At 71.6% G+C, this 115,343-nt stretch carries 81 protein-coding genes, 1 tRNA gene and 1 pseudogene (2 of these 83 running past the window's edge); 34 read left to right on the top strand and 49 right to left on the bottom strand.

Annotation, left to right across the window (positions count from 1 at the left end; all coding sequences use genetic code 11):
* Together E0L36_RS11085 and dapE are read right to left on the bottom strand one after the other, a co-directional pair.
* A protein-coding gene (locus E0L36_RS11085; protein ID WP_180928860.1) for a TIGR00730 family Rossman fold protein crosses the window boundary here: on the bottom strand, positions 1–674 show its 5' portion. 94 nt of this gene lie to the left of the window's left edge; the window shows 674 of its 768 coding nt (coding positions 1–674); the start codon lies at positions 672–674; the stop codon falls past the left edge of the window.
* 135 nt (positions 675–809) lie between these two features.
* The gene (gene dapE / locus E0L36_RS11080; protein ID WP_180928859.1) at positions 810–1,889 is read right to left on the bottom strand and encodes a succinyl-diaminopimelate desuccinylase; all 1,080 of its coding nucleotides are present in this window, start codon (positions 1,887–1,889) and stop codon (positions 810–812) included.
* Positions 1,890–2,046: 157 nt separating this feature from the next.
* Here dapE and E0L36_RS11075 point away from each other — a divergent pair, with 157 nt between their 5' ends.
* Complete coding sequence (locus E0L36_RS11075) at positions 2,047–2,925, top strand: hypothetical protein (RefSeq protein WP_308416724.1); 879 nt, start codon at positions 2,047–2,049, stop codon at positions 2,923–2,925.
* Between the two features lie 456 nt (positions 2,926–3,381).
* Positions 3,382–3,603 carry a hypothetical protein gene (locus E0L36_RS11070; protein ID WP_180928857.1) on the top strand — a complete coding sequence of 74 codons (222 nt, stop codon included), beginning with the start codon at positions 3,382–3,384 and terminating at the stop codon, positions 3,601–3,603.
* A gap of 214 nt (positions 3,604–3,817) precedes the next feature.
* Here E0L36_RS11070 and dapC read toward each other — a convergent pair whose 3' ends face one another.
* Positions 3,818–4,924, bottom strand: coding sequence for a succinyldiaminopimelate transaminase (gene dapC / locus E0L36_RS11065; protein ID WP_180928856.1), 1,107 nt, complete (start codon positions 4,922–4,924; stop codon positions 3,818–3,820).
* A 58-nt stretch (positions 4,925–4,982) separates the two neighbouring features.
* Positions 4,983–5,309: a ferredoxin gene (fdxA, locus tag E0L36_RS11060; protein WP_180928855.1), complete on the bottom strand. Its 327-nt coding sequence runs from the start codon at positions 5,307–5,309 to the stop codon at positions 4,983–4,985.
* Between the two features lie 288 nt (positions 5,310–5,597).
* Between fdxA and E0L36_RS11055 the strand changes: the two genes are divergently transcribed.
* Complete coding sequence (locus E0L36_RS11055) at positions 5,598–6,644, top strand: GNAT family N-acetyltransferase (protein ID WP_374705520.1); 1,047 nt, start codon at positions 5,598–5,600, stop codon at positions 6,642–6,644.
* Between the two features lie 2 nt (positions 6,645–6,646).
* Positions 6,647–7,537, top strand: coding sequence for a transglutaminase-like domain-containing protein (locus E0L36_RS11050; RefSeq protein WP_258016202.1), 891 nt, complete (start codon positions 6,647–6,649; stop codon positions 7,535–7,537).
* A 110-nt stretch (positions 7,538–7,647) separates the two neighbouring features.
* Here the strand turns inward: E0L36_RS11050 and E0L36_RS11045 are convergent, their stop codons facing one another.
* The 4 genes from E0L36_RS11045 to E0L36_RS11030 all read right to left on the bottom strand — a co-directional run bounded on the left by E0L36_RS11045 (position 7,648) and on the right by E0L36_RS11030 (position 11,669).
* Positions 7,648–9,915 carry a hypothetical protein gene (locus E0L36_RS11045; RefSeq protein WP_180928852.1) on the bottom strand — a complete coding sequence of 756 codons (2,268 nt, stop codon included), beginning with the start codon at positions 9,913–9,915 and terminating at the stop codon, positions 7,648–7,650.
* A 129-nt stretch (positions 9,916–10,044) separates the two neighbouring features.
* Entirely contained in the window at positions 10,045–10,482 is a 438-nt protein-coding gene (locus E0L36_RS11040) for a DUF6113 family protein (RefSeq protein ID WP_219636530.1), read from the bottom strand.
* A complete protein-coding gene (gene mshB / locus E0L36_RS11035; protein ID WP_180928851.1) occupies positions 10,479–11,408 on the bottom strand; it encodes an N-acetyl-1-D-myo-inositol-2-amino-2-deoxy-alpha-D-glucopyranoside deacetylase in 930 nt (309 codons plus the stop codon). Before mshB ends, E0L36_RS11040 begins: the two co-directional genes overlap by 4 nt.
* A gap of 66 nt (positions 11,409–11,474) precedes the next feature.
* Complete coding sequence (locus tag E0L36_RS11030; RefSeq protein ID WP_180928850.1) at positions 11,475–11,669, bottom strand: hypothetical protein; 195 nt, start codon at positions 11,667–11,669, stop codon at positions 11,475–11,477.
* Positions 11,670–11,910: 241 nt separating this feature from the next.
* On the opposite strand from E0L36_RS11030, the gene E0L36_RS11025 reads away from it, so the two are divergent.
* Positions 11,911–14,211 (top strand): S9 family peptidase, encoded by a 2,301-nt coding sequence (locus tag E0L36_RS11025; RefSeq protein ID WP_180928849.1) that lies wholly within the window; start codon positions 11,911–11,913, stop codon positions 14,209–14,211.
* A 204-nt stretch (positions 14,212–14,415) separates the two neighbouring features.
* Here E0L36_RS11025 and E0L36_RS11020 read toward each other — a convergent pair whose 3' ends face one another.
* The 5 genes from E0L36_RS11020 to E0L36_RS11000 form a co-directional block, all read right to left on the bottom strand.
* On the bottom strand, positions 14,416–15,633 hold the full coding sequence (locus E0L36_RS11020; protein WP_180928848.1) for an ABC transporter ATP-binding protein: 1,218 nt from the start codon (positions 15,631–15,633) through the stop codon (positions 14,416–14,418).
* 88 nt (positions 15,634–15,721) lie between these two features.
* Positions 15,722–16,813, bottom strand: coding sequence for an ABC transporter ATP-binding protein (locus tag E0L36_RS11015; RefSeq protein WP_180928847.1), 1,092 nt, complete (start codon positions 16,811–16,813; stop codon positions 15,722–15,724).
* Between the two features lie 11 nt (positions 16,814–16,824).
* Positions 16,825–17,802 (bottom strand): ABC transporter permease, encoded by a 978-nt coding sequence (locus E0L36_RS11010; RefSeq protein ID WP_180928846.1) that lies wholly within the window; start codon positions 17,800–17,802, stop codon positions 16,825–16,827.
* 141 nt (positions 17,803–17,943) lie between these two features.
* Entirely contained in the window at positions 17,944–19,731 is a 1,788-nt protein-coding gene (locus tag E0L36_RS11005; protein ID WP_180928845.1) for an ABC transporter substrate-binding protein, read from the bottom strand.
* A 154-nt stretch (positions 19,732–19,885) separates the two neighbouring features.
* Positions 19,886–20,905, bottom strand: coding sequence for an ABC transporter permease (locus E0L36_RS11000; RefSeq protein ID WP_180928844.1), 1,020 nt, complete (start codon positions 20,903–20,905; stop codon positions 19,886–19,888).
* Between the two features lie 564 nt (positions 20,906–21,469).
* Here E0L36_RS11000 and E0L36_RS10995 point away from each other — a divergent pair.
* A complete protein-coding gene (locus tag E0L36_RS10995; protein WP_180928843.1) occupies positions 21,470–22,567 on the top strand; it encodes a hypothetical protein in 1,098 nt (365 codons plus the stop codon).
* A gap of 35 nt (positions 22,568–22,602) precedes the next feature.
* Here the strand turns inward: E0L36_RS10995 and E0L36_RS10990 are convergent, their stop codons facing one another.
* From E0L36_RS10990 to E0L36_RS10935, 12 genes are all read right to left on the bottom strand, one after another.
* The gene (locus E0L36_RS10990) at positions 22,603–23,652 is read right to left on the bottom strand and encodes an ABC transporter ATP-binding protein (RefSeq protein ID WP_180929927.1); all 1,050 of its coding nucleotides are present in this window, start codon (positions 23,650–23,652) and stop codon (positions 22,603–22,605) included.
* A gap of 52 nt (positions 23,653–23,704) precedes the next feature.
* Positions 23,705–24,685 carry an ABC transporter ATP-binding protein gene (locus E0L36_RS10985; RefSeq protein WP_180928842.1) on the bottom strand — a complete coding sequence of 327 codons (981 nt, stop codon included), beginning with the start codon at positions 24,683–24,685 and terminating at the stop codon, positions 23,705–23,707.
* 4 nt (positions 24,686–24,689) lie between these two features.
* Positions 24,690–25,661, bottom strand: coding sequence for an ABC transporter permease (locus tag E0L36_RS10980; protein ID WP_180928841.1), 972 nt, complete (start codon positions 25,659–25,661; stop codon positions 24,690–24,692).
* A complete protein-coding gene (locus E0L36_RS10975) occupies positions 25,654–26,577 on the bottom strand; it encodes an ABC transporter permease (RefSeq protein WP_180928840.1) in 924 nt (307 codons plus the stop codon). The genes E0L36_RS10980 and E0L36_RS10975 overlap by 8 nt, the downstream gene beginning before the upstream one ends.
* A gap of 53 nt (positions 26,578–26,630) precedes the next feature.
* On the bottom strand, positions 26,631–28,319 hold the full coding sequence (locus tag E0L36_RS10970; RefSeq protein ID WP_180928839.1) for an ABC transporter substrate-binding protein: 1,689 nt from the start codon (positions 28,317–28,319) through the stop codon (positions 26,631–26,633).
* Positions 28,320–28,539: 220 nt separating this feature from the next.
* On the bottom strand, positions 28,540–29,664 hold the full coding sequence (locus E0L36_RS10965; RefSeq protein WP_180928838.1) for an ABC transporter ATP-binding protein: 1,125 nt from the start codon (positions 29,662–29,664) through the stop codon (positions 28,540–28,542).
* Positions 29,657–30,715 (bottom strand): ABC transporter ATP-binding protein, encoded by a 1,059-nt coding sequence (locus tag E0L36_RS10960; RefSeq protein ID WP_180928837.1) that lies wholly within the window; start codon positions 30,713–30,715, stop codon positions 29,657–29,659. The genes E0L36_RS10965 and E0L36_RS10960 overlap by 8 nt, the downstream gene beginning before the upstream one ends.
* 11 nt (positions 30,716–30,726) lie before the next feature.
* Positions 30,727–31,761 carry an ABC transporter permease gene (locus E0L36_RS10955; RefSeq protein WP_180928836.1) on the bottom strand — a complete coding sequence of 345 codons (1,035 nt, stop codon included), beginning with the start codon at positions 31,759–31,761 and terminating at the stop codon, positions 30,727–30,729.
* Complete coding sequence (locus E0L36_RS10950; protein ID WP_180928835.1) at positions 31,754–32,683, bottom strand: ABC transporter permease; 930 nt, start codon at positions 32,681–32,683, stop codon at positions 31,754–31,756. The genes E0L36_RS10955 and E0L36_RS10950 overlap by 8 nt, the downstream gene beginning before the upstream one ends.
* A gap of 128 nt (positions 32,684–32,811) precedes the next feature.
* Positions 32,812–34,434, bottom strand: coding sequence for an ABC transporter substrate-binding protein (locus tag E0L36_RS10945; protein ID WP_180928834.1), 1,623 nt, complete (start codon positions 34,432–34,434; stop codon positions 32,812–32,814).
* 518 nt (positions 34,435–34,952) lie between these two features.
* Positions 34,953–36,824, bottom strand: coding sequence for a translational GTPase TypA (typA, locus tag E0L36_RS10940; RefSeq protein WP_180928833.1), 1,872 nt, complete (start codon positions 36,822–36,824; stop codon positions 34,953–34,955).
* 255 nt (positions 36,825–37,079) lie between these two features.
* Positions 37,080–39,512, bottom strand: coding sequence for an ABC transporter substrate-binding protein (locus E0L36_RS10935; RefSeq protein ID WP_180928832.1), 2,433 nt, complete (start codon positions 39,510–39,512; stop codon positions 37,080–37,082).
* An 814-nt stretch (positions 39,513–40,326) separates the two neighbouring features.
* Between E0L36_RS10935 and E0L36_RS10930 the strand changes: the two genes are divergently transcribed.
* Genes E0L36_RS10930 through E0L36_RS10915 form a run of 4 tightly spaced genes read left to right on the top strand, consistent with a single transcriptional unit; the run spans position 40,327 to position 44,387 of the window.
* Positions 40,327–40,608, top strand: coding sequence for a hypothetical protein (locus tag E0L36_RS10930; RefSeq protein ID WP_180928831.1), 282 nt, complete (start codon positions 40,327–40,329; stop codon positions 40,606–40,608).
* A gap of 51 nt (positions 40,609–40,659) precedes the next feature.
* Positions 40,660–41,493: a hypothetical protein gene (locus E0L36_RS10925; protein WP_180928830.1), complete on the top strand. Its 834-nt coding sequence runs from the start codon at positions 40,660–40,662 to the stop codon at positions 41,491–41,493.
* A gap of 24 nt (positions 41,494–41,517) precedes the next feature.
* On the top strand, positions 41,518–43,542 hold the full coding sequence (locus tag E0L36_RS10920) for a fumarate reductase/succinate dehydrogenase flavoprotein subunit (protein ID WP_180928829.1): 2,025 nt from the start codon (positions 41,518–41,520) through the stop codon (positions 43,540–43,542).
* Positions 43,539–44,387 carry a succinate dehydrogenase/fumarate reductase iron-sulfur subunit gene (locus tag E0L36_RS10915; protein WP_180928828.1) on the top strand — a complete coding sequence of 283 codons (849 nt, stop codon included), beginning with the start codon at positions 43,539–43,541 and terminating at the stop codon, positions 44,385–44,387. The genes E0L36_RS10920 and E0L36_RS10915 overlap by 4 nt, the downstream gene beginning before the upstream one ends.
* A gap of 83 nt (positions 44,388–44,470) precedes the next feature.
* Here the strand turns inward: E0L36_RS10915 and E0L36_RS10910 are convergent, their stop codons facing one another.
* The 6 genes from E0L36_RS10910 to E0L36_RS10885 all read right to left on the bottom strand — a co-directional run bounded on the left by E0L36_RS10910 (position 44,471) and on the right by E0L36_RS10885 (position 53,590).
* Positions 44,471–46,348, bottom strand: coding sequence for a SpoIIE family protein phosphatase (locus tag E0L36_RS10910; protein WP_180928827.1), 1,878 nt, complete (start codon positions 46,346–46,348; stop codon positions 44,471–44,473).
* 247 nt (positions 46,349–46,595) lie between these two features.
* Positions 46,596–49,355, bottom strand: a complete 2,760-nt coding sequence (locus E0L36_RS10905) for a SpoIIE family protein phosphatase (protein ID WP_308416723.1) — start codon at positions 49,353–49,355, stop codon at positions 46,596–46,598.
* Between the two features lie 367 nt (positions 49,356–49,722).
* Entirely contained in the window at positions 49,723–49,938 is a 216-nt protein-coding gene (locus E0L36_RS10900; RefSeq protein WP_374705519.1) for an SPOR domain-containing protein, read from the bottom strand.
* 530 nt (positions 49,939–50,468) lie between these two features.
* A complete protein-coding gene (locus tag E0L36_RS10895; RefSeq protein ID WP_180928825.1) occupies positions 50,469–51,221 on the bottom strand; it encodes a GntR family transcriptional regulator in 753 nt (250 codons plus the stop codon).
* A gap of 215 nt (positions 51,222–51,436) precedes the next feature.
* Complete coding sequence (locus tag E0L36_RS10890; protein WP_180928824.1) at positions 51,437–52,807, bottom strand: ABC transporter permease; 1,371 nt, start codon at positions 52,805–52,807, stop codon at positions 51,437–51,439.
* Positions 52,808–52,810: 3 nt separating this feature from the next.
* Positions 52,811–53,590 carry an ABC transporter ATP-binding protein gene (locus tag E0L36_RS10885; protein ID WP_180929926.1) on the bottom strand — a complete coding sequence of 260 codons (780 nt, stop codon included), beginning with the start codon at positions 53,588–53,590 and terminating at the stop codon, positions 52,811–52,813.
* Positions 53,591–54,328: 738 nt separating this feature from the next.
* On the opposite strand from E0L36_RS10885, the gene E0L36_RS10880 reads away from it, so the two are divergent.
* The 6 genes from E0L36_RS10880 (at position 54,329) to E0L36_RS10855 (ending at position 61,244) form a co-directional block, all read left to right on the top strand.
* Positions 54,329–55,363 (top strand): hypothetical protein, encoded by a 1,035-nt coding sequence (locus E0L36_RS10880; protein ID WP_258016139.1) that lies wholly within the window; start codon positions 54,329–54,331, stop codon positions 55,361–55,363.
* Between the two features lie 320 nt (positions 55,364–55,683).
* Positions 55,684–57,996 (top strand): molybdopterin cofactor-binding domain-containing protein, encoded by a 2,313-nt coding sequence (locus tag E0L36_RS10875; protein WP_180928822.1) that lies wholly within the window; start codon positions 55,684–55,686, stop codon positions 57,994–57,996.
* 29 nt (positions 57,997–58,025) lie between these two features.
* Entirely contained in the window at positions 58,026–58,502 is a 477-nt protein-coding gene (locus tag E0L36_RS10870; RefSeq protein WP_180928821.1) for a (2Fe-2S)-binding protein, read from the top strand.
* A 279-nt stretch (positions 58,503–58,781) separates the two neighbouring features.
* Positions 58,782–59,882 (top strand): hypothetical protein, encoded by a 1,101-nt coding sequence (locus E0L36_RS10865; protein ID WP_180928820.1) that lies wholly within the window; start codon positions 58,782–58,784, stop codon positions 59,880–59,882.
* Positions 59,879–60,358 (top strand): hypothetical protein, encoded by a 480-nt coding sequence (locus tag E0L36_RS10860; protein WP_180928819.1) that lies wholly within the window; start codon positions 59,879–59,881, stop codon positions 60,356–60,358. Before E0L36_RS10865 ends, E0L36_RS10860 begins: the two co-directional genes overlap by 4 nt.
* The gene (locus E0L36_RS10855) at positions 60,348–61,244 is read left to right on the top strand and encodes a hypothetical protein (protein ID WP_180928818.1); all 897 of its coding nucleotides are present in this window, start codon (positions 60,348–60,350) and stop codon (positions 61,242–61,244) included. The genes E0L36_RS10860 and E0L36_RS10855 overlap by 11 nt, the downstream gene beginning before the upstream one ends.
* A 166-nt stretch (positions 61,245–61,410) precedes the next feature.
* On the opposite strand, the gene E0L36_RS10850 is transcribed toward E0L36_RS10855, so the two are convergent.
* Positions 61,411–61,677 carry a hypothetical protein gene (locus tag E0L36_RS10850; RefSeq protein WP_180928817.1) on the bottom strand — a complete coding sequence of 89 codons (267 nt, stop codon included), beginning with the start codon at positions 61,675–61,677 and terminating at the stop codon, positions 61,411–61,413.
* A gap of 93 nt (positions 61,678–61,770) precedes the next feature.
* Here E0L36_RS10850 and E0L36_RS10845 point away from each other — a divergent pair, with 93 nt between their 5' ends.
* Positions 61,771–62,373, top strand: coding sequence for a TetR/AcrR family transcriptional regulator (locus tag E0L36_RS10845; RefSeq protein ID WP_180928816.1), 603 nt, complete (start codon positions 61,771–61,773; stop codon positions 62,371–62,373).
* A gap of 61 nt (positions 62,374–62,434) precedes the next feature.
* A complete protein-coding gene (locus tag E0L36_RS10840) occupies positions 62,435–63,676 on the top strand; it encodes an MFS transporter (RefSeq protein ID WP_258016138.1) in 1,242 nt (413 codons plus the stop codon).
* A 106-nt stretch (positions 63,677–63,782) separates the two neighbouring features.
* Here the strand turns inward: E0L36_RS10840 and E0L36_RS10835 are convergent, their stop codons facing one another.
* Positions 63,783–64,193: a hypothetical protein gene (locus tag E0L36_RS10835; protein WP_180928815.1), complete on the bottom strand. Its 411-nt coding sequence runs from the start codon at positions 64,191–64,193 to the stop codon at positions 63,783–63,785.
* A 231-nt stretch (positions 64,194–64,424) separates the two neighbouring features.
* Positions 64,425–64,706 (bottom strand): helix-turn-helix domain-containing protein, encoded by a 282-nt coding sequence (locus tag E0L36_RS10830; RefSeq protein WP_308416722.1) that lies wholly within the window; start codon positions 64,704–64,706, stop codon positions 64,425–64,427.
* Positions 64,707–64,809: 103 nt separating this feature from the next.
* Between E0L36_RS10830 and E0L36_RS10825 the strand changes: the two genes are divergently transcribed.
* On the top strand, positions 64,810–65,352 hold the full coding sequence (locus E0L36_RS10825; protein WP_180928814.1) for a dihydrofolate reductase family protein: 543 nt from the start codon (positions 64,810–64,812) through the stop codon (positions 65,350–65,352).
* Positions 65,353–65,822: 470 nt separating this feature from the next.
* Positions 65,823–65,895, top strand: a tRNA-Arg gene (locus E0L36_RS10820).
* Between the two features lie 425 nt (positions 65,896–66,320).
* Here E0L36_RS10820 and E0L36_RS10815 read toward each other — a convergent pair.
* The 4 genes from E0L36_RS10815 to E0L36_RS10800 all read right to left on the bottom strand — a co-directional run bounded on the left by E0L36_RS10815 (position 66,321) and on the right by E0L36_RS10800 (position 76,279).
* Positions 66,321–69,389, bottom strand: a complete 3,069-nt coding sequence (locus E0L36_RS10815; RefSeq protein ID WP_180928813.1) for a pPIWI_RE module domain-containing protein — start codon at positions 69,387–69,389, stop codon at positions 66,321–66,323.
* A gap of 81 nt (positions 69,390–69,470) precedes the next feature.
* The gene (locus tag E0L36_RS10810; RefSeq protein ID WP_180928812.1) at positions 69,471–73,226 is read right to left on the bottom strand and encodes a hypothetical protein; all 3,756 of its coding nucleotides are present in this window, start codon (positions 73,224–73,226) and stop codon (positions 69,471–69,473) included.
* The gene (locus tag E0L36_RS10805) at positions 73,219–74,490 is read right to left on the bottom strand and encodes a hypothetical protein (RefSeq protein WP_180928811.1); all 1,272 of its coding nucleotides are present in this window, start codon (positions 74,488–74,490) and stop codon (positions 73,219–73,221) included. The genes E0L36_RS10810 and E0L36_RS10805 overlap by 8 nt, the downstream gene beginning before the upstream one ends.
* Entirely contained in the window at positions 74,483–76,279 is a 1,797-nt protein-coding gene (locus tag E0L36_RS10800) for a PD-(D/E)XK nuclease family protein (protein ID WP_258016137.1), read from the bottom strand. The genes E0L36_RS10805 and E0L36_RS10800 overlap by 8 nt, the downstream gene beginning before the upstream one ends.
* A gap of 116 nt (positions 76,280–76,395) precedes the next feature.
* Here E0L36_RS10800 and E0L36_RS10795 point away from each other — a divergent pair, with 116 nt between their 5' ends.
* Positions 76,396–78,039, top strand: a complete 1,644-nt coding sequence (locus E0L36_RS10795) for a serine/threonine-protein kinase (protein WP_219636528.1) — start codon at positions 76,396–76,398, stop codon at positions 78,037–78,039.
* 31 nt (positions 78,040–78,070) lie between these two features.
* Here the strand turns inward: E0L36_RS10795 and E0L36_RS10790 are convergent, their stop codons facing one another.
* The gene (locus E0L36_RS10790; RefSeq protein WP_180928810.1) at positions 78,071–80,089 is read right to left on the bottom strand and encodes an N-6 DNA methylase; all 2,019 of its coding nucleotides are present in this window, start codon (positions 80,087–80,089) and stop codon (positions 78,071–78,073) included.
* A gap of 140 nt (positions 80,090–80,229) precedes the next feature.
* Positions 80,230–82,393, bottom strand: a pseudogene (locus tag E0L36_RS10785) (UvrD-helicase domain-containing protein).
* Positions 82,394–82,567: 174 nt separating this feature from the next.
* Here E0L36_RS10785 and E0L36_RS10780 point away from each other — a divergent pair.
* Both E0L36_RS10780 and E0L36_RS10775 read left to right on the top strand, forming a co-directional pair.
* On the top strand, positions 82,568–84,625 hold the full coding sequence (locus E0L36_RS10780) for a GNAT family N-acetyltransferase (RefSeq protein WP_180928809.1): 2,058 nt from the start codon (positions 82,568–82,570) through the stop codon (positions 84,623–84,625).
* On the top strand, positions 84,622–85,101 hold the full coding sequence (locus E0L36_RS10775) for an ASCH domain-containing protein (RefSeq protein WP_308416721.1): 480 nt from the start codon (positions 84,622–84,624) through the stop codon (positions 85,099–85,101). The genes E0L36_RS10780 and E0L36_RS10775 overlap by 4 nt, the downstream gene beginning before the upstream one ends.
* An 89-nt stretch (positions 85,102–85,190) precedes the next feature.
* Here E0L36_RS10775 and E0L36_RS10770 read toward each other — a convergent pair whose 3' ends face one another.
* Positions 85,191–85,448, bottom strand: coding sequence for an ATP-binding protein (locus E0L36_RS10770; RefSeq protein ID WP_219636602.1), 258 nt, complete (start codon positions 85,446–85,448; stop codon positions 85,191–85,193).
* Between the two features lie 340 nt (positions 85,449–85,788).
* On the opposite strand from E0L36_RS10770, the gene E0L36_RS10765 reads away from it, so the two are divergent.
* Both E0L36_RS10765 and E0L36_RS10760 read left to right on the top strand, forming a co-directional pair.
* A complete protein-coding gene (locus E0L36_RS10765; protein ID WP_180928808.1) occupies positions 85,789–86,658 on the top strand; it encodes a helix-turn-helix transcriptional regulator in 870 nt (289 codons plus the stop codon).
* On the top strand, positions 86,655–86,849 hold the full coding sequence (locus E0L36_RS10760; protein ID WP_180928807.1) for a DUF397 domain-containing protein: 195 nt from the start codon (positions 86,655–86,657) through the stop codon (positions 86,847–86,849). Before E0L36_RS10765 ends, E0L36_RS10760 begins: the two co-directional genes overlap by 4 nt.
* A 25-nt stretch (positions 86,850–86,874) precedes the next feature.
* Here E0L36_RS10760 and E0L36_RS10755 read toward each other — a convergent pair whose 3' ends face one another.
* The 3 genes from E0L36_RS10755 to E0L36_RS10745 all read right to left on the bottom strand — a co-directional run bounded on the left by E0L36_RS10755 (position 86,875) and on the right by E0L36_RS10745 (position 99,374).
* Positions 86,875–91,035 carry an Eco57I restriction-modification methylase domain-containing protein gene (locus E0L36_RS10755; protein ID WP_180928806.1) on the bottom strand — a complete coding sequence of 1,387 codons (4,161 nt, stop codon included), beginning with the start codon at positions 91,033–91,035 and terminating at the stop codon, positions 86,875–86,877.
* Complete coding sequence (locus E0L36_RS10750) at positions 91,032–94,004, bottom strand: helicase-related protein (RefSeq protein WP_180928805.1); 2,973 nt, start codon at positions 94,002–94,004, stop codon at positions 91,032–91,034. The genes E0L36_RS10755 and E0L36_RS10750 overlap by 4 nt, the downstream gene beginning before the upstream one ends.
* A 96-nt stretch (positions 94,005–94,100) precedes the next feature.
* Positions 94,101–99,374, bottom strand: coding sequence for a DEAD/DEAH box helicase (locus E0L36_RS10745; protein ID WP_180928804.1), 5,274 nt, complete (start codon positions 99,372–99,374; stop codon positions 94,101–94,103).
* A 245-nt stretch (positions 99,375–99,619) separates the two neighbouring features.
* On the opposite strand from E0L36_RS10745, the gene E0L36_RS10740 reads away from it, so the two are divergent.
* Together E0L36_RS10740 and E0L36_RS10735 are read left to right on the top strand one after the other, a co-directional pair.
* Positions 99,620–100,591, top strand: a complete 972-nt coding sequence (locus E0L36_RS10740) for a serine/threonine-protein kinase (RefSeq protein ID WP_180928803.1) — start codon at positions 99,620–99,622, stop codon at positions 100,589–100,591.
* Between the two features lie 148 nt (positions 100,592–100,739).
* The gene (locus E0L36_RS10735) at positions 100,740–101,882 is read left to right on the top strand and encodes a Fic family protein (protein ID WP_258016135.1); all 1,143 of its coding nucleotides are present in this window, start codon (positions 100,740–100,742) and stop codon (positions 101,880–101,882) included.
* A 235-nt stretch (positions 101,883–102,117) separates the two neighbouring features.
* Here the strand turns inward: E0L36_RS10735 and ychF are convergent, their stop codons facing one another.
* A complete protein-coding gene (gene ychF, locus E0L36_RS10730) occupies positions 102,118–103,206 on the bottom strand; it encodes a redox-regulated ATPase YchF (RefSeq protein ID WP_180928802.1) in 1,089 nt (362 codons plus the stop codon).
* A 215-nt stretch (positions 103,207–103,421) separates the two neighbouring features.
* Between ychF and E0L36_RS10725 the strand changes: the two genes are divergently transcribed.
* Complete coding sequence (locus E0L36_RS10725) at positions 103,422–104,153, top strand: DUF6542 domain-containing protein (RefSeq protein WP_180928801.1); 732 nt, start codon at positions 103,422–103,424, stop codon at positions 104,151–104,153.
* Positions 104,154–104,457: 304 nt separating this feature from the next.
* Here E0L36_RS10725 and E0L36_RS10720 read toward each other — a convergent pair whose 3' ends face one another.
* On the bottom strand, positions 104,458–105,546 hold the full coding sequence (locus tag E0L36_RS10720; protein WP_258016134.1) for a 4-hydroxy-3-methylbut-2-enyl diphosphate reductase: 1,089 nt from the start codon (positions 105,544–105,546) through the stop codon (positions 104,458–104,460).
* A 65-nt stretch (positions 105,547–105,611) separates the two neighbouring features.
* On the opposite strand from E0L36_RS10720, the gene E0L36_RS10715 reads away from it, so the two are divergent.
* From E0L36_RS10715 to E0L36_RS10700, 4 genes are all read left to right on the top strand, one after another.
* A complete protein-coding gene (locus E0L36_RS10715) occupies positions 105,612–107,081 on the top strand; it encodes an APC family permease (protein WP_180928800.1) in 1,470 nt (489 codons plus the stop codon).
* 159 nt (positions 107,082–107,240) lie between these two features.
* On the top strand, positions 107,241–108,452 hold the full coding sequence (xseA, locus tag E0L36_RS10710; RefSeq protein ID WP_180928799.1) for an exodeoxyribonuclease VII large subunit: 1,212 nt from the start codon (positions 107,241–107,243) through the stop codon (positions 108,450–108,452).
* 207 nt (positions 108,453–108,659) lie between these two features.
* On the top strand, positions 108,660–109,019 hold the full coding sequence (locus tag E0L36_RS10705) for an exodeoxyribonuclease VII small subunit (RefSeq protein WP_180928798.1): 360 nt from the start codon (positions 108,660–108,662) through the stop codon (positions 109,017–109,019).
* A 406-nt stretch (positions 109,020–109,425) separates the two neighbouring features.
* Positions 109,426–110,019 carry a malonic semialdehyde reductase gene (locus tag E0L36_RS10700; RefSeq protein WP_180929918.1) on the top strand — a complete coding sequence of 198 codons (594 nt, stop codon included), beginning with the start codon at positions 109,426–109,428 and terminating at the stop codon, positions 110,017–110,019.
* A gap of 124 nt (positions 110,020–110,143) precedes the next feature.
* Here the strand turns inward: E0L36_RS10700 and E0L36_RS10695 are convergent, their stop codons facing one another.
* Positions 110,144–110,794, bottom strand: coding sequence for a DUF4245 domain-containing protein (locus E0L36_RS10695; RefSeq protein WP_308416720.1), 651 nt, complete (start codon positions 110,792–110,794; stop codon positions 110,144–110,146).
* Positions 110,795–110,999: 205 nt separating this feature from the next.
* Between E0L36_RS10695 and glpX the strand changes: the two genes are divergently transcribed.
* Positions 111,000–112,037 carry a class II fructose-bisphosphatase gene (glpX, locus tag E0L36_RS10690; RefSeq protein WP_180928796.1) on the top strand — a complete coding sequence of 346 codons (1,038 nt, stop codon included), beginning with the start codon at positions 111,000–111,002 and terminating at the stop codon, positions 112,035–112,037.
* Between the two features lie 251 nt (positions 112,038–112,288).
* Here the strand turns inward: glpX and E0L36_RS10685 are convergent, their stop codons facing one another.
* Together E0L36_RS10685 and E0L36_RS10680 are read right to left on the bottom strand one after the other, a co-directional pair.
* Positions 112,289–112,672 carry a WhiB family transcriptional regulator gene (locus E0L36_RS10685; protein WP_180928795.1) on the bottom strand — a complete coding sequence of 128 codons (384 nt, stop codon included), beginning with the start codon at positions 112,670–112,672 and terminating at the stop codon, positions 112,289–112,291.
* Between the two features lie 331 nt (positions 112,673–113,003).
* On the bottom strand, positions 113,004–113,738 hold the full coding sequence (locus E0L36_RS10680; RefSeq protein ID WP_374705518.1) for a DUF1707 domain-containing protein: 735 nt from the start codon (positions 113,736–113,738) through the stop codon (positions 113,004–113,006).
* 173 nt (positions 113,739–113,911) lie between these two features.
* Between E0L36_RS10680 and E0L36_RS10675 the strand changes: the two genes are divergently transcribed.
* Positions 113,912–115,343: the 5' portion of a fumarate hydratase gene (locus E0L36_RS10675; protein ID WP_180928794.1), read on the top strand. Its footprint extends 269 nt past the window's final position; 1,432 of the gene's 1,701 nt are visible here — the first part of the coding sequence; it begins with the start codon at positions 113,912–113,914; the stop codon falls past the right edge of the window.

Below are 115,343 nucleotides of genomic sequence, written 5' to 3'. Positions count from 1 at the left end.
TCGGCGACCACCGCGTCCCGCACCCAGTCGACCAGTCCCCCCCAGTAGCGGCTGCCGAACAGCACGATCGGGAAGCGGGTCACCTTCCGCGTCTGCACCAGGGTGAGCGCCTCGAACAGCTCGTCCAGGGTGCCGAACCCACCGGGAAGGACGACGAACCCCCGCGCGTACTTGACGAACATCGTCTTGCGCACGAAGAAGTAGCGGAAGTTGACGCCGATGTCGACGTACTCGTTCAGCCCCTGCTCGAAGGGGAGCTCGATCCCGAGTCCGACGGAGGTGCCCCCGGCGTCCAGCGCGCCCTTGTTCGCGGCCTCCATGCCGCCGGGACCACCGCCGGTGATCACCGCGAACCCGGCCTCGACCAGGGCCCGCCCGATCCGCACACCCGCGTCGTACTCGGGTGAGTCCACCGGGGTGCGGGCCGAGCCGAAGACGCTCACGGCGGGGCCGAGTTCCGCGAGGGCGCCGAAGCCCTCGACGAACTCCGCCTGGATCCGCATCACCCGCCAGGGGTCCTTGTGGATGAAGTCCGAGGGACCGGGCTGGTCCAGCAGCCGCTGGTCGGTGGTGCCCTCCTGGATCTGCCCGCGGCGCCGCAGCACGGGCCCCTGGTACTGCTCACGCGGCGCTCGTTCGCGCTCCTTGCCTCCGGGCCCCTGGGGGCTGGCCATATCGTGCTCCCTCCGACTGCGATCTTTCCCGGCCCAGCGTACGCACGCGCCGGTGGCCCCCGGAGAACTTCCGGTGGGCCGACGGTCGTACCGGCGGCCGCCAGCGGGTGTCCCGGAGGTGTCCGGGAGGGGGACTCAGCTGGTCAGCCAGGTGCGCAGGCGTTCCTCACAGTGCCGGATCCGCTCGGTGTCCACCCGCTCGTCCCGCTTGTGGGCGAGGTTCGGATCGCCCGGTCCGTAGTTGACCGCCGGAACGCCGAGGGCGCTGAAGCGGGAGACGTCCGTCCAGCCGTACTTCGGCCGGGGCTCCCCGCCGACCGCCGCGACGAACTCCTGGGCGGCCGGGTGGGAGAGCCCGGGCAGCGCCCCGGGCGAGCTGTCGTCGACGGTGATCTCCGCCACCCCGCAGTCCGCGAACACCTCGCGGACGTGGGCCAGGGCCCGGTCCTCGTCGAGGTCCGGCGCGTACCGGTAGTTGACGGTCACCACACAGGCGTCCGGGATGACGTTCCCCGCGACCCCGCCCTCGATCCGTACCGCGTTCAGCCCCTCCCGGTACTCCAGGCCGTCGATGACGGGGCGGCGCGCGCGGTAGGCGTCCAGCCGCGCGAGGATCGGGCCCGCGGCGTGGATCGCGTTGGTGCCGAGCCAGCCGCGCGCCGAGTGCGCCCGCTGCCCGGCGGTGCGCAGCCGGACCCGCAGGGTGCCCTGGCAGCCGCCCTCCACCTGGCCGTCGGACGGTTCGAGGAGCACCGCGAAGTCGCCCGCGAGCCACCCGGGGTGCTCCCGCGCGAGGTGGCCCAGGCCGTTGTGCTCGGCGGCCACCTCCTCGTTGTCGTAGAAGACGAGGGTGAGGTCGCGGTTGGGCTCCGGGACGGTGGCGGCGATCCGCAGCTGCACGGCGACGCCCGCCTTCATGTCGCTGGTGCCGCAGCCCCACAGCACCCCGTCGGCGTCCAGCCGGGAGGGCAGGTTGTCCGCCACCGGCACCGTGTCGATGTGCCCGGCGAGGATGACGCGTTCGCGCCGCCCCAGCTCGGTGCGGGCGACGACGTTGTTGCCGTGCCGGTCCACGTGGAACCAGGGCAGCTCGCGCAGGGCGGCCTCCACGGCGTCGGCGAGGGGGCCCTCGCCTCCGCTCACGGAGGGGTGGTCGACGAGCTGCGCGGTGAGCCGCGCCACGTCCTGGCGCGGGTCGAGTCCAAGGTGCGACATGGCGCCACCCTACGGCCCTGGTCCACGGGGCCGGGGAGCGCCGGGACGGCGTTCCGGAACAGCGGCTACCTTGGTGCGCGTGCCCCGCCCCGCTTCCTCTTCATCCTCTTCTCCCCGACGCAGAGGCCGAGTTCTCCGGATCCTCGCGGCCTGCGCCGTGCTGCTCGCGGTCGCCGGATACGTGGTGGCCCAGATGCTCGCCACCGGCACCACCGGCCCCGCCCGCTGCACGGTCCGCGCCGCCGCCGAGGGGGACGGCGAGGCGCCGAGCTACGAACTCCAGCCCGTGCAGGCGTCGAACGCCGCCACCATCGCGGCCGTCGGCGCGAGCCGCGGACTCCGCGACCGGGCCGTGACGATAGCCCTGGCCACCGCGATGCAGGAGTCCTCGCTGCGGAACATCTCGTACGGCGACCGGGACTCCATCGGCCTGTTCCAGCAGCGGCCCTCCCAGGGCTGGGGCACCAAGAAGCAGATCATGGACCCGATCTACTCGACGGGGAAGTTCTACGAGCACCTGGTGGAGGTGCCCGGCTACTCACGGCTGCCGCTGACGGTGGCGGCGCAGCGGGTCCAGCGCAGCGGCTTCCCGCAGGCGTACGCCAAGCACGAGCGGAACGCCGCGCTGCTCACCGCGGCGCTCACCGGCCGCAACGCGGCCTCGCTGCACTGCACGACCGGACCGGGCGGGGGCGACGGGAAGGCGGGCCGCGCGGACCGCGTCCAGGCCCAGCTGGTCCGGGAGTTCGGCGAGAAGTCCGCGCCCTCGAACACGGCCGGGCCTGGGCGGAAGGGCGGTTCGGCGGGCGGGGCACGGGTGTCGGAGTCCGCGCTTACCCTGCCCGCCACCTCGGTCCGCCGCGGCTGGGAGCTGGCGCACTGGGCGATGTCGCACTCCGCGCGGCTGCGGGTGTCCGAGATCGTCTACCGGGGGCACGTCTGGAGCGCGGACCGCTCCGAGGACGGCTGGCGGAAGGACGACGGGGAGAAGCGCGGCAGCCGGTCGGTGCTGCTGCGGCTCGCCACGGCCGACTGACCCCGCCGGTTCCCGCGCTTCCCCACTGGTTCCTCACCGTCGCGCGCTGGATGGGCGGCGGCGCACGGGCTGCGCCGTCGGGGGTACGGGGCCCCTCCCCGGTCCGGGGGGCGGCCCGGTCCGGGAGTTGACGGCGCCGGGCTGCCGTCCGGGGCCCCACGGCCACCCGGTGACCGGGCGGCGCGGACCGCGACGGGTTCCGAAGTCGTCGCGTCACAGCGGGAGTTGGGGAGGGCGACGAGTCGCGGGGCGGCGCCTGACCGGCCGCTTCACCCGACGCCCGATGATCAGACCCATTGCGAACTCTTTACATCACGGAACCGCAACTTCCGGCGCCTTCGGGGCGATAGGCACGGCGTCCGCCGGGCGCGCCCGGCCGGAGGCCGTCCCACCCGCCGCCCAGGCGCGGCGGACGGCACATCGCAAGGTTCCGCAGTCTCGCGTCAAAGGAGCACCATGTCCTTTCCCCGGATCGCCACGTCCGCGCTGCTGACGGCGTTCGGCGCCGCCGCCCTCCTGGGCGGCGCGGCCGGAGCCGCCTCCGCCACGGAGCCCGCCCCGGCGCCCGACAAGGGCGGCCAGAACAGCCCGGAGGAGACCGGCAAGGGTCTGGGCGGCGCGCTGGGCAAGGTCACCAAGAAGCTGCCCGGCGACATCCAGGTGCCCATCTCGGGCTGACGCCTGGACGGGGCGGGACGCGGCACGGCCAGCTCCCGCCCCCACGCCGACCGGGGCGGCACCGTCGCCCCGCCACCACCGGGCTCACCGGAACCGGTCGCCTCCCCCGTCGGCCGACGGCCCGCCACCGCCAACACCCCGCCGGACAGGCGGCGTTCCGGGCGAAGGGCCCCACTCGGGGCGCCGATCGCCTCGACGGCCCGCGCCGCCGCGCTCAGCCCTCCAGTCGGTGGACGGCCTGCTCGACGCGCTCGTCGGGCGCTGTCAGCGCCACCCGGACGAAGCGCTCACCGGCGGGACCGTAGAAGTCCCCGGGCGCCACCAGCACGCCCCGCCCGGCCAGCGCGGCCACCGTCTCCCAGCAGGGTTCGTCCCGCGTGGCCCAGAGGTACAGCGACGCCTCGCTGTGCTCGACGCGGAAGCCCGCGCCCTCCAGCGCGGCGCGCAGGGCGGTCCGGCGGCGGGCGTACCGCTCGCGCTGCCGGGCCACGTGCGCGTCGTCTCCCAGCGCGGCCACCGTGGCGGCCTGCACCGGGGCGGGCACCATCATCCCGCCGTGTTTGCGCACCCGCAGCAGCTCGGCCAGGACCGCGGCGTCGCCCAGGACGAACGCGGCCCGGTAGCCCGCGAGGTTCGAGCGCTTGGACAGCGAGTGGACCGCGAGCAGTCCCTCCGAGGAGCCTCCGCTGACCTCGGGGTGGAGCACGGAGACGGGCTCCGCCTCCCAGCCCAGCTCCAGGTAGCACTCGTCGCTGACGACCAGCACGCCGTGCCGCCGGGCCCACTCGACCGCGGCCCGCAGCCGCTCGGCGCCGAGCACCTGGCCCGTGGGGTTGGAGGGGGAGTTGAGCCAGAGCAGCCGCAGGTGTGTGGGGTCCAGCTCGGTCGGGTCGTCGTAGACGACGGGTTCGGCGCCCGCCAGCCGGGCGCCGACCTCGTAGGTCGGGTAGGCGAGCCGGGGGTGGGCCACACGGTCGCCGGGGCCCAGCCCGAGCTGGGTCGGCAGCCACGCCACGAACTCCTTGGAGCCGACCAGGGGCAGCACCCTGGCGTGGTCGAGGTCCGGTGCGCCGAGACGGCGGGTGCCCCAGTCGACGAGGGCGTCACGCAGTCGTGGGGTGCCCCACACCGTGGGGTAGCCGGGGGTGTCACTCGACTCCGCGAGCGCCCGCTGGATCACCTCAGGGACGGGGTCGACCGGGGTGCCGACGGAGAGGTCCACGATGCCGCCCGGGTGGGCGGTCGCGGTGGCCTTGTGCGGTTCGAGCCGGTCCCAGGGGAAGACGGGGAGCCGGGCCGAGACGGCGGTGACGGGGGCCATGGGGCGCGCTCGCTTTCAGGACGCCGGGCGGAGGCCAACGCCCCCGCCCGGCAGGGACTCACTCGTCGTGCTGCTGCGGGGGAAGCGCGGCGATCAGCGGGTGGTCCCGCTCGATCAGGCCGAGCTTGCTCGCGCCGCCCGGCGAGCCCAGCTCGTCGAAGAACTCGACGTTCGCCTTGTAGTAGTCCTTCCACTCCTCGGGAGTGTCATCCTCGTAGAAGATGGCCTCGACCGGGCAGACCGGCTCGCAGGCTCCGCAGTCGACGCATTCGTCCGGGTGGATGTACAAGGACCGCTGGCCCTCGTAGATGCAGTCGACGGGGCACTCCTCGATGCAAGCCTTGTCCTTCAGGTCGACACAAGGCTCCGCGATGACGTAAGTCACGCTGTCGTTCCTCCTCAGTAGGGCGGCGGGCCGGTGTCCGGCTCCGCCGCGGGGCGCGCGGGAGCGCGGCGTCGTCGATGCCCGCCCCTAGTATCTCCGTTCCCGGGCACAACACGAACAGGAGGGGCGGGAAGAGCTGTGGAGTTCACCACGGGCGGACGCCTTGAGGTGCGTATCACCCCGTCTGACGTGGGTAAGCGTGTTTCCGTCAGATCGCGGACCGGCGAGCTGCGCCCGCGTCCGGTGTTCACCGACACCGTAGGCGTTCTCACATCGTGGAAGAGCGGTGTGTTGAAGATCACTCGCCGGGACGGCGGCGTGGCCGAGTTGCGCGAGGAGGCGCTCGTCGCCGGGAAGGTGGTGCCGGGCCCACCGCCCGTCCGGCGATCCGCCGCTCGCGCCCGGGGTACGACGGCCCCCGGGGCGCGCGCCACCCCGCCCCGTCCGTCCAGCGGCCGCGCGCTGGTGGAGATCGCCGCGCGCGGGTGGCCCGGAACGGAGACCGAACGGCTCGCGGGCTGGACGCTCCGCGCCGCCGGCGGCTTCACCGCGCGCGCCAACTCCGCCCTGCCGCCCGCCAGTTGGTCAGACCCCGACGATGTTGCCGAGGAGGCCGCCGCCTCGGGGGCCGGGGGGACCAGCGCCGTCCCCCGCTCCCCGGGGGTGGACGGGACGCTGGACGGCACGCTCGGCCGGATCCGCCACTGGTACGCGGAGCGCGGGCTGCCCGCCCGGATCCAGCTGACGACCGAGGGTCCGGGAGCCGACCCCGCGCTGGACGCGGCGCTGGCTCAACGGGGCTGGACGCCCGAGCGCCCGGCCCTGGTACTCGTCGGCGAACTCACGTCACTGACCGGGGGCGCGCCGGACCACCGGGTGACGCTGCGCCGCGAGCCGGACGCGGACTGGCTGGCGCGCTACGACCGCGCCGAGGGCCTGAGCGGTCCCGCGCGGGAGGTGCTGACCGGCGGCCCCTCAGTCTGGTTCGCCACCCTCCGGGATCGGGACGCGAGCGAACTCACCCCGGATGACGGGGAGTTCGATGAGGGGACGAGCCCGCCACCGGCGATCGGCCGCTGCGTGGTGGACGACGCCGACCCCGGCGACGCTCCGCGCTGGGCCGGGTTCGCCGCGCTCGCCGTCGACCCGGACCACCGCCGCCGGGGACTGGCCAGCGCGGTACTCGCCGAACTCGCCCGGCGGGCACGGGCGGAGGGAGCCTCCGCCGCGTATCTCCAGGTGACGCCGGACAGTTCGGCGGCGCTCAACCTCTACCGGGGGCTGGGCTTCACCACGTACCAGCGCTACCACTACCGCACGGCTCCGAGGGGATGAGCATGGAACCGGTGGCGAACAGGCGCCACTTCGCCGAGGCGACCCGCGAGGAGCGACCTGACCTCGCCCTGCTCTGCCTGCTGATCGGCGTGGAGGCGGAGCGCCACTCCGCTCCCCGCGGCAGCACGCCCGACGACGACGGGGGGACGGCAACGGAGAGCCCGGAGCACCCCCTCGTCGTCGCCGCGCAGGTGGAACTCGACCGGCTCGCGGGCCAGTTGCCGTACGCGGCGTCCCGGCCCCCGGAGGCGTGGGCGCGGGTACTGCGCGAACTGCTGGGCGAGCGGCTCGGGTTCCGGGGCACCCCGGCCGACTACCGCAGGCTGGACTCCTCGTTGCTGCACGCGGTACTCGACCGGCGGCGCGGGCTGCCGATCACCCTGTCGGTGGCGTGGATCGAGGTGGCCCGGCGCGCCGGGGCGCCGGTGTACGGGGTGGCGCTGCCCGGGCACTTCATGGTCGGCTTCGGTGACCCCTCGGGGGACCACGTGCTGGCCGACCCGTTCGACGGCGGCCGCCCGCTCACCGACGACGAGGCCGAACTCCTGGTCTCCCGGGCGACCGGCCAGCGCGCCCGGCTGGCACCGGCGCTGTTCCAGCCCGCCGACCCGCTGGAGATCGTCCTGCGGGTGCTGAACAACATCCGCGCCTGGGCGGCGGGGCGGCCGGAGCAGTCGGCGGTGCAGCTCTGGGCCCTGGACCTGGCGCTGCTCCTCCCCCACCACCCGGCGAAGCTGCGCCGGGACCGCGCCCAACTCCTGGTGGAACGCGGTGATTTCCTGAAGGGCGCGGCCGAACTGGACGAGTACGCGGCCGCGATCGGCACGATGGAGCCCAACGCCGCCGAGCACGCCCGCAGATCGGCGCGGGCCGCCCGCTCGCGGCTCAACTGAGGGCGCTTCCCCGGGAGTCCGCGTGCTGCGCGCGGCTGGACACCGAACCGCCCGTCCGTGTACGGGAGTTCCGTACACGGACGGGCGGGGTGTCCGGGTGAGTGGGTGGTTCAGCCGCCGCTGGCGCCCTGCACGACGGCGACCCGCTTGTTCGGCTCGGCGGGCGCCTGCTTCCGCAGCGCCTCGATCATCACGGCCGCGGCGTGCTTCGGCGTCATCTTGACCGTGCCGGTACCGGCCTTGACCACCACGTTGTCGAAGGCGTTGCCGTAGGTGCGCTGGAGCGCCGCGGGGTCGATGACCGGCTGGAGGCTGTCGCCGCCCGGCCGCATGGTCAGGAACTCGCCCAGCGTCTCCTGGCTGAACGGGACCTCCACGTCACCCGCCTTGAGCCACAGCCAGCCGGACATGGCCGTCTTCCCGAACCCGTTGACGGCGCGCTGGAGTTCACGGTCGTCGATCTTCGGCTGCTGCCGGGAGACGGGCAGCGAGACGGTGTTGTTCGCACCGCCCCCGGCCCGCTCCCGGTACGCCTCCTCCAGCGTCTCGGCCGCCTTGGTGGTGTCGATGCCCTGGTAGGGCTTCCCCTTCACGGCCACCGCCCTGCCGTTGACGAAGCGGACCATGCCGTCCTGGGGCGTGCCGCCGCCGCCCGAGGAGACCCGGGACAGCGCCGACTCCATCTTCTCGGCGTCGACCGTGATGGCGGGTTCGGCGGAGCGGGTCCCGCCGAAGAGCGAGCCGATCACCGAGACGGGGTTGTAGTCGCGCCCGGCCGCCGCGCGCACCGTCGCCTCGTTGTCCAGCGTCAACCCCGCGACGCTGGGCTTGAGTTTGGTCACCCGGTCCCCCACCTTGAGGGTGAGGGGCGCCGTGGCGCGCTTGCCGAGCGCCTTGTCGAGGGTGTTGACGGCCTCGTGCTTGCTCTTGCCGCCGATGTCGACGCCGAGCACCGTGGTGCCGTTCGGCACGTCGGCGTGGTCGAGGAGCAGTCCCGCGCCGTAGGCGACGCCGAGGAGGGCCACCACTCCGGCACCGGCCAGCACCAGCTTGGAGCGGCCCTTGCGCCCTCCGCCAGCGCTCGCCGGGGGGCTCGCGGCCGGAGCTGCCGCCGCGCTCTCCGCCTCCGGCTCGGCGGCCGGGAAGGTGGGCGGCGGCACCGGGGGGCCCTGTGGCGCGGCGGCGTCCTCGTCCGCGGGCGGGACCGGGGCCATGCCGCCGACCAGGGTGTCGCTGATGTCCGGTCCGCCGGGGGCGGCGAGCGGCGGCTCCCCCACGGGCCCGGGCCGCGGACCCGCGCCAGGCGCGGCCGCCCCCGGTCCGCCGTCCGGTCCGGGCGGTTGGTCGGTGCCCGTCGGCCGCCCCGTGTCCGGCGTACGGCCCATGCCCGCGGGCTGGCCCAGGCCCGTCGACGGGCCTGGACCGAACGGGCTGGCGCCGCCGTCGAAGGCGCCCGGCGGCTGGTTGCCGACGCCGGTGGGCGGGCCGCTGGGCAGCCCGGTCGGCGGGGGCGGCTGCATCCCGCCGGGAGCCGGGCCGCTCGTGGGGCCGGAGGGCGGGAAGGGCGGGGGGCCCGCCGGGTCGGAGGGGACCACGGGCACGCCGTCGGGCGGCGTCGCGGTACGCGCGTCATCCCCGGGGTGCGGGCCGCCGGGGAAGGCCGGGGGCGCGCCCTCGGCCGGGCGGGGATCGGTGACGTACGGCAGGTCGCCCCGGCCGTCGCTCCCCGTGGGCCCGGGGCCCGGCGGAGGCGTAGTCGGCGTCCCGGCGGAGGGGCCGGGGGCGGGCGCGCCGCCCGTCGTACCGGCGGCGCCCGTCCCGCTCGCGGCGGCGCGCGGCTGCTTGCGTGGCGCGAACCAGTCGCTGGTCGGGGTGGTGAACTCGCCCTCGGAGCCGGGCTCCTGGGCCTGCTCACCGGACGCGGCGGTCCGGGCGCCGCTCCCCGTCGGGTCCGGCGCGTCGGACGCGCGGGTCTCCGGGGAGGCGCCGCCACCGGCGGGGCCGGAGGCCGGGGTGACGGGCGTGGCCGAGGGGGTCACCCTCCGGGCCGAGGGGGTTGTTCCCCCGGCTCCGCGAGCGGGGTCCTCGCCCGCTCCGCTCCTGCCCCCGTTCTCGGGGGCGGCGCCCTCCTCACCGACGGGGGTGCGCATCACCACGGGCGGAATGGGCCGCGATCCGGGGATGTTGATCCGGACGCGCGTGGTGATCGTCGTCTCGGTCCTCGGCTCGTCGGTGTCCGCTTCGGAACCGGAGCCGGGCTCGGCGGCCTCTCCGGCCCCCCTCCCGGCAGCGCCATAGGGCTCGGTTCCGGGCGGGTACGCCGAACCGCCGCGCCCTCGCTCGGGCCCGGAGGACGGACTGTCAGTTTCACGGCTCACAGCAGGTACTCCCGGTTGGATTCACCGCCCTCACGAGGGTCCGAGGGGCGGCTCGCCGGCGCGCACCACCTTATAGGGGCGGCCGGTGGGGCTCGCAGGGCGAGGGACTCGCTCGCCGGGCGGGACCCGTCAGCGGTGCCGTTCCGCGGGCACCAGCGGCGCGGGCAGCGCGATCGTGGCACACATCACCGCGGCGAGCATCCCGCCCAGAAGGTACAGGTACGAGCTCGCCCCGGCGGCGAAGAGGAAGTCGCCCTCGGCTCGTGAGGTGGTCAGCCCCAGCACCACCACCGCCCAGCCCGCCCCGGGCGCGACCGCCCCGATCTTGGTGCGGCAGAACGTGGCGCCGCCCCAGAACAGCCCGACGGAACCGGCGAGGGCCAGCACCAACCCGCCCGGGAACCAGGCCCCCTGGACGAGCGCCCCGGCGGTCCCGGTGAACGCGCCGAGCACGGCGAGCAGCAGGTAGACGCCCACCCGGGCGCCCTTGCGCGCGGGCACCGGCCGGGGGATCGGGCCGGGGCCGGGGGCCGGGGTGGCCGGACGGGCCGCCGCCTTGCCGCTCATACGTTCACTCCCGCGAAAAGGTCGTCCGCTTCGCCTCGCGGGGCACCGGAGTGCGGCTCCGCGAGCTGATAGCCCTCCACCGCGACCAGGGGCTGCCACCGGCCGTTGGAGAGCGCGAACCAGGGTGCGTCCACCACGATCTGGGTGGCGTGCGCGGCCATCGCCCGGGCCTTCGCGTCCGCGTAGTCGGAGGCGTCGACGAGGACGTCGACCGTCGCGTCGTCCACCACCCCGGGCAGATCGGAGAGTTCCGCCACGCCCGCGAAGGACATCTCGGTGGGGCCCTCGGCCCGCACGGTGGGCCACCGGCCCGCCGCGGCGTCCTCTCGCAGCCGCGCCAGTTCCGCCGCGACCCCGGTTCGCCGCAGGCAGTTCCAGTAGATCCGGCGCACGGTGTGCGGGACGCCCGCCTCCGGCTCGTGGCCGGAGTCGGCCGCCAGCCGGGCCGCGCGCATGGCGATCTGGTGGGCCCGGATGTGGTCGGGGTGGCCGTATCCGCCGTCCGGGCCGTAGGTGACCAGCACCTGCGGACGCAGCTCGCGGACGGTGCGCGCGAGTTGCCCCGCGGCGTCCTCCAGGTCGGCCTGCCAGAGGCATTCGGGGTGGTCGTTCTGCGGGGCGCCCATCATGCCGGAGTCGCGGTAGCGCCCCGGGCCACCGAGGTAGCGGTGGTCGGTGACGCCGAGTTCGCGCAGTGCCGCCGCGAGTTCACCCGTGCGGTACGGGCCGAGGGTGTCGTCCCGGCCCGGCGCCAGGTGGGCGAGCCGGGAGGGGATCACCTCGCCCTCCTCGCCCCGGGTGCAGGTCACCAGCGCGACACGGACGCCCTCGGCCGCGTACTTGGCCATGGTGGCGCCGTTGTTGATCGACTCGTCGTCGGGATGAGCGTGCACGAACAACAGGCACCGCTCGGGGGCATCGGTCATGCCCCTGAGCGTATGCCGTACCGGACCGTCCGCGCCGGGGAGGGCGGTCCCCGGCGGCGGGTCACCTCAGAACTTGATGCCCTCGATCATGCCGGCGACGTTCGTGGTGACTTCGTTGATGGTGGGGGCGATGGACGAGCTGGCCAAATAGAAGCCCAACAGCACGCAGACCACCGCGTGTCCAGCCTTCAGTCCGGCTTTCTTGACCAGCAGGAAGACGATGATCGCCAGCAGCACAACCGCCGAAATCGACAGTGCCACGGCGGCTCACCTCCAAGTACGCGGTCGGCAGGGATCGGTACGGACACGGATAGCCCACGGCCGCATGGCGGCGAGCCACCGGCTACATACCCAGCACCCACCATGCGCAACGGATCATAACTATCGGTGAGTCGACATGGCTCGGTGCACGGGTGCAGACGAGGGGCGCATATTCACTTCCAGCCACCGACGGGTACCGAACCTCCCCGGTGGGGCCGGGCGGCTCAGTACCCTCGGCCGCATGGCTACGACCTTCCCCCGCCAGCACGCCCGTACGCACCGATTCTCGCTCGGAGCGCCACGTGCTCTCACCGCCGCCCCGGACGGCTCCCGCGTCGTCTTCCTGCGCTCGCGTAACGGGACCGACCAGGCACAACTCCTCTGGGTACGCCAGGTGTCCGGGGAGCGCCCCCCGAAGGCCGGGCCCGGCGGCGCCGCGCGCGACCCGGAGACGGCGGAACCGTCCACGACGCCGCAGGTCAGGGAGGTCGGCGGGGCACAGGGGGCCGGGGAGGACCGGGAGTACGTGGCGGCCGACCCGGCGGCGCTGCTGACCGGCTCGGCGGAGGAACTCTCCGCCGAGGAGCGGGCGCGGCGGGAGCGCAGCCGGGAGACCGGTGCCGGAATTGTGGGATACGCCACGGACGCGGCGGTGGAGCTGGCGGCGTTCAGCCTTTCCGGACGGCTCTTCACGGCCGAGCTGCGGGCCGGGACGGCCCGCGAACTGCCTGCCACCGGGCCCGTCATCGACCCCCGCCCGGCGCCGGACGGGCGGAGCGTCGCCTACGTCTCACGGGGGACGCTCCGCGTCGTCGGGGCGGACGGCACCGGGGGGCGAGATGTGGCCACGCCGGAATCCGCGTCGGTCTCCTACGGATTGGCTGAATTCATCGCTGCCGAGGAGATGTCGCGAACCCGTGGATTCTGGTGGTCTCCGGACAGTTCCCACCTGCTGGTGGCCCGGGTGGACGACGCGCCCGTGTCCCGCTGGTGGATCTCCGATCCCGCCCACCCGGCCAACGAGCCCACGCCGCTGGTCTATCCGGCGGCCGGGACCGCCAACGCCGAGGTGACGCTGCGTCTGGTGGACGTGGAGAGCGGGGCGCACACCCCCGTCGAGTGGGACCGCGAGGGGTACCCGTACCTGGCCCGGGCGCACTGGTCGGACGCCGGTCCTCCGCTGCTCCTCGTCCAGTCCCGGGATCAGCGCCGCCAGCGCTGCCTCAGCGTGGATCCCGCCACCGGAGCCACCGCGACGCTCGCCGAGGAGGAGGACCCGGACTGGCTGGAGCTGTTCGCCGGAGTCCCGGCCTGGACGCCGGACGGCGGGCTGCTGCGCGTTCAGGACCTCGACGGGGCCCGGCGGCTCACCGTGGACGGCGAGCCCGTCAGCCCGGCCGCGCTGCACGTGCGGGCGGTGCTCGACGTCGGCGAGCGGGACGTGCTCGTCTCCGCCTCCGCCGCGGGGGACGAAGAGCGCGTGGCGCCGGGCGAGTTCGGCGTCCACCGGGTGCCGCTGCCCGGGTCCGTGGGCGCCGCCTCCGGCTGCGCCCCGGTGCTCCCGCCGGCGGACGCGGACGAGCCGACCGGACCGGCGATCCGCGGCGCGGTGCGCGGCGGCGACCTGCTGGTGCTCTCCACCGCCGCGCTGGAGTTCCCGGGCTCCCGGGTCACCGTGCTGCGGCAGCGGCCGGACGCCTCGGTGGAGCGGCTGGCCGCCATCGCCTCGTACGCCGAGACCCCGGTGCTGCGCGCCGCGCCGACGCTGCTGCACACCGGAGAGCGGGGGATCCCGGCCGCGGTGACGCTGCCCACCGGGTACCGGGAGGAGGACGGCCCACTGCCGGTGCTGATGGACCCGTACGGCGGTCCCCACGCCCAGCACGTGGTCGCGGCGCACAACGCGCACCTGACCGCGCGCTGGTTCGCGGACCAGGGCTTCGCGGTGGTCGCCGCCGACGGGCGCGGCACCCCCGGCTACTCCCCCGGCTGGGAGAAGGCGATCAGCCGGGACCTCGCCCGGGTGGTCCTCGACGACCAGGTGGAGGCGCTGAGTTCACTCGCCGGGCGGTTCCCGCTGGATCTGGACCGGGTGGCGATCCGAGGCTGGTCGTTCGGCGGCTATCTGGCGGCGCTCGCGGTGCTGCGCCGCCCGGACGTGTTCCACGCCGCCGTCGCGGGCGCGCCCTGCGTCGACTGGCGGCTGTACGACACGCACTACACCGAGCGGTACTGCGGCACCCCGCGGGACGACCCCGATACGTACGCGAGCGCCTCCCTGGTGACCGACGAGGGCCTCTCGGGGGCCGCGCCGGGCCCGCACCGTCCGCTGATGCTCATTCAGGGGCTCGCGGACGACAACGTGGTGGCCGCGCACGCCCTGCGGCTCTCCTCGGCGCTGCTCGCCGCCGGGCGTCCACACGAGGTGCTGCCGCTGTCCGGGGTGACCCACATGCCCTCGCGGGAGGACGTGGCGGAGAACCTGCTGCTGTTCCAGGTGGACTTCCTCAAGCGGTCGCTGGGCCTGCCCCGGGGCGCCTGAACCATCCGTGACCGGCCGGTGAGCCGCCGCCCGGCGGGCGGCGGGGCCGGGGCGGGGGCCGGTGGCGTGCCGGACGGAACCGGTGCGGTGCTCCCCCGGCGAGGTGACCCGGGCACGCCGCACCATCGAGACCGGTGAACCGGCCGGGGTCCACGCGGAGTTGGCCCGGGGTCGCCCGGGGCGGCGGGCCCCCGCCGGACCGGTTCAGGGCGTGGAGCTTCCCTCCAGCGCCTGGAGGGCGGTGTCGAGCACCACGTCGGCGCCGCGCGCGGCGGTGGTGCCCTCCTCGGGGAAGTGGCAGGCGGTGAGGTGCCCTTCGGCGTTCCCGGGGATCCGGGTCAGCGGGGGCTCCTCGGTGGCGCAGCGCTCCCGCGCCTTCCAGCAGCGGGTGCGGAAGCGGCAGCCGGAGGGCGGGTCGACCGGTGAGGGCACGTCGCCCGCGAGGCGGATGCGCTGCCGCGCCCCGTGCGGGCCGCCCGACTCCCCGTCCGCTGCCGGGTGTTCGGCGCCGGGCTCACTGGAGTCGCCGGGGTCATCGTCCCGCAGGACCGCCTCGGGCACGGCGGAGAGCAGGGCGTGGGTGTAGGGGTGGCGGGGGCGGACGTAGATGGACTCCCGGTCCCCCAGTTCGACGATCTTGCCCAGGTACATCACCGCGACCCGCTGGGAGAAGTGCCGTACCACCGCGAGGTCGTGGGCGATGAAGACGAAGGCGATGCCGAGTTCCCGCTGCACCTTCCGGAGCAGGTTGACGACCTGGGCCTGGATGGAGACGTCCAGCGCGGAGACCGGTTCGTCGGCGATGATGAGCCGGGGTTCCAGCGCCAACGCCCGGGCGACACCGATGCGTTGACGCTGCCCACCGCTGAACTCGTGCGGGAAGCGGTTGTAGTGCTCGGGGTTGAGCCCGACCGTCTCCAGCAGTTCGCGCACCCGCCGCTCCCGGCCGCCGGGCGGATCGATGCCGTTGATCTCCATCGGGCCGCGGATGATGGAGCCCACGGTCTGCCGGGGGTTGAGGGAGGAGTACGGGTCCTGGAAGATCATCTGGATCTCGGAGCGCACCGGGGCCAGCTGCCGTCGGCTGGCGTGGGTGATGTCCCGGCCGCGGTAGGTGAGCGTGCCCGCGCTGGGCTCCAGCAGCCGGGTCAGCAGCCGTCCGGTGGTGGACTTCCCGCAGCCGGACTCCCCGACGAGGCCGAAGCTCTCCCCCTCGTGGACCGTCAGGTCGATCCCGGAGACCGCCTTGACCTCGCCCACCGTGCGCCGGATGGGGAAGCCGCCGGTGACCGGGAAGTGCTTGGTCAGGCCCTCGGCCCGGAGCAACGGCTCGGTGTCCGGCGGCCGGTTCCCCCCGGGCTCCGGGGCCGCCTCGGCGTCCGGGCCGGGCGCGGAGGCGGCCCGCGTGCGGTCTTCGCTCATGGTGGTCCTTCTCTCTCGGGCCTGTCGGGGGGTTCGGATGGAGCGGCGCGGTCCGGTGGGTGCGGAGGCGCGGAGCGGGCGACAGGCCCTATCCCAGTCGGGGTTTGATCCGCTCGGTGAAGAGGGTGTGGCGCTGTTCGGCGGTCAGGTGGCAGGCGGCGCCGCGTCCCGCCGGCAGGTCGGGCCGGTCGGTGGAGCAGCGGGGGCCGGTGTGCTCAGTTCCGGGGGTGGTGCCGACCTCCCCGCTGACCTCGCAGCGCGGGTGGAAGGCGCAGCCGGGCGGGGGGTCCAGCAAGCTGGGCGGCGCGCCGTGGATCGGGGTGAGGTCCTCCTCCACGTCGCTGCTGAGCCGGGGCATGGAGCCCAGCAGGCCCCAGGTGTAGGGGTGTTGGGGCGCCCGCAGGACCTCGTGGCAGCCGCCGCGCTCCACCGCGCGTCCGCCGTACATCACCAGGATGTCGTCGGCCACCTGGGAGATGACCCCGAGGTCGTGGGTGATGAAGATGATCGCGGAGCCGAACTCCTGCTGGAGGTCCTTGAGGAGGTCGAGGATCTGGGCCTGCACGGTCACGTCGAGCGCGGTGGTGGGCTCGTCCGCGATGAGCAGGTCGGGGTCGCAGACCAGCGCCATGGCGATCATCGCGCGCTGCCGCATGCCGCCGCTGAACTGGTGCGGGTAGTCCCCGGCGCGCAGGCGGGCGTTGGGGATGCCGACCTTCTCCAGCATCTGCACGGCCCGCTCGTGCGCCTCGCGTTTGGAGACGCCGAGGTGCTTGCGGTACGGCTCGGCGATCTGCCGTCCGACGGTGTAGTAGGGGGAGAGCGCGGTCAGCGGATCCTGGAAGATCATCGCCATCGTGTTGCCGCGCAGGGTCTCCAGCTGGCGCTCGCGCATGCCGGTCAGCTCCTCGCCGTCCAGCAGGATCTCCCCGGAGATCTCGGTGGTGCGCGGGTTGTGCAGGCCGAGTACCGAGAGGCTGGTCACCGACTTGCCGGAGCCGGACTCCCCGACGATGCCGAGCGTGCTGCCGCGCTCCAGGCCGAAGGAGAGGCCGTCGACGGCCTTCACGATGCCGTCCTCGGTGCTGAAGCGGACCCGCAGGTCGCGTACGGAGAGGAACGGGTCGGCACCCGCTCCGCGCGGCGCGGGCACCTCCGCTTCCTGGGACAGGGTGGTCATGACACGTTCTCCTAGGCGAGGCGCACGCGGGGGTCGATGAACGCGTAGACGGCGTCCACGACGATGTTGAAGAGGACGATGAACGTCGCGGCGAAGAGCATGACGCCCATGACCATCGGAAGGTCCTTCTCCTGCACGGAGTTGACCGCGAGTTTGCCGAGCCCCTGGATGGCGAAGGTCTGTTCGGTGACCATCGCGCCGCCGAAGAGCGATCCCATGTCGACGCCGAAGATGGTCACGATGGGGATCAGCGAACCGCGCCAGGCGTACCGGAAGAAGACGGTGCGGCTGGACATGCCCTTGGCTCGGGCGGTGCGCACGTGGTCCTCCTGCAACTGCTCGATCAGTGAGGAGCGGGCCAGCCTGGTGTAGTTGGCGGTGAAGACGATCTGGATGACGCACCAGGGGATCAGCAGCCCCATGAACCATCCGCTCGGATCCTCGGTCAGCGGGACGTACTTGGGCTGGCCGAGCCATTCCAGGTTGTAGACGACGAGGGCGAGTACCAGGGGGCCGACGAAGTAGATCTGGAGCGAGCTGAGCACCAGGGAGACGGAGCTGAAGGTCTTGTCGACCAGGGTGCCCTTCTTCCAGGCGGCGACCATCCCGGCACCGAGCCCGACGATGAGGAAGACGACGGCTCCGCCCAGCGCGAGGGAGACGGTGGCCGGGAAGCGGTCGACGATGGTGTCCCAGACCGGCACCCCGTCGGCGAAGGAGTATCCGAAGCACGGGGCGGGACAGGGCCCTTCGGCGAAGTCCCGGCCCGCCACGATGCCGGACATGAACTCCCAGTACTGCACGAGCAGCGGTTTGTCGATGCCCATGTTCTTCCGGATGATCTCCAGCTCCGCCGGAGTGCAGTTCTTGCCACAGGCCAGCGTCGCCGGGTCGCGGGGCACGGCGTAGAAGAGGAAGAAGGTGACGGCGCTGATGACCAGCAGGATCACCAGGGCACCTGCGGTGCGGCGAAGCAGGAATCGAAGCATGGCGGGTGACGGCTCTCATGCGGCGGATGGGAACGGGAGGTGCGCGGCGAAGCGGAGGAGTGGCGAGCGGCACCCGCCCGGTGGCGGGTGCCGCTGCGGTGCGGAACGGTCACGCGGGGGCGGTCAACCCGCCCGCCGCGCTCACTTCTTCACGTACAGCGCGGTGGGCTGCATCCCGTGCAGCACCCCGTCGTAGTAGGCGCCACCGATCTTCGAGCCGTACAGCTGGACGGACTTGTAGTACATCAGTGGTACCTGCGGGAGGTCCCGCTTGAGGATGTCGTCCGAGAGCTTCATCCACTCGCCCGCGGCCTTCTTCGGGTCCTGGACGGTCTTGACCCGGTCGATCTCCTTGTTGGTCCGCTCGCTGTCGTAGTGCGAGTAGTTGGCCGAACCGTCCTGGATCTGGCGGCCGTCGAAGAGGTTGGGGACCACGGTGAGGCCGCTGGCCCAGTCGGCGCCCCAGTTGCTGTGGTACATGTCGTAGTCGTTGTCGACCTTGCCGATCTGGTCCAGGTAGGTGTCGGTGACCAGTTCCTTACGCTGGATGTCGAACCCGATCTTCTCCAGGTTCTCCTTCAGCGCGGTCGAGTACTGCTGCCACTCCGGGGAGTTCTGATAGGCGAAGGTCAGCTTCAGCTCCTTCTTGGGCACGCCCTTGAGGAACGCCTTCGCCTTCTTCAGGTCGCCCTGCGGCTTCTTCTTCTTGCCCAGCGGGTCGGTGGGCTTGAACCCGGCCAGCGTCGGGCTGATGTAGTTGCCCGCCGCCTCACCGGCGTTGGCCCCGCCGAAGGCGGCGATCAGCGGCTGGGTGGGCGCGGCGTGCGCGACGGCCTGCCGGACCTTCTTGTTCTTCATCCGGTCCAGGTTGAAGTTGATCCAGGTGACGAAGGACTGGTGACCGGCTATGGAGCGCTTCTTGACGGCCGGGTCGGTCTGCACGGTCTGCATGCTGGAGGCGTCGACCTCGTTGGTGAAGCTGACCGTGGTCTTGTTCTCGCCCGAGTCGGAGATCAGCCGCTTCGTGGAGTCCTCGTAGGACACGTCGAACTGGAAGGTGAACGCCTTCGGGTACTGGTGCCGGGTGGCGTCGGTCTTCGGGTCCCACTCGGTGTTCCGGACCAGCTTCATGTTCTTGCCCGGGTTGAACGACTTCAGCTTGTACGGGCCCGAACTGACCGGCGCCTTGTCGTACTTCTTCTTGGTGTCGCCCTTCTCCGGTACCAGGCCGTAGCCCGGCATGGCGAGCGCGTAGGGCAGGTCGGCCACCGGCTTGTCGAAGTGGAAGACGATGGTGCGGTCGTCGGGCGTGTCCAGCACGTCCTTGGGCAGGTGGTCACCCTTGTACGGTCCGTCCGGCAGCTTCTTGCGGAAGTCGGCGCCGCTGGTGCCGGTCAGCCACTCCTGGATGAAGGTGGGGCCCTCCGCGAGGAAGGAGGCGAAGCGGCGCTCGATGGTGTGCCGGACGTCCTTGCTGGTGATCGGGTCGCCGTTCTCCCACTTCACCCCCTTCTTGAGGGTGTAGGTCCAGGTCTTGCCGCCGTTGGAGCGCTTGCCGCTGTCGGTGGCGAGGTCGCCGACGACCGCGTAGTTGCCGTCCTTGTCCCGCTTGTAGTCGGTGAGTTTGCGGTGCAGCAGGGTCGAGACCGAGCCCTCGTCCGCCACGTAGATCTGGTTGGGGTCCAGGTGCGCGAAGCTGTCGCGCTGGAGCACCTGGATGGTGCCGCCGGACCGGGCTCCCTTGACCGCTGGCGCGGGCCCCTGGGACTCCTTGGCGTCACCGAAGTTGTAGTCGACCTGCCGCTGTTCGGCCTTGTCCTGGGATCCACCCTCGCCGCCGCCACCGCTGCTGCACCCGGTGAGGACGAGGGCCCCGGCGGCAAGCGCCGCGAGAGAGGCGCGCGCCGTGCGCATGCTGACTCCGCTCATGTGGTCTTCTGCACCTGCCTGTCACGTGTCCGTGGTGTTCGCCGACGGCCGCCGGATCGGCGGCCACCGCCCGTGGCCCGGGTGGCCACCGCCCGACGCTCTCTACCCGCGTCACACGCGGTGCGCGGGGCGTCCCGCACCGGCGGGCCGGTGCTCACCGGCCCGCCTTCGGGTCGAAGGCGTCCCGCACCGAGTCGCCGAAGAGGTTGAAGGCGACGACGAAGATCACCATCGCGCCTCCCGGGAAGAACATGTAGGTGATGTCGCTCTGGTACACCTGGGCACCGGTGGCGAACATCCGGCCCCAGTCCGGGGTGGGGTCGACGAGCCCGACCCCGAGGAAGGAGAGCGCCGCGATGGAGGTCACGAAGTTCGGCAGCATGTACGTCGCCTGTACGAGCGTCGGCGTCACCAGGTTCGGCAGCAGCTCCCTGCGCACCACCCGCCAGGGCGAGGCGCCCGCCACCTTCGCCGCCTCCACGAACTCCCGTTCCCGCAGGGCGAGTACCTGTCCACGGAGCAGCCGGGCCAGGGTCATCCAGCCCAGGATCCACATCACGTAGACCAGTACCGCCGCCCGCAGCCAGGTCGGCATCTCGTCCCGCTCGCCGACCACCAGGGCCGCGATCACGGGCGTGAAGGCCACGAAGAACAGCTGGTTCGGGAAGGACATCATCAGGTCGGTGAAGCGGCCCAGGAAGTAGTCCGTGCGCCCACCCACGTAGCCGCCCACCACGCCGATCAGGATGGCGGTCACCACCGACAACACCGTGATCACGACGGCCAGCGAGAGCGAGGTGCGCATCCCGTAGATCAGGCTGGTGAACACGTCCCGGCCGGTGCCCGGTTCGAGGCCGAACCAGAACTCGCCGTCGATGCCGCCGTTCGGCTTCACCGGGTAGAAGTTCTCGTTCAGCAGGCCCGGGCGCTCCTGCCCGTACCGGGTGTAGGGGTTCTTGCCGTACAGCCAGGAGATGACCGGCGCCAGGGCGGCGACGAGGAAGAAGGCCAGCACCACGCAGCCCGCGATGACGCCCGTGCGGTCGCGCTTGAACCGCGTCCACATCAGCCGCCCCGGAGAGCGCGCCACCTCCGCGCTCGACCGCTTCCCGACCGATGGGTCCAGCTCGGCGGGTGGGTCGCCGGCTGGGGCGACCTGGGATGGACTCGTCATCGCGTTGTGCTCCCGCGTTCAACTGGCGCTGGAATTCCGGCTGTTAGGCATCCCGTGCGTGCCGAATGGGTTGAGCGACTTTGGCAAGTGAATTACCGCTCAGTCAAGGGGTGTTGAGAACGATCCGCGCTGCGCAGCCCATCGTGAACGAAGGTTGGGCAGATCGACGTGCGCACGTGCTTGACGCCGGGTTCCTGACCGCGCAACCGCCCCCGGATCCGACGGCCGGTCGCGGGCCGCCGGCGGGGCGGACCCGGCCCGCCACGTCGGGCGGCGTCCCGTCCCGTCACCCCCGCCCCGCCCGCGTCCCGCACGCCAGGCGTGCCGACCGGTCGCCCGGCGGGGCCCACCACCCGGGCCCCGCGCCCACGACGGTCCGCGCACGCCCCCGGCGGCTTCCGCCGGCCAGAACGGGGCCTACGCCGGTTTTTCCGGGAAAGGCCCCCGCACCAGGCCAGAACTCGGTCCCATGTTCGTAACTCCGGCTGGGAATAGCTTGTTGCGCAACGGCGCGAAGGGTAGATCTGGGGGACAGCATCACCACTTTCACGGGGGGCCGGAAGCATGGGCCACGAAAGAACTCTCGCGCGGGGGGCGCGCGTCTTCGGGGCCTTGGTCCTCGCCGTCCTCGCGCTGTTCAACCTGGTGTGGATCATCCGGGACTTCACCAAGGCCAACGAGGTCCTGGACGTCTGGTGGATGTGGTGCGGGCAGGCCACCCGTGCCTCGGACGGCGTCTGGGTGACCTCCTTCGCCGATCCCACCCTGCTCGTCCTGTACGTGATCGCGGCCGTCACCGCGCTGCGCTCCTCGACCGCCGCCAGCCTGCTCGTCTCCACCGGCACGCTCACCGTGCTGCTGCGGCTTCCGGGGCTCTGGAACCTGAACTCGGACCGGATGCGGGTCATCGAGAGCGACCTGAAGAACCAGGTGCTCTACAGCACCGTCCTGATGGTCGTGCTCGGCGCCGCGCTGGTCGTCGCCGCCGCCGCGGGGCGCCGCCCGGACGGCGGCCTGAGCCCCTACGCCCCCACCGGCCCCGGGTACGCCCGCCCCGTGCCGCACTCCCGGGACGAGCCCCCGGCGCGGCCCACCCCGGGCGGCGCGGTGCTGGGCTTCCTGCTGCTGGGCGCGGTGGTGCTCACGCTCGTCGCCTGGGAGATCTACTTCTGGCAGGAGATGGGCTGGTCGCGGTACTCCAGCGCGCTCACCGGGGAGCACACCATCCGCCTGCTGGAGGTGCCCTACTCCTGGTTCACGTGGACGGTGGTCCTCCTCTCGCTGATCGCCGCCGGGGTCGCCCTCACCCGCGCGCCCTGCGCCCGCTCGCTCGGGATGACGCTCAGCTCCGCGGTCCTGGGGCTGGGCGTCACGACCACCGCCGCGAGCCTGAAACTGGAGTACTTCGAGCACTTCGGCGAGCTGGAGACACTCGATCAACTACACGTCCTGACCAACGTGTTCGCGGTGCTCGCCGGAGTCGGCGTCCTCGCCGCCCTGGCCCCCCGCGAGGAGTCCGGGCCCGCCCCGCTCCCCTTCCCGCCCGGGGGCCCCTCCGGCTACGCCGCGCCCCTCCCCTCGGGCTCCCCGGGCTCCCCGGAACCGGCCCCCCGCGGCGGGGCGTACGGCGCGCGGCAGCCCGGTCCGCCGCCGGGCTGGTAGACCCCGCCGGGTCCGCGCCCCCGGGTGGCGGGCGGTCAGCGCTCGGCGGCGAAGTGGCAGGCCGAGGGGTGCCGTCCGGGATGGCCCACCGGCGCGTCGGCGAACGCCTCCGGCACCGCGAGCAGCGGCTCCTCGGTGACGCACCGCTCGCGCGCCTTCCAGCAGCGGGTGCGGAAGCGGCAGCCGGACGGCGGGTTGGCCGGCGAGGGCACCTCGCCCGACAGCACGATGCGTTCGCGGCGCGCCTCCACCTCCGGGTCGGGCACCGGCACGGCGGAGAGCAGCGCCTGGGTGTACGGGTGGGTGGCGTGCTCGTAGATCTCGTCGTCGGTGCCGAGTTCCACGATCCGGCCGAGGTACATCACCCCGACCCGGTCGGAGATGTGCCGGACGATGGACAGGTCGTGCGCGATGAAGACGTAGGACAGCTCGAACTCGTCCTGGAGCCGCTCCATCAGGTTGATGACCTGCGCCTGTACGGAGACGTCCAGCGCGGAGACCGGCTCGTCCGCGACGATCACCTCGGGGCGCAGCGCGAGGCCGCGGGCGATGCCGATGCGCTGCCGCTGGCCACCGCTGAACTGGTGCGGATAGCGGTTGACGTACTCGGGGTTGAGCCCGACCACGTCCAGCAGCTCCCGCACTCTGCGGCGCCGGTCGCCCTTCGGCGCGACCTCCGGATGGATCTCGAACGGCTCGCCCACGATGTCGCCCACCGTCATCCGGGGGTTCAGCGAGGTGTACGGGTCCTGGAAGACCATCTGGATGTTCCGGCGGACCGCCTTCAGCGCCCGGCCGGACAGCTTGGTCACGTCCTCGCCCTTGTAGTGGATGGTGCCGGAGGTGGGCCGCTCCAGGTGGGTGAGGAGCTTCGCGACGGTGGACTTGCCGCAGCCGGACTCACCGACCAGGCCGAGCGTCTCGCCCGGCCGCAGGTCGAAGGAGACCCCGTCCACCGCGCGCACCGCGCCGATCTGACGGCGCAGCAGCACGCCCCGGGTGAGCGGGAAGTGCTTGACGAGCCCGCGGACCTGGAGGAGCGCGCCGTCGGCGGCCGCGTCGGACTCCCGGCGGGCGAACTCCATCAGCCGCCGCGACACCTTCTTGCCGTGCGGCGGGCGGGCGTCGCCCGGGCTGCTACGGGGCATCCGGCATCTCCTTCCAGAAGTGGCAGGCGCTGCCGCGCTCCTCGTCGACCTCGTAGAGCGGCGGGTCGTCGGTGCGGCAGACCGCGCGGGCCATCGGGCAGCGCGGGTGGAAGGCGCATCCCGGGGGGATGTGGTGCGGGCTGGGCGGGAGGCCCTTGATCGCGTACAGCTCCTGGCCCTTCTGGTCCAGGCGCGGGATCGAGTCCAGCAGACCCCGGGTGTACGGGTGGAGGGGCCGTTTGTACAGCTCGTGCACCGGGGCGGTCTCCACGATCCGTCCCGCGTACATCACCGCGATCTTGTCGGCCACGTCCGCGACCACCCCCAGGTCGTGGGTGATCAGAATCAGGCCCATCTGGTACTCGCGCTGCAACTCCGCGAGCAACTCCATCACCTGGGCCTGCACCGTCACGTCCAGCGCGGTCGTCGGCTCGTCCGCGATGATCAGGTCCGGCTCCAGCGCCAACGCCATCGCGATCATGATCCGCTGACGCATACCGCCGGAGAACTGGTGCGGGAAGTCCCCCACCCGGGACTTGGCCGCGGGAATGTTCACCCGCTCCATCAGCTCGATCGCCCTCGCCCGCGCCTCCTTACGCGAGAGGCCCTGGTGGACCCGGAACATCTCCCCCAGCTGGAACCCCACACTCAGCACCGGGTTCAGCGCCGACAGCGCGTCCTGGAAGATCATCGACAGCTGGCGTCCCCTGATCCGCCGCCGCTCCTCCTCCGGCATGCGCAGCATGTCCCGGCCCTGGAAGAGGATCTGGCCGCGGGTGATCCGTCCCGGTGGCGTGTCCAGGATGCCCATCACCGCCTGCGCGGTGACCGACTTGCCCGAGCCGGACTCGCCCAGCACGGCCAGCGTCTCCCCGGAGTCGACGGCGTAGTCCACCCCGCGCACCGCCTCGGCCACGCCGTCCCGGGTGCGGAACTCCACGTGCAGGTCGCGGACTTCGAGCAGCGGCACGGCGTCACCTCAGCTTGGGGTCGAGGGCGTCGCGCACCGCGTCACCCAGCATGATGAAGGCCAGCACGGTGAGGCTCAGCGCGGCGGCCGGGTAGATCAGGATGTGCGGCGCGTTCCGGAACTGCATGCCGTCCGAGGCCGCCGAGATGTCCGCGCCCCAGGAGACGGTGGGCGGCTGGAGGCCCACGCCGAGGAAGCTGAGGGTGGCTTCCAGGGCGATGTAGGTGCCGAGCGCGATGGTCGCCACGACGATCACCGGGGCGACCGCGTTCGGCAGGATGTGCCGCAGCAGCATCCGGGTGTTGCCCGCGCCCAGGGCCCGCGCGGCGAGCACGTAGTCGTGCTGCTTCGCGGTGAGTACCGCGCCCCGGGCGATGCGGGCGATCTGCGGCCAGCCGAGCAGCACGATGAAGGTGACCACCGTCCAGACGGAGCGGCTGCCGGTCATGGAGAGGAAGACCAGCCCGCCGAGGACGATGGGGATGCCGAAGAAGATGTCGGTGACGCGCGAGAGCACCGCGTCCCACCAGCCGCCGAAGAACCCGGCGAGCCCGCCGAGCACGCTGCCGAGCAGCGCGACCCCGGCCGTGGCGCAGACCCCGACCGTCACCGAGGCGCGGGCGCCGTACACCGTGCGGGTGTAGACGTCGCAGCCCTGGGTGTCCCAGCCGAACCAGTGCCCGGGGGCGGCCTCGTCGAGTGACTTCTCCAGCTGGCAGGAGAGCGGGTCGCGGCTGGCGATCAGACCGGGCCAGATCGAGATGAGGACGAGGAAGGCGATCAGCAGCGCGGAGACCAGGAAGATCGGGTTGCGGCGCAGGTCGTGCCAGGCGTCCGACCAGAGGCTGCGCGCCCGTTCGCCGGTGACGCCTCCCTCCAGCGTTCCGGCCTCCTGGCCGGCGAGGTCCAGTGCCCCGCCGGCCCCGCCGATGGCCGGGGGGCCGCCGGGGGGTGGGGGCTCGCGTCCGTCAGGCATAGCGGATCCTCGGGTCGAGCACGGCGTACAGGAGGTCGACGAGCAGGTTGGCCAGCAGGAAGACGATGACGAGGATGGTCACGAAGCCCACCACGGTCGGTGAGTTCTGGAGGACGATGCCCTGGAAGAGCTGGTAGCCGACGCCCTTGATGTTGAAGATCCGTTCCGTCACCAGCGCCCCGGCCATCAGGTTGCCCACGTCCGTGCCGAGGAAGGTGACGACCGGGATGAGCGAGGTGCGCAGCAGGTGGCGGAGGGTGACCCGGCGCCGTGGCAACCCCTTCGCCCTCGCCGTCCGGATGTAGTCGGCGCGCGCGTTCTCCGCGATGGAGGTCCGGGTCAGCCGGGTGACGTAGGCGAGCGAGACCAGCGCCAGCACCAGCCCGGGCACGAGGAGTTCACGGAAGGGCGCCTCCGGCGAGACGGCCGGGACCGTCCACTGGAGCCGCACGCCCAGGAAGTACTGGAGCAGCGTGCCGGAGACGAACGTCGGTACGGAGATGACGAACAGCGTGAGCAGCAGCACCGTCGTGTCGATGGTTCGGCCCCTGCGCAGTCCGGAGATGACGCCGAGCACAATGCCCACCACCATCTCGATCACCAGAGCGACGATCATCAGCCGGGCGGTGATGGGGAAGGCGTCGGCCATCAGCTCGACGACCGGGCGGCCGTTGAAGGCGTTCCCGAAGTCACCGGTGAAGATCTTGGACAGGTAGAGCAGGTACTGCTGCCAGACCGGTTTGTCGAGGTTGAACTCCCGGCGCAGCTCGGCGGCGGTGGCGGGGTCGGGCGCCCGGTCGCCGAACATCGCGTTGACCGGGTCCCCCACCGCGTACACCATCACGAAGATCAGAAAGGTGGTGCCGATGAACACCGGGATCATCTGCAACAGCCGACGGATGACGTAACGCCCCACCGGACCTCCTCAGATCGCCTGGCCCGCCGGGTGCGACGGGCCGTGCCACCACGTCAGTGGACTTCGATCTGGGTGAAGTCCGGTACGGAGAAGGGGTCCAGCCGGACGCCGCTGACCCGCTCGGAGAATCCGGCGGTGCCGTTCTGGTACCAGAGCGGGATGGCGGGCAGCTGCTTGAGGATCTGCCGCTGGGCGTCCTGGAAGGTCGAGATCGCCTTCTTCCCGGACTCCGCGTTGGCCTTGTCCATCAGCCCGTCGGCCCGCTTGTCGCTGAAGCCGGTGTCGTTCGAGGAGGCGTCGCTGTAGTAGATGGGCTGGAGGAAGTTCTGGATCAGCGGGTAGTCCATCTGCCAACCGCTGCGGAACGGGCCCTTCATCTTCTTGCCGAAGACGTCCTTGCGGAACTCCCCGAAGGTGGAGATCGGGTTCACGGCGCAGGCGTTGTTCTTGCCCAGCACGTCGTTGATGCTGTTGCAGACGGCGTCCATCCACTGCCGGTGCGAGCCGGTGTCGACGTTCGAGGTGAGCGTGACCTTGCCGCCGGGCAGTCCCCCCGCGTCCTCGATCAGCCGCTTGGCCTTCCCGGGCTGGTAGGTGCAGGTCTCTCCGCACATCTCCTTGTCGAAGCCGCCGCGTTCGCCCAGCACCGGCGAGGTGTAGTCGCCCGCCGGGACGCGGGTGCCGTGGTAGATCTTCTTGGTGATCTCCTCGCGGTTGATCGCCATGGAGAGCCCACGGCGCAGGTCGACCCCCTTCTGCCCGCTCCACCCCTCGTCGTAGAGCGGGAAGCCGATGGTCTGGATGATCCCGGCGGGCTGGTTGACGTACCGGTCGCCCAGGTCCTTCTTGGCGTTCTTGAGCTGTGAGGCGGGGACGTCGTCCACCACGTCGACGTTGGAGGCCTGGAGGTCGGTGTAGGCGGTGTTGTTGTCGGTGTAGACCTTCAGCTCGACGCCGCCGTTCTTGGGCTTCTCGTCGCCCCGGTACTCCTTGTTCCGGACGAGCTTCATCGACTGGCCCTTGGTGTAGCGGTCGACCCGGTAGGGCCCGTTGCCGACCGGCTTGTCGAGCCAGCCGTCGTGGTCGGTGAAGAAGGCCCTGGGCAGTGGCGCGAAGGCCCGGTAGCCGAGGGTCTCGGGCCACTGGGAGAACTTCTGGGTGAGCCGGACGGTGAAGGTGTGGTCGTCCTTCACCCTGAGCCCGGACATCGTCCTCGCGCTGGGCTTGCCGCCCTCGTCGGAGGGGTGCACGTCCTCGTACCCCTCGATGTACTGGAAGAAGTACGCGTTGACCTGCTTGTTGGAAACCAGCGCCGCGTAGTTCCAGGCGTCCACGAAGGACTTCGCGGTGACCTTCGTACCGTCCGAGAAGGTGCGGCCCTTCTTCAGCTTGACGGTGAAGTTCCGCTGGTCGTCGGTGTCGATGGACTCGGCGACGGCCTCCTTGGCCTCGCCCGTCTCGGCGTCGTACTCCATCAGGCCCTCGAAGATCATGTCCATGACCTTCCCGCCCTGCACCTCGTTGGTGTTCCCCGGCTCCAGCGGGTTCTGCGGATCCGTCCAGGAGGCCCGCACCACGTCACCGGCCCCACCGCCGCCGTCCCCCGAACCGTAGTTGCCACCGCCGCCACCCCCTCCGCACCCGGCGGCGAGCGCGACGACCACCCCCACGACAGCGAGCCGTCGCGGATACCGAGCCCCCGGGCGACCGGTGCGGATGACGGCTGGAGCGGGTCCGCGCATGGGGTGCCTCCTTAGGGCCCGATGTCCTGACTACGACCCAATTAACACCCAGAACGTCCATACTCAGAACGCAAACGGCGCCCGCCGGGCAGGTACCGCCCGGATGCCGCACAGTGACCCGGCCGCCCGCCCCGCCGGGGCGGGCGGAAACGCCCGCACCCCGTGGCCCGCCGGTGGGCGGATCACGGGGTGCGGGGCGGAGCGCTCCGGTCGGCTCGGGTCAGGCGTGCACCACGTCCCGCTCCTCCGCGAAGTGGCAGGCTGAGGCGTGCGCCACGCCACCGGAGCTGTTCGCGAACCGCTCCGGAACCGCCAGCAGCGGCGTCTCCTGGGCGCACCGGTCCTCCGCCTTCCAGCAGCGGGTGCGGAAGCGGCAGCCGGACGGCGGGTTGGCCGGCGAGGGCACGTCCCCGGTGAGGATGATCCGCTCCCGTCCCTCCCGCATCTCCGGGTCGGGCACCGGCACGGCGGAGAGCAGTGCCTGGGTGTACGGGTGGGTGGGGTGCTCGTAGATCTCGTCCTCACTGCCGATCTCGGCCATCTTCCCGAGGTACATCACCCCGACCCGGTCGGAGATGTGCCGGACGATGGACAGGTCGTGCGCGATGAAGACGTAGGACAGGTCGAACTCGTTCTGGAGCCGTTCCATCAGGTTGATGACCTGCGCCTGGATCGACACGTCCAGCGCCGAGACCGGCTCGTCGCAGATGATGATCCGCGGGTTCAGCGCGAGGCCGCGGGCGATACCGATGCGCTGCCGCTGACCGCCACTGAACTGGTGCGGATAGCGGTTGATGTACTCGGGGTTGAGCCCGACCACGTCCAGCAGCTCCTGCACCTTGCGGCGCCGGTCGCCCTTGGGGGCCACCTCCGGGTGGATCTGGAACGGCTCCCCGATGATGTCGCCCACCGTCATCCGGGGGTTCAGCGAGGTGTACGGGTCCTGGAAGACCATCTGGATGTTCCGGCGGACCGCCTTCAGCGCCCGGCCGGACAGCTTGGTCACGTCCTCGCCCATGAAGAAGACCTCGCCGGAGGTCGCGGTCTCCAGGGTCATCAGCAGCTTGGCCACCGTCGACTTGCCGCAGCCGGACTCGCCCACGATGCCGAGCGTCTCGCCCCGGTAGAGGTCGAAGGAGACGCCGTCGACGGCCTTGACCGCGCCGACCTGCCGCTTGAAGAGGATGCCCTGGGTCAGCGGGAAGTGCTTGACCAGGTTCCGGACCCGGAGGATCGGCTCCTCGGAGGGGTCGCGCCCGGGCGTGCCCGCGGCGCTCTGGGGCGTGGAGACGGCCTCGGCCCGCTCGGGCTCGCCGCTGGCGGCGGGCTTGGTCTCGTCAGCCATGGATCGTCTCCTTCCAGTGGTGGCAGGCGCTGCCGCGTCCCGGGAGACCGCCGCCGTCCTGCTCGGTCACCGGGGTCAGCACGGGCGTCTCGGTACGGCAGACGTCCGTGGCCCTCGGGCAGCGCGGGTGGAAGGCGCAACCGGAGGGGATGCGCTGGAGGTTGGGCGGGAGGCCCTTGATCGCGTACAGCTCCTGGCCCTTCTGGTCCAGGCGCGGGATCGAGTCCAGCAGACCCCGGGTGTACGGGTGCGCGGGCCGCTTGTACAGCTCGTGCACCGGAGCGGTCTCCACGATCCGTCCCGCGTACATCACCGCGATCTTGTCGGCCACGTCCGCGACCACCCCCAGGTCGTGGGTGATCAGAATCAGGCCCATCTGGTACTCGCGCTGCAACTCCGCGAGCAGCTCCATCACCTGGGCCTGCACCGTCACGTCCAGCGCGGTCGTCGGCTCGTCCGCGATGATCAGGTCCGGCTCCAGCGCCAACGCCATCGCGATCATGATCCGCTGACGCATACCGCCGGAGAACTGGTGCGGGAAGTCCCCCACCCGGGACTTGGCCGCGGGAATGTTCACCCGCTCCATCAGCTCGATCGCCCTCGCCCGCGCCTCCTTACGCGAGAGGCCCTGGTGGACCCGGAACATCTCCCCCAGCTGGAACCCCACACTCAGCACCGGGTTCAGCGCCGACAGCGCGTCCTGGAAGATCATGGCGATCTTCTGGCCACGGATCCTGCGGTGTTCCTCGGCGGACATGCGCAGCATGTCCCGGCCCCGGAAGAGGATCTCGCCGCGCGGGATCCGTCCGGGCGGCATGTCCAGGATGCCCATCACCGCCTGCGCGGTGACCGACTTACCCGAGCCGGACTCGCCCAGCACGGCCAGCGTCTCCCCCGCGCTGACGTTGTAGTTGACGCCGTTCACGGCCTGGACGACGCCGTCCTTGGTGCGGAACTCGACGTGCAGGTCACGGACGTCGAGCAGTGGGCCGTCCGACCCGTCGGCCGCTGGGGCGCTGCCCGCGCCCTCGGTCTTCTCGATGCTGGTCACGTACGCCTCCCTCAGCGCAGCTTGGGGTCGAGGGCGTCGCGGACCGCGTCGCCGAGCATGATGAACGCGAAGATCGTGACGCTGAGCATCGCGCCGGGCCAGAGCAGCACGTGCTTCGCGGTGCGCAGCTGGTCCTTGGCGGCGGAGATGTCGATACCCCACGAGATCGTCGGGTCGGCGAGGCCGAGACCCAGGTACGAGAGCGTGGCCTCCAGGGAGATGTACGTCCCGAGCGCGATGGTGGCGACGACGATCAGCGGCGCGATCGCGTTCGGCAGGATGTGCCGGAACAGGATCCGCTGGGTGCTCGCGCCGAGCGCCCTGGCCGCGGTGACGTAGTCCGCCTCCTTGACGGTCAGCACCGAACTGCGCATCACCCGCGCCATCTGCGTCCAGCCCAGGAAGGCCATCGCGAGGATGACCACGGGGACCGACCGCTCGGTGAAGGCGTTCATCACGACCATCGCGCCGAGCAGGAAGGGGATACCGAAGAAGATGTCGGTGATCCGGGAGAGCACGGCGTCGATCCAGCCGCCGAAGTATCCGGCCAGCATCCCGATCAGCCCGCCGAGGACCGCCACGATCACCGTCACGGAGACGCCGACCAGGATGGAGGCGCGGGTTCCGTAGATGATCCGCGCGTAGACACTGCGGCCCTGGGCGTCGTAGCCCAGCCACTCCGCTGAGAAGAAGCTGCCCAGCTCCGGCTGGGTCAGGAAGTGGGTCTTCAGGTCGGCCTCGCGGGGGCCGACGCTGACGAACATCCCGGGGAAGGCGGCGATCACCAGCAGCAGCAGGATCAGCCCGGCGGAGACCATGAACAGCGGGTTGCCCCGCAGGTCGCGCCAGGCGTCCGACCAGAGGCTGCGCGCCTTGCCCGCACCCTCCAGTGCCTTCACCGCGGCGTCGGCCGACGGTGCGTCACCGGACTTCGTCACCGTGACTGTCCCCGAGGCGCTCGCCCCGGCGGTTGCGGTCTCCGCGCTCCCGGTGCGGGAGGCGTCCGCCCCCTCGCGGGGGCGCTCGCGGTTCTCGGGCTCATGCATAGCGAATCCTCGGGTCCAGCACCGCGTAGAGCAGGTCGACGATCAGGTTGGCGAGGAGGTAGATCAGCACCATCACGGTCACCAGGCCGACGATCGTGGTGCCCTCACGGCGGAGGATCGCCTCGTAGATCGCGCCGCCCACGCCCTTCACGTTGAAGATGCCCTCGGTCACGATCGCCCCGGCCATCAGGCTGCCGAGGTCGTAGCCGAGGAAGGTCACCACCGGGATCAGCGAGTTACGCAGCAGGTGGCGGCCCACCACCCGGCGGCGGGGCAGCCCCTTCGCCACGGCGGTGCGCACGTAGTCGGCGCGCCGGTTCTCCGCGATGGAGGTCCGGGTGAGCCGGGTGACGTAGGCCAGGGAGAGCGCGCCGAGCACGATGCCGGGCAGCATCAGCTGGTCGAAGGCGAGCGAGTCCTGGACGGTGGGCTCGATCCATCCCAGCTCGAAGCCGAGGAACGCCTGGGCCAGGAAGCCCATGACGAAGACGGGGACGGAGATGAGCAGCAGGGTCAGGATGAGGATGACGTTGTCGGTGATCTTGCCGAGACGCATGCCGGCCAGCACACCGAGCGGGATGCCGATCACGATGGTGAGCGTGAACGCGATCAGCGTCAGTCGGATGGTGACGGGGAAGGCATCCGTGAGGATGTCCGCCACCGGGCGGCCGCTGGCTATCTGCGTGCCGAAGTCCCCCTGGAACAGCCCGATCAGGTAGTCCCAGTACTGCTTCAGGATGGGCTGGTCCAGGCCCAGGTCATGCCGGATCTTCTCGATCTGCGAGGGATCCGGCGGCTTGTCTCCCCAGAGCGCGCGCACGGGGTCACCGGGCAGCGCGTACATCACAAGAAAGATGAGCAGAGTCGTCCCGATGAACACCGGGATCATCTGGAGCAGTCGCCTCGCGACATAGCGCCCCATCGTGGTGCCTCCACAGGTCGGGTCCGCGGCGAACCGTCGGCAGCCCTCCCGGTCGGAGAAGGCGCTGCCGGCGGGGCCGACACAGGGGTGCCGCGCGCGACGCGACACCCCTGTACGCGGTCAAGCGGCTACTTCGTCACCGTGATTCCGGTGTAGATGGGGTTGCCCTCATCATCGATCTTGACGTTGTCGACCTTCTCGGAGTGACCCGTGTTGGCCTTGTAGTCCCAGAGCGGAATGCCGGGCATGTCCTCGACGAGGACCTTCTCGGCCTTCTGGTAGGCCTTCACGACCTCGTCGACGGTGTCGGCGCTGTCGGCTTCCTTGGTGAGGGCGTCGAACTTCTTGTTCGAGTAGTCACCGGTGTTGCCGGCCACGCCGGTGCGGTACAGGTCGGTCATGAAGTTCATGTTGAGCGGGTAGTCCTGCACCCAGCCGCCCCGGAACATCGACTTGACCTGCTTGGCGTCCCGCGCCTTGGTGTCGGCCTGGAAGTCCGGCTTGGAGTCGGTCAGGCACTCGATCTTGGTGGCCTTGCGGATCGAGTTGCAGACCGCCTCGACCCACTCCTTGTGGCCCTGGTCGGCGTTGTACTGGATGTAGATCTTCTTGCCAGGAACGCCGCCACCCTCCTTGATGAGCTTGTTGGCTTCCTTGGCGTTGTACTTGCAGTACTTGCCGCAGGCGTCCTTCTGGTAGCCCCGCACACCCGCCGGCACGAAGCCGGTCGAGGGCTCACGGCTGCCCTGGAGCACGGTCTTGGTGATCGTCTCGCGGTCGATCGCCATCGACAGACCCTGCTTGACCTTGGGGTCGATGTCCTTCCACTGGTCGGTGTAGAAGGCGAAGTTGATGATCTGCGTCGCGTTGTACGGCTTGTCGATCGCCCGGTCACCGAGGTCCGAGTGGTACTTCGGCAGGTCCTTGGGGCTGATCTGGCGCACGATGTCCAGGTTGCCCGAGCGCAGGTCCGCGTAGGCGGTCTCCAGGCTCGTGTAGTTCTTGAACTCGATGCCGCCGTTCTTCGGCTTGTCCGAGCCCTTGTACTTGTCGTAGCGGGAGACCTTGATGAACTTCTTGTTCTCCCACTTGTCAAGCTTGTACGGACCGTTGCCGATCGGCTTCTTACCGGCGGCCTTCGGGTCCTTGTAGAACACGGAGGGCAGCGGCGACCACACGTCGTAACCGAGCTTGTACGAGAAGGTCGGGTTGGACGAGTTCAGTTCGACGGTGAAGGTGTTGTCGTCCACGACCTTCAGGCCGGACATCTTCTTGCTCTTCGGGTCACCCTTCTCCGGGTGCACGTCCTCGAAGCCCTTGATGTCCGCGAACCAGGAGCTGTTCGTCTGGTTGTTGTCGATGTTGGCGCCCCAGTTCCAGGCGTCCACGTACGACTTGGCGGTGACCTTCTCGCCGTTGTGGAAGGTCCAGCCCGGCTTGAGCTTGATCGTCCAGGTCTTGTTGTCCTTGGACTCGACCGACTCCGCGTTCTCCATCTGGAGCTTGCCGGTGCCGTTCTCGTACTTGACGAGCTGGCTGAAGACGGCCTTGATGATCTGGCTGCCGTACTGCTCCTTGACGTTGGCGGGCTGCAGAGGGTTCTGCGGCTCGCCGTTCTCAACGGACAGCACGCCGTCGGGATCGGCCTCCCCCGACGAGCTACCGCCATCACCACTGCCACCACACGCCGTCGCGGCCATCACCACGACTATCGCGCTGGCGGCAAACTTCGCGCTCCTGGCACCGCGCATGCGTTTACCTCCTCAGGGTTTCACTGTCGCTTGGGGGACCGGGCACGCTGACGCCTCCGGCAGACACGAAGGTGGGACTCCGAGCCTGCTCACAGGCGGATGTCCCCCTCAGCGCGTGACCCATGAACCGAAAATCAGTGGCACCACTATTGAGGACGTCCGGCTCGTTAACCACACCTAAAGGGTCTCGCTTTGGTCACATCAACAGATCGGCGGTTCCCAGAATCCGGACAAACAGATCGGTGACAGACACTCCCGAATCGGACGGAAACCGCGCTATCCGGAGACCGGGCTCCGCTTTCCGTACACCCTCGGAGCGAAAATCGCTTGCGCCCGGACCGTCTCGCGGAGGATTACCGGCCACGGGTGACGAACGGTCGGCCGACGGTGACACCACGTGCCATTCTCGCGTCAACTACCCCGCGACCGCACACAGTTGAGGGACCACCCGATTCCGGGCGGTCCCTCACGAAGATCCCGTTCTCCCGCGGGCTCCGCGCCCGCTCACTCCCCCACGGTCAGCGCTTGGCCCGCGCCGCCGCCCGGGCCCGCTCCTTGTGATCCAGGTTGACTTTGCGGATGCGCACGGTCTCGGGGGTCACCTCGATGCACTCGTCCTCGCGGCAGAACTCCAGGGACTGCTCCAGCGAGAGCTTCCGCGGCGGCACCAGGTTCTCCGTGGTGTCAGCCGAGGCCGCCCGCATGTTGGTGAGCTTCTTCTCCTTGGTGATGTTCACGTCCATGTCGTCGGCACGGGAGTTCTCCCCGACGAGCATGCCCTCGTAGACCTCGGTACCCGGGTCGATGAAGATCGTGCCGCGCTCCTGGAGGTTCATCATCGCGAACGGCGTGGCGCTGCCCGCCCTGTCGGCCACCAGCGAGCCGCTGCGCCGGGTGCGCAGCTCCCCGAACCAGGGCTCGTGCCGCTCGAAGATGGAGTGCGCGATACCGGTGCCGCGGGTCTCGGTCAGGAACTCGGTGCGGAAGCCGATCAGCCCCCGGGACGGAACGAGCCACTCCATCCGGATCCAGCCCGAGCCGTGGTTGGTCATGGTCTCCATGCGGCCCTTGCGCTGCGCCATCAGCTGCGTGATCGCGCCGAGGTGCTCCTCCGGGGCGTCGATGGTCATCCGCTCGACCGGCTCGTGTGTCTTGCCGTCGATCTCCTTGGTGACGACCTCCGGCTTGCCGACCGTCAGCTCGAAGCCCTCCCGGCGCATGGTCTCCACCAGGATAGCCAGCGCCAACTCGCCCCGGCCCTGCACCTCCCAGGCGTCCGGTCGCTCCGTCGGCAGCACCCGGAGCGAGACGTTACCGACCAGCTCCCGGTCCAGCCGGTCCTTGACCAGCCGCGCGGTGACCTTGTGGCCCTTGCCGCCCTTGCCCACCAGCGGCGAGGTGTTAGTGCCGATCGTCATCGAGATCGCCGGCTCGTCCACCGTGATCAGCGGTAGCGCCACGGGGTGCTCGGGGTCGGCGAGCGTCTCGCCGATCATGATGTCGGAGATCCCGGCCACCGCGCAGATGTCGCCGGGCCCGGCCTCCTCCGCGGGCTTGCGGGTCAGCGCGTCCGTCATCAGCAGCTCGGAGATCCGGACGTTCTGGACCGTGCCGTCCCGCTTCATCCAGGCCACCGACTGGCCCTTGCGCAGCACGCCCGCCTTGACCCGCAGCAGCGCGATCCGGCCGAGGAAGTTGTCCGCGTCCAGGTTGGTGACGTGCGCCTGGAGCGGCGCCTCCTCCTCGAAGACCGGAGCGGGCACGGTCTCCAGCAGGGTGTTGAAGAACGGCTCGACGCTGTCGCTGTCCGCGGGGACGGCGCCGTCCTCCGGCTTGGTGAGGGAGGCGACGCCGTCCCGCGCGCAGGCGTAGACGATGGGGAACTCGATCTGCTCCTCGTCCGCGTCCAGGTCCAGGAACAGCTCGTAGGTCTCGTTGACGACCTCGTCGATCCGGGCGTCCGGACGGTCCGTCTTGTTGATGCAGAGGATCACCGGGAGCCGCGCGTCCAGCGCCTTGCGGAGCACGAACCGGGTCTGCGGCAACGGACCCTCGGAGGAGTCCACGAGCAGCACGACACCGTCCACCATGGACAGCCCGCGCTCGACCTCACCACCGAAGTCGGCGTGGCCCGGGGTGTCGATGATGTTGATGGTGATGGGGTCGCCGCCGCCCTTGGGGTGGTACTTGACCGCCGTGTTCTTCGCGAGAATGGTGATGCCCTTCTCGCGTTCCAGGTCGTTCGAGTCCATCATCCGTTCGTCCACCGACTCCAGCTGGTGGGCGGCGAAGGCGCCCGCCTGCTTGAGCATGGCGTCGACCAGGGTCGTCTTCCCGTGATCGACGTGGGCGACGATGGCGACGTTACGGATGTCGTTGCGCGTGGGCATGCTGCGGCGCTACTCCCGGGTTGAATGGGTGGGGCGCGTTGCGCTGCGCCCTGCCGGGCTGATCTCGCCACGGCCTCAGCTCCATGGTACGGGCCGCCACCCCGTCCCTCGCGTTGGGCCTCTGACCAGGGATTTTCGTATCCTCCACCCTCGGGGACCGGTTCCGGCGCGTCCCACGGACGAGGGCGGCCCGGCGGCGGCCCCACCGGGGGACGCCACCGGGCCGCGGCCGGAACCGCCCACCGGGAGCGGCGCTCAGCTCTTCCGGAAGCCGATGTCCTGGTAGCGCGGGGTCTGGAAGCCGAAGGCGCCCGCGTTCACCAGCTTCTCGGACGCCGCGACCAGCTGGGGCCGCTGGAAGAGCGGCACGGACCCCGCCACCGCCCAGATCCGCGCGTCGGCCCGCCGCATCGCGGCCCGCCGCGCCCCCTCGTCCAGCTCCCCGGTGGCCTCCTCGAAGAGCCGGTCGATCTGGTCTGTGCCGACCCGGGTGTAGTTCTGCTCCACCAGCAGCGAACCGTCGGCGGCCGCCTCCGGCTTGGCGAAGATCGGACGGGCGTCGGTGGCCGGATAGGCGCTGCCCGGCCAGGAGTAGAGCGCCAGGTCGTACTCGCCCGCGGCCACGTGGTCCTTGAAGAAGCTGTCGTCGGCCACCTGCTTGATCCTGGTCCGCACCCCGACCCCGTCCAGCATCCGCGCGATGCGCTCACCGGTCGCCCGGATGTGCTCGGAGCCCGGCCCGGCGGGCAGGACGAAGTCCAGGACCAGCGGCTGACCGTTCTTGGTCCGCACGGCTGTCGCCGCACCCGTCATGAGCCCCAGCTCCTCGGCGGAGGCCCGCTCGTCCCGCGCCTCCGCCCGGTACGCGGTGGCCTCCGACCGCAGCCGCTCGGCGTCCCCGGCCGGGGCGGCCGATGTTCCGCCCTCCTGCGCTTCGGCCGCGCCGAGCTGCGCCCGCGCCGCCTGCTCCAGCAGCGCGGCCCGCTGGCCCACGACCGACGGCGCCGGGCTGAGCGGCCCCCGCGACCCGGCCAGCAGCGCCCGCGCCCCCGCGCCGCCCACGGCCCGGTCCTCCGTGGTCCCGCCCCCCGGCGAGCCGCCGCCGTCCCGCTCCCCGGCCGACCCGCCCGGCTTCTCGTCCTGGCCGTCCCGCTTTCCGTCCTGGCCGTCCCCGGGGTCCTGCTTCCCGTCCACCTCGGCCTCCTGCCCGGCCGGGGGGATACCGCCCGGCGAGGCGGGCGTGCGCGGCCCGTCCTTCGGGGCGTCGCCGCTGTTCCAGCCCGCGTCGGACAGGAGCGAGCGCGCCGAGTCGATGCTCCGGCCGCCGACCGCGCCGCTGTTGTCCGCGTAGCCGCGCTGGTCACGCATCCGCAGATGGCTGCCGAGCGGCTTGGTGGGCAGTCCGGCCGGGCCGAGCACCGCCTTGGCCAGTTCGCCCCGGTCGATGGCCCGGACGATGGCCTGCCGGACCCGCTCGTCCGCGAGGGGGGTGCTGGCCCCGTTCAGCGCGAGCTGGGTGTAGCCGGGGTCGAGCGCCTTCCGCACCCGCAGCCCCTTCAGCTTGGCCTGCGCTGCCCGCGCCCTGAGCTGCCGCGCCCGCGCGCCCTCCGCGTTCTTCCCGTCTCCGGAGCCTTCCGCCTTTTTGGTGTCTCCGGCCTTCCCGGACGGCCGGGACTCCGCCGAGTTCCCGGCATCCCCGGCGTCGTCCCCCGCGTCCTGGCCGTCCTGGCCACCCCTGTCGTCCCGGCTGTCGCGGTCGGTGTCGTCGCCCCCCTTGCCGTTCTGTAGCTCGGCGGGAAGCGAGTCCGCGTCCTGGACGCGCCGCGCGGTGCCCGTGCCGACCTCCGCGTAGTGCAGCGCCCCGGAGGCCAGCGCCGCCTCGCGCTCGCCGCGCGGCACCGCCTTCAGCTCGATCGCGGAGAGCTTGGCGCGCTCCCCCCACCAGGCTCCGTTCCGCTCCAGCCGCGTGGAGCCGGACTTCGGGTCCAGCGCGCCGGGACGGAAGGGGCCCGCCACGGCGGGCAGGGCCTGGCGCGAACCGTTGTTGAACGCCTTGGGGTCGCCCATCACCGACCGGGGGTACAGCGGGGTGAACAGCGACCTCCAGTCGCCGTAGGGCTTGGCGAAGACCACCTTCACCTCGTGCTCGCCCTCCCCCTGGGAGATCGACGCGATCCGGTCGTAGCCCGCGTTGCGCGCCGCCCAGTACGCCTTGTTCTTACCGTTCAGCGCCTTCCACTGGGCGGTGAAGTCGGCCGCCCCGACGGGCTTCCCGTCGCTCCACCGGGCCTCGGGGTTCAGCTTGTAGACCACCGTCTGCTTCGGTTCCCGTTCGGTGACCTCGGCGGACTCCAGGTAGTCCGGGTTGGCGCGCGGCTCGGCGCGGTCGTCCAGCGTGAACAGGGCGGGCAGCGCGGCCTCGGCCACCCGGTCGGTGGCCGGTCCGGCGTCCGGCTGGAAGACGTTGTACGTGGTGGGCAGCGCGTCCACGGCCCAGCGCAGGGTCCCGCCCTCGGCCACCCGGGACCGGTCGGCGGTGGGTACGTCACTCGCGGCGCCGCTGGAGCCGCCCTCCTCACGACCCCCGCCCGAGCTGCACCCGGCGAGCAGTGGGGAGAGGAGCGCTCCGGCGGCGAGGAGCGCCGCCCAGCGCCGAGCGGCGGTGTCGGGGAGGGGGACAGCGGGCATGGCGGACACCTCCGAAGCTGGCCGCAGCCCCGTTTTCCCCACATCCGGTGCCTTTTGCGGCTCATCACATATTTGGTCCCCACTCAAAGCGAGCCGCTCCGGAGGACGCCGGAGGCACGGCGACCCACGGGCACACGCCACCCTGGCGGGCTAGGCTCCGCCGCCCGACCGGCCAGCCGCCCCCGGCCCGAGCGCCCCGCCTCCCGCCCCGCCAGCACCAGCACCAGCACCCCGCGACCGGGCGGACCGGAACGTCCCACCGAACCGAACCGGGAGTCGGAGCCCGCTCCGCCCCGGCCACCTGGACCGCCCGGACCGCCTGGGCCACCCGTCGGCCCCGGCCCCGGCCCCGACCCAGTTCCGGCCCGGCCGGTGCGCGCCCTCGTGCCCCGGGATCCGCGCCCGCACTCGCCCTGCCACACCGCCGCCCATCGCCCGCCGCCCGTCCTCCGTCGCCCGTTCCCGGCTCGGCCGCTCGCTCCCCTCCGTCCGTCCGGCGGGGGTGTGCCGTGCCCCACGGCCGGGAACCGGGGCCGGGGTACGAGGCCCGGGGCCGGGGACCGGGGGCACGCGACGATCACACTGTCCGACGTCTGCGGCGCGCCGCAGATATGCCCAACTGACCGCTATCACCGAAGAGTTGACGGACGATCATGCGGTCCGCACTCCGTACGGCGGAATCCGGTTCCGCACCCTTCACAAGCGGGACTGTGACGCGCAACACTCGCCAGGCGCGTGAACCGCGCCGTATGCCAGCCGCCACCACTCAGCGGAGGTGGGCACGTCCTTGTCCTCACAGTCATCCCACACGTCCGTGCCCGACGCGCTCGCCACCGCCCAGCGCTGCCTCACCGAACTGGTGCGCACCATCGACCGGTTGGAGCAGCAGGTCGGCGGAGGTCTGGAGATGCGCCGTGTGCGCAGTGACACGGAGCATCTGCGGGAGTCGCTCTCGCTGCTCAAGGAGGCGGCGCCGCGTGCCCGTCAGGTCCCCCGTTCGGAGATGGTGCCGGTGCCGGACCAGCCCTACGACAGACAGCTCTGGGCCGACGCCGACGACGAGGGCCTGGGCGCGAGGGACCGGCATGCGCCGTAACGACGCGGCACCCCTTGGCCGCGTCGAAGTCGCCTGACCCGGAGAATCCTGTTGGCCACTGGCACCGAACCCCCACCCACGACGGACAGTCAGCGCGGCGGTGTGTGGCACCGCTCGCGCGCCGCCATCGCCCAGCCGCACCTGCGCACCGACCGCTGGTGGCTCGCCCCGGCCGCCACCGCGCTCGGCCTCCTGGCGTTCGTCGTCTACTCGTCCTGGCGCGCGTTCAGCAACGCGGACTACTACGCGGCGCCGTACGTCTCCCCGTTCTACTCGCCCTGTCTCGCGGAGAGTTGCGAGCCGATGAAGGGCGGTCCCAACTGGGCGCTCTTCGGGGAATGGTGGGTGCTCTCACCCGCCGTGATCATCCTGATCTTCCCGCTGGGCTTCCGGATGACCTGCTACTACTACCGCAAGGCGTACTACCGCGGGTTCTGGGCGTCGCCCCCGGCCTGCGCGGTCGCCGAACCGCACCGCGGGTACACCGGCGAGACGCGCTTCCCGCTGATCCTCCAGAACATCCACCGCTACTTCTTCTACCCGGCGCTGGGCATCGCCGTGATCCTCACCTGGGACACCGTCCTCGGCTTCCGCGACGAGCACTACGAGTGGGGGCACATGGGGCTGGGGACCCTGGTGTTCCTGGCGAACGTCGTCCTGATCTGGCTCTACACCCTCTCCTGCCACAGCTGCCGGCACATCATCGGCGGGCGGCTGCGGCACTTCTCCAAGCACCCCGTCCGCTACCGCCTCTGGGGCATGGTCGGCAGGCTCAACGAGCGGCACATGATGCTCGCCTGGGCCTCGCTGATCAGCGTGGCCGTCGCCGACCTGTACGTCTACCTGCTGGCGACCGGCGTCTTCACGGACCCCCGGTTCTTCTGAGTCATCGAGAGGGATGCACGAGTCATGTCGCAAGTCGAACGCCAGCAGTGGGACGTCATCATCGTCGGCGCGGGCGGCGCGGGGCTGCGCGCCGCCGTCGAGGCCCGGCGCCAGGGGCTGCGCACCGCCGTCATCTGCAAGTCCCTGTTCGGCAAGGCCCATACGGTGATGGCGGAGGGCGGCATCGCCGCCAGCATGGGCAACGTCAACGAGGGCGACAACTGGGAGGTCCACTTCCGGGACACCCTGCGGGGTGGCAAGTTCCTCAACCAGTGGCGGATGGCGGAGCTGCACGCCCGGGAGGCGCCCGAGCGCGTCTGGGAACTGGAGACCTGGGGCGCGCTGTTCGACCGCACCGCGGACGGCCGGATCTCGCAGCGCAACTTCGGCGGCCACGAGTACCCGCGCCTCGCGCACGTCGGCGACCGGACCGGGCTGGAGCTGATCCGCACGCTCCAGCAACAGACGGTCGCCCTCCAGCAGGAGGACTTCGCGGAGCACGGCGACCACGAGGCCCGGCTCAAGGTCTTCCAGGAGTGCACCGTCACCCGGATCCTGAAGGACGACTCCGGCCGGGTGGCCGGGGTCTTCTGCTACGAGCGCGAGTCGGGCCGCTTCTTCGTCCTGGAGGGTCCGGCGGTGGTCCTGGCCACCGGTGGCATCGGCAAGTCCTTCAAGGTGACCTCCAACTCCTGGGAGTACACCGGGGACGGGCACGCGCTGGCGCTGCTCGCGGGGGCGTCCCTGATCAACATGGAGTTCGTGCAGTTCCACCCGACGGGCATGGTCTGGCCGCCGTCCGTGAAGGGCATCCTGGTCACCGAGTCGGTGCGGGGCGACGGCGGGGTGCTGCGCAACTCCGAGGGCCGGCGGTTTATGTTCGACTACGTCCCGGACGTCTTCAAGGAGAAGTACGCCGAGTCGGAGGAGGAGGCCGACGGCTGGTACACCGACCCGGACAACAACCGCCGCCCGCCCGAACTCCTGCCCAGGGACGAGGTGGCTCGCGCCATCAACTCCGAGGTCAAGGCCGGTCGCGGCACCCCGCACGGCGGGGTCTACCTGGACGTGTCGCAGCGGATGCCCGCCGAGGAGATCAAGCGTCGGCTGCCCTCCATGCACCACCAGTTCCTGGAGCTGGCGGACGTCGACATCACCGCCGAGGCGATGGAGGTCGGGCCGACCTGTCACTACGTGATGGGCGGGGTGGACGTCGACTCGGACAGCGCGGCGGCCGTCGGCGTTCCGGGGCTGTTCGCCGCCGGTGAGGTGGCGGGCGGGATGCACGGCTCCAACCGGCTCGGCGGCAACTCCCTGTCCGACCTGCTGGTTTTCGGCCGTCGCGCCGGGCTGCACGCCGCCGAGTACGCGGCGGCGCTGACGGCCGGGGAGCGGCCCGCCGTCAGCGAGGCGGAGCTGGAGGCGGCGGCGGCCGAGGCGCTGCGGCCGTTCAGCGCCGCGGACGAGGCGGAGGTGCCCGCGACGGCGGAGTCGGCGGGGGCCGGGGCGTCCGGCACGGAGGGAGGCGGGCCACGGGAGAACCCGTACTCCGTGCACCAGGAGCTCCAGCAGACCATGAACGACCTCGTCGGGATCATCCGGCGGGAGGAGGAGATGTCCCAGGCCCTGGAGCGGCTGGCCGCGTTGCGGGAGCGCGCGGCCCGTGCCGGGGTGGAGGGGCACCGGCAGTTCAACCCCGGCTGGCACCTGGCCATCGATCTGCGCAACATGCTGCTGGTGAGCGAGTGCGTGGCGCGGGCCGCGCTGAACCGCACCGAGTCCCGGGGTGGGCACACGCGGGACGACTACCCGGCGATGGACCGGGAGTGGCGGCGCGCCAACCTCGTCTGCACGCTCGCGGACGGGGAGGTGCCCCCGGAGGAGGCCGGGGAGCGGGAGAGCGACGACCGGGAGGTGGCCCGTGGGCGGCCCGGCCGGGTCCGGCTGCGGCGGCGCGAGATGCCGCCGCTGCGCGCGGACCTCCTGGAGCTCTTCGAGAAGGAGGAGCTGACCAAGTACTTGACCGATGAGGAGCTGACGACCGAGTGACCACGGAGACCAACGACGCGGCGACGGACGACGCGGAGAAGCGGCCCGCCGGCGGCACCGCCAGCACCGGCTACCAGGCGCACTTCCGGGTGTGGCGGGGGGACGTGGAGGGCGGCGGCCTGGAGGACTTCACGGTCGAGGTCAACGAGGGCGAGGTCGTCCTCGACATCATCCACCGGCTCCAGGCCACCCAGACCCCGGACCTCGCGGTGCGCTGGAACTGCAAGGCGGGCAAGTGTGGTTCGTGCAGCGCGGAGATCAACGGGCGCCCGCGGCTGCTCTGTATGACGCGGATGTCGCTGTTCGACCCGGGCGACATCATCACCGTCACCCCGCTGCGGGCCTTTCCGGTGGTGCGGGACCTGGTCACGGACGTCTCGTTCAACTACGCCAAGGCCCGCGAGATCCCGTCCTTCGTGGCGCCGCGTGAGCTGAAGCCCGGCGAGTACCGGATGCGGCAGCAGGACGTGGAGCGTTCGCAGGAGTTCCGCAAGTGCATCGAGTGCTTCCTCTGCCAGGACACCTGTCACGCGGTGCGGGACCACGAGGAGAACAAGGAGGCGTTCGCCGGTCCCCGGTTCCTCATGCGCGTCGCCGAGCTGGACATGCATCCGCTGGACGAGGCGGAGGAGCAGGGGCTCGACCGCAAGCGCACCGCGCAGGAGGAGCACGGTCTCGGGTACTGCAACATCACCAAGTGCTGTACCGAGGTGTGCCCGGAGGGCATCCGGATCACCGACAACGCCCTGATTCCGCTGAAGGAACGGGCCGTTGACCGCAAGTACGACCCGCTGGTGTGGCTCGGCAACACGATCCGCCGACGGCGGGGCGGCTCGTCCGGCTGAGCCCGTCCCCTCGCCGGGCCGTGCCCCGTCCTCCCTCGGGGGGCGGGGCACGGTGCTGGGTGGCGGTGGCCGGGCGCGTCCGGTCAGAACAGGTCGAGGAGCGCCTGGGTGGGGTCCGGTTCCGGCGATCCCGCGGCGCGGGGGGCCAGTTCGAACCAGACGGTCTTGCCCCCGGGGGTCCGCCTGCTGCCCCAGGCCGTGCTCAGCAGCCCCACCAGCTGGAGTCCGCGGCCGCCCTCGTCAGTGTGCCGGGCCCGGCGGCGGCGTGGCTGTGCCATCCCGGTGTCCCAGACCTCGCAGACCAGGGTCCGGTCGAGGAGCAGCCGCAGCTGGATGGCGCCCTCTCCGTGCCGGAGCGCGTTGGTGACCAGTTCGCTGACGAGTAGCTCCGCGGTGTCGCCCAGGTCCGCCACGCCCCAGGTGGCGAGCTGTTCGCGGGCCAGGTCGCGGGCGCGGGAGACGGAGCGGGCCTCGGCGGGCAGCCGCCACTCGGCCACCCGGTCCGGACCCAGCCCACGCACCCGGGCGAGGAGCAGCGCGATGTCGTCCTCGCCGTGGTGCACGTTGAGGGTGTTCAGCACCCGGTCGGCGGCGCTCTCCAGGGGTTCGGTGGCGTCGGTGAGGCTGCCGCGGAGGGCGTCCAGCCCCTCGTCCACGGGGGTGTCGCGGGACTCGACCAGTCCGTCCGTGTAGAGCCCGAGCAGCGCGCCGTCCGGCAGTTCCACCTCGATCTCCTCGAAGGGTTCGCCGCCGACGCCGAGCGGCACCCCCTTGGGGACCTCCAACAGCAGGGCGGGCTCGCCGGGTTCGAGCAGCACCGGCGGCAGGTGCCCGGCGTTGGCGAAGGTGCAGCGGCGCGAGACCGGGTCGTAGACGGCGTAGACGCAGGTCGCGAGGTAGATCTCGGAGAGGTCGGAGTGGGCTCCGCCGCCGCGCTGCGCGCGGGGGCTGCCGCCGAGTCCGCGCGCGACCTCGTCCAACGCGCCCAGCACCTCGGCGGGTTCCATGTCGGTGAGCGCCAGCGTCCGTACGGCGGTGCGGAGTTCGCCCATGGCGACGGCGGCGCGCAGTCCGCGGCCCATCACGTCGCCCACGACGATCGCGGTGCGGTGGCCGGGGAGTTCGATGACGTCGAACCAGTCGCCGCCCACCTCGGTGGCGGGGTTGCCGGGCAGGTACCGGCAGGCGATGTCCAGTCCGACGGCCTCCGGGTTCCCGGGGGGCAGCAGGCTCTGTTGCAGGATCAGCGCCCGCTGGTGCTCCCTTCGGTAGAGGCGGGCGTTGTCCACGCAGACGGCGGCCCGGGCGGCGAGTTCGGCGGAGAGCGCCACGTCCCGCTCGCCGAAGGGTTCGCTCCCCTTGGCCCGGGAGAACTGGACGAGGCCCAGCACCCGGCCCCTGGCGACCATCGGCACCGCGAGGGTGCACTGCACCCTCGCGCCGAACGGGGCGGGCGGCGCGCCGTCCCGGTCGTGGACGACCTGCTGGACCCTGGCGGTGCGCAGCGCGGTGGCGAACGGCGAGTGGCAGGCGTAGCAGTGGGTGGAGCCGACCTCGGCCTGGCCCCCGGCCGGGGGCTCGCCCTGGTCGGCGCGGTGGACGCCCACGTCGGAGACGGCGCTGGCGAAGGCCACCCGCCGCATCTCGCCACCGACCATCCCGACGGGGCGTTCCCGCGTGGGTAGTTCGCCGCGCGTCCGGGGGTCGGGCTGGCCGGGGATGACCGGGCGCGGGCCCGACGTGGGGCGGACGGGGCGGGGTTCCTCGCCCGCGAAGACGTCCTGGTAGAGGTCGACGGCGGCCACGTCGCAGAACTGGGGCACGGCGACGTCCAGCAGCTCCCTGGCGGTGGTCTCCAGGTCGAGGGAGTTGCCGATACGGGCTCCGGCCGCGTTGAGCAGCGCGAGGGCCCGGCGGACATCGTCCGGCTTCCCCGCCGCCTCCAGAGGGATGTCGCTCAATGCTGCCCCTTCCCGCTCCCGGCTCCTCCGCCGGTCCGAGCAGTGTCGCACCGGGCGCCTCCGCTGGCGGGCCCTTCGCGTGCACTGTACGGTCGCCGCCCCCGGGGCGTCTCCCGCGCGCTCTCGTGACGTGGTACCTGTTCCCCCGCCGACGGCGGGGTCACCCCACTCCTAACCACGGCGCGGTGGCTCAAATCCACCTGGAGGACGTCCGTGGGTTCGCGCGGCACCGCGTGCCACCACGATCTCACTCCAACGGGAGTTCGAACCAGACCGACTTGCCCACCGGTCCGTAGCGCGTTCCCCACCGGGAGGACTCTCTGGCGACCAGCGCGACGCCCCGGCCGCCCTCGTCGTCGGTGGTGGGGTGGCTGACCCGGGGCGGGTCGGGCAGCCGGTCGGAGACCTCGACCAGCAGGGAGGTGCCGCGCACCAGCCGCAGCCCGACCGGACCGCGCGCGTAGCGCACGGAGTTCGTCACCAACTCGCTGACCAGCAGCACCGCCGTGTCGCAGAGCGCCGCCAGCCCCCACTCGCGCAGCGTCTCGTTCACCGCGTAGCGGGCGGCACGCACGGTGTGGCTGCCGCCGGAGAACGTCCAGGAGGACGAGCTGCCCTCGGGTAGTCCGCCGAGGGTGGCCATCAGCAGCGCGATGTCGTCCTCCGGGGCTGAGGTCCCCTCGCCGGTGGGCCGCTTCCGGGCGGCGATCAGCGCGTCGCAGGCGTTCTCGATGTCGGGCGGCACCTCGTACCCGGGGTTCTCCACGGTCTCCTCGGCCAGGGCCTCCGACCAGCCCGGGCCCTCCGGACCGGACTCCGTGTCCACGGCGCGCGCGGCGCCCGGCGCCGGAGCGGTGCCCCCCTCCGCCCCCGGGGCCGCCCCGCCGGATCCCGCGCCGCCGGGCGGCCGCTCCCGGGGGTGGCCTCCCGTCCCGGTACCGGGCCGCTCGTCGAGGGGGTCGGCGTCCTCGCCGTCCACGCCCGCCTGGGTGAGCATCGCGCAGAGCCGTCCGATGCCCTCGGTGATGTCCTCACCCCGGTTCTCGACCAGCCCGTCGGTGTACAGGATGAGGACAGTGCCCTCCGCCACCTCGACCTCGACGGAGTCGAACGGCACGTCGCCCACCCCGAGGGGGGCGCCGGGGGGCAGGTCGAGGATGCGCGCCCGCCGTCCGCCGCTGCCGTCGGCGGTGAGCAGCAGCGGCGGCATGTGCCCGGCGGTCGCCACGGTGAGCAGCCCGCCGCGGCGCCCGGCGAGCGCGGTGGGCGAGGGGTCGTACAGGGCGAAGACGCAGGTGGCCATCAGCGGTTCGTCCGGGGTCTGCGCGAGGTCGTCGGCCAGCTCGTTGACCCGCCGCAGCAGTTCGTCCGGCGACAGGTCGAGGCCGGTCAGGGTGCGCACGGCGGTGCGCAGTCGGCCCATGGTGGCGGCGGCGCGCAGCCCGTGCCCCATCACGTCGCCGACGACGAACGCGACCCGGCCAGCGGCGAGCGGAATGACGTCGAACCAGTCGCCGCCCACCTCGGTGCCGCTGCTGGCGGGCACGTAGCGGTAGGCGACGCGGATGCCGGGCGGCTCCGGCACCCGCTGGGGCAGCAGGCTGCGCTGGAGGGTGAGCGCTCCCGCCCGCTCCCTGGCGTAGAGCCGGGCGTTGTCCAGCGCGGTCCCGGCCCGGTCAGCGACCTCGACGACGAGCGTCAGATCGTCGTGGTCGAACGGGGCGCGGCCGCCCGAGCGGGCGATCAGCAGCAGCCCGAGCACGATGCCGCGGGCCCGCAGCGGCACCGCGAGCAGCGAGTTGACGTCGAGTTCCAGTGCGGTGCTCACCATCGGGTCGGTCTCACCCGCGGCGGCGATCAGCTCCCGCCGGCTGTTGACCAGATAGGGCGTGCCGGTGGCCAGCACCCGCCCGAAGACGGAGCCGCGCTCCACGCGCAGCTCCCGGCCCGCGTGCAGCAGCCGGTCGACAGCCTCCCCGCCGTACCGCGCGGCCACCCCGATCAGCTGGAGGTCGGCGCCGGTCACCGCGCCGGTGCGGGGCAGCTCGTCCCCGTGGGCGATCTCGCCGTGCGGCATCACCCCGACGTAGTCCGCGAAGCGCGGGGCGAGCGAGGAGGCGAGGGCCTGCGAGACGGCGTGGATTTCCAGCTGGTCGCCGAGGGCCACCCCCACGTCGTCCAGCAGGGAGAGCCGCTGCCGGGCGGCCTCCACCTGCTGGACGGCCTTCCGCCGCTCGGTGATGTCCATGACGGCCCCGACGATCCCGAGGATCCGGCCGTGCCGGTCGGTGAGCCGTCCGTACGAGACGGAGCGCGCCCCCACCCCGTCCGGCGCGGTCAGCACCCGGTCCACCACCGGCTGGCCCGTCTCCAGCACCGAGTCCTGCGCCGCGGCGACGTCCTCGGCCATCCAGTTCGGCAGCACCTCCGGGATCGTTCTGCCGAGGTGGTACTCGGGGGCGGCGCCGTCGAGCCGGGCCAGTTCGTCGTTCACCCGGACGAACCGGCCCTCGGTGTCGAATAGCGCGATGCCGATGGGCGAGGAGACGAACAGCGCGTCGAGCGCGGCCAGATCCTGCTCGACGGCGCGCAGCCGCGCGGTTTCGGCGATGTTGGCCAGGATGAGCGGATTCTCCGCCGCGTCGTACAGCGTCGCGGCCTGCCCCTCGACCTCGGCGACGCTCCCGTCCCGGCAGCGGACGGACAGGATCCCGCGCCACCGGTGCTCCTCCCGCAGCACCCGCCGGGCGTGGTCCAGCGCGTCGGACTCCAGGACGAGCCGGGAGACCGCCATCCCCACGGCCTCCTCGGCCGGCCAGCCGAGGATCTCCTCCATCACCGGGTTCCACAGCAGCACCGTGTCCCGGCCGTCGAGCAGCACGCTGCCGATCGGCAGCGTCTCCAGCAGCGAGGTCGTCACGTCGGGGGCCGGACCCGGGCCGGACCCGGCCCGGTCCTCGGCGCCGTCGGCCGCCTCCCCGGAAGTCCCGGAGGGTCCTGTGCTCACACTGCCCACGCCCCTGATCGGGTAGCCGCCTCGCCCGGCGAACGCGGACGAGGTGGGCGAAGAGGCCCATAGATCCGATTCTGCACGTGGACAGGTTGGGGGCACCGCACGGCTACTCCGCTTGGGGCCCGCCCCGCACACCCCGCCGGGTCACGCCCCCGCGCCAGCACCCACGGGCACGGGGGAGGGCGGGGACACGGGGACACAGGGTTACGGGGAGACCGTCACGGGCTTACGGGCTTACCCGGTTACCCCGGTTACGTAGGGCGGAGGGGCACCGGGACGCGCGGCCGTACGGAAACGGGGGAACGCGGGAACGCGGAGGTGCGGGCGACACCCCCGGAGCACGGGATACCCGGCGGGAGCGTCAGCCGCGCCCGCCGCCCTCCGCTGCCCCGGGGACCATCTTCCACTCGACCAGGTACTCCCCCGGCCCGTCCGCCGTACCGCCCAGCCGCTCGATGACCTGCTGCGCCTCGCCCCGCGTGGGGTAGCTCCCGACGCGGTAGCGGTTGCCGTGCCGGTCCTGCCGTATGACGTGCCAGGGCTGCACAGTGTCGCTGTCGCCGCTCACGCTTCGCATATGCCGGAGCTTACGCCTGGCCTTCACCCAACGCATTCGTCATGGCACGGAGAGACGTCCTTTTCGGCCAGCCGTGCTCCCCCAACGCGTCGAAGATCCCCTGCACTTGGCCCTCCGGGGCCCGTGGGGGGCCGACATCCGGCCTCATCGCCCCGCCACCGCGTGCTACCCCGGGTACGGCCACCCCACGCGAGCCCGCCCCCTCGGCGAACCCCAGCCGGACACCGGCGACATGAGCGCACCGCCGGGACCGCCCCCGAGCCCCCAGCCCTCCGAACACGACCACACAGCCGTCCGCTTGGCCGTCCGGACAACACATCACCGGCGGACGGCGAGAGTTGACCAACTGACCTCAGGACATCGGCGGAGGAGGCGAGTTGAACACCCCTCGCCGGACAGTGCCGCACCGCACGGGAGGTGGACGGGACGGCAGCCGACCGCCAGCGGCCGGCCGGCGGGAGGCGATGGCCGACAGCCAGCGACCAGCAGCCCAGCAGCGCACGGAACGGCGGGGAGCGGGCGGGGAGTTGCTAGCGCACCGGGAGGTGGTAGGTGACGCGGAAACGGTCCGCGGGGACCACCACGTCCGCCGTCTCCACCGGGCGGCCCCCCGCGTAGTGGGTACGGGCGATGACGAGCATGGCGCGGCCCGGGACCCCGCCGAGCGCCGTGGCCTCCTCGGCCAGCGCGGGCCGGGCCCCGACCTCCTCCACCAGGTTGTCGACCACCTGGTCGATGGCCGCCATGCGCTCGACCACGCCCTGACCCCCGAGCGGGCCCTCCTCCGGCAGCATCACCGGGGAGCGGCCGGTCAGCGCCAGCGGCTCCCAGGAGGTCGAGAGCATCACCGGCTCGCCCTCCACGCGGAAGAGATACCGCGTGCGCATCACGCGCGAACCGGCGGTGATCCGCAGCCGGTCGGCGATTCCGGGCGCGGCGTCCCGCTGGTCGCTCCGCGCCTCCCAGACACCCTTGACGGTGTCGTCCGACTGCTCCTGCCGGAAGACGGTGCGCTCCCCCGGCGAGCGGTAGCCGCTCCGGCGGATCCGGCGCGGCGCCGGGTGCTCCCGGACGTAGGTCCCGGATCCGGAGCGGCCCTCGACCAGCCCCTCGGCCATCAGGACCTTGCGCGCCTCCAGCGCGACCGTGTCCGAGACGCCGAACTCCTCGCGGATGCGGGCCTGCGAGGGGAGCCGGGTGTGCGGGGGAAGAAAGCCGTTGGTGATCTGCTGCCGCAGTTCCCCGGCGACCCGCAGGTACGCGGGCTGCTCACCGAATGACACCTGGATCCTCCCCGTGTCCAGCCAGGACATCCGATCGCTTGACAATGCGCAACAGCTTGACAACTCAGGGTTGTTGGCCGCAACGGTCGGCCAAGGTTTCACCCGATGTGATGAGTTGCTGCTCAGACACGGTGGAACCCCCGCGTAACGCCCCCGCGCGCGTCCGTCCCGCTCCGGCCGTCCCCCCGCGACGGCCGGAGCGGGAAGCTTCCGGATCAGGCCGCGAGCACCGCCTCGGTCGCGGTGCTCCGGCGCAGCACCCGCCGGGCCGTGCCCCAGCTCGCCGCGAACGTCAGCAGCGTGGCGAACCCGGTGACGCCGAGCCAGATCCACGGCACGGCCGCGCTGTTGGGCACCGCCGAGCCGGTGCGCGAGACGGAGTAGGGGATCAGCGCGAAGAGTCCGGCGAACGCCCCGGCGGCGACACCGACGAGGCTCAGCACCGCCGCCTCGGCACCGACGGCGGTACGGACCTGGCGCGGGGTGGCGCCCGCGAGCCGCTGCTGGCCGAACTCCCGCGCCCGGAAGGTGGTGAGGGACACCAGCGTGTTGATCAGCATCACGCAGCAGAAGGCCGCGACGATCCCGATCACCACCAGGTTCAGGGTCTCCAGGTTCCGCTGGTCGACCGGTTTCAGCACCCCCTCGTCCGCGATCGCCGCGTTCTCCACCACCTGCATCCCGAGGGTGCCCGTACCGACCCCGGTGAACAGCACGATCGGCAGGACCGCGGCCGACAGCCGCCGGATCCGGTGCCGCACGCCACACACCGCGAGCTGACCGGCGGCTCCGCAGAGGAGGCTCAGCGGTCGGCCCAGCAGCGCCGCGCCGAACCGGGTCAGCGCCGGGGCCAGCAGGGCCAGCCCCACCGAGACGGCGATCACCGCGGGGCCCGCGGCCGCCTGCGCGTCCGCTCCCTCGTCGCGCAGGGCGGTGGCCGTCGTCACCGCCAGACCGGTACCGACGAGCAGGAACAGCGCGGCGGCCACCGCGCGGGCCCGGCCCGTGCGGCCGGTGTCGTACTGGGCGTCGGCCAGCGCGCTGGCGGCGGTCAGCCCGGTGGCGCGGCGGGCCGTGAGCAGCGCGGCGACGACGGCCATCAGCACCGAGCCGCCGACGCCCTGGCCGAGCGCGACCGGGCCTACCGAGTGCGACAGCGCCTCGTCCACCTGGCCGGAGTCGATCAGCAGGTCCAGGATCCAGCCGCCGAGCGGCAGCGCGAACGGGACGGCCAGGGCGGCGGCGAGCAGCGAGACCACGAACGCCTCCCCCACGACCATCGCGCCGATCTGCCGTGGGGTGGCACCGACGTTCTTCAGCAGCGCCAGCTCACGGGCCCGCTGGCGCACGGCGAGGCCGAGGGTGGAGGTGACGGCGAAGACCACCAGCAGCTGCCCCCAGCCGCCGACCACCAGCGCCATGGTCTCCAGCGTGTCCCGGCTCTGGGCGGAGACCGGCTGGGCGCCCGCGGTGTCGAGCAGGGAGCCGAAGGCCATCACCATCGTCGCGCCGAGCAGCACCGCGACGAAGCTGGCGAGGTAGCGGGTGGGGCGGCGGCGCAGCGAGGCGAGCGTCAGCGTCAACACGGTTCACGCTCCCGCCAGTTCGTGCCGCCGGGCGGTGGCGGCGGCGTCCTCGTCCCCGAGGTGCGTCATCCTCTCGGCGACCGACTCGGCGGTGGGCGCCCGCAGTTCGCCGACGATCCGTCCGTCGGCGAGGAACAGCACCGCGTCCGCGTAGGAGGCGGCCACCGGGTCGTGCGTCACCATCACCACGGTCTGCCCGGCCTCCCGCACGGTCTGCCGGAGCAGCGCCAGGACCGCGCGGGCGCCCCGGGTGTCCAGTGCTCCGGTCGGCTCGTCGGCGAACAGCACGCTCGGCTGGCTCACCAGCGCCCGGGCGATCGCGACCCGCTGCTGCTGTCCGCCGGACAGCTGGGCGGGCAGATGAGCCGTGCGGTCGCCGAGCCCCAGCCACTCCAGCACCGCCACGGCGTACCGGCGGTCCGGCCTCCGGCCCGCCAGCCGGAGCGGCAGGGTGGTGTTCTCCAGCACCGTCAGCGTCGGCAGCAGGTTGAACTGCTGGAACACGAAGCCGATCCGTTCGCGGCGGAAGAGCGTCAGCTCCGTCTCGCTGCCGCCGGTGACCTCGGTACCGTCCACCGCGATCCGCCCGCTGGTGGGCCGCTCCAGCCCGGCGGCGCACTGGAGCAGCGTGGACTTGCCGGAGCCCGAGGGCCCCATGACCGCCGTGAAGCTGCCGCGCGCGAGGCTCAGCGAGACCCCGTCCAGCGCGGTGACCGCGCCCGGCGCCGCGGCTCCGTCCGCCTCCCGCCCGTCCGCTCCGTGCACCTTGCGCACCGCGACCATGCGCAGCGCCTCCACGCCGGGCCCGGTGGTCTGCCGCCCCACGTCCGTCCTCCGTCGTGACACCGTCGTCCCTCCCTTCGCCGGGCGCCTTCCGCCCGTCCCTCTCGACGCTATGAGCGGCCTGACCGCCACACGAGGGACGCAGCATCCGGACGGAGGTGCACTTGGGTGCACCCCCCACACACGACTCAGCCCCCACGGCACGGGGGTCCGGGCCACCCTCTCCTCGCCGGTCCCCCAGCTCACGGGCGCGCGGGGCCCGGGCAGTCGCGGTGGCTCGTACGCCGGGCCCGCGCGGGCCGCCGCGTCCCGCGGCTCCCCCGGTCCCCTGGCGCTCCCGTGGGCCGGGGCGCCTCCAAGGACCGCTCGCGCATCGCGGGTGTGAACCGCCGCTCTCCGGTAACCGGGGGGCCGGAGGGGCACGCGGGCCGTCCGCGCGGGACGGGCTCCGGGTGCGGGATGACCCCTGTCCGGGTCGGGTCCGGCCGGGGTGAGCGGCGTAGGGCGGCCGCCGCGACCGGGCGGCCGGCCGGGGCGGGGCGAGAACAGGACGCGAACGGGACGAGAGCGGGAGGGGGTGGGCCGAGAGCGCGAGGAGGGCGGGGACCGGGCGGGAGGAGGGAGCGCGCTCCGGTGGACCCGCGCCGGTGGTGCGCCGCGCCGCGTCGGGGAAAACCCACTCGATCCGGCGTCGGCGTATGACGATGAGCCGAAGGCCGATCATCTATGGAGCTGACGATGGATCTGTCCACACTGAAGCCGCTGTACCAGCACGAGGGACCCTTCGCGACGGTCTACCTGGAGGGCAGGTCCCCCAGCGAGAACGCGGCCACCCAGGTTCGGCTCCGGTGGCAGGCGCTCCGCGACCGGCTCGAACAGCAGGGCGCGCCCCCCGGGCCCCTGGACGCCCTGGAGGGCGAGCTGCGCGCCGGAACGCCCGGCGAGGAGCAGACCAACGGACGGGTCCTGGTAGCCGGGGCTGGCGGCGTCGTCCTGGACGAGCCGTGGGACGCGGCGCTCGGCGTGGGCGACGCGGCGCACTGGGCCTACCTCCCCGAACTCGGGCCCTACGCGCGCGAGCGGGCCCGTTCGGTGCGGATGCTGGTGGTCGTCGCCGACCAGGAGGGTGCCGAGATCCGGCAGGCGGTCGTCGCCGAGCAGCACCATCCGCAGGCGCTGGGCGACGAGACCGTGCAGGGCACCGCCATCGAGGGGGTCCACAAGCCGCGACACGGCTTCCTGTCGCACAACCAGATCCAGCGGCGCGCCGACGAGGCGGTGGACCGCAACGCCATGGACGTGGCGGAGCACGTCCGGCGGACCGCCGACCGGTTCCGCCCCGAACTGGTGGTACTGGCCGGGGGGGTTCAGGCGCGCGCCGCGGTACGCGACGCCCTGCACGACGGTCTCGCCGCGCTGCTGGTGGAGACGGAGCGCGGCGGCCGCGACGAGCGCGCCTCCGACGAGGCCCTCAACGACGAGCTGTTGCGGTTCGCCGCCGAGGAGAGCGCCCGGGTGGCCGGGGAGCGCGCCGGGGCGCTGCGTGCGGGGCAGCCGCACGAGCAGGCGGCGGAGGGTGACCAGCCGGTGGTCCGGGCCGCTGAACTGGGCGCTGTGGACACCCTGTTGTTCGAGGAGGACGTCCGGGTGCCCCGCGAGTCGCTGCTGCTGAAGACCTGCGCGGAGACCTCGTCCGCCTTCGGTCTCGTCCCGGGCGGCACCGGCCTGGCCGACGGCGTCGGCGCGCTGCTCCGCTTCCCCACCCGCCACTGACCACCGGGCGGCTCGCTGGGCGCCCGCGAACGCCCGCCCCCACGAACCCGGCCCCAACCGGCCTCCCCACACCGCCGGTTGGGGCCGCCTCGCGTCGGCCCACGACCGGCACGGGGATGTCCGGTCCGGCTCCATCCGGAACGCGTCGCCAACTCACCTCCTTCACTGGCCTGTTCTGTTGCCCGTGCGGTGAACGGATGGCGTGCGGAGGCATCCTGGTCATCGACGCGGCGGCACGCCGGTACATACGCTGCTACCGCACCGGGGGCAGGCGGCGGCCAGCGCGCTCCCTCGACCAACCGGCCCGGGAGTGCGGGGAGATGACGGAAACGGAAGCCTCGGGAGACGATCGGGGCGACGGTGTCGGACGGCGGCGCTTCCTCGGATACCTGGTGGCCGCGCCCACGTTGGTGGCCGCCGCCGAGCTCTCCCCGGCGACCGCGACGACGGCGGCCGCGGACGCCCGGCTGCCCTCACCGGAGATCACCGAGGTCGCCGACCTCAACGACCTGATGACGCTGGCGGCGCTGCCGACGGCGAACCTGGTCCGGGTCGAGGTCAACCCGGACGGCACGGTCTCCTTCGCACTGCCGCGGGCCGAGGTGGGGCAGGGCATCACCACCTCGACGTCCATGCTGATCGCGGAGGAGCTGGGCGTCCCGCTGGAGCGGGTGCGCGTCACGCTGGCCGACGCCCGGCCGGAGCTGTTGTTCAACCAGCTCACCGGCGCCTCGAACACCACCATCTCCACGTACACCCCGGTGCGCGTCGCGGCCGCCCTCGCCCGGCACCGGCTCCTGGAGGTCGCCGCGAAGGAACTCGGGGGCTCCCCGGGCGAGTTGACGGTGAAGGACGGGGTGGTGACCGGCCGCTCCGGCCGCCGCGTCGACATCGGCGCGCTCGCCGGGAGGGCCGCGAGCGCCCGAACCCGGAAGGTGTCCGTGGAGTTGACGCCGCGCGCGGACTTCACCGTCATCGGCACCCCCCGCAACCGCATCGACGCCCTGGAGGCGGTCACCGGCCGCAAGAAGTTCGCGATGGACGTGGACGTCCCGGGCGCGAAACCGACGATGGTCTGCCGCCCACCCACCATCAACGGCGGGGTCGGTTCGGTGCGGAACCTCCCCGAGGTGCGGTCCATGGCGGGCGTCACCCACGTCGTGGAGATCTCCACCGGGGTCGCGGTGCGCGCGGAGACCTTCGGGCAGTGCGTCGACGCGGTACGCGCGCTCCGCGTGGACTGGGAACCCGGCACCGCCGAGGGGAAGTCCGACGAGACGGTGCTCCGCGAGCTGGAGAAGGCCGAGCTGCCGCTCGGGCCGAAACCGCCAACTCCCTTCGTGGAGGGCCGGTTCAGCTTCGCCTTCCGCAGCAACAGCGCGCTGGAACCCAACTGTGCGGTGGCGGACGTGCGTTCGGACCGCGCGGAGATCTGGGCCTCGCTCAAGTCCCCCATCGTGGCCCAGCAGTCCATCGCCGCGCGGCTCGGACTGCCCGAGCGGAGCGTCACCGTGCACGTCACGCAGGGCGGTGGCTCCTTCGGCCGCAAGCTGTTCTTCGACGCCGCGCTGGAGGCCGCCGAGGTCTCCCGGAAGGTGGGTGCGCCCGTCAGACTGATGTGGCACCGCGCCGACGACGCGCGCCAGGGCCGCACCCACCCCATGGCCACCTCGCGGGTGCGCATCGCCTACTCCGGTGACACCGTGCTGAGTTACCGGCAGCGGCACACCAGCGTCTCCACCGACCTCGGACACGGGCTCGGCGAGGTCGTCACCGCGCTGGCCGCCAGACTGCCGGTGGGCGACATCGGCTTCTCGGAGACGTTCTTCCAGCTCAGCCAGACGATGTCGTACGACTTCGGGGCGAACGACCGGCTGCTCACCGAGACCGACCGGGGCTTCAACACCGGCAGCATGCGCAACGTCTACTCGCCGGACGTCACCTGCGCCCGGGAGCTGATGGTCGACCGGCTCGCGGAGCGGACCGGCCGGGACCCCTACCGCCTCCGGCGCGACTTCCTGCGCGACGAGCGCTCCCGGGCGGTGCTGGAGAAGGCCGCGGAGGCCGGGGACTGGGGCCGCTCCATGTCCTCCGGCACGGCGCAGGGCATCGCCTTCCACGCGGAGTACAAAGCGTGCAGCGCCGCCCTGGTGGAGATCGACTGCCGCCCGGAGACCGTCAACCGGCCCATCCGGAACGGGGTGACCGGTCCGCGCGTCACCAGGGTCGTCTTCGTCGTCGACGTGGGCCTCGCCGTCAACCCGCGCGGGCTGGAGGCCCAGATGATGGGCTGCGTCATGGACGGCATCGCGCTCACCCTGACCTCCAGCCTCCACCTGCGCGACGGACACTTCCTGGAGGCGAGCTGGGACAACTACTTCTACACCCGGCAGTGGAACACCCCGCCCGAGCTGCGCGTCATCGTCATGCCCAGCACGTCCGAAGAGCCGGGCGGCGCCGGGGAGTTGGGGGTCGCCGCCGCGATGGCGGCGGTCGCCTGCGCCTACGGCCGGGCCACCGGGACGATGCCCACCCACTTCCCCGTCAACCACGACACGCTCGCCTTCGAGCCCAAGCCCACCGTGCCGCCCATCCCCGCCTCGCCCACCGACGGGCTGAACCACGCCCGCTGAGGCGGCAGCCAAAGCAAGGAGAGACCCCGATGGCTGAGCACCGCTTCCGCGTCAACGGCGAGGAGGTCACCGTCGACGTCGCCGAGGACGTCCGGCTGCTGTGGGTGCTGCGCGACGTGCTCGGCATCACCGGACCGAAGTACGGCTGCGGCATCAACGTCTGCAAGGCGTGCACCAGCCACCTCAACGGCAGGGCGGTCAACCCCTGCGCCGTCCCCGTGGGCGACCTCCGGCCGACCGACGAGGTCACCACCATCGAGGGGCTCGCCGACACCGTCGACGAGGAGCTGCATCCCATGCAGCGGGCCTGGATCGACCACGACGTCGTCCAGTGCGGCTACTGCCAGCCCGGCCAGATCATGGCGGCCGTGGCGCTGGTCCGGCGGGCCTCCGACGAGGGCCGCGAGATCACCGACGCCGACCTCGACGGCCTCCGCAACATCTGCCGCTGCGGCACCTACTCGCGGATCCGCGACGCCATCCGGTCGGGCGCCGAGGCCATGTGAGCACCCCTCCCCCACGGCGAACCGCCACCGTGGAGCGGCCGCCTCGCCCGGCCGCCCCAACACGGCCCTCCGCCCCGCCCGTTGGGGTAGGGCGGGGCGCCCTCCGGCTGGCCACGCGAGCCCGGTTCCCCGTGGTACGCGCTCTGTGATCGCGGGAACACCCGTGCGACACTCCTGGACATCGGACGAGCACCCACACCCCGTGGGACGGCGCGCGGCCCCGCCGACGGCGGCGGAGACGTCGCGAGTGCTCCACTCCCCCGCGAAAGGACGACGCTCGTGGATACCTGGGTGGTGACCGGCCTCGGCGCGGCGTACGTCCTGACGGTCATGGCGTTCATCCTCGTCCGCCGGGCCCAGGGCTCGACCCGCGAACCCCTCCCCACCCTGGACCGCGTCCCGCGCACCGCCACCGTGGTCGGCGGGCGGGCGGTGCCCCGGAGGCGGGCGGGTTCCGGATCCGGTGACCTCGGCGAACCCGGCGACCTCGGGATGGTCGAGGTCGAGTACACCGACGGCGCGGGGGCCGCCCGGCGGGAGTACCTGGCCGACCTGTTCACCGGACCGGCGCGGGAGCGCCTCACCCTCGGGTCGACCTGGCGGGTCCTCGGCTTCGCGAAACCCCGGGGACGCTGTCTGCTGGCGGAGGAGCACGACGCCCTGCCCCGGTCCGGATACGACCTCGACGGACTCCGAGTCCGGTCCGAGCGGCAGGAGTTCGCGCCACGGACGGGATCCCCGGTCCTCGGGGTGATGTCCTTCGCGAACGACGCGACCCGCGGGATCCAGCCGGTGCGCGGGGCGCGGACGTCGTGGCCCGGCGACCCCGCGTCCGCGTGGGAGGAGGCGCGCGGGGCGGCCCCGCTGGAGCGCCCCCGCCCGGTGCCGCCACTCGCTGACGTACCGCGCCCCGACGACTCCCTCCCCGCCGCCTCGTCCTCGGACCGGCGCCGTGAACCGGAGGTCCCGGAGGCGGCGTCGCCCGTCCTGTGCGAGGTGTACGCCTCCCCACTCACCATCCCCGGCGGGGACTCCGAGAGCACGACGAGGATCCTCGTCGACGTTCGGACGCCCGACGAGCGGGCGGCGCGCGTCGCCGAAGCGCTCCGGATCTGGGCCGGACGGCCGGGAGCGACCGACGCGTGGGGGCAGGAGCCGGGGTGGCTGATGTACCGGGCGCTGACCTCCGCCGAGCTGTTCGGGGAGGACGCCGCGGGCGCCTTCCTCGCGCGCGACTGCCCCGCGAAGCCCGGCGGTTGGCTCCTCGTCACCCCGAGCCCGAGCTGGGAGCCGGAGTACCCGGACGCGCCCTACCGGCGCGCCGGCCTCACGCGCGTCGCGCTCCCGAAGGGCCGCACCCGGGGAAGGGCGGTGCGATGAGCTGGGAGATCTGGGCGTACCTGCTGCTCGGCGCGATCCTGTCGAGCACCCTCGCCACGGTGGTCCGGCTGCGGCGGGCGACCGCGAAGCCTCTCCCCGCGCTCGACCGCACGCCACGCACCGCGACGGTGACGCACCTCGACGACGGCGACGGCACCGGGACACCCGTCGTCTGGTGCGCGTACCACGACGCCGAGGGGAACCGGCGCACGGCGGGTCTGGCGGACCTGGTCGAGGAGTCCTGGCGGGACCGGTTCACACCGGGCAGCCGGTGGGAGGTCCACGCCTTCCGCGAGCCGAGCACCCGCGTGTTCCTGACCGAGGCACACGAGGAGGTCGTGCGGCTCGGGTACAACCTGGACGGGGTCCGCCTCGGTGGTGAGTCCGGGCCGGTGCCGGTCGGCCCGGGATCGCCGTTCCTGCACGGGAAGTGGCGGTTCGCCAACGACGCGGCGGGTGAGCGCGATGCCCGCTGACCGCCTGGACACCGCGCCCCTCGTGCCGCGTCCCACGGGGCCGGACTGGCGGGACTTCAAACGGGCCGCCCGCGCTGGTGACCACGGGAGCGACCTGGCCGTGCCGGGCTCGCACCGGTACCGGTACGCGATCCTGACGGTGCTCCTCCTCCTCGGACTGCCAGCCGTCCCCGCCGGGCTGCTGCTGACGGAGGGGGTCACCCTGCTGAGCGTATCCATGTCGGCGCTGTGGACCGGCGGCATCCTCCTCACGGCGCTGGTCGCCCTGGGAGTGCGGCGCCTGGATCACTGGGGGCCGAAGACCCGCGAACGGTACCGGCTCACGCGGTTCGCCCACGCGAACGGTCTGGACTACGAGCCGACCCCGGACGTGCCGCGTCCCGCGGCGGACCTGTTCGACTCCGCCTCACCCACCCGCGCGCACCTCGACCGCCTCACCGCCCCGGGCCCCGGCGGGTTCCTCGTCGCCAACTACCGGGAGGAACGCGACTGGGAGGGCGCCGAGTCGTACTGGTCCGAGGCGGGCTACGCCGTCTTCCGGCTCCGGGAGACGCTTCCGCACTTCTTCGCCGCGCGGCACACCGCGGCCCCTCCACGCCGCCTGCGCTCGGTCACCCCGACCGACGGCGCGGACGGCTACCGAGTCTGGTGCGCGAACCCCGGCCACCCACCGCTCGCCCGGCTCCTCGACGAGACCCGCCTCCTCGGTCACGTCTCCCGCCTCGGCGGCACTACGCAGGTCGAGATCGTCGGTGACCAGCTCTTCCTCGTCCACCGCGGCGGATTCTGGCCGCTCGCCTCACCCGCGTTCTGGGCGGCGACCGACGCGACAGCCGAAGCCCTCTCCCCGTTCCTCGCGCCACCCACGGAACGCCCCGACGGCTGACCCCGTCGCACGGCGAACCCCGGCGCGGCGCGCGGCCGACGGGTGCCGAGAGCGTCGGGACCGGAGCGGCTCACGGTGCCGGAAGCCGCGGCGGCGGGTCCGGCCCCGGCCCGGCGAGACCGCGCCACACCGGGCCCGAGTTCCCATCCCGTCCGGACCCGGGACGTCACGTCCGGCTCCACCGCAGCAGGACCGATCCGGGACCGGCCGCCCGGGTCTCGTCGGCCGCCTCACGCGGGCGGTCGTGCACGCTGATCGCTCCGGGCCCACGGAGGACGGTGCCCAGGTCGTGGCCGATCCGGACCACGTCCTCGTGCTCGGCGGCGAGCAGTACCCGGTCCCGGGGCGGCCCGTCGAACACGCGCACCCGCCAGCGCGTGCCGGTCGCGAAGCGGTCGAGCTCCTGCTCCGCGACCACGTCGGCCAGCAGCACGGGGCCGTCCCCCGCGACGGCGTCGAGCGACAGCTCGACGACCCCGGGAGCAGTTTTGTACTCCCAAATACATAACGTGATAGCGTGGCCGCCATGGGACGACCACGCACGTTCGACGAGACCGCGGTACTCGACGCCGCCGCCGGTGAGTTCCGGGTGCACGGCTTCGCCGACACCTCCACCGAGCGGCTCTGCGAGGCGGCGGGCGTCCGGCGCAGCAGCCTGTACAACGCGTTCACCTCGAAGGACGACCTGTTCGCGCGCGCCCTGGAGCGCTACGTCGAGGCGGTCCGCGAGCGCCAGACGGCCCTCCTGGAAGACGACGCGCTCAGCGGCGCGGACCGGCTGCGCGCGCTGGTCGACGTCGTGATCGGCGAGGAGGAGGTCGCCGCCCGCGACGGCCACGCCGCCGGATGCATGGTCGTGCAGAGCCTCATGAGCCCGGACCTGCGCGAGCGGGACGACCGCGTCGCCCGCCTCCTCGACCACGACCTGCGCGCCCGGACCGCCCTGCTGGCGGGGGTCATCCGCGCGGGCCGGATCGACGGCTCCATCGCGGACGGCATGGACGCCGAGAACGGGGCCGTCCTCGTCAACACCGTCATCTCGGGCCTGCGCGTCACCGCCCAGACCGGCATGGATCCCGAGAGGCTCCGGCGGATCGCCCTGGCCGGGCTGAGCGCCCTCCTGGACTGATCAACACCCGAGACCCGGGCGGGTTTTCGCGCGCCCTGATTTTGGATTCTCAATCACAGAAATGGACACCATGACCTCCCCGACCACCCACACCTCTTCCCCGGCGGTCCCGCTGGCCGTCTACGTCCTCGCCGCGGGCATCCTCGCGATGACGACCAGCGAGTTCGCCGTCGCGGGTCTCATGCCCCAGCTCGCCGAGGGACTCGGCACCGGGATCGAGCAGATCGGCTACCTCGTCACGGTCTTCGCCGTGGCGATGACGGTCGGCGGTCCAGCCCTGACCGTCGCCCTGCTACGGGTTCCGCCGAAGACCGCGCTGCTCACGATCTTCGCGGTCTTCCTCGTCGGCAACGTCATCGCCGCACTGGCGTCCTCGTACCCGGTCATGGTGGTCGCCCGGATCATCAGCGGCGTCGCCTCCCAGGCGTTCTTCGGTATCGGCGTGTCACTCAGCGCACGCCTCGTGGACGAGCGCGTACGGGGCCGCGCTAGCGGGGTCGCGATGAGCGGGCTGATGCTCGGAACCCTGCTCGGGCTGCCACTGGCAACCTTCGTCGGCGGACGCTTCGGCTGGCAGGCCGCCTTCTGGGCGATCTCGGGGCTCACCCTGCTCGCGGCCGCCCTGACCATCAGGTACGTCCGGAACCCGGCCGCCTCGGCGGCGCCCGAAGCGGCGCGGCCCTCCATACGGGAGGAACTCGCGGTACTGCGCCGCCCCCAGTTCGTCCTGGCCCTCGTCTCCAGCACCCTGATCATCGGGGCCACGTTCTCGGCGTTCAGCTTCCTCACGCCGGTCCTCACCGGGATCACCGGGTTCTCCCAGAACCTCGTCCCGCTGCTCCTGCTCGCCTACGGCGCCGCGACGCTCGTCGGCAACACCATCGTCGCCCGCCTCGCCGACCGGCACACCATCTCCACCCTGCTGACCGGCACGGGGCTCAACGCGGTCTTCCTGACCGGGTTCGCGCTCTTCACCGACGTCCCGCCGCTGGCCCTGGCCTTCGTCCTCGGCATCGGCCTGGCCGGGGTGACCATGAACCCGGCCATGGCGGTGCGTGTCCAACGCGCGGGCAGCACGGCGCCGTTGGTCAACACGATCCACGCGTCGTTCATCACCCTCGGCGTCATCCTCGGCTCGGCGATCGGGTCGGCCCTGATTCCGGCGCACGGCCTCCGCGCCCCGATGGTCCTCGGCGTCGTGCTGGCCGTCCTCGCCCTGCTGACGATCCTCCCCGCGCTCACCAGCCGGTACCTGCGCGACGGCAGCCGCCCCGACACCGAGCCAGCCCGCGCCACCGTCTGACCGACGACAGCCGCCCCACGCCGGAAACCCGCGACCTCAGACGTTGAAGCGGAACTCGACCACGTTCAGGCGGAGAGAACCATCCGCACCGACGTGCGGAGGTACGTCAGCGTTCGAGCGGCACGAGCGCCGTGACGGCGTCGTCCGGCGGGAGCAGAAGGTGGGCGATGCGCGAGCGCTCGTCGTCCCCCTCTTCGTCTTCGTAGAGGTCGGTGAGCAGGTCCCGCACCAGCTCGGCGAACGTGTCAAAGACCGCGTACGGCTCGTCGCTCTCGGCGGACCACACGATGAACCTGCCGTGCCCGGCGAAGGCGTGCGTCGTGTCGCAGGACCACAGTGGTACGAGGTCCTCAGCCGTACCGCTCATCACGGCTTCGGCCGTCTCCGTCCACACGGCCTCCGCGCGGTGGAACAGCGCCGGGCTGACTGCCTCGCCCCCCTCCGTCGCGATGCGCGAGACGACATCCGGGAGGCCACGATCCCGGATCCGCGCGACGAGATCCGCGTTCGACGTCATCTCCCTCTCCTCTCGTGGCGTTGCACCCGCGTCCGGCTACCGGCCCAACTGAGCGGTCACATCCTGTCAGTCTCCGGCGTCCTGAGGTCCACCTTCGCCCATGCGGCGATCGATCGGGGCCGCGGGTGTTCTCGCACGACCATCCCGCTGCCGGTCGGCACGCGGCCCGATCACGTGCGGCAGGTCGAGGACCGAGCAGCGCCGCGCGACGAGCCGCGGAAGTCGCAGCCGTCACGCGACTGCTCGCGTCAAGGAGTGGCGTAACGGGCCGTGATGGTCCGAGCCGCGCCCTCGACGACCGTTTCCTGCTCGGCGTCGGTGATCGACCAGGTACCCGTGCACGAGGCGGGGCCAAGACCGACGACGGGACACGCCCGCCTGCTGAGCGATGCGGGCCAGCGGTGTGCGGTCGTATCCGGACTCCAGGAACAGCCGGGCGGCCCGGCGAGGATCGTCTCGCGGTTCGTCTCGGCCACCGCACGGTGGTACCCGGAGCGTCCGCGCGTCATCCACCCAACCTCCCGTAGTGGCAGGCCACTTGACTCACCTTTCTCCTCCACGGGCATGATGCCGGAGGCGAGTCGACTGACTCACCTCTTCGGCCGAGGAGCACGCGATGACCACGGTGATCGTCCACGCGACCATCACGCTGGACGGGTTCCTGGCGGAAGCGGACGGCGGGGTCGACTGGATGTTCGGCCGCCCCTCCGCTCCCGAGGATGACGCCGTCGTCCAGCAGGTCACGAGCAGGGTCGGTGCCGTGGTCGGAGGAGCGAACAGGACCCAGACCATCGAGGACGGCGAGATCCCCTACGGCGGCCTCCTGAACGTGCCGGTCTACCTCTTGACCCACATCCCTCATGAGCCGATCGAGCACGACGGCGTCACGTACACCTTCGTGGTCGACGACATCGCGGAGGCCGTCGAGCGAGCCGCGCGGGCGGCCGGTGACCGATGGGTCAGCCTGCTCGGCGGAAGCATCGCGAGGCAGTGCCTCCGGCTCGGCCTCGTCGACGAACTCCACCTCGATGTTGCCCCGGTCCTGCTCGGCGACGGCATCTCGCTGTTCGCGGGCCTGGGGCAGCGCGTCGAGCTGGAACGTCTCGACACGTCAGCCTTCGCGAGCGAGACCCACCTCCGCTACCGCGTGCTCCGCTAGCCAGCGGCCACCCTCCCCACGGGCACCAGACCAGCCGACACCGACCCCACGCGTACTACACGTTGAAGCGGAACTCCACCACGAGGCTCTGACCTGCGGAAATTCCTGAGCATCCAGCACCTATCCAGCACGGGCGCCGCAAACTAGCTCGAGAAAACCCAAGGTCACCAAATGTACCCGACGGTGCCCGCACATGTACGAAGTCTGCAAGCCTTCCACGCAGGCCAGATCAGGCTCATGAGACAGCGACAGCATGTCGCTCCCGTCTTGCGTCATCGCCCTGATCCACGCCGGGTGATGCAGCGCATGCGCTCGCGGTCGCCTAGGAGGCCGACGTCAACTCCGGGGCTCAGCCCGAGATCCAAACTGTTACATCCGGACCTCCGGACCCGCGCCAGCGTCCCAGAGATTCCACGTATGCCCCACGGCCGCTCGGACACCATCAAGAGCTTCTGCACTCTCGCAGGTAAGCCTGCCCAGTTAAGTGGACAGAGCAGGCGCCTTCTAAGCGCTTGGCCGCAGGTTCGAGTCCTGCCGGGGGCGCACGTTTATGCAGGTCAGAGGCCAATTCGAGCCCTCCGCAAGACCACTTGCGGAGGGCCTTTTCGTTGCCTTGGAGGGCACTTTGCCCCGTTTTCCACCCTCGTCTTAAGCTCCCCGTCCCACATACGCCCCCAGTTCGGGAGACATCTCATGGTCTGCCTCCAGCCGCGAGAGAGTCATACCTGGTCAGAGCCATTCTGACGGCCCATCGGGCACACACAGAACGGGCGCCAAAGCGGCTGCTGGCTCAAGCTGCTCCACGCGTGTCGTCGCAACGCCGCTCACGTAGATTGGATCTCGGTGCCAACCACCCGACGTGGTGCCGCCACCGGACCACGCAGGTCGCGGAGCCAGCGGCTGTGCATCGATCGCTGACCTGGAGAACCGCTTCGTCCCATAGCCCAGCACCCCGCCGCAGAGGAGCCTCACCCCTCGTCGTCTCCCTCTTCGGGTTCCGTGGCCAGCCCTGCCGCGTCCACGAGGTCCGGGTCCGAATCGTTGTCCGTCGTGCTCCCCTGGTCCTGCTCCACAGTGGACCCCGCCGTCGCTCCTGCTGAACTCCCATCACCCTCCACGAGCATCGGGAGGACGTATGCCTGGGCCAGTCCCGCCAGGTGAAGCGGCAGCGGTAGGGACAGCGCCGCCGCATAGTCCGGTGCCTGGCGCAGTTGGTGTACGGCGAGTGCCAGAGCCTCGGCCTCGTCCGGCTTTCCCAGGGCAAGGGCGCCCGGGTCGTCGTCTGCGTGACAGCCGAGTACCGCGATCTCGAGCAAGATCGGATTCCACGCACTGGTGCCCGCCTGCGAGGTCAGGTTGCCTGCGGCGTTGACCCTGGTGGCCAGGCGGTCGAGGGCGGGCGACACGGCGTGGGTACCCGGGCGTTCCGTGGTGCTGTAGAAGATCCGGTCCCTTGATGAGGCCCCGCCCTGCGACGGGATGGTCTGGGCCCAGAAGCCGGCCGGCTGGCCGTGCGGCTTACCGGGTTCCGCCAGGCCCCACCACTGCGCGGCCTCCCGCCCGCCGCACCCTCGGACGCGCACAAGGCGGAGTTCATCGTCGAGCCGGCCCGCAGGGGCGTGGCCCGTCCGGATCAGATCCCGCTCGATCCGGCCGTCCTGCAGCCATGGCCAGTGCAGTCTGCTGTTCTGTGCGTGAGTGATCAGCGCGGTGGGCTGGCCGCGGAGCGAGTGCAGTACGCGCTGGAGGAATGCCGCGGTCTCCTTGCGCTGCTGGGCGAGGTTGGTGCGCCACTGCTTGCCGGTCACGCGGGGGGCACTCGATTGCGGGCCGCCGCCTTGCGGGTCGGGCTCCGCGCATGCCTCGGGATCGATCTCGGCCTGTTTCACCAGGCCGAGGAGGAAACGCGGATACGGCACCCACTCTCCCGCGGCGTCGTCCCAGCCTCGTACGGCAGCCTGACCCGTCGCGTGCGGCAGCGGCGTGGCCAGGACGGCTACGGGCAGGTGCTTGGGCAGCCGGGTCGGACCGTCCTTGCGGCGCTTCACCATCCAGACGGCGGCGTACTGAAGACCATCGGGCAGGTCGTCGCCGAGGGTGTGCTGCGGCAGCACACGGACGCCGAGCTGCCGCAGCCCGTCGAGCCAGGAGCTGTGTGTGCGATGCCCGATGCTGTCCGCGTTGTCAATCTGGCGGTCAGTGGATGGAGTCACAACGAACTGGGTCAGTACGCCTGCGTCGGCGCACCCCAGCCGAACGGCGAATTTGGGGTCGGTCATCGACGGGCGGAAGGTGCTGCGGTGGGCGATCTCCACCAGGGCGAGTTCAGGGCGGCCGGGGTCCGCGCCGTCCGCGAGCAGCCATGAGTCCAGGGCTCTGCGGCGTTCGACGATGGCCGTCGAGAGGGCCGCTCCCTTGCCTTTGACGGCCGCGTCGGGCACCAGCCGGTCTCCGAGTCCGTCGGCCAGGGTCAGGCACCGCAGCCGCAGGGTGAGTTCCTCCGTCTGCCATTCGAGGACGACCGGCGCCCCGGGCCGGGCTTCGTCGAAGTCCCGGTCCGTGATCGCGGCTGCGGAGGCGCCGCCGTCACCGTCAAGACCCAGGGCGTGCGCGAACTGGGCCACTGCCTCCTTGCGTACCTCTGGTGACTGCCACAGCAACCGGACCTCCACCAGCGGTGGACCACTGTGGTGCGGAGCCGAGCCGGCGATCCGTGCCTGCGCCGCGAGGTTCGCCCTGCGCGCCTGGGTCTCGCGCAGCAGCTCGGTCTTCTTGGCCTCGTCGGTCCTCGGTTTGGGCCGCCGGTTCCCCGGTGCGCCGATGCCCTTGCCACGCCCCCGCTTCAGATCGGGTACCCGCACCACGGGCTCCGGAAGGGCCTGTTCGGCCCATTCGGTCAGCTGGGCGCGCTGGTTGGGCATGAAGCCGGTGCCGATCTCGTGCTTTCCCATCCGGGTGCTGTGCACCACTGCGGCGCGGACCCCTCCACCCTCGCCGATCCAGGAGCCCGGTTCGGCGAGGAGTTGTTCGGGGTCGGGGAAATTGCCGGCGAGGCTGAGTCCGCGCAGGATGCCGGCCGTGTCGTTCTCGGACCAGGCGAAGGTGTCCGCTGCCCGGTCCCGGCGCAGTCGGGCGAGTGCGTAGCGCTCGGTGGCCGGTGCTCCGGGGAGCCAAGGGATGGTGGGCCTCAAGTAGACCGTGGTGGCTTCCCGATAGGAGAGGTTGAGGCGTTTGGTGGTGGCCCGCGGATGCGTCGCCCACCGCCGTACGCCCCAGTGCAGATGCAAACGCGGCCTGGCATCGAACGGCGCGGTGTGTAGGGAGATGTTGAGTACGACGGAGAACCACCACTCCTTGCGCTTCACCGTCCGGCACAGGGGCTGCGACATGAGCTCGGCCCCCTGGTCGCGAGGCCCACGAGGTACAGCCCGAAAGCGCAGTTCCCCACCTTCGAAGCGGTAGGGATCGAGGGACAGGATGCGGCGGGCCAACGCGTCGGTGGCGAGCTGAAACTGCTGGGGGTCAGGGGCGGCGGTCCCGCTGGGGGTGACGGGGCTGGTGAGCAGTCCGACGCCAGTGACCGGCTGCCACTCGGGCAGGTTCCGCTTGAGGTCGGCGCTGCTCGCGAGCAGCAGCGAACGGAACCCGGGGTCCTGCCCCGCGCCCTTGGGACCGAGTGTGCGCAGCCATGCGTCCAGGAGCTGCCGCAGGGAGCGCTCCGGGAGGGGATCGGTCGCCGAGGCCGGGACGTACATCCAGAAGTCCTCGGCGGTCGGAGGGCTCTGCTCGGGCCCCGGCTCGACGGGGACACGGGGGCGGGGGCGCACGATCACGTCGGGAGCGAGGGTCTGCAGGACGCCGTCGAGCCGACGCGTGGGCAGGGTCAGCTGCCTCTTCTCCTCGTCGCGCCCGTGGTTGTGCAGTTCGAGGAGGTCCGCATGCCAGTGTTCGGGAAAGGCGAGGGCGCGGTAGTTCTCGGTCCAAGGCTCGCTGCCCTCGGCGAGGTGGTACGCGGATCGGCGGATGTGCTGGTACATGTCCGTTCTCCCTGCGAGTCGTACGTGGTCGATGGCGCGCCGTGTCTTCGACAGCCTTGGCAGCGGCGGCGGCCCGGTGCGTCAGTAGGTGCCGCGCGGCGCGGGCGCAGCGTCCAGGCCGCACAGCGCTTCGTACAGCGGCCGGTAGAGCAGCTTCACGAGTTCGATGTCGGCAGGGTCGGGCCTGTCGGCAGCGTTCTCGGTACCGCTGAAGTACAGGGCGAGGACGTCCCGGAGGCGTACCAGCAGTCCCGGGTCGCTGGTACGGGACCGCCTGCTCCTGCCTGCGACGGGTGCCTGTGCCGCAGCTAGACGCGGTGCGAAAGCGGCATCGACGAACACGACGCGGGCCGGTACACCACCGCGGACGAGGCGGCCGATGACCTGCCAGATGGTGACGAGCTGGTCCCAGACGAAGGACTCCTTCTCGTCGTCGGAGAGCAAGGAGTAGATGTAGGGACGGGACAGCACGTGCCGCCAGACCCGGCGGGCGACGGTGCGGAAGGTGCCGCCTGCCGCGTCGAGACCGTCGGCTTCCGCCACCAGATCACCGAATGTCGCACCCTCGCTGGTCAGTTGACCTCGTACGAACCGGCTCGCCCAGTCGTTGATGGCGAACACGGCCAAGGACAGGTCATCGGGACGAGGGTGGGGACGGGCTAGGAAGCACACCGTCCCGAACGCCGCCACCCTTTCCTCGCCAGGGCGCTGGGGGGTGGTGAGGATGTTGTGCCCGCGCTCGACGGCGAGCAGAGGAGCGACGAGCAGTTCGGCGTCCGGGTCCTCGGCGAAGGAGGCGAGGTCTCCGCGCCGCACCGCTCCGGTGCTCCGTGTCCGACTCCCGGCCGGTGCCCTTCCGTCGACCGCGGCTTCGAGTTCCGCGTCGTCGGCGGCCAGGACGCGTACCCGGCCGCGCCATCGCGGGATCTCGTCCAAGGCCGTGGCGGCCGCCCCGGCCTCCGCGTAGCTGCCCACCAGAAGCAAGGCGCGCCTACGGCGCTGATCAGGAATCCGGGCGAGTTCGCTCTGTAGCGGAGAGGTGGTTCCGTCCCTGCGGGGACGGGCCAGCCGGTCGATCATCAGGCGTAGGACGTCCTCGCGTTTGTCAGGGTCCTGCCCGGAAAGGCGGATCGGCTGCCCGGCCGCGTCGTAGAGGAACTCGGTGCGGAACACGGTGTCCCGGATGGACCGCAGCACCTTGCTCTGCGGTTTCAGGACCGCTCGGACGGGAGCGAGGACATGGGCGCGGGTGGACGTGCCGGCCCAGCTGGTGCCGGACATCAGCAGAACATGTGGACCGGCCTCTCCCCGGGCGGGATCGGCGCCGAGCTGGGGGAGGCCGAGGAGCAGTTCGCGGCCCACGCCCGCGCAGCGGAAGAAGCGCAGGGTTCCGGTGCGGCGACCGTCCTTGTCGCGGGCGGCCGCCCGTTCGTCGATGAGGTACTGGAAGCCGAGGACGTTGCCCATGGGTGCCTCGGGCAGGAGCGGCGCGTAGTCGAGAGGTGGCCGACGGGTCAGTTCGTGGCTCGCCGCGTCGAGCCGCAGCGCCGCCTCCACCTGGGGCCACAGGAAGGTCACCCGGTCCAGACGCTGGTGCAGCGCGGCGAGCACGAGGGTGAACTCCAGTCGTCGCGCGTTCAGTTCGCGCCATTCCTCGGTAAGCGGCACGTCCTCGCGCGCCGGTTCCCTGCCCTGACGAACGGTGGACGGCGGCCGCTGCTGGGGCCCCGGCGCTCCGACGAGGAAGGAATCGAGGAGCGCGCGGACCCGGGCGCGCGTCCGCTTCTCGTCGAGGGTGTACAGGACGTCGTGGGCGAGGGCGGTGAGCTCGTCGGCGGGCGTCAGATAGGGGCCACGCCCGCCGAGCGGATCGTCCCGGAACGTGTCGAAGGACCCGGTGATCTCGCTGCGCCGGTGCGCCCACCAGGGCGCCTCCGGCTCAGGGAGATCCGCCTCGCCCAAGCCTTCCCTTGCGCCGTCGTCCTCGTCCTCGTACAGCGCGGTCTCGTCCTCGATGTCCGCTGCCTCCGTGCCGTCAGAACGCCGGACGGACCGGCCGGAAGCCAGCGGATACCAGGCGTTCAGCAGCTTCTCTTGAAGAGTCCATGCGCTGAAGTAGTCGATCTGTGCCCAGTTCCGCAGCCCTTCGTCATCGATGAGCATGGCGTACAGCCGGTCCGCCGCGGTGCCGACGATGTCCAGGGCGGCGGACCACCGTTCCACGTCCTGGTCGGAGAGCGGCAGTCGTCCCTGCCGGGCGAGTTCGGCGATCTCATGGGTCTGCAACTGGTCGAGCCAGGACTCGGAGACACCGGTGGTGACGAGGGTGGCCGACGGCGCGAACATCTGGTCCAGCTGCATCTGTACGCGGTCGGCCTCATCGACGATCACGATGTCGCTGCGCAGACAAGCCAGTTCCAGGTAGCGCAGGCGTTCGGCGTTGAGCTGGCGTGGAACAGCCGTCTGGACGAGGCTGGCGGGGTTCGCCACCCAGATCAGCGCGTCGACGAGGTCGCGCGCGGCGAAGTGCCGGGGACAGGCGCTCCACAGCGGGCAGGCGTGCGGGGTGCCCCATTCCTCGTCTTCCCCGGCGCTGTCCTCAGGAGTCTGCCTGCCGGCAGCGCCGCGGGCACGTTCGAGTTCGCGCAGGGCGTTCTCGGCCGCCGCTTCGTCACCACCCTCGCCGGCCCCGTCCCTGCGCACGGGGTGCAGGCCGCCGCACGGTGCGTCGTTGTAACGCAGCGGCTCCGATGTGTCGAGTGCACGCAGCGCGTCCAGTGGGCAGGCGGTGCTGAGGTGTCTGAAGGCCGCGTTGGTATGGGCGAGCAGTGAGTGCGCTCCGCGCGCGGCGAGCCTGCGGTGCAGCCGCTGGGTGTGCTGGGGTCGCGTGGTGCCGCCCTGGATCAGGGCGGCACTCAGGCCGAGTCCGCGGAAGAGTTCGGTCAGGGTGAGCTGTTCGGCCACGTCGCCGACGACGAGTGTGGTGCGCAGGTCGTTGTGGTGCGCCCAGACGGCGAGCAGGGTCATCAGTGTCGATTTACCCGCGCCGACCATACCGACGAGGTGGGTGAGCCGGTCCAGCGGCAGCGCGGAGGCCGATGCGAAGGCGGTTCCGTCGGGGGTACGGGTGTCGAGATCGAGGTCGTCGAGGCGCTGCGCCCAGTTTCCTGCCGTGCGGCCGCGCCGCCGTTCCTCCTCGTCCATCCACCGTGCCACGTCGGCGAGTTCGTCGAGCGGTACCTCCAGAGGTCCGGCGGTGGCCGGGCGTCCGGCGGTGAGGGGGTGGCCCGGGAGGGGGGCCCGTACGAGGTCGGCCGGAATGGTGACGGAGGTACGCCGGTGGCGGCGGTCCATGAAGCGATACTCGCCCGCCTCCGCCTGTTCCATCGGCTGGACGGCGAAGTCCGGCAGGCTCGCCAGCGCCTCGTCGTACACGGCGAAGCGGTCGGCGGAGACCTTGGGAGGAACCCGGTATGCCGCCTCCCCCTGCGCCGGTACACGGTACGCCCGCAGCCGTTCCGGCAGTTCCAGGTACGCGTCCAGAGACTGCCGCCACATCCGGCCGCGGCGCATCGGCCAGAGCAGGTGCCGGGCGGCGGCCAGCGCGACCTGTTCTGCGGCGCCCACGGGCAGCTTCGCGGCGCGTGCGAAGGCAAGACCGTAGCCGCCCAGGAGTGTCCATGCGCCGTCGGCGGCGTGGCCGGGTGCCACGGTCTCCATCAGACGTAGGGCGAGCTCGACCTGGCAGAGCAGGGCGGGCCGGGTCCTGGCGTGCTCCTCGGGCCAGGGTCCGAGCGCGGCCACGACCGGCTGGTACCAACTGCTGCGGTCACGCATCGTCCACTCCGTCCTCCTGCCCGGCGCCCTCGGCCGGGGTCGTGTTGTCCATGGGGCAGTGTCCGGCGTCCCCTCGGCCGGGGCACGGCGGTTCGTCCGCTCCGCCGCGGAATGGTCCGATGAAGGCGTCCGGCCCTCGGTCACCGGCCAGTCGCAGCCGGGCCGCCCGCACAAGTTGACGATCCGTCAGCAGCCTGAGTCCGTCCGCCTGAGCGCCCCGCTCCTTGGCGTAGCTGTCGAGATAGTCGCGGCGTGCGCGGACCCTGAACTCCGGGACGACCCAGCACGCCTCGTCGTAGGGCGGTTCGGCCCGCACCGCGGTCGCACTGCGGCCGAGGAAGGCGGGATGCGCCCAGTCCTTGACGTCCACGGCCCATACATGACCGTCGGGGAAGACGATGCGTACGTCGTACGAGTCGAAGTTGGGCCACATCTCGACGGTGAGCCCCAGCGCCCGCAGCTCGCTCTCCAGGGAGGTCTCCGCCTGTCCGGGACCGGTGACGAACAGCCGCAATGGTTTGCGCAGTTGACGCAGCTCCCCGGTCTCTGCCGCCACGAGTTCCCGGCCGCGCGGCGCGGGACCCTGGTGGCGGCACTGATCCCGTTCGCACCACCACTCGGTGTCGGACACCGGGTGCAGCAGGGTCAGGCAGCGGTGACAGCAAAGATATGAACCGTCGCGCCGAAACCCGGCGGGGACGGGGGCGTAGATCTCCTCGACGAGGAACCGGACCGGGTCGAGGAAGAGGTCGCAGCTGATCTCGGCCCAGTCGTCCTCTGTGAGCACGGGCCGGGTGACCAGAAGGCGGCGGAAGGCCGTATACGACTCGGGCGACGACATCGCGCGGCAGACCCGCAGGGCTTCACGAATGACCATGCGGTCGTACTGTCGCCCGGTGCTGTCACCGTGTCCGCGCACGGCGAGTTCGTGGCAGAGCTGGGAGGGTTCTCCCGAGCCTTCGTCGATCAGCCGGTCCGCCGCGTCGAACAGGTCGGCGGGCAGCTGGTCGAGAGGCCAGCTGCTGAGCGGCCTGGCGCGGGCCCAGCGGACCATCTCGGGCACACCGGCCGGGGGGGTGGCCCCGTTGCGCAGACACTGGAGGGTCAGGGCGTCCAGGGCGCGCTGCGCACCGGCCGGATAGGGCAGGGTGAAGGCATCGAGGTCGTCGACGGCCGCCAGGTGCAGCACAGCGGTGGCCACGTCCCTCAGCAGAACGACGTCCCGGTTGAACAGCCAGTCCGGGGCTGCCTGTTGATCAGTCATTGGACGAAATACCCCCTCGCGGCGTCAGCTCGGCACTCGGCTCGGACCCGTCGGCGGACGAGAACGCACCGGGGCCGTGCGGCAACGGATGATCGGTGGCGTAGGCACTGCCGGGACGGCACCAGGTGCGCGCCAGGCAGCCGTGGCAGTGGCGCCCGGCCCTCGGTTCGTACGTGGTGTCCTCAAGGAGCGGCTGGGCGAGACCGGCGATGACATGCCGGGCTTCGTCGACGATTTCGGCGCGCCCGGGGTCGATGCGTTCGAGCCTGCTCTCCCCGTGCCCCTCGCGCAGATGCTCCAGCTCGACCCAGGAGCGGCGCGGGTCGTCGCCCAACGCCCCCGCGTGGAACAGCAGCACGCCGAGCGCCAGTTGCGGATACGTGCGCAGCAGTGAATCCCGCTCCCACAGCGGACGGGAGGATGTCTTCGTCTCGCGCCAGACCCACCGGCCACGATGGGTGTACACCAGATCGGGTACGGCAAGGACGACGACATCGAGTTCGGGAACGTAGGCCGTCACCCGATGCTGCACGAGGACGCGCTCGTCGGCACCGAGCCCGTCGAGCGGGCACAGCAACCGGTGCCCGGCCAGCATTCCGGTGGCCTCACGGGCAGACGCCTCGTCCAGCTCGGTTTCGGACCGCAGCACGTCCGGATTGGGGGCCGCACGGTCCCGGCAGCCGCGTACCGGCTGTTCACCGTGGTGCGCGTCCAGCCAGGAGTCGACGAACCTGCCACGCCGCGCCCCCTCGTTCTCGCCGGACAGGTCGTTGAGATGCAGGCGCCGCACCAGGTGGTACTGGGCCGGGCATTCCGCGTACAGGCGCAGGTCCCAGGCGGAGACGGAACGACGCTTGCGGGCGACCGGGGGGCGCCGCCCTCCCCAAAGGCTCGGGGTGCGCTTCAGGTCCGTGCAGCCAGCGATGGCCTTGCAGTCGACGCAGCTCTCGCCGGGCCTGGTGCCGGTCGCGGTCGCGATAGAGAGGAACGCCGGCACGGCGTCGCCCTCGAACCGCTTCCTCGCCTCGACGGGCCCCTCGCCGAACGACGGTGCCGCGCCGAGCAGCGGTTCCACCGAACCATCGGCGCACCCGACGTCGAAGACACGCACCAGAGCAGGCGATCGGCTGGTGTCGGTCGCCCCGGTCGGGGGTTCGTCCCGCGCCCTGCGCCGGGGCGTGGGCGCCCCATGGGCCATCACCCGCGCCACGGCCCCGAGTTCGGCGCCGGGGCGACTGGTCTTGGCCCGGCCCAGCGAGGGCAGCCAGAGGTCGCGCACCGCCCCGTCGGCGGAGGTGTACATGCGGCCCCACAGGGTGTGCTCGTACTGCCGGGCGCCGCGCGGATCGGGTGCGTCCAGACGGCGGGTGCGCCACGTCCACGGCTGTCCGATTGCCAGGGTGGGCGGCAGCCCTGCTTCCGCGGCGGCGGCCTGCTCCCGGACACGGGCCGCGACGTACCGCTCCAGGGCGTGAGCGGTCCACGCGAGATGTACGGGGTGGACCGGTGCGCCCCTGCCTCGGAACGGTCCGCGGGTGTTCCGCAGTTCTTCGCGCACCTGCTCGACGGATCGGCCGCCATGTTCCACGCGGTCGAGCGCCGCGAAGAGCGGGCCGAATCCGAACTCCTCGTACGGCGTGGACAGGAACGGCACGGCCGGCTCGGCGACGAGCTGGGGCCGCATCGCGATGCGGCGGTGCGTGGGGCAGGCTGCGGCGTCGGGCCGAGCCATCCGGGGACTCGCCTTGATCAGCCAGTCCTCTCCGGCCACACCCGGTGGATTCTGCATGGTGACCCCCGTTGCAGGGCGGCAAGGGCAAGTGGGCGTCCAAGACCGTCGGGCCTCGCGGGCCACGAACGACGCCTCGGACTCGACTCAGCATGATACATCTGTTAACTGAGTCCATGGAGATCTATCAGGGCAGCCACTTCACGCTAGTCTGTTGTGCCGGATGGCGCGGAAAGACGAAGGGGCGGCGCGGCGTGGACGCGGATTCGTACGCGGAGATGTACAGGCCCGGCACGGGTGATCTGATCGACGGGCGCTACGAGTTGACGGAGTCGCTCGGCAAGGGCGGGATGGCCCACGTCTGGCGGGCCCGCGAGGTCTCCCCGGACGGCGGGACTTCCGAAGGTCGCGCGGTCTCGGCGGATCGCGAGGTCGCAGTGAAGTTCCTGCGCCACGACTCCGAGGCCATGTACGCCCTGGACCCGGAAGAGGGGGAGGCCGAGCTCGCCGTCAGGAACGCCCGGTTCCGGCGCGAGGCCACGCTTCTGGGCACGCTCGACCATCCGGGAATCACGGAGCTGTACGGCAGCGGATCGCACCGTGGTGTGCCGTACATCGCCATGCGTCTGGTGACCGGGGTGAGTCTGCGGACCTTTCTCGACGAACACACGCCGCTGCCGCTGGCGACGGCGATCGCGGTCGCCGTGCAGATGGCGGGAGCGCTGGTCTGCGCGCACACTCTGCCCGTCGTGCACCGGGACCTCAAGCCGGCCAACATCATGATCGACGACGATGGGGCGGTCGTCCTCATCGACTTCGGCATCGCCAAGCCGCTGCGGTCCGACGCCACCCGGTACACGGCGCACGGCTCCACCCTCGGCACCCGCGGCTATCTGGCACCGGAGCAGCTCCTGGAGCGTGAGCCCACCACGCGGACGGACGTGTACTGCTTCGGCTGCGTCTTCTACGAACTCCTCACCGGACGCCCGCCGTTCCCGCTCGGTGCAGACGCCGGGCTGACCGAGAGGCATCTGTACGAGGAGCCGCTGCCGCCGAGCGTGTACGCCGCGGGCATCCCCGGCGCGATCGACGATCTCGTGCTGCGCATGCTCGCCAAGCAGCCTGGACAGCGCCCGCCTGTGGACGAGGTCCTGGCGGTCCTCGAACCGCTCGGCCCGCAGCCCGGTGCCCCCGGGCCCCGTCCGCGCACCCACCCCGACGCCACGACGCCGCTCCGCCGGCCCGCGGACCGGGCCGTACGCACACGCCGCGCTCCCGCCGCACCGCCTGCCCCGTCCTCTGCGGAGGGCGAGACGGAGTGGCTGGACGCCCGTGCGGTGGAACTGCTGTGCGCGCAGGCCGAATCGGAGATCACCACCGGTGAACCCGGTGACGCCACCGATCGCCTGAGCGCGCTGACGGAACGGGTGCGCAGGGAGTGGGGAGCGCGCCGCCCACTGGTGCGTCGTGCGTGGCGGGGAGCGGCGGACGGGCTCCGTCTGGCCGGGGACTTCGGCTCCGCGGCTCGTCTCTACGAGGGGATCGACGACGCTCTCCTGCACGGCGACGGTCCGGCCGAGCGGGCGGAGCGCGCGGTGATCCGGCTGCGGCTGGCCGAATGCCGACTCGCCTTCGGTGAACTGGAGGCCGCCGTCGCCACGGTCGACGCCGCGGGCCGCACGGCTGCGGGCCTGCCGCGCGAGCACGCCGTACAGGTCGAGTCCGTACGGCGTGAGGTCGACGCCCAGCTCTCCGCCCGGCTCGCGGACGCGGGCGGTCATGGCGCCTCGCAGGTCCGGACGGACGGGGAGGCGCCGTGACGCGCTCCGTCTCCTCGCACCGCCGGACGCGCTACGCCCCGCCCGCGAGCCGCCCGGCCGCCAGTTCGTCACCGAGGTCGTGGACGAGGTCCGCACCGAGCTCGGCGGTGCGTCGCGCCAGCTGTTCGAAGGCGGCGAGCTCACGGAACGCCTCGCCATAGCGCCGCTGTTCGCGCAGCGGCACCTGGCGGACTTGGAGGCGGCGGACGTCGATGCGGGAGGAACTCGTCGCGTGGGTCCCGGCCTGGCGGACGTTGGCTGGGGCTCGCAGCGAACCTGCGAGGAACCAGGCGTCCAGCTGCTCGGGCTGCACCCGCACGGCGTGCAGTTGAGCGCCCAGGGCGGTGGGTGCTCCTTCGTGGACCCAGGCGGAGAAGGCCCGCGCCACTCCCACCACGACGATATCTCCGGGTTCGGCGATCACGGCTTCGCGCACCGCCGGGTCGCCGGCAGCGAGGTGTCCCCTGGGTGCGCCGCCCGACAGGAGGTCGGGAACCGTCAGGAGCGGAATGTCCTCGGCGGACGGCGTCCCGGTGCGGACCGCCGTCTCCGGTGGCTGCTGGCCGCCGCACAGGGTGAGCGCCCCCGCCCGCGCCAGTTCGGCGACGGTGGTGGCCGTGGGCGTGTCCTGTGCGGCAGAGGCGAGTTCGAGCGCCGCGAGCAGCCGGGCGGACTTGGTCACCTTGGCAGTGACGTCCTTGAACTCCCGCCAGGACGCTGCCAGTCGGGGCGCACTGTCCGCCGGGGACGGGGCGATGTGGCGCCCCGGAGTGAGGTCGACCTCGTCGTCGAGCAGCTCGATGACGGGCACGCGCCGTACATAGGACTCTTCGCCCGGGCCCTCCCTCCCCACGGCCTCGCGCAGGAAGTCACCGATCGCCGCCCAGTCGGGGGTCCATTCACGGCCCGGGTCCCGGGGGAAACGGGACACTCCGTCGGCCACCAGCAGGTGACCGCCCACGGGTGGCTCCTCACCTGCCGCGGGCGCCCGTAGTACCCACAGGTGCAGGGAGACGCTGTGCGGCGCGGCGCACCCCGGCGGCAGCGCCACGACGGCCTTCAGCTGGCCGGTGCGCAGCAGGGACCCGCGGATGCGACGGCCCGCCTTGCGCGCCGCCACGGCGGGGGGCAGCAGCAGCACGGCCGCGCCTGCGGGCCGCAGCCCCGCCAGACAGTGCTGGACCCAGGCGAGTTCGGGTTCGGTACGCGGCGGCAACCCGTGGCTCCAGCGGGTGTCCGTGGCCAGCTCTTCGTACCCCCAGTCCCGTTCGTTGAACGGCGGGTTGCACAGCACGATGTCGGCGGGGACGTCGGCGAACGGGTCGTCGCGCAGAGAGTCCCCCGCGCGTACGTCGATGGATGCGGGCTCTGTCCGCGGTGCCTGCTCGGCGAGTTTCAGGCGTGCTTCGGCGAGCGCCGCGAGGACGGGGTCACGGTCGCCGCCGAGCAGGGTCGGCGCCCCGCCGCCCCTCTCCTCGGCCGCCTCGGCCGCGGCCGTCAGGAGGTGGCCGGTGCCGCAGGCGGGGTCCATCGCCGTGATGCCGCCGTCGACGGCGGCGACGCGGGTGGCGATGTCCGCCATGAGAGCGGCGAGCGGCTCGGGGGTCGTGGCGATCTGGCGTACATGGACGTCGAGCCAGCGGCGCAGCAGGAAGGCGAAGGTCTCCGGGCCTCCTTCGCGCCGTCCGAGGTCCACGGCCCGTTCGATCAGGTCCGCTGCCTCTTTCGGGTACGCGGACTCCTCTGTCGCGCCCCGCCCGGCGAGCCGCCTTCCCACCTCCGCGATCGCCGCCCCTGTCTCGTCCCGTCCGCCGAGCGCCTCGAAGCGGGGCCAGAGCCATTCGCGCTCGGCGGACTTCTTGAGCTTCTTGTTTTCGCGCAGCCAGTTCTCGATGTCGGTGAGGGAGAACTGGGGGTTGACGTCCGTGCCGGCGATCCGGGCGGGGAACGACGGATGACGCCGCCGCCAGTTGCTGACGGCGGCCCGTCCGACGCCCGCGAGACGAGCGATTTCCGCCAGGGACACGGGTACGGCACGCGGCGTGGACATGTGAACTCCCTGGACGTTTCTCAGCAAATGACGATCCCCCGCCTACAGGCGCGTGATCAAGCCACTTTCCCCCTCCCGCGCGTCCCGCAGACTACTACGACAAGCTCAGGTATTGACATTGTTCACAGGACAACGGGGCCTCACCATTCCTGCCGCCTCACCCCGTCGAGGAAGCCGCTCGGCCGCCCGCTGTACGACATGTACAGCGCCTCTCTCGCCCAGGTGCTCGCGACGAACAGCAGGCACCGTTCGGCCGCGAGGTCGGTCGCGTTCTGCAGCGGATCGACCTCGGCCGGTTTCACCGCCGGCGCGAACGGGAACGCCGACGCGGTCACTCCTGCCACGGCCACGCAGCGGAACTCAAGACCCTTCAGGCTGTGCAGGCTTGACACCCGCACTCCGGCCGTGTCATCGGACTGCCCGTCCTTGACCCGCACCACGGGCAGCCCGGCCGGGCAAGCCGGTCGCCGATCCGCGCGGTCTGCGTCTGGAACCGGGCGCAGACCGCGATCTCGGAGGGCGCGACGCCGGCCGCCCACCCACGCCCCCACTGTGCGCACGACGGCGTCGGCCTCGGCTGCTTCCGTCCCGTGCCCCTCGCACACGGGCCGCTCCCCGTGCAGCAAGGATCGGTACCCGGAGAGCGAATCCGGCGCGTCGCCGGTCAGGTCCGCCACCGGCTTCCGGTCGAGGAGCGCCCGCGACCAGCGCAGGATCTCCTCCGTGGAGCGGTAGTTGAGACGCAGCCGCGCGCCTCGTCCCGCGACGGAGATGCCGAGGGAACGCAGCGAAACCCGGGAGTCGTAGATCCGCTGGTGCGGGTCGCCGGTGAGGAACAGGTCGTCGGGCCCTTCGGGCACCAGCGCCCGCAGCAGCCGCCACTGGGCGGGGTGCAGGTCCTGCGCCTCGTCCACCACCACATGGTCGTAACGGAGGCCCTGGTTCGGCCTGCCCTCCAGCAGCCGGGCGCCTCTGGCACACATCTGCAGCCAGGTGCAGGCACGGTCGTGGGCGAGTTCCTCCTCGAACCGAGCCATCACCTGCCACAGCCGCTGACGCTGCCCGGCCGGCAGCTTGCTGCCGCGTCCGCGCCGCAGGCACTTCTCGTACTCCTCGCGGCTGCGCAGGTCCTGAGCGAGCAGCACGTGCCGGTACTCCTGGGCCAAGAAGGCGTCGGTCCATGGCAGTTCGAGCCGGTGGGCCAGGCGCTGCCAGCGCCGCTGCTCGTCCTTGTCGCCGAGGACGTCCCCCGGGTTCCCGTGCAGCTCGCGCACGATGCGGTGGGCGGTGGCATCGACCGTGGTGACGGTGACCCGGTCGAGGAGCGCCTGGTCGTGGTCGAGGAGCAGTGCGAGCCCGGAGCGCAGCGAGCGGGCGAGCGCGCCAGTGTACGTGGTGAGCAGGACGCGGGTGTCGGGTGAGCGCCCGAGCAGATGCCTAACCCTGTGCAGGGCGACCACGGTCTTGCCGGTGCCGGGACCACCGGTGATCTGGGCGGGGCCCGCATACGCGGGACGGTAGGCGACTCTCCGCTGAGTGGGATGCAGGAAGATCCGCCATGCGTCGAAGGGCTTGGCGAGGATGTCGGCGAGCTCCTCGGGTCCGGTGACCAGGGCGATTCGACTGCGCGTACGACTGACAGCGGCGGTCAGCTCGCCCTGCTTGCCCTCGGCCTCCTCGACGGCGGCCGTCTGCCGCGCCGCGACGAGGTCACGGTAGATGTCCTCGGGCTCGAAGCCTTCCGCGAGCAGCCACAGCGCCTCGAACTGGTCCTCCGGCATCAGCGACCCGAACGCCTCCAGCTGCGCCTTGCCGGTGATGACACGGGCGGCGCGCAGCGTGACGTCGTCGACCGCCGAGATGGCGCAGCACAGTGTCCGACCACCGGGCGAACAGGAGCTCCGGCGCGGCCTCGACCTCCTGGGCGAAGAGCGGGGTGATCTGTTCCATGGCGGTCAGATCACGTACTTCGAGACAGCGCGTGACCGCATTGACCGAGTACAGCCGCCGTTTGGCCCAGGAGTACGCCTTGTCGTGGGAGACCACATGGACGAAGACGAACACGTCACTGCCGTCGTCGGGTGCGAGTAGGACAATGCGCTGCCCGTCGTCGACCCGGATGGTGCGCATGCGCGGATCACGGGAGCCGACCACGGACTCCAGGTGCAGACCCTTGTCCGCATGCAACTGGTACACCGTCAGCTTTGGGAACTTCCCCATCGCCTTGTGGACCCGAGCGCGGGACGGCTTGTCGAGCCGGTCCACGCCCTCCCAGAAGGTGTTGGTGATCGCGATCTGCGGCATACGCGCCTCCCCTTCCTTCACCAAGCCCCACCACAACGGCAAGCATTGACTGAGTTTACAATCTTCCAGGTCGGATGTGGCCCATTTGATCAACCCATGGTCCGTAGGCGGCTCCACTTGGCAAGATTTACCTGGGACGTTGGTCGGCCGGACAAGTGTCCACGGAGGGGGAACATGGCGATCGAGGTGCTGCCGGTGTCCGGGGAGGGGTCGGAGCTGATGGGCCCGGTCATCGCCCTGGGCGACAGGTACACGAGGTATCTGGGCCTGCTCACGCCGCCCGCATACCACAAGCATGCCGAGGACGGCGGCCTGTTGGCGGCCGTGGAGGACGGGGAAGTCGTCGGCTACGCGCTCTTCGGACTCCCGAAACGGAATCTCCATGTACGCCTCGCCCACTTGTGCGTGGCCGACAAGCACCGGAAGAAGGGAATCGCCCGCCGACTGATCGAGACCATTCGGGAGCAACACGCGCACCGGCTCGGAATCCGGGCCAAGTGCCGTCGCGACTACGGCCTCAGCGGCATGTGGGCGGGCCTCGGCTTCGTCCCCAAGGGCGAGAGCGTGGGCAGGGGCAAGGACAGGGAGATCCTGGACACCTGGTGGCTCGACCTCGGCCATGAGGATCTGTTCACCGAGGCTCAGAGCGAGGCTCTGCTCGTGGTGACCGTCGACCACAGCGTCTTCGCCGGGCTCCGCGGTGCGGGGTCGGAACAAGCGGTGAAGGAGTCGCGGGCCCTCGAAGCGGGGTGGCTCGCCGACCTGATCGAACTCGCCTATACACCGCAGCTACTGCACGCCGTACGCGACGTGGAGAAGGTGGAGGAGCGGCAGCATCAGCGCACCGGCTTGGCCGGGCTGCGGTCGCTGTCCCCCAACACCGCCGCGGTTTCGGTCCGCTTGGCGGAGTTGGTCGCCGCAGTACGGAAAGAATCGCCCGGCACCCCCCTCGCCGCCGAGCAGCGCGCCCGCCTGCAGTACGTGGCCGAGACGTCCTGCGCCGGCCTTCAGGTACTGGTGACACGCGATCCCGGACTTGCCGCCCTGGCCGATATCGCCTGGAGCGTGGCACGCGTCAAGGTCGTCTCCCCCGCGGTGGTCACCCTGCATGTCGATGAACTGCACCAAGCCCAGGTGTACCGGCCGGCCGATCTCATGGGTACCGCCTTTTCCGCCGAGACGGTCACACCCGGCAGCGAAGGTGGGCTGGTCGCCTTCTTCGACCAGGCCGACGGCGACAGGGGTTCCGCCTTCGCGGAGCGATTGAGATCCCTCGCCACGGACGGTGTGCTGTGGCACAGGGAACTACTGCGGGACGGAGCGGGACGCCCCGTGGCTCTGAACGTCTGGGCCATGGACGGCCGCACGCTCAACGTCGCCTTCCTGCGTACAGCCTCGCACCCCCTGGAGCAGACACTCGCGAGGCAATTGCTCTTCATGCTGAAGAAGCTCGCCCGGGAGAGAGGCGCACAGGCGGTCCGCATCGCGGATCCGTACATGTCCGCGGCCGCCAAGGCGGCGGCGGGCAGCGACGGCTTCATCGCCGACGAGAGCGGCTTCACCGCGGTCCTCGTCGATATGTGCGGGTCCGCCGCCGCCGTATCCGCGGTAGCCGCAGAGATCGGAAACCGTCTGGGGCGCGTGATGCCGGCCCTGGATCCTCAGGTACCGCCGGAGATCGCGAGCGTGGCCGAGCGGGTGTGGTGGCCGGTGAAGCTCATCGATTCGGCCCTGCCGTCCTTCATCGCCCCCATCAGACCCCGTTGGTCGACGGAGCTGTTCGACGTTCCGGCCATGCTCGTCCCTCGGGCCGACGTGCTCGGCATCAGCCGTGAGCACGTCTACTACCGGTCACCAGGAGGCCGAGGGGAATCAGTCCCCGCCCGGATCCTCTGGTACGTCAGCGGGAGCGGCTCCAGACAGCAGGGGAAGATGGTGATCGGCTGCTCGCGCCTGGACGAGGTGATCGTCGACGAGCCCGACACCCTCTTCTCGAAATTCGAACACCTGGGCGTATATGGTCGTGCCGACGTGCGCGCGACAGCCGACAGCTCGGGAAAGGCCATGGCCTTGAGGTTCTCCGACACGGAGCTCTTCCCCGTACATGTGGCGCATTCCCGGTTGACCGCGTTGGCCGGGAAGCTGCGGCTACCGTTGCCGCTGACGTCACTGTCGAAGATCAGCAACGCGCTGTTCCAGGCTGTTTATGAAGAGGGGCACCGAACACCGTGAACGATCCGGAGCGCACGATGCTGCTGTCCGTCCACCCCCGGTTCGCCACGGCGATCCTGGCCGGGACGAAGACGGTGGAGGTCCGCCGCCAGCGCGTCGCCGCCCCGCCCGGAACCCCGGTCCTGCTCTACGCGACCGCCCCCACCATGGCCATCGTGGGCCTCGCGCGCATCGCCTCCGTCCGGGTGGCCTCTCCCCGCGAAGTCTGGACCGCCAGCCGGACGGAGGCCGGAATCAGCCGCCGCGAGTACGACGCGTACATGAGCGGGGCGCTCCAGGCGAGCGGACTCTCACTGGAAGCGACCGTGGCCTTCGAAGAGCCAGTGCCGCTGTCGGCCCTACGGGCTGCCGGGCCGTTCCATCCACCGCAGAGCTACCGGTACTTGACCAGAGAGGACCTGCGGAAGATGGCGGTGGCCGCGCCGGACGGTGGCGCGGCCCTCTGTGCCACGCTGAGCAAACTCGTACGGGTCTGAGCGACCCAGGGACAAGGGGCGCGGACCAACGGCCAGCGGCGGCACGCGGCCCATACCGTCTTGCCGCCGGGGCTGTGCGGGCGTACGCCTCAATCGTCGGACAGCGCCTCCACGAGCAGCAGGCCACGCCCCGATTCACCTCCGTCTTTCGGGGGTTGGCGCACAGGCAGGCAGTCGCCTCGGGCGTCGCTGACCTCGATCCGCAGTTCGCTCGCGTCCAGATGGACGTCGAGGCGGGCCTCGCGACCGCGCACCCGGCCGTGCAGGGCGGCGTTCGCGGTCATTTCGGCGATGAGGATGGCGGCCGTGGTGGTGAGGTCGTCGCCTCGGGGGCCGTCCGGCGACAGGTGCGCCGCGAGCCGGCGCTCGGCGGCATGGCGTACGGCGTGGGCGCCGTGAAGCGCAAGTGGCCCACGTGCGCGTCTGATTGGGGATCGACGACCTCGGTTTCCTGGTTCACATCACCGAGGGTGACGTGCCCGATCTACCGTGGGGAGCACCCGCCGCCGTACGGAGCGTGACTGTCCGGCGGTGCGGGCAGGCTGTCCGGGTGGGCGGCCCGGCTGGTACGGGAGTTGTCCGGGTGTCCGGCCGTGACGTACACGAACGGCGCTCGGGGGGGGGCAGGAGATCCACGGGCGGCACGTCCGGGCGGCGGCCGGGACCGGAACGGGCGGGTGGTGGGCGATGGTGGCGGTACGAGGCGACTCGGGTGGCGCCGGAGACCCAGCGGGCTCCGAGGAGGTAGCGGACCTGTTCCGCGCCATCGGCCGCATGATCAAGGCGGCACGGGAGCTGGCCGGGATGAACCAGCGGGAGCTGGGGCAGGCGGTCGGGTACAGCGAGGAGCAGATCTCTTCGATCGAGCGGGGGCGGCGGACTCCGCAGCCGGACCTTCTGGTGACGGTGGACGAACTTCTCGGGTGTGGTGGGCTATTGGCGATGCTCGGGGAGGACGTGGAGCGGGCGAAGGCTCGGCGGAGGGTTCGGCATCCGGAGTGGTTTCGGGATTATGCGGAGTTGGAGGCGACAGCGGTCGAGCTGCATTACTACGCGGCGCTTTCGCTGCCGGGACTCCTCCAAACAGAGGGGCACGCGCGTGCCGTCTTCACCAGCCGTCGGCCGCTGCTCGACGACGAGACCATCGAGCAACGAGTGGCCGCTCGGCTGGGCAGGCAGGAGATCCTGACGCGCTGGCCCCTGCCGCTTGTCTCGTTCACCGTCGAGGAGTCCGTCCTCCAACGGCCGACAGGAACCTCGACAGTCCACCGGGTGCAGTTGCGCCGACTGCTCTCGGTAGCGCCACTGCGCAATGTGGAACTCCAGGTCATGCCCACGAATCGTACGGATCACCCGAGCCTCGGTGGTCCGTTCACTTTGCTTACCCCGCCAGGGAAAGCCCAGCTCGCATATGTGGAAGTGCAGAACGTCAGCCGGCTTGTGACTGCCCCTGAAGAGGTACGTATGCTGGCCGCGCGCTACGGCAGTATCCGCGCCCAGGCCCTCAACCCAAGCGAGTCCCTGGCCTTGATCGAGAAATTGCTGGGAGATCAATGAGCACCGAACAGCCTGCGCGGCTCCAGTGGTTCAAGAGCTCATACAGCAGCGGCGAATGCGTCGAGGTCGCCACCGCCCTTGCCGTCGTCCACGTACGGGACTCCAAGGAGCGCGGCGGCCCCCAGCTCGCGTTCCCACGCGCCGCCTGGGCCGGGTTCGTCGCCGAACTCGGGCGGAGCCAGCCCAACTGATTGGCTTCGCCCGCGACTTCGTGATTCAGCTCTCGTGGCGGGGGCCCTTGCCTGGCGGCGGGTCCAGCACGGTCTGGTAGGCACGGCCGGTCTCGCGGGCCTCCGCCATGCGGTCGTAGATGTCGAGGATGAGGTCGCGGGTGCGGTAGGTGCCGCACAGGGTCTCCTCCCTCTTCTTGACCGTGGGGAACGTCTCCATCACATAGTCCACGTCATCGCGGCTGAGCCCGTACGCATGGAACAGTGCGGCGTCCAGCTCCGCACGCAGAAGCTCGCGGCGCTCCGCGTTCCAGCGGAACGGGGCACCGGTCTCCCCATGGGTCCTGGCGAATGCAGCCATGTCCCGTGAGGTGTACGCAAGTTCTAGGGAGCCAGCGACGATCCAGTCCGCCGCGCTGCCGCCCAAGAGTCCGTCCAGATCGGCGAGTTCCTGCGAGGTCACCGCCGGAAGCTGCCGCACGGTGAAGTACTTCAGCGCTGTACCCGATGCCTTTTGACGCGTCACGAAGTCGAAGACGAACGAGTCAAAGATGGCCAGCAGGATCGCCGGTGACTGCGGGGCCAGAGCCAGCAGGAACTTGTCGCCGACACCGTACGCCGGCAAGGCCGAACCGATCATGGTCCGCGTATCCGTGGAGCGAGCGATGTCCCGCCACCCCAACAGCCACCCGTTCCACCACTCCTTCTCCCCCAGCCGCGAGGCGACCCCCGGCCACATGACCCGGTTCCCCTTCTTGTCCCGCCTCCCCGAGTCCACGTCGAACTCCGGTACCCAGTACCGAGGCATCGGCGCGAAGTCGGGGTCGTCATGCTGCTCCGCCGTAACCCTCGGCAGCGTCCCCACGTTCGCCTGCGCCTGCGTCTGCCCCTCGTACGTGCCGAGCCGGTGGTCGAAGTGGTGGAGCATCTTGGCCTCGTACAGCGGCAGATAGCGGCACCCGTCGGACGGGTGCATGAAGATGTTGCCCTTGAGCTTCCAGCCCTCGCCCTCCAGCTCCGCCTTGCCACGGAACAGGTGGGAGTCGTTGGACATGTGGAACATGGTCATGAAGGTCAGGCCCCATGGGTCCGTGCCGCCCTTGCCGTCCGCGTCCGGTTCGCGCCGGAGGACCGGGACGCGCCGGTAAATCCCCAGGGTGATCTCCGCGTCCCTGCGGGTGCGGAACACCGGCAGCGTGCCCGTGTTGGGGTTAACCAGGAGGATTTCCTCGGGCGGCATCGTGAAGCGGCGCTCGTCGAGATCCTCCATGTGGCGGGTGCCGAACGCGAAGGGCGCCGAATCCACCCGCTCACCGCGGCCGGTGACGGTCAGCAGCGAGAACCGTACCGAGTGGTGCACGTCCCGGCTGAGGATGAACGCCTCGTTCTCGAAGTCCAGGAAGGACGCGAGCCGTGAGGTGCGCACCAGGTCGGAGAAGAACGGCGCGGTCGTCGCGTCGGTGGCGATGCCCGTCGGCAGGACCAGGCCGAAGCGTCCCTCGGGGGCGATGCCGAGCGAAGCCGCCTCGGCGAAGACCGCGTACGTGTTGACGTCGCCGCGCCCGGCCAACGGGAAGCGACCCGAGCCGCGCAGCAGGTGGCTGATGCCTTCGGAGAGGCGGCGCGCGGCAATGAACTCGGCGTGCAGGGACCGGTCCGCCTCCTCCTCACTGGTGGCCAGCGCGGCGATCCGGCGCTCGCGGGCCGCCTTGTTCGCGGCGTTCGCAACCGAGGCGTCACGGGTGGCGAAGAACTCCTGCTCCTGGAGCTTGACCCGTTCCCACGGCGGGTTGCCGAGGACGCAACTGAACCCGCCCTTCCACCCGGTCCGTTCGTCCACCCCCGGCGCGTCCAGATCGGCCGGCACCCGAAACACCTCAGGGAACTCCAAGTGCCAGTGGAAGAAGCGGTACTCCTCGCGCAGGCGCAACACCTTCTCCACCGTGCCCGCCGGCAGACTCGCGCCGCCGTCTGCGGAGTGCAGGGCGAGCAGGGAGTCCGTGGTGAGCGCGGGCGGGAAGGTCTCGTCCGTCCGTTTCGTGCCGTCGGTGCGTTCGGTCTTCTCCCAGACGAACGCCGCGCACCACGCGTCGGCTAGCTCAAGCGCCCGCACGTAGTCCCTGGAGATGGTGAGTTCGTGGTAGGCGCGGGCCTGGTTCTGGACGTCCTCCAGTTCCTCCGACCGGGCGGTCGTGATGTCCGACGTCTTCGCGCTGATTGCCGCGTTGGAGATCTCCAGCGCGTGCTGCTCAGAGAAGAGGGCGTCCTGGTTCGCGTGGTGGCGCAGCGCCGCCAGCCACCGCTCCCGTTCGCTCGCGTTGCGAGCCTTCAGGTTTCTTACGGCCTTGGACTCGTCGCCTTCCAGGACCTTGAACGCCTCGTCGGGCAGCCCGCCCGCGAGGAGCTTCGGTGTCGTGCCGAGCAGGCCGTTGCCGTGCTTGATGTGCGCGTCGAGGAAGGTGAGCGGGCGGCCGGGCTTCATGGCCTCGATCCACAGGGAGACCTTGGCCAGTTCCACGGCCATGGGGTTGAGGTCGACGCCGTACACGCAGCGGGAGATGACCTCGCGCAGCGCGTCGCGGACGGCCTCGGCGGTCGGCTCCGGGTCGTCGGTCTCGATCTCCGCGAGGCGGCGGGCGATGCGGCGGGCCGCCGCGACCAGGAAGTGGCCGCTGCCGCAGGCCGGGTCGCACACCGTCAGGGCCAGGAGCGCCGCCTTGCGTTCCTGCTTCGTCGTGCCTGAGCGGACGGCCCGCTCGATGACCGGGTCAAGGGCCGAGTCCAGGAGACAGTCGATCAGCGGAGAGGGCGTGTAGTAGGAGCCGGAAGTCTTGCGGTCGTTGCCGTCCAACTTCTTCAGGACGTAGGAGCCGTCCTCTTCCTGGCGGGGTTCGAGTTCGAGCAACGACTCGTAGACCGAGCCGAGTTCGTCCGCTCCCAGGTGCCGGTAGTCGACCTTGCGGGGGCGGCCGAGCTTGACGTCGAAGATGACGGCGAGGGTGCGCACGGCCTCGTACAGGGACTCGTTGGTGAGGGTGAGACCGTCGAGGCGCTTGTCCACCGGGGTGGGTTCGAAGAGGCCGCCGAGGGCGGGCAGGCCCAGTTCGGGGCGTCCGCCGGGCTCGCCGAGGCCCTTGATCACGAGGGTGAGGGCCTCCCACTGGTCGCCGTGCGGGCTGCCGGAGCGGCGGGCGAGGCGGCGCAGGCGCGCGGTGGAGAAGTACTTCTCGTAGCGGTCGCGTGCGGTCTTGTCGGCGTCCGGGTGGAGAAGCAGGCCGCGGTCCTCGGTGACGAAGAGGAAGAGGAGTCGGTAGACGAGGCGCAGCAGGGCGGGGTGCAGATCGCGGACGGTGAGCGTGCGGGCGTGCAGGGCCTCGCGCAACTTCGCGTTGTCGGGGTGGGCGATCAGGCCGCCGCCGATCACGGTGAGGGCCTTCTCTACACCCTTGCGGAGCTCCTTGAGGGCGCGGGTGCCGGAGTCGATGGCCTCGGTGCGCCACTTCTCCAACGGGCAGGAGGCGGCGGGGTCGCCCTCGAAGCGGGTGCGGTGCAGCAGGCGCCACAGGAGGACGAAGTCGTCGGACCGCTTGCCCTCGAAGATCGCCCGGAGGTCGAACTCGATGAACGCGGCGCCGGTCAGCGACGCGGACTCGCGCAGCAGCCGCAGCTGGCGGCCGTTGGACAGGACACCCCACAGGGCCTTGTCACCTGAGCGGTTGAGGTACTCCTGCACCATGGACTGCGGGGCCTGCGGCGCCACGTGCGGGGTGCGGACGTCCAGCGGGACGTTCCAGCCGGTGAGGTGCACGGGCACGTGCGCCCACGCGTGACTGACAGGGAACTTCTTCGTGTCGTCGTGGGCGGGCAGGCCGGGCTCCGGCACTGCCAACAGCGCGCCGAAGCCGAGCTGCTCGAACAGGGGTAGCAGCCAGCGTTCGGTGGTGAGCCCCACCGCGTGCACACCGGTGTCGTCGTCCGCCCCGTCGCGGGCGAGGGCGTCCTGGTAGGCGGCCCAGACGCCGCAGAGATAGCCCCAGGAGCGCTCGGCGGCGTCCCGTACGGACTCGCCCTTGGCGAACAGCCGGTAGTCGGCGGGCTTCGAGCCGGACTGCTCCTTGCCCTCCTTGATGCGGACGAGGTGGTCGTAGGGCAGCAGCCCGCCGACGGTGGCGACGGTGTCAGTGACCAGGGTTCTCGCGGTGCTCACGCGTCGGCTCCCAGCTGGATCGTGGCGGCCGGACGGTAGAGGAAGACACCGAGGACGTCCGGATCGCCCTGCGGGACGGCCTTCAGGCCGGCGAGACGGGCACGGGCGGCGGTGCGGACCCGGTGGTGCGAGGCTTCGAGCTCCGTCGCGGCTGTCTTGGAGCGCAGGCGCAGTTCGTCCATGAGGCCGGTTTTCAGGGCGGCGAGAATCGACGCGATGTGGTCGGTGGCGAAGGCCGGGTCGGAGTTTCCGGTGGCGCGGGCCTGAAGGAGGGCCAGCGCCTCCTCGTCCGGCAGCCACTGCGGCGCTTCGGGTCTGCCCTGGAAGGCCACCACCCGTGCGTCCTCGGCGAGTTGGGGGCGGATCTCGCCGTCGCGGGTGGGCAGGCTCAGCTGGAAACGGTGACGTACGAGGAGCATGGTGGTGGGCCGTCGTACGGCGTTCGTACGGATCACGCCGCAGCGGCGGGCCGGGCGCTGCCAGGCCGGGAACTTCTCGTCCAGGGCGGTGTCCAGGACGAAGCGGGCGGTCGCGGCCACCACCGGGTCGGTGCGGGTGAGGGCCACCTCGCCGCGCGGAGCGCTCGGCGCGTCGTGGAAAACGACCGGGCGCGGGTGGCGGGGGCCGAGCGCCGCGGTCACGGCGTCGCGCAGGCCCTGCGGAAGCGCGTCGATGTGGGCGGTGAACCCGCTCTGCTTGCGATCGGCGGGCACCCCGCGCAGTGCGCCGAGCGCGCGGCGGGTGAACTCCCTGACCTCCTCGCCGGTACCGAGCGCGGCACGGATCTCAGCGACCTCGGTGGCCACGTCCTCCTTCTTGATTCGGTTCTGGGCGTAGAGGGACCGGGACGCCTTCTCCCGCTCGGCGGAGGACTCCCAGGCAAGCTCCAGCTGCTCGGCAGCGGGCAGCTGTTCGCGCTCGAACAGGCCCTCCTGCTCGAAGGACGGGGTCTCGCCGCTGAGGATCAGCTCTTCGAAGACCGCCTGCATGGCGCTCTCCGCCTGCTGCGGCACGGGGACGGAGATGCCGGTGGCGCGGCGGATGCGCTCGTGCTTGCGCAGCAGCACCTTCAGGACGATGTCGTCGACAGGGTTGTCCGCCCCGTACAGGGTGAGGGCCTTCACGGTTTCGGTGCGCTGCCCGAAGCGGTCGACGCGGCCCTCGCGCTGCTCGTGGCGGGTCGGGTTCCAGGCCAGGTCGTAGTGGATGACGGCGTCGAAGGACTCCTGGAGGTTGACGCCCTCGGACAGGCAGTCGGTGGCCACCAGGACGCGCCGCTCGGGGACGGGCTCGCCGTTCTCGTCCGCGCCGGTGAGTTCGGCGATGCGGTTCAGGCGCATGTCGGGCGAGAGTTCGCCGGTGACGGCAGCGACCGCCACCGGGTGTTCGGTGCCCTTCTTGTTGAGCACCTTCTTCAGGTGACCTGCGACGTAGTCGGACGTGGCGATGTAGCGGCAGAACACGATCGGCCGGTAACCGGAGTCGAGGAGGTCGGTCACCATCGCCACCAGTTTCTTCAACTTGGTGTCGCGGGTGGGACCGGCGAGTTTGCGCGCGGCCTCGGCCATGGCGACGAGCCGGGCCTTCTCCTCGGCGTCGAGACCATCGGGGCCGTCAGAGCCGGTCTCTTCGATCGTGGACGTGGCGGTGGGCAGCAGGCTGCCCGGTACCTCGTCCGCGGACTGGGCGCTGTCGGTGTCCGCCGGGTCCGAGACGGTCACCTGCCCGGTGAGGTCCACCTCGTCGGGGGTGTCCGCCTCCTGGACACCGGCCCTGGTGTTCAGCGACCGTACGGCGGCGGCCGGCGAGGAGGACAGGGTGCGCAGCAGTGCCAGGGTCGACCACCAGCGCTGCCGCTGCTGCAACGCCCCGTCGGCGGAGCGCACCGTCTCACGGGCGTACGCGAGGACCTCGGCTAGCAGGGCGCGGTAGTCGCGCTGCAGGGCGTAGGAGACCTCGACGGTGTCCCGGCTGGAGGGGAAGTGCGCGCCGTCCTGGAAGTCCTCACGGATGTCGGCGCGGCGGCGCTGCACGAAGAACTGGGCGAGCAGTTCACGGCCCGCGCGGGATTCGAAGCCCACGGTGGCGAGGCGGGCGTCGAGCAGCCCGAGCAGTCTGCGGAAGGGCTCCTCCTTGCCGCTGTGCGGGGTAGCGGTGACCAGGAGGAGGTGACGGCTGGCGTCGTCAGCAAGCGCGCGCAGCAGTCCGTAGCGCTGCTGCGAGGTGCGCGCCGAGACCTGCGCCGTGGAGTCCGCGACACAGGTGTGCGCCTCGTCGACGATCACCAGGTCGGGACAGTTGTTCAGGAAGTCCTCACGGTGGCGGGGCGATTTGATGAAGTCGGTCGACACGACGTATGCGCCATCAGGGCGGAACACCGACTGCCCGTACGGCGTCTCGCGCTCAAGGCGGCCGATCGTGGCGGGCAGCACAAGACGCGCGTCGATGCCGAACTTGCCGCGCAGCTCGGCCCGCCACTGCTCGGCGAGCGCCGGGGAGCACAGCACGACCAGGCCGCGGGCATCACCCTGGGCGAGCAGTTCGGCCGCGATGAGGCCGGCCTCGACGGTCTTGCCGATGCCCACGTCGTCGGCGATCAGCAGCCGCACCGTGTCCTGGCGCAGCGCCATCATCAGCGGCACCAGCTGGTACGGGCGCGGGTCCACGGCGATCGAGGCGAGCGACCGGAAGGGGCCCGCCCCGGCCCGGAACCCGATCCGCAGGGCGGTGCGCAGCAGACCAGCGGTGTGCTGGTCACCGAGGTCTCCGGGCGTGGGCGGGGCGAACGTGGCGGGCACCACGGTCTCCAGGTTGGGCAGCACCCCCGCGATGTCGACGTCGGCGCCGCCCAGCGGACGCAGCACGAGGAGGTCCTCGGTGGAGTCCGGGAGCACCACCCATTCACGGCCCCGGGCATGGACGAGGGAGCCGACGGCGTACTTCGGGGCCGGCGCGGCGGCGGTGGTCATACGGACCTTCCGGGTGGATGCGGGCGGGCTTGGCGTACGTACGGTAGGAGGAGAGGCGGCCATCGGCCGCTGCTGGGCGAGGCGTCCGGCCGCAGGTCAGCGGCCGGGTTCGCCGAACACCTGAGGGTACTCGGCGACCTTCTTGGACCAGTCGTCGTCGTAGCGGAAGCGGACCACTTCCCAGCCGAAGTCCTTCAGCCGCTCCTCCGCCTCCTCGTCGCGCAGCACGATGTCGTCGTGGTCGTGGTGCGGGCCGTCGACGAAGACCGCGATCGGGCCAAACCCGGTCTCGTACACGAAGTCCGGCTTGGACAGCGCCTCGCGCACCTTGATCTGCTGGTGGTCCGGGAGCCGGTGGCCGTGCGACCTCAGGTACTCGATGAGGCGCTCCTCCAGGGTGGAGTCGGCGCCCTGCCGCAGCGCGTCGGCGTGCTCGTCGCGCGAACGGCCCGGGGTGGACTCGCCGACGGTGCCGTCCGCGAACGCCTGGAGCAGGTCGCGCACGAGCTGTCGGTCGATGACGCGGTGGTGACGCTGGTTGGCGAAGGACAGCAGACAGTCGTAGCAGCCCTTCTCGCACGGGTCGCCGTTGGTCTTCTCGTCACCGCGGTCACGCCCCAGCTGATCGAAGTGGGCGATCTCCAGTGCCTTGCGCGCGGCGCGGGCCAGCGCACCGGGCTCGGCCTGCAGACGCCTGAGCACGCCCGCACCGCCCTCCGCGCTCTCGATGAACAGGAGGCGCTCACGCGGCCCGTCGTGCGGCGGCAGCTCCTCGGTGTCGAGTTCGGCGTCCTCCAGCTGGAACTCGGCCTCGATGCCCCGCTCCAGGGCGTACTGGAGGGTGACGGCGGTGTCCCGGTCGACCGGCTCGGCCAGGTGGAGGACGAGTATGTTACGGGTGTCCTGCACGTACGGGATCACCGGCATCTTGCGGTGGGCCTTCTCGGCGTCCGCGAGTCCTTCCTGCTCCTGGGGAGTCTCCCTGCCGCCCTTCTTGGCCGCGCCGCCCGCGAGCCACTCGCCCGTCACCGGGTCCATCCAGAAGCCGATCTCGCCCTTGGCGACGGAGCGGCGGTAGCCGAGGTTGGTGAGCCGGATGGTGGCGCTGTCTCCGTACGCCAGCTCGGCGAGGGCACGGCAGGAGGCGGTCTGCGCCATGGCACGCAGTGATCCGTCGCGGCCGTCCTCGTGCTTCTTGAAGCGGTAGGAGATCTCCACCTTGTAACCGGTGCGCTGGCGCTCCTCCTCGTCGGAGGAGATCCTGTCGCGGCGGTGGGTGAAGACGGTGTGCAGGTGCAGCAGACCTGTCCGCGCGTCACCGAGGCCGCTGCCGCAGCCCATGCAGACGTCCTCGTGCTGCTCCTCCGGGGACAGATAGCCGCAGGCCCCGCACACCTTCGCGCTCTCGGTGGTCAGCTCACCCGCGGTGTCCGGCGGCAGCTGCACTCGGTCCACCTTGTAGCGGCTGCCCTCGTGGTAGATGAGCGCGCCGGGCCCGAACTCGCGGATCGCGATGAACCGGGAGCGCTGCAGGTAGTCGCCGTCGTAGCCGCCACGGCTGGTGCGGCCGGTGCCCGGGATGTACGCGGCGAGCGGCAGCCTGGGGAAGGAGTAGCCCGGCAGGAAGCCCTCGGAGGCGAAGTAGCGGTACGGGAAGAAGTCCGACATCACGGTCCGCTCGCCGCCCTGTTCGTTGCGCAGCAGCGCGAGCTGGCTCTCGGCCTGCGCGCGGCGGCGCTTGGCCTGGTCCTTGGAGCGGCCCGTGGCGGTGCGGTTGAGAATGTTGCGGTGCTGGATCTCGCGCTCTTCGAGGGCCTGCCTGAAGAGGTTCTTCCAGCGCCCGCACGCCTTGCGGAAGCTGCCCGCCGCGGCCTCGACGGTCTCCTCCAGCCACCGCTCGTGCCACCAGGACGTGGCGCGCAGCAGATCGCCACAGCCGTCCAGGACGGTACGGGCGCGCGCCAAGGCGCGGCGGCGGGCAGCCGGCTCCTCGATGGCCGTGGCCACCGACGACGCCAGTTCCAGCGAGGGGTGGTCGCCGTCGGCATCGATCAGCCGGGCCATGCTGGTGCCGAGATCGAGCCGGGTCTCGGCGAGCCAGATCGCGTGCACGTGGGAGGCGAGCAGATCCTCGTTGGCCAGGTCGAGCCGGGGCGGGGCGACCCGGCCGGCCACCATCTGCTCGCGCCGGGTGAAGTAGTACTGGTCGTGGCTGTTGCCGGTCGCGCAGTACGTGGTCACGAGCGCGGGCTGGCCGCTACGGCCCGCGCGGCCGGAGCGCTGCGCGTAGTTGGCGGGGGTCGGCGGCACGTTGCGCAGGTTGACGGCGTTGAGGTTCTTGATGTCGACGCCGAGTTCCATCGTCGGCGAGCAGTACAGGAGGGGAAGGCGGGTGCCCTCACCGAACAGGTCCTCGCGTTCCTGGCGGACGTCGGGGTGGACCTGGGCGGTGTGCTCGGCGGCGTGCAGACCGGCGAAGGTGGCGGCGATGTCCTGGTAGAGCCGCTTGAAGAAGGCGTTGACGCGGGGGCCGCGCTCGTCACGGTAGGTACGGCGCAGGCGGTCCACGGCGCCGTGGTCGTCGTCGCGGGCGTGCCAGCGGATGACGGTGTGGTTGATCCGGTAGCCGGGCTCCTCGCCCCGTCCCTGCGAGACCGCGGCCAGGACTCCGCCGTCGGCCAGGACCCGGAGCAGGTCGCGGATGACGTCCTGGGCTTCGTCGAGAGAGAGTCCCTGTCCCCAGTCGGGGAAGGTGGTGTCCTTGCGGACATGGCGGCCGAACGCGGTGCGGCCGGTCAGGTTCAGCTCGCTGCGGCCGCGCCCGGTGCGGCCGGGGCGGCCGGGCCGGGCCACGGCGAACTTGGCCGGAGGCGGCGCCGCCTCCGTGTCTGCGATCCCCCACGCGTCGTTGAGCCGCGCCGACTCCTTGCGGAGTTCGGCGAATTTGGCCTCGGTGAAGTAGGGCGTGTCCACGGCCCGTTGGCGCCGCAGTTCGTCCATGAGGACCTTGGACAGCCGGTGACGTGCCTCGGGAGTGGCCGTGCGCAGCGGACCCACAGTGTCCCGCCACCGGTCCTCGTCGCCGGCAATGGCGTCGAGCCCCCCGTACTCCAGACCGAGCAGCCCGGTCTGTTCCAGGTTGGGCATGGTGACGCGCCAGCCGCGTTCCAGGTCGAGGAAGAGGCGGTACTCGGCGACCGCGGCCAGTGCCTCCAGCGTGCTCTCGGCCAGCTCCTCAATCTCAGTGGGCTTGGCCGCGTACTCGTGCGGGGAGAGCCCCATCGCCGCAACCACGTCCTCGCCGAGCCGCTTCCAGCGCAGCCCCTTGTCACCGGCGGCAACCATCGCCCGGTACAGGGCACCGCGCAGCTGCGTGACCATGACGAAGTCGTTGAAGTGGCCCGACTGCAGGCTCACGTCCTGCCGGTTGTCGACGAAGGTCAGCAACTTCCTCGCGTCCTTGTCGAGTTCGCCCTCAGGAATGCTCTTGAGGTGACGCACGATCGAGGCACTGACGACGGAGGTGGCGGTCGAACGGCCCTCCTGGTCGAGGGTCATCAGCTTGGCGAAGTCCCGCTCCTTGACCTGCTCGTAGCCGACGCCGCACTCCAGGCAGAAGAGGAACGGCGCAGGCAGATACGCCGCGTAGACGCCGCCGTTCGCCTTTCCTCCTCCGGTACCGTCGGAGCGCACCCACACCGGCTGCGGCGCCCGCTTCCTGCGGCTCGCGGTGAGCACCGGGGCGCCCTTGCGCTCGTCGAAGGTGAGCCAGCTGTCGGGGAAGCGCCGCTGCTCGATGGCCTCGCCGACCTGCTCCGGCCACGGGTTGGCGGCCGAGATGTACAGATACCCCTGCTCCTCGTCCTCGTCCTCGCGCGTACGGAAGGCGACGGAGCCGTCATCCCCCTCGTCGCGGGCGACCATCAGGTACTCCTGCCCGCATTCGCGACAGAAGGACAGCGGCAGCAGCAGCTTCTCGGGGGCGTTCGGGACGCGCTGCTGGTAGGTGCGGGTGATGTGACGGTCGGCCTCTCCCTCCAGGGAGACGTAGACAGATCCGCCCTTGGACAGGAACTGGTGCAGCCTGAAGGCGAACAGCGGACGGTTGTCCTCCGCGCTGCGGGCGGCCGCTCCCGCCTGGAGGGTGGCCCGGATAGCCTCCGCGCACGCCGTGTACCAGCACTCCTCCGGGTCGTCTTTCTCAATGCCGAACGCCTCGGAGCGCAGGCGCACCGCAGCGTCCTCCACAGTGAGCGGTTCGGCGCGAACCATGAGCGTGCTGCCGTCCCCGTCCTCCGCCTCGACCAGGCCGAAGGCTGTCTCGATCCAGCGGGCCAGCGGATCGGCGGCCAGCCACCCGTACTCGGCCGGAGGGTTGTTCTCCCTCACCCGCGCGGAGAGTTCGGACGGCGTGGGCACGGCGTCCCCAGTCGCCCGCACCAGGGTCTCGCCGACCACCCGCTCCGGGGAGATCTCCGTGTCGAAGAGGGTGGAGGCGACGCGGGCGACCTCGCTGCGGCGCGCGGTGGGGGTGCCCTCAGTGGCCATCGTCGCGGACGTACCCACACACTGCAGGTTGGGTGACTCGCATGCCTCGCGTACGCGCCGCACCAGCACGGCGACGTCGGCGCCTTGCCTCCCCCGGTAGGTGTGCAGCTCGTCAAGGACGAGGAAGCGCAGCCCCTTGGCCGCCCCGATGAGCTTCTCGCGCTCCTTGGGCCGGGTGAGCATCAGCTCCAGCATCACGTAGTTGGTGAGCAGGATGTCCGGCTTGGACTCGCGGATGACCTCCTTCTCGTCCTCCCTCTCCTGACCGGTGTAGCGGGCATAAGTGACCGGCTCACACCCCTCCTCGTACCCGGCGGTGAGGAACTTCGCCAGCTCCCGCTCCTGGCTGTTGGCGAGGGCGTTCATGGGGTAGACGATGATCGCCTTGATGCCGGGCGCGGCGCCAGTCTCCTGCTCGCGCAGCACTCGGTCGACGATCGGCACGATGTAGCCGAGGCTCTTGCCGGAGCCGGTACCGGTGGTCAGGACGTACGACTCCCTGGAGCCGGCTGCCTCGATCGCCTCCAGCTGGTGCTGGTGGAAGTGGATCGGACGGACGGTCGCGCCCCGCTCGTCCTTGCCCGTACGAAAAATGTCCGCGCACGCCGGGTGCAGCAGTCCCCCGGGCCGCGCGAGATCCTCGACCGAACCACCGGGCGCGAAGCTCGGGTTGAGGGAGAGATAAGGGTCGGGCCACTGGTCTCCGTCGGCGAGCGACTTCGCCACCTGGGCGTCGATGCGGGCGTCGTCGATCACCACTGATCCGGACGTGTACTCCTTGTAGTCCCGGATGAGCCGCTGGTGCACCTTGAAGACGTCCACGTGTTCCCCACTTGTTCCCGAGGCGGTACGGAGCAACGGTAGCCACCCGCCGACCGCGGTGCGCCACACTCCTCTTGATCGTAACGACACACATCACACCATGAGATTGTGAACTCAGTCAATGAATGTCAGCTGGAGAGGCTCCGGTTCACGAAACAACGTGCCCATGTCACACTCTGTCCGGCGCGTCTGCCCGGCGGGCACGCCGGGCCTCGAAGACGGACGCGGACGGAGTCACCCCGCACATGGACATCGGACCTGTGATCGCCAAGCGCTACCGGATCAAGCGGGAAATCGGCTCCGGCGGCATGGGGGTCGTCTGGCTCGCCCACGACGAACACCTCGGCCGCGACGTCGCGCTCAAGACTATGAACACACCCGCGGGCCTGACTCAGGGCCAGCGCGCCCGGGACGCCGAACGTTTCCGACGCGAGGCGCGCGCCGCCGCACGCCTCGACCACACGGGCATCGCCACCGTCTACGACCTCGGCGAGGAATGCGGCACACGTTTCCTGGTCATGCAGTACGTGACCGGCATCGACCTCGAGGACCGGATCGCCGAACAGGAGCGGCTGAGTATCGAGGAAACTGCTTCGGTCGGGGTGCAGATCGCCTCCGTCCTCGGCTCCGTGCACGCCCGCGACATGGTCCATCGCGACCTCAAGGGCCGCAATGTCATCATCCGCACCGACGGCGTGGTCAAGGTCCTCGACTTCGGCGTGGCCGCCTTCCTCGAACCCGACATCACCAAGCTCACCACCACGGGCGAGCGGCCGGGCAGCCTGGAATGCATGGCACCCGAACAGATCCTGGGTAAACCCGTCGACCACCGCACCGACCTGTACGCACTCGGCTGCCTGCTCCACAAGATGCTCACCGGCGAACCCGTCTTCGAGCACCGCTCGGAACTCATGCTCCCCGGCCTGATCCTCGACCAGCCGCCGATCCCTCTGCGCGACCTGCACCCCGACACGCCCTCAGACCTGGAAACCCTCGTGCTCGAACTCCTCTCCAAGGCACCGAGCGACCGCCCGGCCCACGCCGGCGAGGTCTGGCAGCGGCTCGCCACCTGGCTCCCCGAACGCGGCGCCCCGGCGGCCGCACTCACCCCCTGGGCCGAGGTCGACCCACTGCGCCCCTTCCGGCACCCAATGGGACCGGATGCACGCCCAGTCCGCTCATGGGCAAGACCTCCACGACCGGGGCGGCCGAGCTGATACCCACACCCACCACCTGCGCCGCGGAAGAGCGGGAGGCTGCGCGCCACGGCCAGAAGCCCGCAGCAACGAGGTAGCTGCGACCCAAGGTAAGGAATCACCCCAGCGACAGGTTGACGGCGTGACACAATTATCATGTCATGGAGTCATGCTGTACGTAACGCCCTCCCTGGACGCCGACGACCGCCGCGCCCTCGACGAGATCGAGAGCATGCGCCGCTCCCTACGCCACATGCTCCGGGCCACCCCACGCTGGACCCGCCAGCTGCGCCGCAACCTCACCGCCCGCGCAATCGCCGGATCGAACACCATCGAGGGGTACGCCGCAACGGTCGACGACGTGGAAGCCCTCATGTCCGGTGAGGAACCGCTGGAGACCGGGGAGAAGACGCGTGCCGAGCTGGAGGGCCACCAGCGCGGCATGACCTACATCCAGGCCCTCGCCGACGCCAGAGACGACTTCCGGTACGACGCCGGCCTGCTCAACGGCCTGCACTTCATGCTCCAGGGCCACCACCTCGACAAGCGCCCCGGCCGCTGGCGCGACGGACCTGTCTACGTCACCAGCTCCGACGACTCCCTCGTCCCCGCCTACACCGCGCCGGACCAAGCGGACGTTCCCGCTCTGATGTCGGAGTTCATCGACTGGCTCAATGAGGGCGACCTCGACGCCCCCGTCCACGTCCGCGCCTCCATGGCCCACCTCAACCTCGTCAAGATCCACCCGTGGAAAGACGGCAATGGGCGCATGTCCCGCGCCCTGTCCGCTCTGGTGTTCTCCCGCGAGGCTCTGATGCCGCCCGAGTTCTCCTCCATCGAGGAGTGGCTCGGCCGGGGGCAGAACACGTACGCCTACTACCAGGTCCTGGAGGATGTGGGCGGCCCGTATTGGAGTCCGAAGCGGGACACCCGGCCTTGGATCCGGTTCTGCCTGACAGCGCATCACCGCCAGGCACAGCAGGCCCAGCGGCGCTTCGATGTCATGGCCCGAGCCTGGACTCACTTGGTCGAAGGTGTCGCAGCAGCCGGCCTGGACGAGCGGGTGGTGTACGCCCTGCTGCCCGCCTTCTCGGACGCGAAGGTCCGCCGCACCGTTTACCAGCAGGACGCGGACCTCAGCGACCAGCAGGCCATTCGCGACATCCGAGAGCTCGTGGCCCGCGGCTGGCTCGTTCCCCACGGCAAGGCCCGGGCCCGCTACTACGCCCCCGGCCCCCTCATGGACCCGGTCCAGGAAGAGGTCCGCCAGTCCATGGAGCCGTATGTGGATCCCTACTGGCGGGAGCGCTGACCCGTCCGCGCTCACCAGCGCCGCCAGGCTCTGACGGGGCCAGCCCCACCGTGTGCGCTCTCGTCCAGCACGGATCCAGCACGGTACGGAGATGAGGGGTGATGACAGGTGACGAGAGGTCAGAAAATCCAGCACCTATCCAGCACCGTAAAAATCAAAGGGCCCGACTCCGAAGAGTCGGACCCCATCTGACCTGCACGTTTGGCAGATCAGCGACGTGGTGTTACGTCAGCCGCTACACGTTGAAGCGGAACTCGACCACGTCGCCGTCGCGCATGACGTAGTCCTTGCCTTCGACGCGGGCCTTGCCCTTGGCGCGGGCCTCGGCGACGGAGCCGGTCTCGACCAGGTCGTCGAAGGAGATGACCTCGGCCTTGATGAAGCCCTTCTGGAAGTCGGTGTGGATCACACCGGCGGCTTCGGGGGCGGTGGCGCCCCGCTTGATCGTCCAGGCGCGGGACTCCTTCGGGCCCGCGGTGAGGTAGGTCTGGAGTCCGAGGGTGGCGAACCCGGCGCGGGCCAGGGTGGCGAGGCCGGGCTCCTCCTGGCCGACGGTCTGGAGGAGTTCCAGCGCCTCCTCCTCGTCCAGCTCCGCGAGGTCGGCCTCCAGCTTGGCGTTGAGGAAGACGGCCTCGGCGGGGGCGACGAGCGCGCGCTGCTCGGCCTTGAAGTCCTCGTCGGTCAGCTCGTCCTCGTCGACGTTGAAGACGTAGAGGAAGGGCTTGGTGGTCAGCAGGTGGAGGTCGTGGAGCGGGGCGGCCCGCTCGGTGCCCTGGGCGACGCCCGCCGAGAAGAGGGTGCGGCCCTCCTCCAGGATGCTCTGGGCCTCCTGGACGGCCTTCACCTCGGCCTGCCGGTCCTTCTTGACCCGGGCTTCCTTCTCCAGCCGGGGCAGCACCTTCTCGATGGTCTGGAGGTCGGCGAGGATCAGCTCGGTGTCGATCGTCTCGATGTCGCTCTTGGGCGAGATCCGGCCGTCCACGTGCACCACGTTGTCATCCTTGAAGGCTCGGATGACCTGGCAGATCGCGTCGGACTCACGGATGTTGGCCAGGAACTTGTTGCCCAGCCCCTCGCCCTCGCTGGCGCCCCGGACGATGCCCGCGATGTCTACGAAGTCGACGGTCGCGGGGAGCACGCGCTCGGAGCCGAAGATCCCGGCGAGCCGTGCCAGTCGCGGGTCGGGGACGCCGACGACGCCGACGTTCGGCTCGATCGTGGCGAACGGATAGTTGGCCGCCAGCACGTCGTTCTTGGTCAGGGCGTTGAACAGGGTCGACTTGCCGACGTTCGGCAGGCCGACGATTCCGATCGTGAGCGACACGTGGCGACTTCCCGTAGCGAGTGGATGCGGATGGTCCCGGGCGGTGCGGAGCCCTGACGCGGGGGGGGCGCGGCCGATGCCGGGCCGTCGCCCAGTCTACGGGCGGTGGGAGGCCTCCGGGACGGCAGCCGCCGTTCCGTCGAACACACGCCCCGCACACCACCGATGCGTGTCCGTGCTCTCCCCGCGCGGGGCAGGCGGCCTACCGTGGCCCGGTGGAGCACCAGCACAGCGCGCGCACAGTCCAGCACGAGCCGCCGCGACGGGCGGAGCGGTCCGGACCCCGGCCCCGTGGGGCCTCGGGAGGCCCACCGCGCGGCCCGCGGCTGCCGCGCCCCACCCCATCCTCGCCCCTGGCGACCGGGCCGGAGGCGCTGGCGCGGCGCGAGTCCGTCTCCGTCTACCAGGCCGCCCCGCGCCCGGGGATGCCCCGCGCCCGGCTCACGGGGCTGGGCGCCGGTGTGCTGGCGACCCTGCTCATGGCGCTGACCGGAGCCCTGGACGCGCTGGTGCTCGGCGGTTCGCCCGCGGTCTACGGAGTGGTGTTCTGCCTGGTCAGCACGGTGGCGGCGGGCTGGGTGCGGCCCGCGGACCTGCTGGCGGGGCCGGTGGTGGTACCGATCGCCTTCGCCGTCGGGGTGTTCTTCATCGGCAGCGAGTCGGACGGGGTGAGCGGGCTGCTGATGAACGGCGTCTCGGCGCTGGCGCTGCACGCGGGCTGGCTCTACGCCGGGACGCTGCTCGCGGTCGCGGTCGCCTTCGTCCGCCGGGCCCGGATCCGCTCGCGGCGCTCGGACGCCGAGCGTCCGGACGGTCCGAAGGTGGCGGGGATTCCGGGCACCCTGGCGGGGCTGCGCGGACTGGTACGGGCGGGGGTCCCCAAGGGTTCCGGGGGCCCGGAGGGCCCGCGCGACGCGCGGCGGCCCCGGCGCCGGCAACGCTCCTGAGACTCGGGGGACGCGGAAGGCCCGGGAAACCCCGGGGGACGCGCACGGCCCACGGGACGCGGGTGGGGCGCCGCGGGACGGCGGCACTGTCGGCCGGGCCGTGACCGCCCGCCCCGTGCTCCGCCCGGTCCCCGCCCCGGCCCCGAGGTGTTCGGGAGACCGGTGCGGGGCGCGGTCGGACTGGGCGTTCTGACCGGACGAACCCAAGAACGCCAAGGACCCAAGAACCCCAAGGACCAAGGACCCCGAGGACCCCAGGAACGCGGCCTTGGGGCCGTGGGGGCTCCGCCCGCACCGGGCGGGCTCAGCTCTCGGAGGAGGAGGCTTCGGCGGGGGTGGATTCGCTGCCGGCCTCGGTGTCCGGGGTGGTCGCGAGCCTGCGGGCGGCCTCGGCACGCAGGTCCCGCCGCAGCTCCTTGGGGAGCGAGAACTGCATCCGCTCCTCCACGGGCTGGACGATCTCCACGTCCTGCCAGCCCCGTTCGGCCAGCCACTCCAGCACCCCGTCGACGAGGACCTCCGGGACGGAGGCGCCGGAGGAGAGGCCGATGGTGGTGACGCCGTCCAGCCAGCTCTCGTCGATCTCCTCGGCACCGTCCACCAGGTGACCGTCGCGCGCGCCGTGGTTGAGCGCCGTCTCCACCAGCCGGACGGAGTTCGAGGAGTTCCGCGAGCCGACGACCAGCACGAGATCGGCCTCAGCCGCCACCTGCTTGATCGCGTTCTGCCGGTTCTGGGTGGCGTAGCAGATGTCGTCGCTGGGCGGGGAGAGCAGGTTGGGGTAGCGGCCCTTGAGGGCGTCGACCGTCTCCATCGTCTCGTCGACGGAGAGGGTGGTCTGGGAGAGCCAGACGACCTTGTCCGGGTCCCTGACCTCGACGTTCTGCACGTCCTTCGGGCCGTCGACCAGCGTGACGTGGTCGGGCGCCTCGCCGCTGGTGCCGATGACCTCCTCGTGGCCCTCGTGTCCGATCAGGAGGATGTCGTAGTCCTCCCGGGCGTATCGGACGGCCTCCTTGTGGACCTTGGTGACGAGCGGGCAGGTGGCGTCGATGGTGGCGAGCTTGCCGCGTTCGGCCTCCTCGTGGACCACGGGGGCGACGCCGTGCGCGGAGAAGATGACGATCTCCCCCTCGGGCACCTCCTCCGTCTCCTCGACGAAGATCGCGCCCTTCTTCTCCAGGGTGCGCACCACGTACTTGTTGTGCACGATCTCGTGGCGCACGTAGACGGGTGCGCCGTACTGCTCCAGGGCTTTCTCGACGGCGATCACGGCGCGGTCCACGCCCGCGCAGTAGCCGCGGGGGGCGGCGAGCAGGACTCGGCGTTCTGCGGGGCGGCGCGCTGCGGCTGCATCCGGATCGGTGGCCGGGCGCGAGGCGGGTGCGGTCATGAGTCCATCGTAAGGGCGTATGACGCTGCCGGGAGGGCGGGGACGTTTGGGGCAAGCTGGACAGCATGCCCGGATTTCGCGCCCGCTCCGCACCCGCTCCCGGACCTGGCCTGCGGCGCAGCCTGACCACCCGCGATCTCGTCGTCTACGGCCTGCTGTTCATCGCGCCCATGGCGCCCGTGGGGATCTTCGGGGCGCTCGACGCCCGGAGCCACGGCACCGTTCCGCTGGTGTACGTGGTCGCCACGGTGGCCATGGCCTTCACCGCCTCCTCGTACGTCCGTATGCTGCGCGCCGTCCCGCAGGCCGGTTCGGTGTACGCCTACGCGAGCGCCGGGCTCGGCCGCGGCCCCGGCTTCGTCGCGGGGTGGATGGCGATGCTGGACTACGTGCTGATCCCCGCGGTCGCCTACCTGTTCTGCGGTATCGCGATGGAGCAGCTGGTGCCCGCGGTCGACCAGTGGATCTGGACGGCGCTCGCGGTGCTCCTCTCGACCGCGCTCAACCTCTCAGGGGTGCGCCGCGCGGCCAGCGTCGGCTTCGTCGTACTGCTGATGGAGATCGCGGTGCTGCTGCTGTTCGTGGTGGCGGCGCTGGTGGTGCTGGTGCGGGACGGGACGGAGCGGGGCTGGCTCACCCCCTTCACCTCGGACACCGGTTTCTCGACGACGGCGCTGCTGGGCGCGGTCTCCGTCGCGGTGCTCTCCTTCCTCGGCTTCGACGCGATCGCCAACTTCGCCGAGGAGACACGGGGAGAGGGCGGCCCGGCGCCTGCCCGCGTCGCCAGGGCCCTGGTCTTCTGCCTGGTCACGGCCGGGGTGCTGTTCCTCGTGCAGACTTATCTGGCCGCCCTGCTCAGCGGCGAGTCCTCGGCGGAGCTGGCCGACCGCCCGGCCGACCAGGACGCGGCCTTCTACGACGCCACCGGGTCCGCGGTGGGCGACTGGCTCGGGAACACCGTCGCGTTCAGCAAGGCGGTGGGGGCGGCCTTCGCGGCGCTCGCCGGACAGGCGGCGGCCGGGCGGCTGCTGTTCGCGATGGCCCGCGACGGGCGGCTGCCGAGACCGCTGTCGCGCGTCCACCCGCGCACCGACGTACCGGGGCGCGCGCTGCTGCTGACGGCGCTGATCACGCTGTGCGCGGCGGTCTGGGCGGCGCGTGCCGACGGTGGGCTGGGACGGCTGGTCTCGGTGGTGGACATCGGCGCGCTGACCGCCTTCGCGCTGCTGCACCTCTCGGTGATCGGCTACTACGGCCTGCGGCGACGGGGCGGGCCGCCGATGAGCGTGGGCCGCGACTGGGTGGTGCCGCTAGTGGGCCTCGGCATCGTGGTCGCGGTGATCGTCACCGCCCACCGCGAAGCCCATCTGGTCGGTCTGGCCTGGCTGTTGGTGGGGCTCGCGGTGCTGGCGGTGCTCTGGTACCGCGGCCGCGGGCCGCTGAGCCCGGTCCGCGGCCCGCTCGGCCCGCCCGGGCCCGAACCGGGATTCGACCCCGAGCCCGGCTCCGGCTCCGGGAAGTCCCCTTCCCCGTAGCGGTCGGGCGGCCCGGGCGTCAGTGGGACGACGCCGACCGGACGGCGCGGAGGGGTCCGGGAACGGCCGGAGGAGGGCCCCGGGGTGGATCCCGGGGCGGGTCGGGGTGGGGCGCGGTGACGGGGCGGGGGCGTCAGCGGCGGGCATTAGCCTCCTCGTATGGCTTTCAACACGGCCGAGACGCCGATCCCCGTCAGCGAGGTCTCCCGCAAGATCGGCGGCTGGATCGAGCGGCTGGGGGACGTCTGGGTGGAGGGGCAGATCGTGCAGCTCTCGCCCCGTCCCGGCGCGGGGATGGCCTTTCTGACGCTGCGCGACCCGTCCCGGGACACCTCGATCACCGTCACCTGTTTCCGGCAGGTTTTCGAGCGCGTGAAGGACGTGATCGGCGAGGGTGCCCGCGTCGTGGTGCACGCCAAGCCGGTCTGGTACGAGCGGGGCGGCAGTCTCTCGCTGCGCGCCGCCGAGATCCGGCCCGTCGGGGTGGGTGAACTGCTGGCGCGGCTGGAGCGGTTGCGTGCGACGCTCGCCGCCGAGGGGCTGTTCGCGGCGGAGCGGAAACGGCCGCTGCCCTTCCTCCCGGGCCGGATAGGGCTGGTCACCGGCCGCGCCTCGGACGCCGAACGGGACGTGCTGCACACCGCGCGGGAGCGGTGGCCCGCGGTCCGCTTCGAGGTCCGGCACACGGCGGTGCAGGGGGTCCACGCGGTTCCGCAGATCATCGAGGCGGTCCGGGAGCTGGACGCGCGGGAGGACGTGGAGGTCGTCATCGTCACCCGGGGTGGGGGCGGGATGGAGGACCTGCTGCCGTTCTCGGACGAGCGGCTGGTCCGCGCGGTGGCCGCCTGCCGGACCCCGGTGGTCTCGGCCATCGGACACGAGGCGGACTCCCCGCTGCTGGACCTGGTCGCCGACCTCAGGTCGCGCACCCCGACGCACGCGGCCAAGGACACCGTCCCGGACGTGGGCGAGGAGCACGAGCGGATCGGGGGACTCCGGGAGCGCGCCTGGCGCGTCATCACCGGTGTCCTCGACCACGAGGAGCGGCGGCTGGACGAGGTGATGAGCCGTCCGGCGATGGCCGACCCGCTGGCCATCGTGGAGGAGCGCGCGGCGGACGTGGCGGACTGGGTGGCCCGGGGCCGCCGGGTTCTCGCCCACCGACTCGACCGCGCGGAGGACGAGTTGGCCCACACCCACGCCCGGGTGGTGGCGCTCTCCCCCGCGGCGACGCTGCGCCGCGGGTACGCCGTGCTGCGCCGCGCGGACGGCGCGGTGGTGCGCGAGGCCACCGAGGTCACGGCGGGTGAGGCGCTGCGGGCCCGGGTCGCCGAGGGCGAGTTCGAGGTCACCGTCGCCCCGCCCGGCTAGTCGCGGGGCCCGGAGGCCAGCGGGCGGAGCGCGTTGGGCGGAGCGCGTTGGGTGGGGAGCGTTCGCCCGCGTCGGACAGCTGGCGCCAGCCCCGTCGGACGAGGTGGCGCTCGGCGCGGTCGGACGGTTCGGCGTTCGCCGCGTCGCCGGGGTTCGGCCGTCCTGTCGGGGCGCGGCGCTGTCGGGGCCGGTGCTTAGGGTGAGGGTATGACGAGAGAGACGGAAGCGGAGTCCGAAGGTCCGGCTGACTCCGGGGCGTCGGGGGCCACCGCGCTCGCCTCGCTCAGCTACGAGCAGGCCCGGGCCGAACTGGTCGAGGTGGTACGGCGGTTGGAGGCGGGAGGCGTCCCGCTGGAGGAGTCGCTGGCGCTCTGGGAGCGCGGCGAGGAGCTGTCGCGGATCTGCCGGGAGTGGCTGGAGGGCGCCCGCGCCCGGCTGGACGAGGTGCTGGCGGCCGAGGAGGACGAGGAGAACGAGGACGCGGAGGACCCCGGCGACGCCGAGGACGCGGAGGAGCTGGAGGAGGACGAGGACGACGACCCGCCTCCGGGAACCCGGCGCCGCTGAACGCCCCGCGGTAGCGGTCCCGCCCCCGGTGACAGCCCCCCGGGGCGGACGCCGATCACCCCTTCCGCCACCTTCCGTCGCTTTCCGCCACCTCGCATCGCCCTCCGTCGCTTCGCGCCAGCCGCCGAACGGGCGGCACCCGAGGGGTGGTTCAGGCGCGCCCCGCCCCGGCACGGCCGAGGCGCCGAGGGGACGCCGTACGGAGGGGTGTCGACGAGCGGCCGGAGAGACGGAGAGGGGCGGAGGACGGAGAGAGGACGGACCGGGGGCTCGTCCGCACGCCCCCACCTCGCCGGGACGGCGGGCGAACGTGGCCCCGGCCACGTTTGGTCCAACGTTTAACAACATGCCTCTATCGTGGACGCCGTACCGATCTGTCACAGCGATGAAGAACAGGCACCACCGGATGACCCTCGCGCTCGATCCCACGGCCCAGAACCTGCTGTTCCACGAGGCCCACACCGCCAGTTCCTTCACGGAACAGCCGGTCTCGGACGCGCAGATCCAGGAGATCTACGAACTCGTTCGACTCGCCCCCACCGCGTTCAACCAGTCCCCACTGCGGCTGACGCTGCTCCGCACGCCGGAGGCCAGGGAACGGCTGGTGCGGCACATGGCGGAGGGCAACCGCGCGAAGACCACGGCGGCCCCGCTGACCGCGCTGCTCTCCGTCGACCTGCACTTCCACGAGCGGCTGCCGGAACTGCTGCCGCACGCGCCCCGGTTGAAAGACACGGTGTTCGCGGAGCCGGAGTCCCGGGAGCGGGCGGGCAGCCTCAACGCGGCCCTCCAGGCGGGCTACTTCATCCTCGGGGTGCGCGCCGCCGGGCTGGCCGCCGGCCCGATGACCGGATTCGACCACGCGGCCGTCGACCGGGAGTTCTTCGGTGACGGACGGCAGAGGGTGCTGCTCGCGATGAACATCGGTGTGCCCGCGCCGGACGCCTACCGGCCGCGCGCCCCGAGGCTGGCCGCGGCGGACGCCCTCACCACTCTCTGAGCCCCGCCCACGGCCCCGTGCCCCCCGTCTCCGCGGACGCGCCTCCACGGACGGGACCGGGGCCGGGGCCGGTCCAGCGGTTGCGGGGGCGGGTTCGGGGCCGGTCCGACGGGTTCGGGGCGGTTCAGGAGGTCGCGGCCTCCGCGTCGTCCCCGGGCTTCGCGGAACCGTCGTCGGTGGACGGGCTCGGGGACGGGGGGACGCTCGGGGAGGCGGGAGCGCTCGGGCTCGGGGCCCGGCGGATGTCCAGCGCCTCGACCATGTGTGTCAGCTGGCGGTCCGGAGCGGTGCCCATCACCACGGTGGTCGACTTCCCGTCGGCCGCCTCGCGGACCAGCGCGTCGTACTTGGGACCGGAGTACCGCTCCCAGTCCTCGCCCGCTATCCGCCGCGTCTTCCCGGTCTTCTCCGCGCCCCGGGTGACGTCCCGGACGAACACGTGCGGACGGCGGTCGTCGCTCTGCTCGATCGCCACGTACTCGTTGCCCGGCGCCATGAATCCGAGGTGCCAGACCGAACCGGAGTCACCCCTGGCCTGGTACCGCACCGAGGTGGCGCGCCAGTCGTCGGACAGCCCGCGCGGCGCGGCCACCGGGTACGGGGCGGCCCGCCGGGCGGAGTCCAGCTCCACCTGGTAGCTGACCCTCTTGACCGGGTCCTCGTCCTCGTCGTGCGGGACGAACACGTAGATCACGCCGGCGGCCAGCACGATCACCGCGAGCGAGATCACCATGTCCCGCACGGTCTGCCTGCCGCGTTGTTTGTCTGCTGCCACGACACCATCGTCCCCCATGGCCCGAGCCGCCCCGACCAGGGGTCATCTCCGGTGCGGGACCGCGCGGCACCGGGGACCCGGAAAGCCCGTGAAACCGCCCCGTCCCTGCTCATCCGAGGGGCCCTCTGCTCACATTGCACGCAGCTCGGTACAGTCAGGACTACCCTCAGCAGCCCGGCGTCGCCGAGCAGAAAGGTCCGCTCCGATGACCGAACACCCCCATCACCTGCCCTCCCCGCTGGAAGTCAGCCCCGAGGCCCCGGACCGCAACCTCGCACTGGAGCTGGTCCGTGTGACCGAGGCCGGAGCGATGGCCTCCGGCCGCTGGGTCGGCCGGGGCGACAAGAACGGGGCCGACGGCGCCGCCGTCAAGGCCATGCGCACCCTGATCTCCACCGTCTCGATGAACGGCGTCGTCGTCATCGGCGAGGGCGAGAAGGACGAGGCCCCGATGCTGTTCAACGGCGAGCGGGTCGGTGACGGCACCGGCGCCGAGTGCGACGTGGCCGTCGACCCGGTGGACGGCACCACCCTCACGGCGAAGGGCATGGGCAACGCGGTCTCGGTCCTGGCCGTCGCGGAGCGTGGCGCGATGTTCGACCCGAGCGCCGTCTTCTACATGGACAAGCTGGTCACGGGCCCGGCCGCCGCCGAGTTCGTGGACATCACGGCTCCCCCGTCCGTCAACGTGCGGCGGATCGCCAAGGCCAAGGGCTGCGCCCCGGACGACGTGACCGTGGTGGTGCTGGACCGCCCGCGCCACCAGGGCATCGTGCGGGAGATCAGGGAGTCCGGCGCCCGCATCAAGTTCATCTCGGACGGCGACGTGGCGGGCGCGATCATGGCCGTACGGGAGGGGACCGGTGTCGACCTGCTGCTCGGCGTGGGCGGCACCCCCGAGGGCATCATCGCGGCCTGCGCCATAAAGTGCCTGGGCGGCACCATCCAGGGCAAGCTGTGGCCGAAGGACGAGGAGGAGCGGCGGCGCGCGCTGGACGCGGGCCACGACCTGGACCGGGTGCTCCAGACCGAGGACCTGGTCGGCTGCGAGAACGTCTTCTTCGTCGCGACCGGGATCACCGACGGCGACCTGCTGCGCGGGGTGCACTACCGGGGCGAGACGGCGTCCACCCAGTCGCTGGTGATGCGGTCGAAGTCGGGCACGATCCGGCAGATCGAGTCCACGCACCGGCTGTCGAAGCTCCGGGCGTACAGCGCGATCGACTTCGACCGGGCCTCCTGAGCGATCCCCACGGCGCCGCGCGGCGGCCCGCCCCTCCGGCCCGGCGCCCGGTGTGCCCCGGACTGCCGGGGTGGGCGGAGCCGCCGGTGACCGTACGGCGGGCGGCGCCCGGCGGCACGCTCCCGCGTGGCCGCCTCCGCCAGGCGCTCTTCTCCCGGACCGGCCGGGGCCGTCCCCGAACCGGCCAGGTCTGGGTACCGGGCCCGGACACCGGGCCCGCGTGAGTCAACTCCCCTGCCACACCCCGGCGTTCACGCGATGCGCGGGGTTCCGACCTCGGCGGAGGTGGCGACGCTTCCGGCGGTCGCGGCCTCCCGACGGCGTCTGCGGGCGAGCATCACCCGGCGCTCGGCCGCCGTCAGCCCGCCCCACACGCCGTACGGCTCGGGGAGCACCAGCGCGTGCTCGCGGCACTCGACCAGCACCGGGCAGCGCGCGCAGACGCGTTTGGCCGCCTGTTCCCTGGAGAGCCGGGCCGCGGTGGGCTCCTTCGACGGCGCGAAGAAGAGCCCCGCCTCGTCCCGTCGGCAGACCGCCTCCGAGTGCCAGGGGTTCGCCTCGTCGTCGCGCGGCGGGGTGTGCTGGGCGGGGACTGGGGCGGCGGCCTTCAGGGACTGATGCGGCGGTTGCAGCACGGTCTACTCCTGACGAGACGGCTACGGCAGAGGTCGGGCTACCGATCGGTGCACCTTCACCCGTCTTGCTGCGCACGGCAGTTCGCGCTGCTCACCGTGCGAGAGACGATGACCGAGCCCTACCCGCTGTGCGCGGCGGTATTCATACCGTGGCGCTCCGCCCGCGCCCCTGGCGCGCGCCCCCGTCGCGCCCCCTGCGCCGTCGCAACACCCGCGCGTACGGCGCACGAACCGGCACACCTCCCCCCACGTCTACCGACGGCCGGGCGGGCCGGGCGGGGCAGGACGCGACGCGACCCGGACGCCGACGCCGGTCCCGCGCGGACGCCGCTCAGTCCTTGTCGAGCCGGGGGCCGCCGTGGCGGCGGTCGCTCCGCGGGTGGAAGGTGTGCAGCAGGTTCCGCAGCCGCCGCCCCACGGTGGTCTTCACCTCGACGCCGCCGAATACCGCGGCCCCCTGCACCAGCACCACGGGGGCGTTGGGGTCGGGCGCCTCGCCCGTCGGCACGTCGAAGCCGCCGAAGACGCCCACGCCCTTCTGCCGGAGGGTGACGTTCTCCGGGACCTTGATCTCGACCCCGCCGAAGATCGCCGTCGCGTTGATCACGACGTACTGGTGCTCGAAGATCCCCTCGCTCAGGTCGAGTTCGACCCCGCCGAAGAGGGCGAAACCGTTCACCCGGCGGGGCACCCGCCAGCGGCCCTCCCGGCTCGCCTCACCGAAGATCGCGACGACCTGCTCGGTGGGCAGCGGCACCGGCGAGGGGGCGTACTGCGCGGAGTCGTACGCCGGCGGGTCGGGCTCCGGGCGCCCGGCCGGGAGATCGCGCACCAGGAGGTCCAACTCGCCGGTGGTCTTGGAGGAGTAGACGGCCTCCACCCGCTCGGAGTGCTCCTCGGCGTCCAACCGCCCCTCGGCCAGGGCTTCCCGGAGGATGTCGGCTATCCGGTCCCGGTCGGCGTCGGAGGCGCGCACGGCGCCCTCGGCGACCGGCGACGCGGCTCCGGCCTGCGGCACGGGGGCCTTCTCCGCGGCGCCCCCCGATTCCAGCGGTGTGTCAGTCACGGCCTCAGCGTACCCAGACGCGATAGATCGCGACCACCCCACGGCGGGACTCGTTGAGCGCCAGCTCACAGGACCTCACCGGTTCCGCGGGCCGGCCGGCGTTCTACGCTGTGAGACGCGCTTTCGCACGACCGCCCGGAGCGCCGAGCGAGGATGAGAGGAACCGCCCCCTGATGTCTGCCAGCCCCCGCCCCTCCCGTCCGGAGTTCTCCTACACGGATCTGCTGCCGGTGGGCCCGGACGCGACCCCGTACCGGCTGGTGACCACCGAGGGGGTCCGCACGGTCGAGGCGGGCGGGCGCACCTTCCTGGAGGTCGCCCCGGAGGCGCTGCGCCAGCTGGCGCGGGAGGCGATGCACGACATCTCGCACTACCTGCGCCCCGAGCACCTCGCCCAGCTCCGCCGCATCCTGGACGACCCGGAGGCCAGCGCCAACGACCGTTTCGTCGCGCTGGACCTGTTGAAGAACGCCAACATCGCCGCCGCCGGGACGCTGCCGATGTGCCAGGACACCGGCACCGCGATCGTCATGGGCAAGCGCGGCCAGGGCGTCCTGACCGAGGGGGGCGACGAGCGGGCGCTCTCGCACGGCGTCTTTGACGCGTACACCGAGCTGAACCTGCGCTACTCGCAGATGGCGCCGCTCACCATGTGGGACGAGCGGAACACCGGATCCAACCTGCCCGCCCAGGTGGAGCTGTACGCGACCGACGGCGACGAGTACGGGTTCCTGTTCATGGCCAAGGGCGGTGGCAGCGCCAACAAGTCCTTCCTGTACCAGGAGACCAAGGCGGTGCTGAACGAGTCCTCCATGATGCGGTTCCTGGAGGAGAAGATCCGCTCGCTGGGTACCGCGGCCTGCCCGCCGTACCACCTCGCCATCGTCGTCGGCGGGACGAGCGCCGAGTACGCCCTCAAGACCGCGAAGTACGCCTCCGCGCACTACCTCGACGAACTGCCCGCCGAGGGTTCGCCGGACGGGCACGGCTTCCGCGATCGGGAGCTGGAGGAGCGGGTCTTCGAGCTGACCCAGCGCATCGGCATCGGCGCCCAGTTCGGCGGCAAGTACTTCTGCCATGACGTGCGCGTCGTGCGGCTGCCCCGGCACGGCGCCTCCTGCCCGGTGGCGATCGCCGTCTCCTGTTCGGCCGACCGGCAGGCCAGGGCGAAGATCACCGCCGAGGGCGTCTTCCTGGAGCGGCTGGAGACGGATCCGGCGCGCTTCCTGCCGGACACCACCGAGGCGCAGCTGACCGAGGGCGCGGGCGCGGACCTGGAGGCCGTGCGGGTCGACCTGTCCCGTCCGATGTCCGAGATCCGGGCGGAGCTGTCCCGGCATCCGGTCAAGACCCGACTCTCGCTCACCGGCACCCTGGTGGTGGCCCGGGACATCGCCCACGCCAAGATCAAGGAGCGGCTGGACGCGGGCGAGGAGATGCCCCAGTACCTGAAGGACCACCCGGTCTACTACGCGGGCCCGGCCAAGACCCCCGAGGGGTACGCCTCCGGCTCCTTCGGACCGACCACCGCGGGCCGGATGGACGCCTACGTCGAGCAGTTCCAGGCGGCCGGGGGCTCGCTGGTGATGCTCGCGAAGGGGAACC

The sequence above is a fragment of the Streptomyces sp. AJS327 genome (assembly GCF_013450295.1).
In the GTDB taxonomy this organism is placed as follows: domain Bacteria; phylum Actinomycetota; class Actinomycetes; order Streptomycetales; family Streptomycetaceae; genus Streptomyces.
This window is presented reverse-complemented; position numbering and strand designations above follow the sequence as displayed.

What these genes read in the sequence shown, in the direction of transcription:
- E0L36_RS10750 (WP_180928805.1), bottom strand. Translation starts at nt 94,004, where the DNA reads ATGACCACCGCCGCCGCGCCGGCCCCGAAGTACGCCGTCGGCTCCCTC.
- E0L36_RS11000 (WP_180928844.1), bottom strand. Translation starts at nt 20,905, where the DNA reads ATGACGAGTCCATCCCAGGTCGCCCCAGCCGGCGACCCACCCGCCGAG.
- E0L36_RS10795 (WP_219636528.1), top strand. Translation starts at nt 76,396, where the DNA reads ATGGAGATCTATCAGGGCAGCCACTTCACGCTAGTCTGTTGTGCCGGA.
- E0L36_RS10840 (WP_258016138.1), top strand. Translation starts at nt 62,435, where the DNA reads ATGGACACCATGACCTCCCCGACCACCCACACCTCTTCCCCGGCGGTC.
- E0L36_RS10815 (WP_180928813.1), bottom strand. Translation starts at nt 69,389, where the DNA reads ATGTACCAGCACATCCGCCGATCCGCGTACCACCTCGCCGAGGGCAGC.
- E0L36_RS10705 (WP_180928798.1), top strand. Translation starts at nt 108,660, where the DNA reads ATGACGAGAGAGACGGAAGCGGAGTCCGAAGGTCCGGCTGACTCCGGG.
- E0L36_RS10845 (WP_180928816.1), top strand. Translation starts at nt 61,771, where the DNA reads ATGGGACGACCACGCACGTTCGACGAGACCGCGGTACTCGACGCCGCC.
- E0L36_RS10965 (WP_180928838.1), bottom strand. Translation starts at nt 29,664, where the DNA reads ATGGCTGACGAGACCAAGCCCGCCGCCAGCGGCGAGCCCGAGCGGGCC.
- E0L36_RS10995 (WP_180928843.1), top strand. Translation starts at nt 21,470, where the DNA reads ATGGGCCACGAAAGAACTCTCGCGCGGGGGGCGCGCGTCTTCGGGGCC.
- typA (WP_180928833.1), bottom strand. Translation starts at nt 36,824, where the DNA reads ATGCCCACGCGCAACGACATCCGTAACGTCGCCATCGTCGCCCACGTC.
- E0L36_RS10765 (WP_180928808.1), top strand. Translation starts at nt 85,789, where the DNA reads ATGGTGGCGGTACGAGGCGACTCGGGTGGCGCCGGAGACCCAGCGGGC.
- E0L36_RS10955 (WP_180928836.1), bottom strand. Translation starts at nt 31,761, where the DNA reads ATGCATGAGCCCGAGAACCGCGAGCGCCCCCGCGAGGGGGCGGACGCC.
- E0L36_RS10945 (WP_180928834.1), bottom strand. Translation starts at nt 34,434, where the DNA reads ATGCGCGGTGCCAGGAGCGCGAAGTTTGCCGCCAGCGCGATAGTCGTG.
- E0L36_RS11070 (WP_180928857.1), top strand. Translation starts at nt 3,382, where the DNA reads ATGTCCTTTCCCCGGATCGCCACGTCCGCGCTGCTGACGGCGTTCGGC.
- E0L36_RS10835 (WP_180928815.1), bottom strand. Translation starts at nt 64,193, where the DNA reads ATGACGTCGAACGCGGATCTCGTCGCGCGGATCCGGGATCGTGGCCTC.
- E0L36_RS10715 (WP_180928800.1), top strand. Translation starts at nt 105,612, where the DNA reads ATGCCCGGATTTCGCGCCCGCTCCGCACCCGCTCCCGGACCTGGCCTG.
- E0L36_RS10970 (WP_180928839.1), bottom strand. Translation starts at nt 28,319, where the DNA reads ATGCGCGGACCCGCTCCAGCCGTCATCCGCACCGGTCGCCCGGGGGCT.
- E0L36_RS10735 (WP_258016135.1), top strand. Translation starts at nt 100,740, where the DNA reads ATGCTGTACGTAACGCCCTCCCTGGACGCCGACGACCGCCGCGCCCTC.
- E0L36_RS10980 (WP_180928841.1), bottom strand. Translation starts at nt 25,661, where the DNA reads ATGCCTGACGGACGCGAGCCCCCACCCCCCGGCGGCCCCCCGGCCATC.
- E0L36_RS10740 (WP_180928803.1), top strand. Translation starts at nt 99,620, where the DNA reads ATGGACATCGGACCTGTGATCGCCAAGCGCTACCGGATCAAGCGGGAA.
- glpX (WP_180928796.1), top strand. Translation starts at nt 111,000, where the DNA reads ATGACCGAACACCCCCATCACCTGCCCTCCCCGCTGGAAGTCAGCCCC.
- E0L36_RS10860 (WP_180928819.1), top strand. Translation starts at nt 59,879, where the DNA reads ATGAGCTGGGAGATCTGGGCGTACCTGCTGCTCGGCGCGATCCTGTCG.
- E0L36_RS11040 (WP_219636530.1), bottom strand. Translation starts at nt 10,482, where the DNA reads ATGAGCGGCAAGGCGGCGGCCCGTCCGGCCACCCCGGCCCCCGGCCCC.
- E0L36_RS11025 (WP_180928849.1), top strand. Translation starts at nt 11,911, where the DNA reads ATGGCTACGACCTTCCCCCGCCAGCACGCCCGTACGCACCGATTCTCG.
- E0L36_RS10885 (WP_180929926.1), bottom strand. Translation starts at nt 53,590, where the DNA reads ATGGTCGCGGTGCGCAAGGTGCACGGAGCGGACGGGCGGGAGGCGGAC.
- E0L36_RS10780 (WP_180928809.1), top strand. Translation starts at nt 82,568, where the DNA reads ATGGCGATCGAGGTGCTGCCGGTGTCCGGGGAGGGGTCGGAGCTGATG.
- E0L36_RS11010 (WP_180928846.1), bottom strand. Translation starts at nt 17,802, where the DNA reads ATGCTTCGATTCCTGCTTCGCCGCACCGCAGGTGCCCTGGTGATCCTG.
- E0L36_RS10810 (WP_180928812.1), bottom strand. Translation starts at nt 73,226, where the DNA reads ATGCGTGACCGCAGCAGTTGGTACCAGCCGGTCGTGGCCGCGCTCGGA.
- xseA (WP_180928799.1), top strand. Translation starts at nt 107,241, where the DNA reads ATGGCTTTCAACACGGCCGAGACGCCGATCCCCGTCAGCGAGGTCTCC.
- E0L36_RS10700 (WP_180929918.1), top strand. Translation starts at nt 109,426, where the DNA reads ATGACCCTCGCGCTCGATCCCACGGCCCAGAACCTGCTGTTCCACGAG.
- E0L36_RS10900 (WP_374705519.1), bottom strand. Translation starts at nt 49,938, where the DNA reads ATGCGAAGCGTGAGCGGCGACAGCGACACTGTGCAGCCCTGGCACGTC.
- E0L36_RS10800 (WP_258016137.1), bottom strand. Translation starts at nt 76,279, where the DNA reads ATGCAGAATCCACCGGGTGTGGCCGGAGAGGACTGGCTGATCAAGGCG.
- E0L36_RS10920 (WP_180928829.1), top strand. Translation starts at nt 41,518, where the DNA reads ATGTCGCAAGTCGAACGCCAGCAGTGGGACGTCATCATCGTCGGCGCG.
- E0L36_RS10990 (WP_180929927.1), bottom strand. Translation starts at nt 23,652, where the DNA reads ATGGAGTTCGCCCGCCGGGAGTCCGACGCGGCCGCCGACGGCGCGCTC.
- dapE (WP_180928859.1), bottom strand. Translation starts at nt 1,889, where the DNA reads ATGTCGCACCTTGGACTCGACCCGCGCCAGGACGTGGCGCGGCTCACC.
- E0L36_RS11005 (WP_180928845.1), bottom strand. Translation starts at nt 19,731, where the DNA reads ATGAGCGGAGTCAGCATGCGCACGGCGCGCGCCTCTCTCGCGGCGCTT.
- E0L36_RS10880 (WP_258016139.1), top strand. Translation starts at nt 54,329, where the DNA reads ATGGATCTGTCCACACTGAAGCCGCTGTACCAGCACGAGGGACCCTTC.
- E0L36_RS11015 (WP_180928847.1), bottom strand. Translation starts at nt 16,813, where the DNA reads ATGACCACCCTGTCCCAGGAAGCGGAGGTGCCCGCGCCGCGCGGAGCG.
- E0L36_RS10805 (WP_180928811.1), bottom strand. Translation starts at nt 74,490, where the DNA reads ATGACTGATCAACAGGCAGCCCCGGACTGGCTGTTCAACCGGGACGTC.
- mshB (WP_180928851.1), bottom strand. Translation starts at nt 11,408, where the DNA reads ATGACCGATGCCCCCGAGCGGTGCCTGTTGTTCGTGCACGCTCATCCC.
- E0L36_RS10825 (WP_180928814.1), top strand. Translation starts at nt 64,810, where the DNA reads ATGACCACGGTGATCGTCCACGCGACCATCACGCTGGACGGGTTCCTG.
- E0L36_RS11020 (WP_180928848.1), bottom strand. Translation starts at nt 15,633, where the DNA reads ATGAGCGAAGACCGCACGCGGGCCGCCTCCGCGCCCGGCCCGGACGCC.
- E0L36_RS10790 (WP_180928810.1), bottom strand. Translation starts at nt 80,089, where the DNA reads ATGTCCACGCCGCGTGCCGTACCCGTGTCCCTGGCGGAAATCGCTCGT.
- E0L36_RS10720 (WP_258016134.1), bottom strand. Translation starts at nt 105,546, where the DNA reads ATGACCGCACCCGCCTCGCGCCCGGCCACCGATCCGGATGCAGCCGCA.
- E0L36_RS10875 (WP_180928822.1), top strand. Translation starts at nt 55,684, where the DNA reads ATGACGGAAACGGAAGCCTCGGGAGACGATCGGGGCGACGGTGTCGGA.
- dapC (WP_180928856.1), bottom strand. Translation starts at nt 4,924, where the DNA reads ATGGCCCCCGTCACCGCCGTCTCGGCCCGGCTCCCCGTCTTCCCCTGG.
- E0L36_RS10935 (WP_180928832.1), bottom strand. Translation starts at nt 39,512, where the DNA reads ATGCCCGCTGTCCCCCTCCCCGACACCGCCGCTCGGCGCTGGGCGGCG.
- E0L36_RS10950 (WP_180928835.1), bottom strand. Translation starts at nt 32,683, where the DNA reads ATGGGGCGCTATGTCGCGAGGCGACTGCTCCAGATGATCCCGGTGTTC.
- E0L36_RS10760 (WP_180928807.1), top strand. Translation starts at nt 86,655, where the DNA reads ATGAGCACCGAACAGCCTGCGCGGCTCCAGTGGTTCAAGAGCTCATAC.
- E0L36_RS10870 (WP_180928821.1), top strand. Translation starts at nt 58,026, where the DNA reads ATGGCTGAGCACCGCTTCCGCGTCAACGGCGAGGAGGTCACCGTCGAC.
- E0L36_RS10855 (WP_180928818.1), top strand. Translation starts at nt 60,348, where the DNA reads ATGCCCGCTGACCGCCTGGACACCGCGCCCCTCGTGCCGCGTCCCACG.
- E0L36_RS11050 (WP_258016202.1), top strand. Translation starts at nt 6,647, where the DNA reads ATGGAACCGGTGGCGAACAGGCGCCACTTCGCCGAGGCGACCCGCGAG.